The sequence below is a fragment of the Paracoccus amoyensis genome, assembly GCF_014490725.1.
In the GTDB taxonomy this organism is placed as follows: Bacteria; Pseudomonadota; Alphaproteobacteria; order Rhodobacterales; family Rhodobacteraceae; genus Paracoccus; species Paracoccus amoyensis.
This window is the reverse complement of sequence record NZ_JACOQL010000001.1, coordinates 225655-336470: the sequence shown is the minus strand read 5'-3', so window position 1 is coordinate 336470 and position 110816 is coordinate 225655. Positions and strand designations below refer to the sequence as shown.

At 59.5% G+C, this 110816-nt stretch carries 122 protein-coding genes, 2 tRNA genes, 3 pseudogenes and 1 riboswitch (2 of these 128 only partly in view); of the genes and pseudogenes, 45 read left to right on the top strand and 82 right to left on the bottom strand.

What is annotated here, in order from left to right:
* Both hemE and H4P12_RS01760 read left to right on the top strand, forming a co-directional pair.
* On the top strand, positions 1–930 hold the 3' portion of the coding sequence (gene hemE, locus H4P12_RS01765) for a uroporphyrinogen decarboxylase (RefSeq protein WP_223115664.1). The gene continues 99 nt to the left of window position 1, outside the view; only the last 930 of its 1029 coding nucleotides appear in the window; its start codon lies off the left edge, out of view; its stop codon occupies positions 928–930.
* Complete coding sequence (locus tag H4P12_RS01760) at positions 927–1808, top strand: DMT family transporter (RefSeq protein ID WP_187791863.1); 882 nt, start codon at positions 927–929, stop codon at positions 1806–1808. Before hemE ends, H4P12_RS01760 begins: the two co-directional genes overlap by 4 nt.
* Here H4P12_RS01760 and H4P12_RS01755 read toward each other — a convergent pair.
* Positions 1802–2389: a LysE family translocator gene (locus H4P12_RS01755; RefSeq protein ID WP_187791862.1), complete on the bottom strand. Its 588-nt coding sequence runs from the start codon at positions 2387–2389 to the stop codon at positions 1802–1804. The genes H4P12_RS01760 and H4P12_RS01755 overlap by 7 nt on opposite strands.
* 84 nt (positions 2390–2473) lie before the next feature.
* On the opposite strand from H4P12_RS01755, the gene H4P12_RS01750 reads away from it, so the two are divergent.
* On the top strand, positions 2474–2926 hold the full coding sequence (locus H4P12_RS01750) for an Lrp/AsnC family transcriptional regulator (protein ID WP_187791861.1): 453 nt from the start codon (positions 2474–2476) through the stop codon (positions 2924–2926).
* A gap of 21 nt (positions 2927–2947) precedes the next feature.
* Here the strand turns inward: H4P12_RS01750 and H4P12_RS01745 are convergent, their stop codons facing one another.
* Positions 2948–3097: a hypothetical protein gene (locus H4P12_RS01745; protein ID WP_187791860.1), complete on the bottom strand. Its 150-nt coding sequence runs from the start codon at positions 3095–3097 to the stop codon at positions 2948–2950.
* A 322-nt stretch (positions 3098–3419) separates the two neighbouring features.
* Positions 3420–4274, bottom strand: coding sequence for an oxygen-dependent coproporphyrinogen oxidase (gene hemF, locus H4P12_RS01740; RefSeq protein ID WP_223115663.1), 855 nt, complete (start codon positions 4272–4274; stop codon positions 3420–3422).
* Positions 4275–4350: 76 nt separating this feature from the next.
* On the opposite strand from hemF, the gene H4P12_RS01735 reads away from it, so the two are divergent.
* Positions 4351–4770 carry a hypothetical protein gene (locus H4P12_RS01735; RefSeq protein ID WP_187791859.1) on the top strand — a complete coding sequence of 140 codons (420 nt, stop codon included), beginning with the start codon at positions 4351–4353 and terminating at the stop codon, positions 4768–4770.
* A 3-nt stretch (positions 4771–4773) separates the two neighbouring features.
* On the opposite strand, the gene H4P12_RS01730 is transcribed toward H4P12_RS01735, so the two are convergent.
* From H4P12_RS01730 to clpS, 3 genes are read right to left on the bottom strand one after another with little or no spacing between them, the layout of a single operon-like run.
* Positions 4774–5580: an SDR family NAD(P)-dependent oxidoreductase gene (locus tag H4P12_RS01730; RefSeq protein ID WP_187791858.1), complete on the bottom strand. Its 807-nt coding sequence runs from the start codon at positions 5578–5580 to the stop codon at positions 4774–4776.
* Entirely contained in the window at positions 5577–6590 is a 1014-nt protein-coding gene (locus H4P12_RS01725; protein WP_187791857.1) for a class I SAM-dependent methyltransferase, read from the bottom strand. Before H4P12_RS01725 ends, H4P12_RS01730 begins: the two co-directional genes overlap by 4 nt.
* A 7-nt stretch (positions 6591–6597) precedes the next feature.
* Complete coding sequence (clpS, locus tag H4P12_RS01720; protein WP_246448785.1) at positions 6598–6915, bottom strand: ATP-dependent Clp protease adapter ClpS; 318 nt, start codon at positions 6913–6915, stop codon at positions 6598–6600.
* A gap of 372 nt (positions 6916–7287) precedes the next feature.
* On the opposite strand from clpS, the gene H4P12_RS01715 reads away from it, so the two are divergent.
* From H4P12_RS01715 to H4P12_RS01695, 5 genes are all read left to right on the top strand, one after another.
* Positions 7288–8988, top strand: a complete 1701-nt coding sequence (locus tag H4P12_RS01715) for a D-alanyl-D-alanine carboxypeptidase family protein (protein ID WP_246448895.1) — start codon at positions 7288–7290, stop codon at positions 8986–8988.
* 29 nt (positions 8989–9017) lie between these two features.
* Complete coding sequence (locus tag H4P12_RS01710; RefSeq protein WP_187791855.1) at positions 9018–9677, top strand: glutathione S-transferase family protein; 660 nt, start codon at positions 9018–9020, stop codon at positions 9675–9677.
* Between the two features lie 137 nt (positions 9678–9814).
* Positions 9815–11785 carry a DNA topoisomerase IV subunit B gene (gene parE / locus H4P12_RS01705; protein WP_187791854.1) on the top strand — a complete coding sequence of 657 codons (1971 nt, stop codon included), beginning with the start codon at positions 9815–9817 and terminating at the stop codon, positions 11783–11785.
* A gap of 81 nt (positions 11786–11866) precedes the next feature.
* A complete protein-coding gene (locus H4P12_RS01700) occupies positions 11867–13036 on the top strand; it encodes a hypothetical protein (protein WP_187791853.1) in 1170 nt (389 codons plus the stop codon).
* A gap of 18 nt (positions 13037–13054) precedes the next feature.
* Positions 13055–13372, top strand: a complete 318-nt coding sequence (locus H4P12_RS01695; protein ID WP_187791852.1) for a hypothetical protein — start codon at positions 13055–13057, stop codon at positions 13370–13372.
* Here H4P12_RS01695 and H4P12_RS01690 read toward each other — a convergent pair.
* From H4P12_RS01690 to H4P12_RS01660, 7 genes and pseudogenes are all read right to left on the bottom strand, one after another.
* A complete protein-coding gene (locus H4P12_RS01690) occupies positions 13369–13530 on the bottom strand; it encodes a phosphatase PAP2 family protein (RefSeq protein ID WP_246448783.1) in 162 nt (53 codons plus the stop codon). The genes H4P12_RS01695 and H4P12_RS01690 overlap by 4 nt on opposite strands.
* A gap of 80 nt (positions 13531–13610) precedes the next feature.
* Positions 13611–14027, bottom strand: coding sequence for a GFA family protein (locus H4P12_RS01685; protein ID WP_343069747.1), 417 nt, complete (start codon positions 14025–14027; stop codon positions 13611–13613).
* The gene (locus tag H4P12_RS01680) at positions 14017–14451 is read right to left on the bottom strand and encodes a methyltransferase domain-containing protein (protein ID WP_187791850.1); all 435 of its coding nucleotides are present in this window, start codon (positions 14449–14451) and stop codon (positions 14017–14019) included. Before H4P12_RS01680 ends, H4P12_RS01685 begins: the two co-directional genes overlap by 11 nt.
* 94 nt (positions 14452–14545) lie before the next feature.
* Positions 14546–14677 (bottom strand): annotated as a pseudogene (locus H4P12_RS01675) (transposase); the annotation flags it as partial.
* Between the two features lie 185 nt (positions 14678–14862).
* The gene (locus tag H4P12_RS01670) at positions 14863–15360 is read right to left on the bottom strand and encodes a phosphatase PAP2 family protein (RefSeq protein WP_187791849.1); all 498 of its coding nucleotides are present in this window, start codon (positions 15358–15360) and stop codon (positions 14863–14865) included.
* Positions 15360–16025: an ABC transporter ATP-binding protein gene (locus H4P12_RS01665; protein WP_187791848.1), complete on the bottom strand. Its 666-nt coding sequence runs from the start codon at positions 16023–16025 to the stop codon at positions 15360–15362. Before H4P12_RS01665 ends, H4P12_RS01670 begins: the two co-directional genes overlap by 1 nt.
* Positions 16018–17319, bottom strand: coding sequence for a lipoprotein-releasing ABC transporter permease subunit (locus H4P12_RS01660; RefSeq protein ID WP_187791847.1), 1302 nt, complete (start codon positions 17317–17319; stop codon positions 16018–16020). The genes H4P12_RS01665 and H4P12_RS01660 overlap by 8 nt, the downstream gene beginning before the upstream one ends.
* Positions 17320–17446: 127 nt before the next feature.
* Between H4P12_RS01660 and radA the strand changes: the two genes are divergently transcribed.
* The 3 genes from radA to purF all read left to right on the top strand — a co-directional run bounded on the left by radA (position 17447) and on the right by purF (position 21099).
* The gene (radA, locus tag H4P12_RS01655) at positions 17447–18811 is read left to right on the top strand and encodes a DNA repair protein RadA (protein ID WP_187791846.1); all 1365 of its coding nucleotides are present in this window, start codon (positions 17447–17449) and stop codon (positions 18809–18811) included.
* A 41-nt stretch (positions 18812–18852) separates the two neighbouring features.
* Positions 18853–19473, top strand: a complete 621-nt coding sequence (locus H4P12_RS01650) for a CvpA family protein (RefSeq protein WP_187791845.1) — start codon at positions 18853–18855, stop codon at positions 19471–19473.
* Between the two features lie 135 nt (positions 19474–19608).
* Positions 19609–21099: an amidophosphoribosyltransferase gene (purF, locus tag H4P12_RS01645; RefSeq protein ID WP_187791844.1), complete on the top strand. Its 1491-nt coding sequence runs from the start codon at positions 19609–19611 to the stop codon at positions 21097–21099.
* Positions 21100–21188: 89 nt separating this feature from the next.
* Here the strand turns inward: purF and cls are convergent, their stop codons facing one another.
* From cls to H4P12_RS01620, 5 genes are all read right to left on the bottom strand, one after another.
* Positions 21189–22604 (bottom strand): cardiolipin synthase, encoded by a 1416-nt coding sequence (cls, locus tag H4P12_RS01640; protein ID WP_187791843.1) that lies wholly within the window; start codon positions 22602–22604, stop codon positions 21189–21191.
* Positions 22605–22707: 103 nt separating this feature from the next.
* Entirely contained in the window at positions 22708–23154 is a 447-nt protein-coding gene (locus H4P12_RS01635; RefSeq protein WP_187791842.1) for an NUDIX domain-containing protein, read from the bottom strand.
* On the bottom strand, positions 23151–24188 hold the full coding sequence (locus H4P12_RS01630) for a 5-(carboxyamino)imidazole ribonucleotide synthase (RefSeq protein ID WP_187791841.1): 1038 nt from the start codon (positions 24186–24188) through the stop codon (positions 23151–23153). The genes H4P12_RS01635 and H4P12_RS01630 overlap by 4 nt, the downstream gene beginning before the upstream one ends.
* Positions 24181–24666, bottom strand: coding sequence for a 5-(carboxyamino)imidazole ribonucleotide mutase (gene purE, locus H4P12_RS01625; RefSeq protein WP_187791840.1), 486 nt, complete (start codon positions 24664–24666; stop codon positions 24181–24183). Before purE ends, H4P12_RS01630 begins: the two co-directional genes overlap by 8 nt.
* A gap of 59 nt (positions 24667–24725) precedes the next feature.
* On the bottom strand, positions 24726–24944 hold the full coding sequence (locus tag H4P12_RS01620; RefSeq protein WP_187791839.1) for a YdcH family protein: 219 nt from the start codon (positions 24942–24944) through the stop codon (positions 24726–24728).
* A 244-nt stretch (positions 24945–25188) separates the two neighbouring features.
* On the opposite strand from H4P12_RS01620, the gene H4P12_RS01615 reads away from it, so the two are divergent.
* Complete coding sequence (locus tag H4P12_RS01615; protein ID WP_187791838.1) at positions 25189–25599, top strand: Hsp20 family protein; 411 nt, start codon at positions 25189–25191, stop codon at positions 25597–25599.
* A 13-nt stretch (positions 25600–25612) separates the two neighbouring features.
* Positions 25613–25843 carry a DUF1150 family protein gene (locus H4P12_RS01610; RefSeq protein ID WP_187791837.1) on the top strand — a complete coding sequence of 77 codons (231 nt, stop codon included), beginning with the start codon at positions 25613–25615 and terminating at the stop codon, positions 25841–25843.
* A gap of 17 nt (positions 25844–25860) precedes the next feature.
* Here H4P12_RS01610 and H4P12_RS01605 read toward each other — a convergent pair whose 3' ends face one another.
* The 3 genes from H4P12_RS01605 to H4P12_RS01595 all read right to left on the bottom strand — a co-directional run bounded on the left by H4P12_RS01605 (position 25861) and on the right by H4P12_RS01595 (position 28265).
* Positions 25861–26085: a hypothetical protein gene (locus H4P12_RS01605; RefSeq protein ID WP_187791836.1), complete on the bottom strand. Its 225-nt coding sequence runs from the start codon at positions 26083–26085 to the stop codon at positions 25861–25863.
* A gap of 138 nt (positions 26086–26223) precedes the next feature.
* On the bottom strand, positions 26224–27933 hold the full coding sequence (locus H4P12_RS01600; protein ID WP_187792445.1) for a bifunctional sulfate adenylyltransferase/adenylylsulfate kinase: 1710 nt from the start codon (positions 27931–27933) through the stop codon (positions 26224–26226).
* A gap of 95 nt (positions 27934–28028) precedes the next feature.
* Positions 28029–28265, bottom strand: a complete 237-nt coding sequence (locus tag H4P12_RS01595; RefSeq protein ID WP_187791835.1) for a hypothetical protein — start codon at positions 28263–28265, stop codon at positions 28029–28031.
* Between the two features lie 70 nt (positions 28266–28335).
* Between H4P12_RS01595 and H4P12_RS01590 the strand changes: the two genes are divergently transcribed.
* Positions 28336–29220 (top strand): LysR substrate-binding domain-containing protein, encoded by an 885-nt coding sequence (locus H4P12_RS01590; RefSeq protein ID WP_187791834.1) that lies wholly within the window; start codon positions 28336–28338, stop codon positions 29218–29220.
* 3 nt (positions 29221–29223) lie between these two features.
* On the opposite strand, the gene H4P12_RS01585 is transcribed toward H4P12_RS01590, so the two are convergent.
* Together H4P12_RS01585 and trxB are read right to left on the bottom strand one after the other, a co-directional pair.
* Positions 29224–29697, bottom strand: a complete 474-nt coding sequence (locus H4P12_RS01585) for a hypothetical protein (RefSeq protein WP_187791833.1) — start codon at positions 29695–29697, stop codon at positions 29224–29226.
* A gap of 31 nt (positions 29698–29728) precedes the next feature.
* Positions 29729–30721 carry a thioredoxin-disulfide reductase gene (gene trxB / locus H4P12_RS01580; RefSeq protein ID WP_187791832.1) on the bottom strand — a complete coding sequence of 331 codons (993 nt, stop codon included), beginning with the start codon at positions 30719–30721 and terminating at the stop codon, positions 29729–29731.
* 145 nt (positions 30722–30866) lie between these two features.
* Here trxB and H4P12_RS01575 point away from each other — a divergent pair, with 145 nt between their 5' ends.
* Positions 30867–31367: an Lrp/AsnC family transcriptional regulator gene (locus H4P12_RS01575; protein ID WP_187791831.1), complete on the top strand. Its 501-nt coding sequence runs from the start codon at positions 30867–30869 to the stop codon at positions 31365–31367.
* A 54-nt stretch (positions 31368–31421) separates the two neighbouring features.
* Positions 31422–32504 carry an acyltransferase family protein gene (locus H4P12_RS01570; protein ID WP_281390354.1) on the top strand — a complete coding sequence of 361 codons (1083 nt, stop codon included), beginning with the start codon at positions 31422–31424 and terminating at the stop codon, positions 32502–32504.
* A gap of 53 nt (positions 32505–32557) precedes the next feature.
* Here H4P12_RS01570 and pgeF read toward each other — a convergent pair whose 3' ends face one another.
* The 3 genes from pgeF to lgt are packed head-to-tail and all read right to left on the bottom strand — an operon-like array spanning position 32558 to position 35254.
* Positions 32558–33322, bottom strand: a complete 765-nt coding sequence (gene pgeF / locus H4P12_RS01565; RefSeq protein WP_187791829.1) for a peptidoglycan editing factor PgeF — start codon at positions 33320–33322, stop codon at positions 32558–32560.
* Entirely contained in the window at positions 33306–34364 is a 1059-nt protein-coding gene (locus tag H4P12_RS01560) for a class I SAM-dependent methyltransferase (RefSeq protein WP_187791828.1), read from the bottom strand. The genes pgeF and H4P12_RS01560 overlap by 17 nt, the downstream gene beginning before the upstream one ends.
* Positions 34361–35254 (bottom strand): prolipoprotein diacylglyceryl transferase, encoded by an 894-nt coding sequence (gene lgt / locus H4P12_RS01555; RefSeq protein WP_187791827.1) that lies wholly within the window; start codon positions 35252–35254, stop codon positions 34361–34363. The genes H4P12_RS01560 and lgt overlap by 4 nt, the downstream gene beginning before the upstream one ends.
* Before the next feature lie 118 nt (positions 35255–35372).
* Here lgt and H4P12_RS01550 point away from each other — a divergent pair, with 118 nt between their 5' ends.
* Complete coding sequence (locus H4P12_RS01550; protein ID WP_187791826.1) at positions 35373–35621, top strand: accessory factor UbiK family protein; 249 nt, start codon at positions 35373–35375, stop codon at positions 35619–35621.
* Here H4P12_RS01550 and H4P12_RS01545 read toward each other — a convergent pair.
* Positions 35612–35917, bottom strand: a complete 306-nt coding sequence (locus H4P12_RS01545; protein ID WP_187791825.1) for a DUF6476 family protein — start codon at positions 35915–35917, stop codon at positions 35612–35614. The genes H4P12_RS01550 and H4P12_RS01545 overlap by 10 nt on opposite strands.
* Between H4P12_RS01545 and H4P12_RS01540 the strand changes: the two genes are divergently transcribed.
* The 4 genes from H4P12_RS01540 (at position 35916) to H4P12_RS01525 (ending at position 40620) form a co-directional block, all read left to right on the top strand.
* Positions 35916–36941, top strand: coding sequence for an RluA family pseudouridine synthase (locus H4P12_RS01540; protein ID WP_187791824.1), 1026 nt, complete (start codon positions 35916–35918; stop codon positions 36939–36941). The genes H4P12_RS01545 and H4P12_RS01540 overlap by 2 nt on opposite strands.
* A gap of 203 nt (positions 36942–37144) precedes the next feature.
* On the top strand, positions 37145–38050 hold the full coding sequence (gene rpoH, locus H4P12_RS01535) for an RNA polymerase sigma factor RpoH (RefSeq protein WP_187791823.1): 906 nt from the start codon (positions 37145–37147) through the stop codon (positions 38048–38050).
* A gap of 124 nt (positions 38051–38174) precedes the next feature.
* Complete coding sequence (locus H4P12_RS01530) at positions 38175–39197, top strand: hypothetical protein (RefSeq protein ID WP_187791822.1); 1023 nt, start codon at positions 38175–38177, stop codon at positions 39195–39197.
* 10 nt (positions 39198–39207) lie between these two features.
* Complete coding sequence (locus H4P12_RS01525) at positions 39208–40620, top strand: amidase (RefSeq protein ID WP_187791821.1); 1413 nt, start codon at positions 39208–39210, stop codon at positions 40618–40620.
* Here the strand turns inward: H4P12_RS01525 and trmB are convergent.
* The 27 genes and pseudogenes from trmB to H4P12_RS01390 all read right to left on the bottom strand — a co-directional run bounded on the left by trmB (position 40611) and on the right by H4P12_RS01390 (position 65245).
* Positions 40611–41327 (bottom strand): tRNA (guanine(46)-N(7))-methyltransferase TrmB, encoded by a 717-nt coding sequence (gene trmB, locus H4P12_RS01520; RefSeq protein ID WP_187791820.1) that lies wholly within the window; start codon positions 41325–41327, stop codon positions 40611–40613. The two genes, H4P12_RS01525 and trmB, sit on opposite strands and share 10 nt — an antisense overlap.
* 69 nt (positions 41328–41396) lie before the next feature.
* Positions 41397–43072 (bottom strand): annotated as a pseudogene (locus tag H4P12_RS01515) (ribonuclease J).
* Entirely contained in the window at positions 43065–43844 is a 780-nt protein-coding gene (locus H4P12_RS01510) for a type III pantothenate kinase (RefSeq protein ID WP_187791819.1), read from the bottom strand. The pseudogene H4P12_RS01515 and the gene H4P12_RS01510 overlap by 8 nt, the downstream one beginning before the upstream one ends.
* 4 nt (positions 43845–43848) lie before the next feature.
* On the bottom strand, positions 43849–44622 hold the full coding sequence (locus H4P12_RS01505; RefSeq protein WP_343069746.1) for a biotin--[acetyl-CoA-carboxylase] ligase: 774 nt from the start codon (positions 44620–44622) through the stop codon (positions 43849–43851).
* Entirely contained in the window at positions 44615–46132 is a 1518-nt protein-coding gene (gene nuoN, locus H4P12_RS01500) for an NADH-quinone oxidoreductase subunit NuoN (protein ID WP_187791817.1), read from the bottom strand. Before nuoN ends, H4P12_RS01505 begins: the two co-directional genes overlap by 8 nt.
* A 10-nt stretch (positions 46133–46142) precedes the next feature.
* Positions 46143–47711 (bottom strand): NADH-quinone oxidoreductase subunit M, encoded by a 1569-nt coding sequence (locus H4P12_RS01495; protein ID WP_187791816.1) that lies wholly within the window; start codon positions 47709–47711, stop codon positions 46143–46145.
* A 1-nt stretch (position 47712) separates the two neighbouring features.
* The gene (gene nuoL / locus H4P12_RS01490) at positions 47713–49899 is read right to left on the bottom strand and encodes an NADH-quinone oxidoreductase subunit L (protein ID WP_187791815.1); all 2187 of its coding nucleotides are present in this window, start codon (positions 49897–49899) and stop codon (positions 47713–47715) included.
* A 6-nt stretch (positions 49900–49905) separates the two neighbouring features.
* Positions 49906–50211, bottom strand: coding sequence for an NADH-quinone oxidoreductase subunit NuoK (gene nuoK / locus H4P12_RS01485; RefSeq protein WP_187791814.1), 306 nt, complete (start codon positions 50209–50211; stop codon positions 49906–49908).
* A gap of 75 nt (positions 50212–50286) precedes the next feature.
* Entirely contained in the window at positions 50287–50889 is a 603-nt protein-coding gene (locus H4P12_RS01480; RefSeq protein WP_187791813.1) for an NADH-quinone oxidoreductase subunit J, read from the bottom strand.
* Positions 50886–51305: a carboxymuconolactone decarboxylase family protein gene (locus tag H4P12_RS01475; protein ID WP_187791812.1), complete on the bottom strand. Its 420-nt coding sequence runs from the start codon at positions 51303–51305 to the stop codon at positions 50886–50888. The genes H4P12_RS01480 and H4P12_RS01475 overlap by 4 nt, the downstream gene beginning before the upstream one ends.
* A complete protein-coding gene (nuoI, locus tag H4P12_RS01470) occupies positions 51302–51793 on the bottom strand; it encodes an NADH-quinone oxidoreductase subunit NuoI (RefSeq protein ID WP_187791811.1) in 492 nt (163 codons plus the stop codon). Before nuoI ends, H4P12_RS01475 begins: the two co-directional genes overlap by 4 nt.
* Positions 51793–51978 (bottom strand): hypothetical protein, encoded by a 186-nt coding sequence (locus tag H4P12_RS01465; protein WP_187791810.1) that lies wholly within the window; start codon positions 51976–51978, stop codon positions 51793–51795. Before H4P12_RS01465 ends, nuoI begins: the two co-directional genes overlap by 1 nt.
* 3 nt (positions 51979–51981) lie before the next feature.
* Positions 51982–53013 carry an NADH-quinone oxidoreductase subunit NuoH gene (gene nuoH / locus H4P12_RS01460; RefSeq protein WP_187791809.1) on the bottom strand — a complete coding sequence of 344 codons (1032 nt, stop codon included), beginning with the start codon at positions 53011–53013 and terminating at the stop codon, positions 51982–51984.
* Between the two features lie 20 nt (positions 53014–53033).
* Positions 53034–53801, bottom strand: coding sequence for a hypothetical protein (locus tag H4P12_RS01455; protein WP_187791808.1), 768 nt, complete (start codon positions 53799–53801; stop codon positions 53034–53036).
* A gap of 4 nt (positions 53802–53805) precedes the next feature.
* Positions 53806–55827 carry an NADH-quinone oxidoreductase subunit NuoG gene (nuoG, locus tag H4P12_RS01450; RefSeq protein WP_187791807.1) on the bottom strand — a complete coding sequence of 674 codons (2022 nt, stop codon included), beginning with the start codon at positions 55825–55827 and terminating at the stop codon, positions 53806–53808.
* A 16-nt stretch (positions 55828–55843) separates the two neighbouring features.
* The gene (locus tag H4P12_RS01445; RefSeq protein ID WP_187791806.1) at positions 55844–56032 is read right to left on the bottom strand and encodes a hypothetical protein; all 189 of its coding nucleotides are present in this window, start codon (positions 56030–56032) and stop codon (positions 55844–55846) included.
* Complete coding sequence (locus tag H4P12_RS01440; RefSeq protein WP_187791805.1) at positions 56029–56439, bottom strand: DUF5333 domain-containing protein; 411 nt, start codon at positions 56437–56439, stop codon at positions 56029–56031. Before H4P12_RS01440 ends, H4P12_RS01445 begins: the two co-directional genes overlap by 4 nt.
* A gap of 88 nt (positions 56440–56527) precedes the next feature.
* Positions 56528–56851: a hypothetical protein gene (locus H4P12_RS01435; protein ID WP_187791804.1), complete on the bottom strand. Its 324-nt coding sequence runs from the start codon at positions 56849–56851 to the stop codon at positions 56528–56530.
* Positions 56852–56862: 11 nt separating this feature from the next.
* Positions 56863–58158, bottom strand: a complete 1296-nt coding sequence (gene nuoF / locus H4P12_RS01430; RefSeq protein WP_187791803.1) for an NADH-quinone oxidoreductase subunit NuoF — start codon at positions 58156–58158, stop codon at positions 56863–56865.
* Positions 58159–58185: 27 nt separating this feature from the next.
* A complete protein-coding gene (locus tag H4P12_RS01425) occupies positions 58186–58401 on the bottom strand; it encodes a DUF5337 domain-containing protein (RefSeq protein WP_187791802.1) in 216 nt (71 codons plus the stop codon).
* A complete protein-coding gene (locus tag H4P12_RS01420) occupies positions 58401–59003 on the bottom strand; it encodes a hypothetical protein (RefSeq protein WP_187791801.1) in 603 nt (200 codons plus the stop codon). The genes H4P12_RS01425 and H4P12_RS01420 overlap by 1 nt, the downstream gene beginning before the upstream one ends.
* A 25-nt stretch (positions 59004–59028) precedes the next feature.
* Positions 59029–60219, bottom strand: coding sequence for an NADH-quinone oxidoreductase subunit E (locus tag H4P12_RS01415; RefSeq protein ID WP_187791800.1), 1191 nt, complete (start codon positions 60217–60219; stop codon positions 59029–59031).
* Between the two features lie 101 nt (positions 60220–60320).
* Entirely contained in the window at positions 60321–61559 is a 1239-nt protein-coding gene (locus H4P12_RS01410) for an NADH-quinone oxidoreductase subunit D (RefSeq protein ID WP_187791799.1), read from the bottom strand.
* 4 nt (positions 61560–61563) lie between these two features.
* Positions 61564–62181 (bottom strand): NADH-quinone oxidoreductase subunit C, encoded by a 618-nt coding sequence (locus tag H4P12_RS01405; protein WP_187791798.1) that lies wholly within the window; start codon positions 62179–62181, stop codon positions 61564–61566.
* Positions 62182–62184: 3 nt separating this feature from the next.
* Complete coding sequence (locus H4P12_RS01400; RefSeq protein ID WP_187791797.1) at positions 62185–62742, bottom strand: NuoB/complex I 20 kDa subunit family protein; 558 nt, start codon at positions 62740–62742, stop codon at positions 62185–62187.
* Positions 62733–63098: an NADH-quinone oxidoreductase subunit A gene (locus H4P12_RS01395; RefSeq protein ID WP_187791796.1), complete on the bottom strand. Its 366-nt coding sequence runs from the start codon at positions 63096–63098 to the stop codon at positions 62733–62735. The genes H4P12_RS01400 and H4P12_RS01395 overlap by 10 nt, the downstream gene beginning before the upstream one ends.
* A 662-nt stretch (positions 63099–63760) precedes the next feature.
* Positions 63761–65245 (bottom strand): MATE family efflux transporter, encoded by a 1485-nt coding sequence (locus H4P12_RS01390; protein ID WP_187791795.1) that lies wholly within the window; start codon positions 65243–65245, stop codon positions 63761–63763.
* A 258-nt stretch (positions 65246–65503) separates the two neighbouring features.
* Between H4P12_RS01390 and H4P12_RS01385 the strand changes: the two genes are divergently transcribed.
* Positions 65504–66802 carry an MFS transporter gene (locus H4P12_RS01385; protein WP_187791794.1) on the top strand — a complete coding sequence of 433 codons (1299 nt, stop codon included), beginning with the start codon at positions 65504–65506 and terminating at the stop codon, positions 66800–66802.
* 112 nt (positions 66803–66914) lie between these two features.
* Here the strand turns inward: H4P12_RS01385 and H4P12_RS01380 are convergent.
* The 11 genes from H4P12_RS01380 to H4P12_RS01330 all read right to left on the bottom strand — a co-directional run bounded on the left by H4P12_RS01380 (position 66915) and on the right by H4P12_RS01330 (position 73371).
* Positions 66915–66990 (bottom strand) — tRNA-Phe (locus tag H4P12_RS01380).
* Positions 66991–67028: 38 nt separating this feature from the next.
* On the bottom strand, positions 67029–67235 hold the full coding sequence (locus H4P12_RS01375) for a DNA gyrase inhibitor YacG (protein WP_187791793.1): 207 nt from the start codon (positions 67233–67235) through the stop codon (positions 67029–67031).
* Positions 67235–68290, bottom strand: coding sequence for a ribonuclease E/G (locus tag H4P12_RS01370; protein ID WP_187791792.1), 1056 nt, complete (start codon positions 68288–68290; stop codon positions 67235–67237). The genes H4P12_RS01375 and H4P12_RS01370 overlap by 1 nt, the downstream gene beginning before the upstream one ends.
* Entirely contained in the window at positions 68287–68859 is a 573-nt protein-coding gene (locus tag H4P12_RS01365) for a Maf family protein (protein ID WP_223115695.1), read from the bottom strand. Before H4P12_RS01365 ends, H4P12_RS01370 begins: the two co-directional genes overlap by 4 nt.
* 52 nt (positions 68860–68911) lie before the next feature.
* A complete protein-coding gene (gene infA / locus H4P12_RS01360; protein WP_010397442.1) occupies positions 68912–69130 on the bottom strand; it encodes a translation initiation factor IF-1 in 219 nt (72 codons plus the stop codon).
* 88 nt (positions 69131–69218) lie between these two features.
* Positions 69219–70295 (bottom strand): FliM/FliN family flagellar motor switch protein, encoded by a 1077-nt coding sequence (locus H4P12_RS01355; RefSeq protein ID WP_187791791.1) that lies wholly within the window; start codon positions 70293–70295, stop codon positions 69219–69221.
* A gap of 110 nt (positions 70296–70405) precedes the next feature.
* A complete protein-coding gene (locus H4P12_RS01350) occupies positions 70406–70786 on the bottom strand; it encodes a response regulator (RefSeq protein WP_187791790.1) in 381 nt (126 codons plus the stop codon).
* A gap of 146 nt (positions 70787–70932) precedes the next feature.
* Complete coding sequence (locus H4P12_RS01345) at positions 70933–71790, bottom strand: ATP-binding protein (protein WP_246448780.1); 858 nt, start codon at positions 71788–71790, stop codon at positions 70933–70935.
* On the bottom strand, positions 71787–72650 hold the full coding sequence (tatC, locus tag H4P12_RS01340; RefSeq protein WP_246448778.1) for a twin-arginine translocase subunit TatC: 864 nt from the start codon (positions 72648–72650) through the stop codon (positions 71787–71789). The genes H4P12_RS01345 and tatC overlap by 4 nt, the downstream gene beginning before the upstream one ends.
* Position 72651: 1 nt before the next feature.
* Positions 72652–73116: a Sec-independent protein translocase protein TatB gene (gene tatB / locus H4P12_RS01335; RefSeq protein ID WP_187791789.1), complete on the bottom strand. Its 465-nt coding sequence runs from the start codon at positions 73114–73116 to the stop codon at positions 72652–72654.
* A gap of 9 nt (positions 73117–73125) precedes the next feature.
* Positions 73126–73371 (bottom strand): twin-arginine translocase TatA/TatE family subunit, encoded by a 246-nt coding sequence (locus H4P12_RS01330; protein ID WP_187791788.1) that lies wholly within the window; start codon positions 73369–73371, stop codon positions 73126–73128.
* A gap of 278 nt (positions 73372–73649) precedes the next feature.
* Here H4P12_RS01330 and H4P12_RS01325 point away from each other — a divergent pair, with 278 nt between their 5' ends.
* The 7 genes from H4P12_RS01325 to H4P12_RS01295 all read left to right on the top strand — a co-directional run bounded on the left by H4P12_RS01325 (position 73650) and on the right by H4P12_RS01295 (position 78689).
* Complete coding sequence (locus H4P12_RS01325; RefSeq protein ID WP_246448777.1) at positions 73650–74219, top strand: retropepsin-like aspartic protease family protein; 570 nt, start codon at positions 73650–73652, stop codon at positions 74217–74219.
* Positions 74220–74258: 39 nt separating this feature from the next.
* Positions 74259–74361, top strand: a riboswitch (TPP riboswitch).
* 54 nt (positions 74362–74415) lie between these two features.
* Positions 74416–75219, top strand: a complete 804-nt coding sequence (gene thiD, locus H4P12_RS01320) for a bifunctional hydroxymethylpyrimidine kinase/phosphomethylpyrimidine kinase (RefSeq protein WP_187791787.1) — start codon at positions 74416–74418, stop codon at positions 75217–75219.
* A complete protein-coding gene (locus H4P12_RS01315; RefSeq protein WP_187791786.1) occupies positions 75216–76199 on the top strand; it encodes an FAD-dependent oxidoreductase in 984 nt (327 codons plus the stop codon). The genes thiD and H4P12_RS01315 overlap by 4 nt, the downstream gene beginning before the upstream one ends.
* Positions 76177–76374 carry a sulfur carrier protein ThiS gene (thiS, locus tag H4P12_RS01310; RefSeq protein WP_187791785.1) on the top strand — a complete coding sequence of 66 codons (198 nt, stop codon included), beginning with the start codon at positions 76177–76179 and terminating at the stop codon, positions 76372–76374. Before H4P12_RS01315 ends, thiS begins: the two co-directional genes overlap by 23 nt.
* A gap of 1 nt (position 76375) precedes the next feature.
* Positions 76376–77146 (top strand): thiazole synthase, encoded by a 771-nt coding sequence (locus tag H4P12_RS01305; RefSeq protein WP_187791784.1) that lies wholly within the window; start codon positions 76376–76378, stop codon positions 77144–77146.
* Complete coding sequence (locus H4P12_RS01300) at positions 77143–77739, top strand: thiamine phosphate synthase (protein WP_187792440.1); 597 nt, start codon at positions 77143–77145, stop codon at positions 77737–77739. The genes H4P12_RS01305 and H4P12_RS01300 overlap by 4 nt, the downstream gene beginning before the upstream one ends.
* Positions 77736–78689 (top strand): HesA/MoeB/ThiF family protein, encoded by a 954-nt coding sequence (locus tag H4P12_RS01295; RefSeq protein ID WP_187791783.1) that lies wholly within the window; start codon positions 77736–77738, stop codon positions 78687–78689. Before H4P12_RS01300 ends, H4P12_RS01295 begins: the two co-directional genes overlap by 4 nt.
* Position 78690: 1 nt before the next feature.
* Here H4P12_RS01295 and H4P12_RS01290 read toward each other — a convergent pair whose 3' ends face one another.
* A complete protein-coding gene (locus tag H4P12_RS01290) occupies positions 78691–80127 on the bottom strand; it encodes an alkaline phosphatase D family protein (protein ID WP_187791782.1) in 1437 nt (478 codons plus the stop codon).
* Between the two features lie 144 nt (positions 80128–80271).
* Positions 80272–83706, bottom strand: a complete 3435-nt coding sequence (pyc, locus tag H4P12_RS01285) for a pyruvate carboxylase (RefSeq protein WP_187791781.1) — start codon at positions 83704–83706, stop codon at positions 80272–80274.
* Between the two features lie 306 nt (positions 83707–84012).
* Between pyc and uvrA the strand changes: the two genes are divergently transcribed.
* Both uvrA and H4P12_RS01275 read left to right on the top strand, forming a co-directional pair.
* The gene (gene uvrA, locus H4P12_RS01280; RefSeq protein WP_187791780.1) at positions 84013–86871 is read left to right on the top strand and encodes an excinuclease ABC subunit UvrA; all 2859 of its coding nucleotides are present in this window, start codon (positions 84013–84015) and stop codon (positions 86869–86871) included.
* Between the two features lie 23 nt (positions 86872–86894).
* Positions 86895–87260: a DUF4260 domain-containing protein gene (locus tag H4P12_RS01275; protein WP_187791779.1), complete on the top strand. Its 366-nt coding sequence runs from the start codon at positions 86895–86897 to the stop codon at positions 87258–87260.
* On the opposite strand, the gene H4P12_RS01270 is transcribed toward H4P12_RS01275, so the two are convergent.
* Together H4P12_RS01270 and H4P12_RS01265 are read right to left on the bottom strand one after the other, a co-directional pair.
* Positions 87257–87679 (bottom strand): hypothetical protein, encoded by a 423-nt coding sequence (locus tag H4P12_RS01270; protein WP_187791778.1) that lies wholly within the window; start codon positions 87677–87679, stop codon positions 87257–87259. The two genes, H4P12_RS01275 and H4P12_RS01270, sit on opposite strands and share 4 nt — an antisense overlap.
* Positions 87672–88208 carry a DUF5671 domain-containing protein gene (locus H4P12_RS01265; protein ID WP_246448775.1) on the bottom strand — a complete coding sequence of 179 codons (537 nt, stop codon included), beginning with the start codon at positions 88206–88208 and terminating at the stop codon, positions 87672–87674. Before H4P12_RS01265 ends, H4P12_RS01270 begins: the two co-directional genes overlap by 8 nt.
* 240 nt (positions 88209–88448) lie before the next feature.
* On the opposite strand from H4P12_RS01265, the gene H4P12_RS01260 reads away from it, so the two are divergent.
* Both H4P12_RS01260 and H4P12_RS01255 read left to right on the top strand, forming a co-directional pair.
* Positions 88449–88523: transfer RNA gene (locus tag H4P12_RS01260), tRNA-Gly, on the top strand.
* A 352-nt stretch (positions 88524–88875) separates the two neighbouring features.
* On the top strand, positions 88876–89460 hold the full coding sequence (locus H4P12_RS01255) for a TetR/AcrR family transcriptional regulator (protein WP_187791776.1): 585 nt from the start codon (positions 88876–88878) through the stop codon (positions 89458–89460).
* Positions 89461–89467: 7 nt separating this feature from the next.
* On the opposite strand, the gene H4P12_RS01250 is transcribed toward H4P12_RS01255, so the two are convergent.
* Complete coding sequence (locus tag H4P12_RS01250; RefSeq protein ID WP_187791775.1) at positions 89468–91969, bottom strand: GcvT family protein; 2502 nt, start codon at positions 91967–91969, stop codon at positions 89468–89470.
* A gap of 163 nt (positions 91970–92132) precedes the next feature.
* Here H4P12_RS01250 and panC point away from each other — a divergent pair, with 163 nt between their 5' ends.
* Entirely contained in the window at positions 92133–92990 is an 858-nt protein-coding gene (gene panC / locus H4P12_RS01245) for a pantoate--beta-alanine ligase (protein ID WP_187791774.1), read from the top strand.
* A 9-nt stretch (positions 92991–92999) separates the two neighbouring features.
* Entirely contained in the window at positions 93000–93809 is an 810-nt protein-coding gene (gene panB, locus H4P12_RS01240) for a 3-methyl-2-oxobutanoate hydroxymethyltransferase (protein ID WP_187791773.1), read from the top strand.
* Between the two features lie 6 nt (positions 93810–93815).
* Here the strand turns inward: panB and H4P12_RS01235 are convergent, their stop codons facing one another.
* On the bottom strand, positions 93816–94937 hold the full coding sequence (locus H4P12_RS01235; protein WP_187791772.1) for an MFS transporter: 1122 nt from the start codon (positions 94935–94937) through the stop codon (positions 93816–93818).
* Positions 94938–94967: 30 nt separating this feature from the next.
* Positions 94968–95969 (bottom strand): 2-hydroxyacid dehydrogenase, encoded by a 1002-nt coding sequence (locus H4P12_RS01230; RefSeq protein ID WP_187791771.1) that lies wholly within the window; start codon positions 95967–95969, stop codon positions 94968–94970.
* Between the two features lie 195 nt (positions 95970–96164).
* Here H4P12_RS01230 and H4P12_RS01225 point away from each other — a divergent pair, with 195 nt between their 5' ends.
* Positions 96165–96761, top strand: coding sequence for an SH3 domain-containing protein (locus H4P12_RS01225; protein WP_187791770.1), 597 nt, complete (start codon positions 96165–96167; stop codon positions 96759–96761).
* Between the two features lie 30 nt (positions 96762–96791).
* Here the strand turns inward: H4P12_RS01225 and H4P12_RS01220 are convergent, their stop codons facing one another.
* The 5 genes from H4P12_RS01220 to infC form a co-directional block, all read right to left on the bottom strand.
* Positions 96792–97169: a hypothetical protein gene (locus H4P12_RS01220; protein ID WP_187791769.1), complete on the bottom strand. Its 378-nt coding sequence runs from the start codon at positions 97167–97169 to the stop codon at positions 96792–96794.
* A 25-nt stretch (positions 97170–97194) separates the two neighbouring features.
* On the bottom strand, positions 97195–99219 hold the full coding sequence (locus tag H4P12_RS01215; RefSeq protein WP_187791768.1) for a M3 family metallopeptidase: 2025 nt from the start codon (positions 99217–99219) through the stop codon (positions 97195–97197).
* 27 nt (positions 99220–99246) lie between these two features.
* Positions 99247–100308 (bottom strand): HesA/MoeB/ThiF family protein, encoded by a 1062-nt coding sequence (locus H4P12_RS01210; protein ID WP_187791767.1) that lies wholly within the window; start codon positions 100306–100308, stop codon positions 99247–99249.
* Positions 100308–100778: a dUTP diphosphatase gene (gene dut, locus H4P12_RS01205; protein WP_187791766.1), complete on the bottom strand. Its 471-nt coding sequence runs from the start codon at positions 100776–100778 to the stop codon at positions 100308–100310. The genes H4P12_RS01210 and dut overlap by 1 nt, the downstream gene beginning before the upstream one ends.
* Positions 100779–100858: 80 nt before the next feature.
* Positions 100859–101398 carry a translation initiation factor IF-3 gene (infC, locus tag H4P12_RS01200; RefSeq protein WP_187792439.1) on the bottom strand — a complete coding sequence of 180 codons (540 nt, stop codon included), beginning with the start codon at positions 101396–101398 and terminating at the stop codon, positions 100859–100861.
* 206 nt (positions 101399–101604) lie between these two features.
* On the opposite strand from infC, the gene H4P12_RS01195 reads away from it, so the two are divergent.
* The 6 genes from H4P12_RS01195 to H4P12_RS01170 all read left to right on the top strand — a co-directional run bounded on the left by H4P12_RS01195 (position 101605) and on the right by H4P12_RS01170 (position 106754).
* Positions 101605–102279, top strand: coding sequence for a hypothetical protein (locus tag H4P12_RS01195; protein ID WP_187791765.1), 675 nt, complete (start codon positions 101605–101607; stop codon positions 102277–102279).
* Positions 102276–103145 (top strand): glycosyltransferase family 2 protein, encoded by an 870-nt coding sequence (locus tag H4P12_RS01190; protein WP_187791764.1) that lies wholly within the window; start codon positions 102276–102278, stop codon positions 103143–103145. The genes H4P12_RS01195 and H4P12_RS01190 overlap by 4 nt, the downstream gene beginning before the upstream one ends.
* Before the next feature lie 125 nt (positions 103146–103270).
* Entirely contained in the window at positions 103271–103780 is a 510-nt protein-coding gene (fabA, locus tag H4P12_RS01185) for a bifunctional 3-hydroxydecanoyl-ACP dehydratase/trans-2-decenoyl-ACP isomerase (protein WP_187791763.1), read from the top strand.
* 22 nt (positions 103781–103802) lie between these two features.
* Positions 103803–105032, top strand: coding sequence for a beta-ketoacyl-ACP synthase I (gene fabB, locus H4P12_RS01180; RefSeq protein WP_187791762.1), 1230 nt, complete (start codon positions 103803–103805; stop codon positions 105030–105032).
* A gap of 19 nt (positions 105033–105051) precedes the next feature.
* Positions 105052–105840: an enoyl-ACP reductase FabI gene (locus H4P12_RS01175; protein ID WP_187791761.1), complete on the top strand. Its 789-nt coding sequence runs from the start codon at positions 105052–105054 to the stop codon at positions 105838–105840.
* Positions 105841–105926: 86 nt separating this feature from the next.
* Positions 105927–106754: an alpha/beta fold hydrolase gene (locus H4P12_RS01170; RefSeq protein WP_187791760.1), complete on the top strand. Its 828-nt coding sequence runs from the start codon at positions 105927–105929 to the stop codon at positions 106752–106754.
* Here H4P12_RS01170 and H4P12_RS01165 read toward each other — a convergent pair.
* Together H4P12_RS01165 and H4P12_RS01160 are read right to left on the bottom strand one after the other, a co-directional pair.
* Positions 106751–107229: pseudogene (locus H4P12_RS01165) on the bottom strand (dihydrofolate reductase). The gene H4P12_RS01170 and the pseudogene H4P12_RS01165 overlap by 4 nt on opposite strands.
* A gap of 2 nt (positions 107230–107231) precedes the next feature.
* On the bottom strand, positions 107232–108050 hold the full coding sequence (locus H4P12_RS01160; RefSeq protein WP_187791759.1) for a thymidylate synthase: 819 nt from the start codon (positions 108048–108050) through the stop codon (positions 107232–107234).
* A gap of 195 nt (positions 108051–108245) precedes the next feature.
* Here H4P12_RS01160 and H4P12_RS01155 point away from each other — a divergent pair, with 195 nt between their 5' ends.
* Positions 108246–108674, top strand: a complete 429-nt coding sequence (locus H4P12_RS01155) for a VOC family protein (protein ID WP_187791758.1) — start codon at positions 108246–108248, stop codon at positions 108672–108674.
* 42 nt (positions 108675–108716) lie between these two features.
* Here the strand turns inward: H4P12_RS01155 and H4P12_RS01150 are convergent, their stop codons facing one another.
* The 3 genes from H4P12_RS01150 to H4P12_RS01140 all read right to left on the bottom strand — a co-directional run bounded on the left by H4P12_RS01150 (position 108717) and on the right by H4P12_RS01140 (position 110014).
* Positions 108717–109130 (bottom strand): MarR family winged helix-turn-helix transcriptional regulator, encoded by a 414-nt coding sequence (locus H4P12_RS01150; protein WP_246448886.1) that lies wholly within the window; start codon positions 109128–109130, stop codon positions 108717–108719.
* Positions 109131–109344: 214 nt separating this feature from the next.
* Entirely contained in the window at positions 109345–109644 is a 300-nt protein-coding gene (locus H4P12_RS01145) for a succinate dehydrogenase assembly factor 2 (protein WP_187791756.1), read from the bottom strand.
* A complete protein-coding gene (locus H4P12_RS01140) occupies positions 109637–110014 on the bottom strand; it encodes a helix-turn-helix domain-containing protein (protein WP_343069745.1) in 378 nt (125 codons plus the stop codon). The genes H4P12_RS01145 and H4P12_RS01140 overlap by 8 nt, the downstream gene beginning before the upstream one ends.
* 48 nt (positions 110015–110062) lie before the next feature.
* Between H4P12_RS01140 and H4P12_RS01135 the strand changes: the two genes are divergently transcribed.
* Positions 110063–110816, top strand: the 5' portion of a protein-coding gene (locus tag H4P12_RS01135; protein ID WP_187791755.1) for a pyridoxal phosphate-dependent aminotransferase. Its footprint extends 449 nt past the window's final position; only the first 754 of its 1203 coding nucleotides appear in the window; its start codon is at positions 110063–110065; the stop codon falls past the right edge of the window.

Sequence of the window (110816 nt, the reverse complement as noted above, 5' to 3'; positions counted from 1 at the left end):
GCAACCCGTGCGCAGGCGGGCGACTTTCTGTCGCTGTGCTACAACCCCGATCTTGCCGCCGAGGTGACGCTGCAGCCCATCCGCCGCTTTGGTTTTGACGCCGCGATCTTGTTTGCAGATATCCTGCTGATTCCGCAGGCTCTTGGTGCTGACCTGTGGTTTGTGACCGGCGAAGGGCCGCGGCTTTCGACCATCACCGATGCCCGGCAGCTGGGCGAATTGAAGCCCGCCGATGCGATCCATGACACATTGTCGCCAATCTATGAAACCATCCGCATCCTGTCGCGCGAATTGCCCCCCGAAACGGCGCTGATCGGCTTTGCGGGTGCGCCATGGACGGTCGCGACCTATATGATCGCGGGTCGGGGAACGCCCGATCAGGGACCGGCGCATGCGTTCAAAAACGCCGATCGCGTCGCGTTCAGCGCGTTGATCGACCGCATTACCGAGGCAACGATCCTGTATCTTTCCGCGCAGATCGACGCCGGGGCCGAGGTCGTCAAGATTTTCGACAGTTGGGCCGGCAGTTTGCAGGGGGCCGATTTCGACGACTTTGCCCTGACCCCCGCCCGCCGCATCATTCAGGCGCTGAAGCAGCGCCACCCAAATGTGCCGGTGATCGCTTTCCCTCGCGAGGCCGGTGACCGCTATATCGGCTTTGCGCGCGCGACCGGCGCCGATTGTGTTGCGCTGGATAATTCGGTCTCGGCAGAATGGGCTGCGGAAAAGGTGCAGGGCGATGGCTGTGTTCAGGGCAATCTGGCGCCGCATCACATGGTCACAGGCGGCGATGAACTGATTGCCGAGGCGCAGCGGATCACCCGTGCTTTTCGCGGTCGTCCGCATATCTTCAACCTTGGGCACGGCATTACACCCGACGCCAATCCTGAAAACGTCGCCGCAATGATCGAGGCCGTGCGCAGCGCATGATCTGGGTCGCGGCGACGCTGATTGCGGCGCTTGCCCAGACCGGGCGCAATGCCGCGCAGGCCGGACTGACGGCGCGAATCGGCACCATCGGCGCAACTGCGGTGCGGTTTGTCTTTGGCCTGCCCTTCGCTATTGTCGCGCTATCGCTGGCCGCGATCTGGCTGGACATTCCTGCGCCTGACGGCGCCGTCATCGGCTTCGCGGCCATGGGGGCAGCGGCACAGATTGCCGCGACCGCCTTCATGCTGCTGACCATGCGCGGGCAAAGTTTTGGTGTGGCGACCGCACTGATGAAAACCGAACCTGTCACGCTGGCGATCGTCGGAGCTGTGATCCTGGCAGAGCCGCTTGGCCCCGCGCGTATGGCCGCCATCGTCGTTGCGACATTGGGTGTGGTCCTTGCCTCGGGGGCGACATGGTCGCGGGCAGGACTGGTGCCGGTGATCAACGGCGTGGCGGCAGGTGCGCTGTTCGGCCTGTCTGCCATCGGCTTTCGCGGTGCCATTCTGGCCCTGCCATCGGGCGCATTTTTCATTCGCGCACTGACGGTATTGACGCTGACCCTGGCGATGCAGGCGACCGCCATGCTGATCTGGATGGTCTGGCGCGACCGGGCCGCGCTTCGCGGGATCGCGCAGGACTGGAGGGCCTCATTGGCGGCTGGCGCCCTTGGCGGCTTTGCCTCGTTGTTCTGGTTCATCGGATTTGCGCTGACCCCTGCCGCCAATGTTCGCACGCTGGCGCTGGTCGAGGTGGTCTTTGCGCAAATCCTGTCTGGGCGCGTTTTGCGCCAGCAGGTCAAACCGCTGCAACTGGCCGGGATGGTGCTGATCGTGATCGGGGTTGCAGGACTGCTGGCGATTGCCGGGCGTCAGTGAAACAGCACCGGCAGCATGGATACGATCAGCAAGATCGCCATCACCCCGTTGAACAGGCGCAAGCGGGCCGGGGTTGCCAGAAACCCGCGCAAAGCCTGCCCCGCGGCCGCCCAGATTGCGACCGTCGGCAGGTTCACCAGCGCGAAAACCACCGCCACGATCAGCGCCCCGCCGACACCCGCGGCATAGGCCGACAGCGCGCCAAGCGCCATCGCCCATGCTTTCGGATTGACCCATTGAAACGCCGCAGCTTGCAGGAAGGTCATCGGCCTTGCATCCGCCGCGACGCCTTCGGGTGCGGCTGAGGTCGCGATCTTCCACGCCAGCCACAGCATATAGGCCAGGCTGATCCATTTCAGCGCCTCGGCAAGGGCATGATTTTCATGGATGATCCGGTCAATCCCCAGACCCAGGATCGCCACCATCCCGCCAAAGCCCAGCGATACGCCCAACATATGCGGGACGGTCCGCCGCAACCCGAAATTCGCCCCTGACGCCATCAGCATCATATTATTCGGGCCGGGCGTCGCCGAGGTCACAAATGCGAACGCGACCAGTGCAAAAATCAATTCATGCATCATCAATCTCCATCTTGCACAATAATACACTATATTTGTCGCAATTTGATTGTGAAGGTGGCCCATTATCGAATATCCGAACAATCCATGAGCGTAGATGATAGAATTAACGATAACATATTGCGTGAACTTCGACGCGACGGTCGCCAACCAAATACCGAATTGGCTGCCCGAGTCGGGCTGTCGCCCTCGGCCTGCCTGCGGCGCGTGCAGGATTTAGAGCGGCGCGGCGTCATCAGCGGCTACCGCGCGGTCATCAACCCGTCCGCGCGCAATATCAATTTTGTTGCTTATGTCAGCATCGGCCTGTCGCGCCATTCAAACGAAGCACAGGTCGCGTTCGAGCGGGCCTGCCTTGCCGCCCCCGCCGTTCGGGAATGTCACAACATCACCGGCACGATAGAATATCTGCTGCGCGTCGAAGTGGCTGACTTGATGGCATATAAGCAATTCCACTCGGACGTGTTGGGTGCATTTCCGTGGATTGCGACGATCACCACGCATGTGGTCATGGACAGCCCAAAGGATGAACGGGCTTAGACAGCCCGTCCCAGATCACATTCAATCTTTTTGCTTGCGACGCAGGCCAAAAACGCCAAGCGCACCACGCAGCAACAGCCCGGTCGCAGGCAACGCGACAGCCGGAACCGTATCGGACGCCTCGATCAGGCCTGAAACGGTTTCGCCAGCATCGCCGGAAACTTCGCCCACAAACAGAAATAGCGACGACAGGACATCAATCTTTGGCGCAAAAATCGCGGCCAGGATTCCCCATCCCCCAAGGTCAGCGAACCCGCGCCGAACCAGACCGCATCAATATCGTTCAAGGTCGCCCAGCCACTGTCAATCGTCGTCGCAGATGAAGACCCGTTGCTGGGTCCACCGGACGGCGACGGCGGGACATAAGCACCTTCATCGCAATCTCCCATACATAATCGATAACCGCCCCACAAAAAGTAGACGGCTCTGTTCAGATCACCATGGGTTGCTGTCGAAAACTTTCGGATTCTGCGCGGTGTTTGCCCGTCCTGCCTCAGACCCACTTGGCCATTGGTGGCAGGCTCATCAGGACTGCGTCAGCATTATGCCCCGTTTCCAGGCCGAATTTGGTTCCCCGGTCGTAGACCAGATTATATTCGGCATAGAGCCCGCGATGGATCAGTTGCTGATCCTTGTCCTCATTGGTGAAAGGCTGCGCCATATGCGCATCAGCCAGCGGAAGGAAGGCGGGCAGGAAAGCTTCGCCCACGGATCTGGTAAAGGCAAAATCGGCGTCCCAGTCCTGGGTATTCAGATCATCGTAGAAGATACCGCCCACGCCACGGGCCCGGCCACGATGGGGAATAAAGAAATACTCGTCCGCCCATGTTTTGAAGCGGGGGTAATATTCAGGATCGAACGGATCGCAGGCCGCGCGCATGGTGGCATGGAAATGGGCCGTATCATCGGCATATTCGATGCACGGGTTCAGGTCCGCCCCGCCCCCGAACCACCATGCGCCGGGCGTCCAGAACATCCGGGTATTCATGTGGACGGCGGGGGCATGCGGGTTTTGCATATGGGCGACCAGACTGATGCCCGATGCCCAAAAGCGTGGATCATCCGCTATTCCCGGAACGCCCCGTGCAGCCATGGATTTCTGCGCAGCGGGCGACAGCGTGCCATGAACCTCGGACCAGTTGACGCCGACCTTCTCAAACACCCGACCGTCGCGCATGACGGACATCAGCCCGCCGCCGCCATCATTCGCCCGTTCGGTCGGGGTGACGACAAAGCGACCTTCGGGGGCATCACCCGGTCCACGATCCTCCAATGCTTCGAAAGCAAAGGTGATCCGGTCGCGCAATTCGCGGAACCAAGCTGCAGCCTGACGGCGCTGATTGTCCATGGGGCACCCTATTGTTGATTTGCCAAGCCGGATTCGGCGACGCTATCTTTGGACAAATGCTGTAAAGAGGCCTGTCATGACCCGCAACGTCACTATTGTCGCAGCGATGGCGCTGCCCTTGCTATTGTCCGCCTGTGGCACCCCGCAAGAACGGTGCATCAGCCGAAATACAGATGAATACCGCACGGTCAGCCGGTTGCTGGCACAGGTCGAAGGCAATCTGGCGCGCGGCTATGCCTGGGAAGAACGGCAAGTCGTTCGCGATCGCCTGACCCATTGCCGCAGTTACTCTCGAAATCGCAAGGGAGAGGTTTCGGTCTATTATGAACCGTGCTGGCGCGATTATGTGGATACAGAACGCTATCGCGTGCCGATTGACCCGGTGGTGGAACAACGCAAACGCGACAATCTGGCTGCCCGCAAATCCGCCCTGTCCAATCGCGCGGCGTCAGTTGTTCAGGCCTGTCGCCAGGCCTATCCCGAAACTCAGGGGTGATATTTACAGAAGCTGCGCCATAACCGGGTCAAGCAGACTGCGCCCGCCATCGACTGTTAGGATTTGCCCTGTGACAAAGCGGGCGCCATCGCTGCACAGATATTGAACCGCCTCGGCCAGTTCATCCGATGCCGCGATACGCCCCATCGGCGTGCCTTTCAGGATTTGATCGCGCAATTCCGGCTTTTCTTTCAGGCCGGTCTGCAATTCATGCGACATCACACTGCCAAAGCGCACACCGTTCACACGAATCTTGTGCGGCGCAAGAACCAGCGCCATGCCACGGGTCGCCTGTTCCAACGCCGCACTGGCAATCGAATAGCCCAGCAAGGTGGGCACCGGCCGGTCAGCCGCCATCGAGGATATGTTGACGATTGCGCCTGTCTGATGACTTTCGGGGGCGTTTTCGGCCTGTTTTATCATCCGCTTGGCAACGAATTGCGTCAGCCGCACCCCGGCAAGAAGATTTTGCCGCAGCATTTCTTCCAGCGTATCGACTTCGGTATCCAACGGTTCCGACGCTTTTACCAAGCGATGCGTGTTGACCAGAATATCGACGCGGTCAAAGGCGTCCAAAGTTGTGGACAGCAGGTTCGCGATCGACAGCCGCTCTGCCATATTGCCGGCAAACCGGCGGACATGCGGGTTATCGGCACCAAAATCCAGAACAGCCTGTTCCAACGAGGCCTCGTCGCCATCGGCAAAGACGACATTTGCGCCGCGTTCGACAAAATACTGAGCGATTGAGCGGCCAATGCCCCGCCCCGCCCCGGTCACGATGGCGGTCTTGCCGTGTATCGACAGGCTCATCTGCGACCCTTTCGCGTATCGGTGCTGCGCCCATCGCGACCAGCGCCGGTCGCCTCGATCACCTTGAAACGATTGTCACCGCCAAGTTCTTTGACCTGCGCAAAATGATTGGCCAGCACGGCCTCATAAGGCAGGTGGCGGTTTGCGACCATCCACAGCCGCCCCGCACCGGTCAGCAACCGCGCTGCAGCGGCGATAAACTCTCCGCCAATACGCGGATCTGCGGTGCGCCCGTCATGAAACGGCGGATTCATGATGATGCCGTTGACCGGTTCCGGCAGCGAAAAATTCCGCGCATCGGCCCAGTGGAACTGCGCGCGTTCATCCTTGACGTTGTCACGCGCCGATTCAAGGGCGTCGTAATTCGCCTCGACCAGATGAATTTGCCCGATCCCGGGATGTTGCAGGGCCTGCGCCGACAACCAGCCCCAGCCTGCACCCAGATCAACCATACGCGTCGGCAGGCGTTCGGGCAGATGCCGGGCCAGCATCGCCGAGGCAGGGTCCACCCCGTCCGCAGAAAAAACGCCGGGCCGGGTCACGAAACCGGGCGCGACCTCTTTCGGCGCTGCGGCCCAGTCGGCTGGCACCCAGTTTCCTTGGGGAACGGCAATGCGAAATATCTTGCCATGCGCCTTGCTGTGGACTTCATCCACAGGAACCATTGTGCGCATTTCTTTCAGAATGGCGTCAACGCCATCAGTCTTTTGCCCGTCGATCCACAAGCTTGCACCCGGCTGCAATCGCGTTGCCGCATCAAAAATCCGCGCCCGCGCCTGCGGTTTGGCGCGCGGCAGAAAGACGATTGCACCGTCAAACTGCCCCTCGACCTTTGGGGCAACATCGAAACCGCGTGATTTCAGGTTCTGATAATCGGGGAAGCTACCCTGCTGGATCTGGGTATGGGCAGGGTCCAACGCAGACAGATCATCGCCAGCACGTGCGCCGATAACAAAAATATCGCCTCCGGGATGACCATCCGGAAGGGCCAGAGAGATACGTGTTGCCATTGTGCGGCTACTCTTTTTCCATAGTGCATTGCAGCGGATGCTGCTGGCGATGCGCAAGTTCCATCACCTGAGCCACCTTTGTTTCCGCAACTTCATGCGAAAATACGCCCACGACCGCAATCCCTTTGCGGTGCACCGTCAACATGATCTCGATCGCCTGTGCATGCGTCATATTGAAAAGCCGTTCCAGCACATGCACCACGAATTCCATCGGGGTAAAATCGTCGTTCAGCATCAAGACTTTATACATCGGCGGTCGCTGCGATTTGGCACGCGGCTTTACCGCCAGGTCTGACTGATTGTCGGTTTTGTCGCTGTCACTCATCCAATGCGTCATTGTAATCCGGTTCACACGCTGACGCCTGTATTTTGCAGGCTAATGTTGCGTTTCCTGTCCGCCATGCGGCGCACCTGTGGCTGGTCAGCCGCAATATAGTGATTTTCGCGGTTGATAAAAGCCCCGCGCAACAGATTGCCCGAGTTTGGAAAATTAGTTGAATGCACGGTTTCCTGACGGAAATTTGCATGCTATTATCACTTTATCAACGACGGGTGTGCGACAAAAGACACACCCGCATGAGGCAGAGAGACCGCGACAGTGAACCAACTTTCCCAGACAGCCCGGCTGTGGGCTTTCATCGTGCTGGCAGCACTGCTGCCGGCCAGCGTGTCAGCTGCTCCTTTTGCGGCATACGTGATGGATGCGCGAACCGGCCAGCCAATCTACAAGCAAAATGCCGACACGCGGCTGCATCCCGCGTCACTGACCAAGATGATGACGCTTTACATGGCGTTCAACGCAATCGAACGCGGGCAAGTCCGGTTGGATTCGCAATTCCTTGTATCGTCAAATGCAGCTGCCGAGCCGCCATCGAAACTGGGCCTGCGCGCTGGCCAGCGAATCGAGCTGCGCTATCTGATCCGTGCGGCGGCCATTAAATCTGCCAATGACGCAGCGACCACGATCGGCGAAAACATTGCCGGCTCGGAAGAGGCATTTGCCCAGCAGATGACACAGATGGCGCGTGCCCTTGGCATGCGGAACACAAATTTCCGCAACGCTCATGGCCTGACCCAAGAGGGCCATTATTCCTCGGCCCATGACATGTCGATCCTTGGGCGGCACCTGTTTTATGACTTTCCCCAGTATTACAACCTGTTCTCGCGTCGTTCGGCCGATGCCGGCATTGCCCAGGTTTCATCGACCAATCGCCGTTTTCTCGACAGCTACCAGGGCGCAGACGGGATCAAGACCGGCTATACGCGGGCCGCAGGCTTTAACCTGACTGCCTCGGCCCAGCGGGGAAACAAGCGCCTGATCGCGACCGTATTCGGGGGCACGTCGACCGCGCAGCGGAATCAGACGATGGCGCAACTGCTGGACTCCAGCTTTGCCCGCGTGCCAAACCGCGTCCGCGAAACTCGTCCGCAGGCGCCACGCCTGTTGGTTCAACGCACCGTGCGCCGCGCTCAGGTTGAACCGACGCCGGCAGCAACCCAGGCCAGCCCACAGCGACTGGTTCTTGAAACCTCGCAAAAACCGGCGCGTGCCAACCGCGCGGCATCCGCATCGACGGCAGCCACCACCAATCAACCCGATGCCTTGGCCGCAGCGATCCGCCAGGCACAGACCGAAACCGTGAATGCACCCGCAGCAGCAACAGCGGGGTTGGCACTGGCGGCCAGCGCCCGCCCCCGCTTGCGTCCCGGCACAAATGCTGGTGCGGTTGACGACGCCGTTGCGACTGCGGTGGCCTCGGCCGATGCGCCGCAATCGGCCAGCCTTGCGGCACCGGTTCTGGCCGCGTCGCATCGTCCGGTCCCCGCTCCACGTTCGCGTGGCAATGGATCGCTGGTCGCCAGTGCATCCAGCAACTCGGGCACCAACCCGGACGATATCGCCCGCGCCGTCGCCGCAGCCATTCCCGAAAGCGGCACATCGCTGTCATTGATGGAATCATCGGCACCCAAGCCTCGCTCGGAAACCGTTATTCTGGCAGCAATGGGCGAAGGCGATCTGGCAGATCCTGAAGCGGTCGAGATCGTGTCTCGTCCCTCGAACAGCGGACGCAACTGGGGGGTGACGCTGGGCCTGCACCGTTCGCGTGCGGCGGCAGAAGAATTGCTGATGCAAAGCGCCCTTCGGGATGGCGTGACGCTGCAAGGTGCGCGTCGTCAGGTCGCCGATACCAACCGTGGATTTGTGCCCAGCTTTGTCAACCTATCCAAAGCTGACGCCCAACTGACTTGCGAGCGCTTCCAAGCACGCTCGTACGAATGTCGCGTCGTAGCCCCTAAGCCTGCTGCGACATCAACTTGCAAAGGCGGGCAGTGCCCGCCTTTTTTCATGTGCGCGACGGAAGTAATCCGGCTTTCCGTTCATTCCTTCAGCGCATAACCTGCCATCTGCTTGAATAGGAGACTTCCATGCTGGTGATCCATGGCGTTACTCGCTCGCGCGCTTCGCGTATTGTGTGGCTTTGTTATGAGTTGGGTCTGGAGTTTGAGCAGATCCCCGTGATCCAGGCCTATCGCCTGCCGAACGCGGACGCGCCCGATGCACCGCTGAACACACATTCACCCGCATTTCTGGCGCTTTCGCCAGCCGGCGCCGTGCCGGTGATGCAGGACGGCGATCTGCTGCTGAACGAGTCGCTGGCCTGCACCCTGTATCTGGCGCAGAAGGCAGGCGGACCGATTGGACCGACCGATGCCACCGAACAGGCGTTGATGATGCAGTGGAGCTTTTACGCCGTGGCCAGCATTGAACCGGATGCGTTGACGATCCTGTTCCTGCACAAGCCCGGACAGCAACAACCCGGTGAGGATGTCGCCATCGTCACCAATGCGGCAGAGCGTCTGATCCGGCCCTTGCGTGTTCTGGAAACGCATCTTTCGACGCATGCCTATCTGGTCGGCGACCGCTTCACCGTCGCCGACCTGAACATGGCCGAGATTTTGCGCTACGCTCAGGGACATCACGAATTGATGGACCAGTTTCCCGCGACCCGGGCCTGGCTGGATGGCTGTCAGGCCCGCCCCGCCTTTCGCGAAATGTGGGCGCGTCGCCTGGCAGAGCCGGAATAGACCCCCATCTGTCGTCACAAGGGACAATTTTCCCCCAAGGGATAGCGTATTCGTCAGGTGCCCCTACAACCCCTTGCCGCGCCCTGCCCCGGCATGAGATAACCAGCCAAACCCGAACAAGAATAAGAGCAGAGCCGATGGCAGACGATCTTCTTTCCGCCGCCGATGCGCAGGCCGACAGCTATTCCGCCTCTTCGATCGAAGTGCTGGAGGGGTTGGAGCCTGTTCGCAAACGTCCGGGCATGTATATCGGCGGCACGGATGAACGTGCGCTGCACCATCTTGTCGCTGAAATCCTTGACAACTCAATGGATGAAGCCGTCGCCGGCCATGCCAGCCGGATCGAGGTCGAGCTGCTGGCGGATTACAGTGTCACCATCCGCGATAACGGACGCGGCATTCCGATTGATCCGCACCCGAAATTTCCGGGGAAATCCGCGCTTGAGGTGATCCTGTGCACCCTGCACGCAGGGGGAAAGTTTTCGGGTGATGCCTATCAGACCTCGGGCGGTCTGCACGGGGTCGGCGCGTCGGTCGTCAACGCGCTGTCGGATCTGATGGTCGTTCAGGTCGCGCGAAACAAGGAACTGTTCGAACAGCGATTCTCTCGTGGTATTCCGCAGGGTCCGGTAGAAAAGATTGGCGCGGCGCCGAACCGGCGCGGCACGACCGTCACCTTCCATGCGGACGAAGAAATTTTTGGTCATCACCGCTTTAAACCTGCCCGGTTGCTGAAGATGGTGAAGTCCAAAGCCTATCTGTTTTCGGGCGTCGAAATCCGTTGGAAATCAGCCATCGAGGACGGAGAAACCCCGACCGAGGCGACCTTTCATTTTCCCGGCGGTCTGGCTGATTACCTGACCGAGACGCTGACGAGTGCCAGCACCTATGCCGATCGTCCGTTCGCAGGCAGTGTCGATTTCAAGGAACGCTTCAATGTGCCGGGCAAGGTCGATTGGGCGATCAACTGGACGCCCGCCCGCGACGGCTTCATCCAATCCTATTGTAACACTGTTCCTACCCCCGAAGGTGGTACGCATGAGGCCGGTTTCTGGGCCGCGATCCTGAAAGGCGTGCGCGCCTATGGCGAGCGGATCAGCAACAAGAAAGCCGCGCAGATCACCCGCGAAGATCTGGTGATCGGCGGCTGCGCGCTGGTCAGCTGCTTTATCCGAGAGCCGGAATTCGTGGGCCAGACCAAGGATCGGCTGGCCACGGTCGAAGCCCAGCGGCTGGTCGAAAACGCCGTGCGCGATCACTTCGACAACTGGCTGGCGGCGGATACGAAATCGGCGGGCGCAATTCTGGACTTCCTTGTCCTGCGGGCCGAAGAACGCCTGCGTCGCAGGCAGGAAAAGGAAACCGCCCGCAAGACCGCCACCAAAAAGCTGCGCCTGCCCGGCAAGCTGGTCGATTGCAGCGCGACGAATCGCGACGGGACCGAACTGTTCATCGTCGAAGGTGACAGCGCGGGCGGCAGCGCCAAGATGGCGCGTGACCGCACCAGTCAGGCGCTTCTGCCGCTGCGGGGCAAGATCCTGAACGTGCTGGGCGCGGCCAGTTCCAAGCTGGGTTCGAACCAGGAAATCAACGATCTGTGCCAGGCGCTTGGCGTCAATATGGGCACCAGATTCAATGTCGATGATCTGCGCTATGACAAGGTCATCATCATGACCGACGCGGATGTTGACGGCGCGCATATCGCGTCGCTTCTGATGACCTTTTTCTTCACCCAGATGCGCCCCATGATCGACAAGGGGCACCTGTATCTGGCCTGCCCGCCGCTGTATCGCCTGACCCAAGGGGCGCACCGCATCTATGTCGCCGACGACGCCGAGAAAGAGCGTATGTTGGCCAAAGGCTTGGGCGGAAAGGGTAAAATCGACGTGCAGCGGTTCAAGGGTCTGGGTGAAATGGACGCCAAAGACCTGAAAGACACCACGATGAACCCCAAGACCCGCAAACTGATCCGGGTCAATATTGACGACGAAGACGGCGGAGAAACCGGTGATCTGGTCGAGCGTCTGATGGGCAAGAAGCCCGAGCTACGGTTTGAATATATTCAGGAAAACGCGCGTTTCGCGGATGCGGAAGAACTGGATGTGTGATCTCCTACAATAAAAATTGTAGACTGATCTGTTCAAAAGAGCTATTATTATAATAGTGAATTTGAATGGCGGGAAGCGTTCATGCTCGGGCGTTTTTTAGTAGTCTTTTTTGTTATTGTTGCCCCTCTCAAGGCCCAACCGGAAGATCTGCGGCATTATGTTTTGACATTCGAAAACAGTCCTATTCTGCAAGCTGAACTTTCAGGTCAAAAATCAATTAGACTAGCTATACAATTTTCTTTGATTCCCTCAATGCCACCTTATGAGCTGATCGAAAAGGCAACTTTAACGGACGACACTTGGAAGGCTACGATAAGCTTAACTCATCAAGATAGTCCAGAAAGATGGGCTTCGATAAGAGAAATTTGCATCGATATAAGCAAGAACGAAATTCCGAATAGCGGGTTTTTATTTAATACTCGATGCAGACCCTTGTTCGAAATATCTGCTAATAATATTCAGCAACCAACCCTAATCGATCAACGAACGTTATTGAACACAGAACAATATTACGCCGAGCAGGAACAGTCTTTACTAGAGCTTATTGAAGCTTCATCGCCTCAACAATTCCGAGAAAAACAAATAGAAGAGAAAATTAGAAATTTCTTTGAGGGTATCCCAGAAAATTTGATAGGGGATGATCAAATAAAACTCTACGCCCGCATGATTAGGTTTGCAAACTCAAACCAGCTCCAGCTAAACTGGACCGACTACTATAGCTTGAGAGATGAAAACAACAACGGTCCGATTAAAAAAATTTCCAACGCAATTAGATCAAATCCGGATTTGGCCAGCCCTCTATTAGGAGAGTACTTATTGGTAGATTTCGACAAGCAGGCCACAATATCAAACGCATCATGGGCTCTGGATTTACTTGATTCCATATCCTACTTAACAATCCAATCCCTCCATGCAAAAAAGGCCAATGCAGAAGCAACAGATGCCTCAGATTTATTGGAACTCGCCGAGCATTGTGAGAATTATAGAATAAAAAGCACAACCATAGACCTTACGAAATTTAAGTATAGGTGCCTTACAAACATAAAAGAAGTTATTCAGACATTTTACAATAACGCAGATCAGGAAATTCCTGGACAAATGCTGGAAGATATTTCGAAATCATTAGAATCCGCTTTTAGACTGACGGATCAACAAAATACTACAGATGGCGAAACAAAAGCATGTGCATTAGTGAAAAAATGGCGCCTTAACAACAGGCAGCTTACTGAAATGTGCAATGAGCCACCCTGAATATGAAGGAAAACAAGAATGAACGCCGATAAATCGCGCAATATCGAAAATGCTATCGCAAGAATTTTGATATGGAATACCGCCATCGCTGGAATAATAGCCACCATAGTAATATGCAGCTTCACAGGATTCGCCATTGCAGGAATTTTGAAAGGCGATAGCGAGGCAGTTCAAAAAAATATCCCGACAGAATTGAGCAACTGGGGTGGTGTTATAATCGGTTTTTATTTTGGCTCCGCTTTGACACAGGCGGGCGCACTCATTTCGGCTATCAAAGGGAGTGGGAAAACAATCACCGATGAAGGTCAATCGAACTCCAATCCCCCTATTGCCTAAAACCGCATTCCGACTGAAAAGCTGACTTCCTCACTGCCGATCCCGAAGCTTGCCGCGCCGAAGCTGAAACCGATCAAAGCGCCGCTCATGACTTGCGGAACGGTATGTTCGCCTGCATGGACGCGGCTCCAATCGGTCAGGACTCGTTCTTGCATCATAGCCAGAACAGGACGGTTGCCGCGAGAGCAATGGCAGACAGGAAGACCTTGGGGCAGGTCAAGACAACTAGCTGGCGGCATCAACCCGGAGCATCACCGTCAAAAGCCTCCAAACCATCGGGGATGGTTTCCCAAGCTACCTTGCCCGCGACGTGAATTGAGAATGCAGGCTCGAAGCTATCGGGATCATCTAGCGAACCTGCATAGAAGATTCGGAAGTGCGGTGCCGAACCCGGTATTGAAAACAATCGCGTGCCGCATGTCGGACAGAAATACCGCTCAATGCCAGCACCTTCATCGCTAGAGTCGGTATAGTAGCGGATTTCACCGGATATGCTGATTCCTGCTGCATCAAATCCGATGAATGGGCTCCTTCCGGCGCCAGACATTCGCCGGCAATGTCCGCAGTAGCAGTAACCCGAAAATGCCGGCGATTCAGTCGCCGTCCACTTGACCTGCCCGCACAAACAGCGGCCCGTGTGAGCTTTACGTTTCACCTAGCGAAATCTCTCTCAATGGATTGCCACCGTCAACGAACAACCGACCTGCGGGTTTGAGTGCAGATTTGATGTTCTTGATCGCAAGCTTTCCCGCTTCCGGATGACGGCCATCCAAGGCCCCGACACGCATCGCGAATGCTACGTCAAAAAGTCCGTCGCCGCTTGTAAGTTGGAACTGTTCAATTGACGACTGCCTGAACTCCAGCCGGCCCGATTCAATCTCGTGCTGCGACGCAGCTCGCGCCAGGCGGATCGCCTTTTCAGACCGATCGATGGCAAGCACAAAGCCGTTCCCGATGCGTAGGCTGATCTCCCGTGCCGCAACGCCAGGACCGCACCCGATTTCGAGTACGCGAAGGCCCTCCCTCAATGGAAGGGTGCTCACGAAGTCTGCGATCCTCAGCGAAACACCAGCACGCATACGCGAATGTTATACCGAATATGCTTTGAATACTACCGGCAGGTTCCCGTCCTCTTGTGTCGCGTAACTCCTAGGGTCAGGCCTCGTTCTTGCATCATAGCCAGAACAGGACGGTTGCCGCGAGAGCAATGGCGGACAGGAAGACCTTGGGGCATCTATCGTATCGGGTCGCTACGCGCCGCTAATCCTTGAGCCTGCCGAACATGATCTCGATGCGATTGCGGCGATCATTATGAAAAACAGGATGGCGGTAGACACAATTCCAAAAGAGCTAAGCAATTGGGGAGGTGTGATAATAGGATTTTATTTTGGTTCTGTGCTGACACAAGCCGCAACGCTCATTTCCGCACTTAAAGGGAACGCGCCCAACGCGACGCCTGGGAATGGTTCTGGCTCGAATTCCTCTGCCCCCTAGAATCGCATCCCGACGCTGAAACTGACTTCCTCACTGCCAATCCCGAAACTTGCCGCGCCGAAGCTGAATCCGATCAGCGCGCCGCTCATGACTTGCGGAACGGTATGTTCGCCCGCATGGACGCGGCTCCAACCGGTCAGGCCGGCGGCACCATAGGCGGCGGCGCCGGCGGCGATATCATCCTTGAAGCATTTTCCGGCCAGATCGCTGGCTCCGAAAAAGGCCGCCGCGGTATGGCCCGACGGAAATCCCTTCCCTTCGCCAGATGGGCGGCGGGAAATGGGCTGGCCATCGAAATATTGCTTCATTCCCCAGACCATCGCCGCCTGCAAGATACCCCTGACCGCGAAGTCTTCCAGCCGGTCGTCGCGTTCGGCGCAGACGGCGGCAGCCAGCGGCAGGCCGTATTTCATCGCGGTGCCGAATTGCTCGAAAGGATCAGCGGCCACCGGGCTTGCGGTCAATGCGACGGACAGGGCCAGCGCCGCACGCATCAATCATTCCCCAGACGAATGATGCGGTCCATCCGCCCAGCGAGTTCAAGGTTATGTGTCGCGATCAGCGCGGACAGACCCGTTTCACGCACCAGTGTCATCAGCACATCGAACACCCGGTCCGAGGTCGCGGGATCAAGGTTCCCGGTCGGCTCATCCGCCAGAAGCAGGGCAGGTGCATTCGCCAAGGCGCGACAGAATGCCACCCGCTGTTGTTCGCCACCAGACAGCGCCGCGGGGCGGTGGTCGGCGCGATGTGACAGGCCGACACGGTCCAGCAGGTCAGCGGCGCGATCCGCCGCCGCCCGTTGACCGGAGCCGTTGGCCAGTTGTGGCAAGATGATGTTTTCCGCCGCGCTGAATTCCGGCAACAGATGGTGGAACTGATAGACAAAGCCAAGCTGGTTCCGGCGCGCCTCGGTCCGGGGTTTGTCGGGAAGGCCGGTCATGTCGCGGCCGCTCAGATAAACCTGTCCGCCATCCGGGGTGTCCAAAAGTCCCGCGATATGCAGCAGCGTCGATTTACCAGCACCCGAGGGGGCGACCAAAGCCACGACCTCGCCCCTGTCGACGGTCAGGTCGATGCCGCGCAGAACCGGGACCGGGCTTGGGCCGTCCTTGCCATAGGTCTTGGTGACGCCATCCAGGCGCAGAACCTCATTCATAACGCAAAGCCTCGACCGGGTTCATGCGCGCGGCGCGGCGCGCGGGAAAGATGGTGACGATGAAGGACAAAAGCAGCGACAGGCCGACGGCGCGGAAAATGTCCCAGGCCCGCAACTCGGCCGGCAGGCGATAGATGCCGCGCACTTCGGGCTGCCAGGCGCCGCCGCTGGTGATCGTGTTCAGCAGCGCCATGATGCTGTCCACATTCAGCGCCAGAAGCACCCCAAGAATGACACCGATGATCGTCCCAATGATGCCGGTAAATGCCCCGCACAGGAAAAACACGCGCATCACCGCGCCCTCGGTCAGCCCCATGGTTCGCAAGATGCCGATGTCGCGGCCCTTGTTCTTGACCAGCATGATCAACCCCGAGGTAATGTTCATCGAGGCGATCAGCACCAACACCGACAGGATGACGAACATCACGTCATCCTCCATATCCAGCGCCGACAGAAAGCTGCCCGATGCGTCCTGCCAGGTCCAGACCTGCGCACCCTGGCCTGCGGCCTCGATCAGCGGCAGCGTCCAGTCCGCGACCCGTTCCGGATCTTCCACGAAAACCTCGACCTCATCGGCGACGCCTTCGCGGTTGAAATAGCTTTGCGCTTCGGCGATCGGCATATAGACGCGCGTGCGATCGATGTCATAGCGTCCGGCGCTGAAGATATAGGTGACGGTATAGGCCTTGACCCGAGGCGAGGTGCCAAAGGCGGTCTTGGCCCCTTCAGGCGCGATCAGCCGCACCTTGTCGCCCAGGCCAACCGCCAGTTCGCGTGCGATGCCAGAGCCGATGGCGATGCCCTGATCGAACTGCGCCAGATCGCCGACCGAGGTTTCCGGGTCAACGATACGCGGCATCGCCTTCAGATCGTCGAGCGACACGCCAAAGACTTCGGCAACGTTGGAATTGTCATTGGCCGATGCCATGACCTGCCCGCGAATGATGGCCGCCGTGCGCGTGACACCCGGCACCAGCGCCAGCTTGTCGGCCATCGCATCGTAATCCTGAATCCGACCGGGGACGACGTAAACATCGGTCGTGTATTCGTTGCGGATTTCCTGCGGCGCCATGTAAACGGTCGAGTGGGCATTCGCCCCAAGGATCGTGTCCACGAATTCGGTGCGGAACCCGGCCCGCACGGCCAAAGTCGCGATCAGCGCCATGACGCCAAGCGCAATGCCGATGATGCTGATCCATGTCATCACGCTGACGCCACCCTCGGCGCGGCGGGCACGCAGGTATCGCCATGCGATCAGAAATTCGTAACGGGAAAAGGGCGCGGGGCTGGACATAAGTGAAGCCTTTGGATTTGCGCGCAGACCCTTACCGCCCAACCCGCAAAGATCAAGCCGACAATGCCGTGAATTCGACAAATACCGATATTGCGGCAGGCCCGCTCAGATGCCACAAGATGCGGCTATGGCAAAACCGGTCACGACATTCACCTGCACCGCCTGCGGCGCGTCCCACAAGAAATGGGCGGGGCGATGCGACGCATGCGGCGCATGGAACACGATCATCGAGGAAGCCCCCCTGTCCCAAGGGCCGGGGCGCGGGTTGGGCGCGGCCAAGGGTCGTGCGGTTCCGCTCAGCGGCCTGCAAACGGTCGAAGCGCCGCCGCCGCGCAAGAATTCAGGCATGGCAGAGCTGGACCGAGTCTTGGGCGGCGGGCTGGTGCCCGGTTCGGCCATTCTGGTCGGCGGTGATCCGGGCATCGGCAAATCAACGCTTTTGCTGCAAGGCGCGGCAGCCTTTGCCCGTGGCGGTCTGGATGCGGTCTATATCAGCGGCGAGGAAGCAAGCGCACAGGTGCGGATGCGCGCGCAGCGGCTTGGCCTTGCCGACGCGCCCGTCCGGCTGGGGTCGGAAACCAACCTGCGCGACATTCTGACAACGCTGGATATCGAACGCCCGGATCTGGCAATCATCGATTCCGTCCAGACGCTGTGGTCCGATCAGGTCGAGGCTGCGCCGGGCAGCGTGGCGCAGGTTCGCGCCGCGGCGCATGAATTGGTCACATTCGCCAAACGGCGCGGCGTGGCCATCATCCTTGTGGGCCACGTCACCAAGGAAGGACAGATTGCCGGCCCTCGCGTCGTTGAACACATGGTCGACACGGTCATCTATTTCGAAGGTGAACGCGGCCACCAGTTCCGCATCCTGCGCAGCGTGAAGAACCGCTTTGGCCCGGCGGACGAAATCGGCGTTTTTGAAATGACCGGGATGGGGCTTGCCGAAGTTGCCAACCCCTCGGCCCTGTTTCTGTCCGAACGCGGCCAGCCCATCGCCGGCAGCGCCGTTTTCGCCGGGATCGAGGGCACGCGCCCGGTCCTGACCGAAATTCAGGCACTGGTCGCGCCGTCCACCCTCGCCTCGCCCCGCCGCACGGTCGTGGGGCTGGACAGCGGGCGGGTCAGCACCATCCTTGCAGTGCTGGAGGCGCGTTGCGGCATCCCCTTTGCCGGTCTGGACGTGTTTCTGAACGTCGCAGGCGGCATGCGCGTCAATGAACCCGCCGCAGATCTGGCCATCGCAGGTGCCTTGCTATCCGCCCGAGAGGACATGGCACTGCCGCCAGAGGCTGTCCTTTTCGGCGAAATCAGCCTGTCTGGTGCCCTACGTCCCGTCGCACAGGCGGAAAATAGGTTGAAAGAAGCGCAGAAACTTGGTTTTTCACAGGCGATTTTGCCTGACGCCCAAAAGGTCGAGGGCGCAGGAGGCATGCAACTGCGACGCATTGCCGATCTGACTGGATTCGTGGGTGAGGTTTTCGGCGCCGGCTGAACCACCTGATATGAAAAGAAAACCGGCACAGGGGCAATGCTATGGACGGTTTCACGATAATCGATGCGGTGGTGGCTGCAGTCATCATCCTTTCCGCGATTCTGGCATGGTCGCGGGGATTCGTTCGCGAATCGCTGGCCATTCTGGGATGGATCGGCGCTGCTGTTCTGGCCTTTCTGTTCGCCGGACAGATGCGACCGCTGATTGCGCAGCTGCCCTATCTGGACAAGTTTCTGGGCGATAGCTGCGAATTGGCAACAATCGCCGGTTTCGCGGTGGTCTTTGCGCTGGCACTGGTGGTCTTTTCGATCCTGACCCCGCTGTTTTCGTCGGTCGTGCAACGGTCTGCGCTAGGCGGGATCGATCAGGGCGCGGGCTTTCTGTTCGGCGTGGCACGCGGTGTGCTGTTGGTTGCGATTGCGTTCATCGTCTATGACCGCGTGATGACCTCGCAACAGGTCACGATGGTCGAGAACTCGCGCTCGGCCCAGGTGTTCGAGCGGATGCGCGGCCAGATGGACGAACAACTTCCCAACGACGCCCCAAGCTGGATCGTCAGCCGCTACGAACAGATGGTTCAGGGTTGCACCGCCACCGAAGCCGTCTCACCGGATCAGGCACCAGCCACCATCCCCGAGGGTTCGGCACCCGCGACAAACTGATCATCCACGGCATATTTTCCCGTGCATGTCGCTTTCGTGACGAAAAAGCGCCCTCGCCCTGCTGCGGGGGCGTGACTTTTTGTAGAACCCACACTACATAGCGCATGACAGCCCAAAGCTATTCAGGATGCCGTGATGCAACCATTTCTGGCCCATCCGTTCGACTCGGACCGCCTGCATGAAGAATGCGGCATTTTCGGAGCGATCGGCGTGGTCGATGCCTCTAGTTTCGTCGCCCTTGGCCTGCACGCCTTGCAGCATCGCGGTCAGGAAGCGGGGGGCATCGTCGCCTTTGATCCCGATCAGGGCTTCAACAGTGCCCATCGCTTCGGTTACGTCCGCGACAACTTCACCAAGCCGGACGTCATGGATACGCTGCCCGGATCGCTGGCCATTGGCCATGTGCGCTATTCAACGGCCGGGTCCAAAGCTGCAACGGCGATCCGCGACGTGCAGCCCTTCTTTGGCGAATTTCACATGGGCGGCTGTGCCGTCGCCCATAACGGCAACATCACCAACGCCGCCGCATTGCGCCGCGAACTGATCGAACGCGGCAGCATCTTCCAGTCGTCTTCTGACAGCGAATGCATCATTCACCTGATGGCGCGGTCCATACAGCGCAACATTCCCGAGCGGATGAAGGACGCCCTGCGTCGGATCGAAGGCGCATTCAGCGTCATCGCCATGACCCGCACCAAGCTGATCGGCGTTCGCGATCCGCTGGGCGTGCGCCCGCTGGTTCTGGGCAAGGTTGGTGACGATGGCTTTGTGCTGGCCTCGGAAACCTGTGCGCTGGACATTATCGGCGCCGACTTCGTCCGAGAGATCGAGCCGGGGGAAATGGTTGTCATCTCGAAAGGTCAGGTCGAATCGTCGCGGCCCTTCGGCCCCTCGACCGGGCGTTTCTGCATCTTCGAACATGTTTATTTCAGCCGCCCCGATTCGATCATCGGCGGTCGTTCGGTTTATGAAACCCGCCGTCAGATCGGTGTGGAACTGGCCCGTGAAGCCCCGATCGAGGCTGATCTGGTCTGCCCCGTTCCCGACAGCGGCACCCCCGCGGCCATCGGTTTTGCGCAGGAATCGGGGATTCCCTATGGCATGGGGATCATCCGCAACCAGTATATGGGCCGCACATTTATCGAGCCGACCGAACAGATCCGCAACATGGGCGTGCGACTGAAGCTGAACGTGAACCGTTCGCTGATCGCGGGCAAACGGGTCGTGCTGGTCGATGACAGTGTCGTGCGCGGCACGACCAGCCGCAAGATCAAGGACATGATCCTTGATGCCGGCGCAGCCGAGGTGCATTTCCGCATCGCGTCCCCGCCAACCGCATGGCCCTGCTTCTATGGCGTGGATACCCCGGATCGCGACAAGCTGCTGGCGGCAAATATGACGCCCGAGGAAATGCGCGATTGGATTGGCGTGGATTCCCTGGCCTTCGTATCGCTGGACGGCCTTTATCGCGCCGTGGGCGAAGCCAAGGGCCGCAATAACAAATCTCCGCAATATTGCGACGCCTGTTTCTCGGGCGATTATCCGGTGGCCCCCTTCGATCAGCTTGAGCGGGGGTTCCGCATGAAACCGGGTTCTGAAACGGCGATGAACGAAGCCGCAGAATAAAAAGAACAAGCAATAGAAAGCCGGGCGAAATCAACGCCCGGTTTTTTTTGTCGGTCGTTTTTTGTCAGTCGGGACCGAAAACGGTTTCGCTAGATCAGCGGGCCGATGCTGGTGAACGCGTTATACCAGACACGCTTCCATGTCGGCCATGCCCTGACCTCGGCCGGGGAGACCGGCGTTGATGAGGCGATGTATTCTAATTGTCGGTCGCGCAAATCCTGCGTCAACTTGCGATCCTTTACCAAGACATCATTTTCAAAGTTCAGGTCAAAACTGCGAAAATCCAGATTGGTCGATCCAAAACAGACCATTTCACCGTCGATCGTCATGATTTTCGAATGCAACAGACCGCCGTTGAATTCGACGATCTTGACGCCTGCATCGATCAATTGCGGGTAATAGGCCCGGCTGGCCGGTCCGACAAAGCCGGAATCATTGCGGCGCGGCAAGGTCAGGGTGACATCCACCCCCGCCAAGGCAGCGCCCATGATGGCATCCACGACAACCTCACCGGGTGAGAAATAAGGCGTCGTCATGATGATTTCGCGCCGGCCTTCACTCAGCATACGGGCCAGAAACTGCGCCGACACGCCTTTGCTCAACGTTGGACCGGTGCCGATGGCCTGCACCGTGATCCCGTCACTGAACGACACAGGATCATAGCGCCACGGCCCAAGTTCGATCGGCCTGTCCTCGAACCAGGTCTGGGCGAAAAGCAGGTCCATCTGCCGCGCGATCGGACCTTCGAAACGCACCATGACGTCGATCCACGGCGCGTATTTTGGTTTGGGGGAAAACTCCGGATCGGCGCAATTCTGGCTGCCGCAATGCAGGATACGGCCATCAATGACCGTAATCTTGCGGTGATTGCGCAAATCCACGCGCCGCACACAGGCGGTCAGGAACGGATTACCGATGGGCAGCGCAACCTGCGTTTCGATCCCGGCGGCCTTCAGATCATTCCAGGTCTGCGACCGAATAAACGCATGAGATCCGATCTGATCCACGCCCGCGCGGACCGTGACACCGCGCTTTGCCGCCCGGATCAGCGCCTGTGCCACATTGCGGCCGGTATTGTCGTCCAGCCAGATATAATAAAAGACGTTGATGAATTGCGTGGCAGCATCGAAATCTTCGATCATGCGGGCGCGCTGCTCATCCGGGCTGGCCAAAAGCTTTGCACGGTTGCCGGTCGTCACGCCAAACCCATTGATCGCAGTTGCAAAACCACTGACGGGGCCATGCCTGACAATGTCAGCCGGCTCTCCACTGGCGACGACCATGTCATGCGTCGCCTTGATCGCGGCGCGGTGCCCTCTGCCCTCACGCCCGCCAAAGCGGATCGTGGCATAGAGGAAGTAGAAAATGACCCCCACAAATGGCAGCACCAAAAGGGCGAATATCCAGGAAATCCGCGTTGTCGAGCTTAGGTCAGGCCGCGACAATGCGTGCGTCATCAGGGTCAGAAAAATCGCCGTATGGGCCAGAGCAAAAACGGTCAACATTGTCAAACAACCTTATGTAAACACGGCGATGATAAACATGACCCGGCAGGCGACAAGTGGTCATGGGTTGCTGTCGGACCAGGCATCGCGGATGCCTGCCGCTTTATCGAACGATGGTTTCCATAGGGTCATACCATGCGGCATGCTGGCCCCAGACGGCTTGCGCCAACATATCGGGCTTGTGCCGCAATTTTCGCAGATCCTTCCGCGATGCCCAGCAAAAGCGGTTCACCACACCTTCGGGATCATTCAGCATGATCCGATTTTCGTCCCGCAACATCGCGCGAAAGATCAAATCGACCTGATGAAAGCCGGTGGCGGGGTCATGAAATTCGTTGATCAAGATCGGTGCGCCGACATTGATCTGCAGGCCTGTTTCCTCGGCCACTTCACGGATCAGGTTTTCGGGCAGCGACTGGCCACCCTCGACACCGCCGCCGGGAAGGGTCCACAGATCCGACATCTGGCCCGGATAGGCGTTCACCATCAGCAGGCGGTCGTCGCGCAGGATCGCCGCGCGCACCGCAAGACGTGGCCGGGCCGGTTTCATCCGCCGATCCGGTTGACATGCCCCATCTTGCGGCCCGGTCGCGGATCGCCCTTGCCATAAAGATGAACCTGCAGGTTCGACGTTTGCAGCAACTGGGGCACCCGTAACACATCGTCGCCGATCAGGTTTTCCATCACCACATCGGCGTAACGCCTGCCATCCCCCAAGGGCAGGCCTGCGACGGCACGGATATGCTGTTCAAACTGGTCCACCGCGCAGCCGGCCTGCGTCCAGTGGCCGGAATTGTGCACACGTGGCGCGATTTCGTTGACCACCAGACCCTTCGGGGTGACGAACAGCTCGACGCTCAGCACGCCAACATAATCCAGCGCATTGGCAATCTTCGCCGCGATCAGCACGGCATCCGTCGTGGTCCGCGCAGGCAGGCCACAGGGCACGGTCGTCATGTGCAGGATACCGTCGCGATGGACATTCAGACCGGGGTCGAAGGCTGCAACACGACCGTCTGCCCCACGGGCAATGATGACACTGATCTCGGCTGTGAATTCGACGAAACCTTCCAGAACCGACGGCGCACCCGTCCATTCCGGGTGTGCGGCATCGGTAATCCGCACCTGCCCCTTGCCGTCATAGCCCATGCGGCGCGTCTTCAGGATCGAGGGTGCCCCAATCTGCTGAATGGCGGCGGGCAAGGCGTCCTGATCCGGCACATCGGCGAAAGACGCTGTCGTCAGGCCAATATCATTCAGAAACGTCTTTTCCGTCAGCCGGTCCTGCGACACCGCCAAGGCACGGCGGTTCGGGCGAATGGGCCGGATCGATTCCAGCAAGTCCAGCGCCGAGGTCGGGACATTTTCAAACTCATAGGTGATGACATCCACCGATTCGGCGAAGGCACGTAACGCGCCTTCATCCTCATAGGGCGCATTCGTCACCTGATAGGCAACATCGGCTGCAGGGGTCGCCCCCGGCTCATAGATGTGGCAGCGAAGGCCAAGCCGGCTGGCGGCAACCGACAGCATTCGCCCCAACTGACCGCCGCCAAGAATGCCGATCGTGCGAATGTCACTCATCCACCGGCTCCTCGGGGATGGATGCTGACAGCGCATCGCGCCACGCATCCAGACGTTCCGCCAGATCAGGATCGCTGATGGCCAGGATGCCCGCAGCCATCAATCCCGCATTGGCGGCGCCCGCCGGCCCGATGGCCATTGTGGCAACCGGAAAGCCCTTGGGCATCTGCAGGATGGAATACAGCGAATCCACACCGGACAAAGCGCGGGTCTGCACCGGCACGCCAATCACCGGCACACGGGTTTTCGACGCCATCATCCCCGGCAGATGGGCCGCCCCCCCTGCCCCGGCGATAATGACCTTCAGTCCACGCGCCGCAGCAGTCTTGCCATAGTCCCACAAACGATCAGGGGTGCGATGGGCACTGACGATTTTGGTTTCATAACCGATTCCGAGCTCATCCAGAATGGCAGCCGCTTCGCGCATCGTCGGCCAGTCAGACTGGCTGCCCATGATGATTCCGACCGGTTTATCCATTCGCCGCCCTCTAAATAAATGCTGCGCAGGCATACCGCGCGGGGCCGCGCTTCGCAATCTTATGCGATGATATCGGGGGTCAGTTCATCTTCCAGACGGGCAATTTTGTCCTTCAATGACAATTTTTGCTTCTTCAGCCGTTGCAATGCGACCGATGAGGTCAATTGCTGGGCGGACAATGCTGCAATCGCCTCGTCCAGATCACGATGCTCGCAACGCAACGCCGTCAGTTTCGAACGGACGATTTCCTCGTGCGACATGGTGTTTTGCATATTCATCTGGCACGCTTTGCTGGACAGGTTGATGTTATTTGAACTGTTTATACCCAGTCTTGGACCCGCTGTTAACAGAATCGTGCGAACAAAGCGGTTTTCCTTGCCAACACATCCCGAATGATCGCCGATTGTGATCACGAAAACCTTATGGGCTTGTTTCCCGGGCCAGCGGCACACATATTCGATACAAGCGGGTCGCCAGATGGGGCCTGCGGACGACAGTCGCTTAGAAGACAAAGGGCTGAATATGAGCAAGATTTCGTTGGGGGCACATCCCTATCTGCTGGGTTTCGATCAGCTTGAACGGCTGGCCGAGCGTGCTGCCAAGGGCGCTGAGGGGTATCCCCCCTATAACATCGAGCATGTGGCACCGGATGGCTTCAGGATCACATTGGCCGTGGCCGGGTTTTCCGAAGATGATCTGACGGTCACGATCGAGGACCGGCAACTGGTGGTTCGTGGCCGCATCACTGAACCTGACGAAGAGCGTGTTTTTCTGCACCGTGGCATTGCGGGCCGCGCATTCCAGCGCAGCTTTGTTCTGGCAGACGGGGTCGAAGTGGTTTCGGCCAACATGGAAAACGGTCTGCTTCATATCGACCTGCGCCGAACCGCGCCCCAGCAAGTCGTTCAAACCATTCCGATCAGCCGTAAATAAAAAGGGGATCATCATGGATACCAAATTCGATTTCGGCGACACCGGTGCCGTGACAAACACCGTTTACATCCGCCCGGTCGCCACGAAGACCTTGCCACATGAAATCCGCGAACAAGTGCCCGGCATCGACACGCTTTATGCGATGTATGACGGTGATGGCGAACGTCTGGCCTTGGTTCGCGAACGTTCGCTGGCCTTCATGTTGGCCCGTCAGAATGAACTGACACCGGTCAGCGTTCACTGAACCCATCCCTTCGACCGTCAAAAAACCCCCGCCCGCAACCGCGTGGCGGGGGTTTTGCTTTGCGGATCAGACGGCGCGTGGTGGTTGCCGCTGCGGATCGCCGGAATCATGGCAATCGTCGCAACAATGCCCGGTGGATAGCGCAGCGCGAACTGCATCCCTGCGGGATGATCATCCAGCCCTTGCCGTCCATGATCAGGTTCATGAAATTGCCCCGCAGCAAAACCACCGCCGCCACCCAAGGGGTGAAACCTGTAGCGGGCTGAATTTTCGCCATCGAACGGCTTTCTGAATGCGTGGGCAGGTGTCGCGGCGACCCCATGAAAGCAAACAGCCCCGCCTTGTTACGGGCGGGGCTGTGCAATTCACCGGCTGGGCAATCAGCGCAGGCCGATCAGGCCCATGCTTTCCAGCGTCAACAGAACCTGATGCGCGGCGCTGTCAACGTCGATATCCTGGGTATCGACGCGCAGTTCGGGCTTTGCGGGTTCTTCATAGGGGTCGGAAATGCCCGTGAACTCTTTGATCTTGCCTTCGCGGGCCAGTTTATACAGCCCCTTGCGGTCGCGGCGCTCGCATTCTTCTAGGCTGGTCGAGACGTGGACTTCGACGAAGGCGCCGTATTGCTCGGCCATTTCGCGGACGGCGCGACGGGTCGCGGTATAGGGCGCGATGGGCGCACAGATCGCGATACCGCCGTTCTTGGTGATTTCCGACGCGACATAGCCGATGCGCTTGATGTTGATGTCTCGATGTTCCTTCGAAAAGCCCAGCTCGCTCGACAGATGCTTGCGGACAACGTCACCATCCAGCAGCGTCACGGGACGGCCGCCCATCTCCATCAGCTTGACCATCAATGCGTTGGCGACGGTCGATTTACCCGAGCCTGACAGCCCGGTGAAGAAGACCGTGAAGCCCTGCTGCGCACGCGGGGGCGAGTTGCGGCGCAATTCGCGCACCACCTCGGGGAAGCTGAACCATTCCGGAATTTCCAGACCTTCGCGCAGACGGCGACGCAATTCGGTGCCGCTGATGTTCAGGACGGTGACGCCCTCTTCGATCTCATCGGCGGGTTCGTATTGGGCGCGTTCCTGCACATAGACCATGTGTTTGAAGTCGACCATTTCGATGCCCATTTCGCCCTGATGCTTGCGGAACAGTTCCTGCGCATCATAGGGGCCATAGAAGTCGACGCCCTGACTGTTCTTGCCGGGGCCGGCGTGGTCACGACCAACGATGAAGTGGGTCGCGCCGTGGTTCTTGCGGATCAGGCCATGCCACACGGCTTCACGCGGGCCAGCCATGCGCATGGCAAGGTTCAACAGCGACAGCGTGGTGGTTGCCTGCGGATATTTGTCCAGAACGGCTTCATAGCAACGCACGCGGGTGAAATGGTCCACATCGCCCGGCTTGGTCATGCCGACAACCGGGTGGATCATCAGGTTGGCCTGTGCTTCTTTCGCAGCACGGAAGGTCAGTTCCTGATGCGCCCGGTGCAGCGGGTTGCGGGTCTGGAAGACCACGACGCGCTGCCAGTTCAGTTTCTTGAACATCGCGCGCAGTTCGTTCGGCGTGTTCCGGCGCGAACGGAAATCGTAATGCGTCGGTTCCTGCAGGCCCTTGACCGGGCCGCCCAGATAGACCGGACCAGCGACGTTGTGCAGATAATTCACGGCCGGATGGGCCAGATCATCGGCACCAAAGACCTTTTCAGCCTCCAGCGACTTGTTCGGCACCCATTTATCGGTGACCGACATGACGGCCAGAATGACGCCTTCCTGATCGCGCAGGGCGATATCGGTGCCCGGCTCCAGCCCTTCGGCGAATTTCTCGGACACGTCCAGCGTGATCGGCATTGGCCACAGCGAACCATCGCCCAGACGCATCTCGTTCACGACGCCGTTGTAGTCAGCTTCGGTCAGAAAGCCTTTCAGCGGCCTGAAACCGCCATTCATCAACAGCTCAAGGTCGCAGACCTGACGCGGGCTAAGATCCCAGCTTGGCATGTTGCCAGCTTCGTCTTTCAGCGCGGCGGCAGTTTCGGGCGATACGTAAAGTTCGGGGATAGGCGAGTGGTTCGGATTGGTCATCATGTGCTCGGTCAATTTCGGAAACGGTTATTGACGTCAACCGCTTGAGGTTCGACGTAACTTCGGCCCGCGAATAGACCTGTGCGCATTGACAATCAACCATGGGCTTCTGTTTTCCGCTGGAAACCGCCGCAATGCGGCAATTCCGTCAATGCATAGGAGATGGATGAACCGCCCGGGCAATCCACCGGAAACCGTGGCATCGGCAGATCGTCCAGTTGGTGCGGCGTCATATGTCGAATATCGGGATGGTCCAGCAGGTCGTGAACCGGCAAGGGCGGGGCCAGAAACCGCATGATGCGGTTTCCCAGATGGCTGATGATGCTTTTCATGATTTAAATATACCTGCCGATTTTCATATACAGGATTGAGAAAATCGGATTCACAGTTTAGATTTTCTAAATGCGTGACCTGAACCGCATATCGCTTGTCGGCCTGCGCGCGATTGAAGCCGTCGCCCGTCTGGGCGGCCTTGTGCCCGCCGCGGCAGAGCTTGGCGTCACCCCCGGTGCGCTAAGTCAACGCATCTCACGGACCGAGGCGCAGTTGGGTCTGCCGGTCTTTCACCGCACAGCTCAGGGATTGCGACCAACGGAAACCGGCGCCTTGATTGTTGCCAGATTGTCGCGCGGCATGGCCGAGCTGGCAGCCGCCATCGCCTTGGCCAGTCCAGCGCAGGACGATGTTCTGAATGTCTCAGCCGCACCTTTGTTCGCCAGCCGTTGGCTGATCTGGCGTCTGCCCCGCTTCACTGCGGCCCATCCCGATATCCGGGTGCGGATCGAGCCTGTCTCTCGCATGGTGACGCCGGGGCTGGACGGGATCGACATAGGTTTGCGCGTCGGCAAGGGCGACTGGTCCGGCGTCCGGGCGGAAAAACTGCTGGATCAACGGGTCATGCCGGTTTGTGCACCCGCTTTGGCAGCGCGGATCACAGTCCCATCCGACCTGCTGTCGCTGCCGATCATTCGCGAAAACGACCGGCTGCATGGATGGCGTGAATGGTTGGTGCCGCATGGCATTGACGTGGGCCAGCTTCCCGACGGTCCCGAATATGCCGATGGCGGGTTGTGCCTTGACGCGGCAACATCGGGACAAGGCGTCTTCATGGCGTGGGAAACGCTGGCCATCGACCGTCTGACCAAAGGCAGCCTTACCGCCCCATTGCCCGGACGGGCGCTGACGGGTGATGCCTATTGGTTCGTCACCGCATCCGAAGGACGCCGCAAACCCGCAGTCGCGCGTTTTCGCGATTGGCTGACCAAAGAGATGAAGCAAGCCGCCTAGGCGTCAAAGCCGCCTGCTGTCATAGGCCCAATGCAACAAGGCCTGACGCTGGCGCGGACGACAGAACAGATCACCCATGTCACACGCCCCGCGAAGCTGCCCCACATGGCGGCGCATCGCGCGCCAGCGACCGATCTGGCGGTCATCATCCGAATGCCTGCGGCCCATGTAATAGCGGCAATACCACTGAAACCAGCCGCGCGGATCATCCTGATGCAGCCACCCCTTGCGCCGCCATTCGGATAACGGCTGACTGGCATCAGTCCCGAAATAGTTCAGCTTTGGATTGCGTTTTCCGGGCGACAGCTTGGCGTCTCCGAACCAATCGGCGGGAAATTCAGCGCGGCAATCGGTCAGATAGCATCCCCCGAACACGCCAAGCGCCAACATCTGCCGCGGCGTCAGATCAGGCAAGAACCCCTCGGCGAAATCTTCGCCCATCGGCGCAGTCAGGGCATAGGAGTAGCCCTGCTGCATTTTATCGCCGACATGAACTGTCCGCGCCAACCTAGCCGTTGACCTCTTCGATCTGGGCGACATCGGGTTCAGGCGCGCCAGCCTCGTGATGTTCGGCCAGATACCGTTCGGCATCCAGTGCCGCCATGCAGCCCATACCCGCACTGGTCACGGCCTGACGGTAAACATGATCGGTCAGATCACCTGCCGCGAAAACACCGGGGATCGAGGTCTGGGTCGTGCCCGGCTGCACCTTTACATAGCCACCATTATGCAGTTCCAGCTGGTCTTTGACCAATGCGCTGGCGGGCGCATGACCGATTGCGACGAAAACGCCATCCGCCCGAACCTCCATCGTGCTGCCATCCTTGGTCGATTTCAGCACTGCGCCGGTGACGCCCAGCGGCGTATCGGCGCCGAACACCTCGGCCAGTTCGTGATCCCAGATCACCTCGACCTTGGGGTTCTTGAACAGACGCTGTTGCAGGATCTTTTCGGCACGCAGGCTGTCGCGGCGGTGAACCAGCGTCACCTTGGACGCGAATTTGGTCAGGAACAGCGCCTCTTCAACGGCCGTATTGCCGCCGCCGATCACCAGCACTTCGCGGTTGCGATAGAAAAAGCCGTCGCAGGTCGCACAGGCGCTGACGCCGAAACCCTTGAACTTTTCCTCGGACGGCAGGCCCAGCCAGCGTGCCTGCGCACCCGTCGCCAGAATCACCGCATCGGCGGTGACAACGCGCCCACTGTCGCAGGTTGCAACGAAAGGCCGCTGTTGCAGGTCCAGATTGGTCACCGTGTCAAAGACGATTTCCGCGCCCATCTCGCGGGCATGTTCTTCCATCTTGACCATCAGATCGGGGCCCTGAATTTCGGTGTCACCCGGCCAGTTTTCAACCTCGGTCGTGATGGTCAGTTGACCGCCGGGCTGCGTGCCCTGAATCAACATCGGCTCCAACATCGCGCGGGCGCCGTAAATGGCAGCGGTGTAGCCAGCCGGGCCAGAGCCCACGATCAGAAGTTTCACATGCGTGCGGTCAGTCATCTTGCGCCCCAATCTGTCTTTGTGCATTAGGTAGTGCCCTTGATCGGCAACTGCAACGTATCGTGCATTCAGAAAGAATGTTGCGCGCGGACGGCTTGCATTGTAGTTTCCGGCAACGAAAACTCCCGCAAGAAGAAAGAGCAGCATGGCCGGCGCGAAACTGGACGACATTGACCGTAAAATTCTGGCCGAACTTCAGGCCGACGGGCGGATGACCAATGTCGAGCTTGCCCGCCGCGTGGGCATTTCCGCCCCGCCCTGTCTGCGTCGCGTCCGCACGCTTGAGGAATTGGGCTTTATCCGTGGCTATCACGCCGATATCGACGCCCGCGAACTGGGCTTCGAGGTGCAGGTTTTCGCAATGGTCCGCCTTGCCTCGCAATCCGAACGCGACCTGTCCGCCTTCGAGGCCAAGGTGCAGGAATGGCCGCTGGTCCGCGAATGCCACATGCTGAACGGCGAAATCGACTTCATCCTGAAATGCGTCGCCCCGGATCTGTCCACATTCCAGCGCTTTCTGACCAACAATCTGACTGCGGCGCCCAATGTCGCCAGCGTCAAGACATCCCTGGTGATCCGCGCGGCCAAGGATGAACCGGCGGTGCCGTTCGAGATCGTGGAAGAACGGGTGCGCGAGGCGGGGTGAATATTTTTCTGATCGCTTCGACCCTGATGATTCCGAATTTTGTTAGTTTATTGCATGACCTCTACGAATAACCGAATAAATTATTTGGACAACCTGCGGGTGCTTTGCATGTTGTTTATCGTATTTTATCACGCATCCGGACTCGGCAATCCCGATATCCTGATGAAAACAGGGAAGTTCTTTCTGTATTTCTCTCTTGAGGTGTTTTTTCTCATTTCCGGCTATCTCGCAGCTTCGACATTGCGGAGTCGCGGAAGCAAAGACTATTTCAATATCAGAATACCGGCAGTTTTACTTCCTCTCATCACGATTTCCATTCTGGTGAACCCTTTCATACATTATTTTCGACATGGGTTTCGCGAGAATGTGAGATACGGCAGTTATACCTTTACAGAAGCCATCAGATCATCCATTTCCGGAAAATGGGATGGGTACGAATTACATCTGTGGTTCCTGGTTCTCTTGTTAATCTACATCATCCTGCTTCCGCTCCTGACGCCGGTGCTTACGCGAATGGCAAGTGTGATGGACAGAGTCAGGCCGTCAGCGATCATGTTCTGGCTTGCACTTCTTCTGGCCGTTTATATGGTCTGCGCATCGTTTGTGATCGACCACCTTCAGGCCCACCGTCTGGCGCAACCGTTCGCAAGATATATGCCATATTTTCTTATTGGCTCGCTTGCCTTCATGTCCCAAAATCTTAGGAATGCGCTGCACCGCATCGACGCGCCTCTTGTGTTGCTGATGCTTTTGGGTCTGGCTCTCGTATTTTTCTATGACGGACCCGGATGGGGACATGCGAAGAAATTTGGCCGCAGTCTCATTTCATTTTCTTTGGTCGTATTCATAATGCTGGCTGCCAGAAAATTCCTTAACGGTAGAAATTACGTCAGCGATATTTTTTCCCGCTCTATTTACACGACGTATCTTCTGCACACATTCTTTATTTTTCTGCTATTTTACCTGCTGGACATTCACACAGGTCAGGTTACACCATATCATGTTGTTTTCGCGACGATTTTGGCAGTAGCGATTTCCACAGCAATCCATCTGTTCCTGATCGAGAGATATGGATTTATGGCGTTTTTGTTCAATGGAAAAGCAAATCAGAAAGCCAAGCCGACAAATCAGCCGTGATCATCACGGAACTACTGATCGCCTTCTGAAGGCAATGCTTCAGGAGAACAGCACTATAGCGCAATCGCTGAAATCAGCCGTCCGTAATCCACCTGCCCCTCATGGGTTGACCGGCGATAACTGAAGAACCGCTCGGGGTCGGAATAGGTGCAGTGGCCTGACCATTGGGCATCCACGCCCGCATCCCGCAGGCGTGACAGGCCAAAGGATGGCAGGTCAAACATCGGGCGGCCATTAGGGCCACCGCTGAAAAACCGGGAATATTCGGGGTCTTCGGCGATGAAATCTTCCATGAAATCTTCGCCGACCTCGTAGGCGCGTTGGCTGATCGTCGGACCGATCACGGCCTTGATGTCTGTCGCGCCCTGGTCGCGCATGGCCTGCACCGTCGCTTCGATCACACCGCCGATCGCGCCGCGCCAGCCCGCGTGGCAGGCACCGATCACGCCTGCTGCCAGATCGGCAAACAGAACAGGCTGACAATCCGCCGTCAGCACTGCAATTGCCACATCCCTGCGTTTCGTCACCAGACCGTCGGCCGGAGTGTCGCGGACAACGGCGATGTCGTCATCGTCGTTCAACGTCACAACATCGGGCGAGTGCACCTGCTTGACGGTTGCAAGGTTATCGACAGGAACGCCCATTGCGCGTGCCACACGGGCGCGGTTGACCGCCACCATATCGCTTTGATCGGTGGAACGCCGCCCGCAATTCAGGCCCGAAAACAGCCCGGACGATGCCCCGCCCTTGCGCGTGAAAAAGCCGTGCTTCACGTCTGTCAGCAGGGGATGTGTCAGTATTTCAAGCGTCGTCTGCATGATGCCTCAGCGGATCGAAACCGGGCACGGACGGCGCCCCTTTGGGCCAGATGGCCATCGCTTTGAACAAGTGACCCATTTTCTCCGCATCGGTCAAGCGATGAAGTGCGGCCTGCGCGCCCTGATCGCCCGCATCGGTCAATCTGCGGGCACGCTGCGCCGCACCAAGCGACAGCAGCCATTCGCCCTGATGGCGTGGCCGTGAGGCAACCGCACCGGCACGGATCGCCGCGCCAGCCAAGGGCGCAAAATCGACATGTGCTGTCAGATCGGCCTGTCCCGGATTGGCCAAAGGGTGTTCCGGCCGATGGTGCCGCAGCGCCTGGAACGTGTCGCCATAGCCGTTCCAGCCACCGTAATCGACAAAGATCGCGGCACCGCCGTGCTGGGCGATACGTCCGGCAACGGCCGCGACAATCGCAGGCGCCAAGGGACATTCCTCGATCACATCCCCCGGCCTGCCATCGCGGGGCAGATCCATCGGCAGCCCAAGCCCGAATTGCAAACCATCAGGACCAAGGCCGACCAGGCGTTCCGCCCATCCGTTTTCGACCCGCTGATATTGTCGGATCGGCAGGGCGTCGAAAAATTCGTTCGCAATCAGAAACAGCGGCTGTTGCGGCAATAGGTCAGCGTGATCCAGATGCGTGACCTTGCCCAGCCTGTCGCACTGAACCTGTCGCAGATGCGGCGATGCCTCGATCAGGGTCACCTGCGCGGCATCGCGCATGCCGGGCATCTTCGCGATCACACGCAGGATGTCGGCCATAAGCGTGCCCCGGCCAGGCCCGATTTCAGCCAGCGTGAACGGCGCAGGCCTGCCCTGATCCTCCCAGGCCTGCGCCAGCGCAAGACCACAAATTTCCCCGAATATCTGCGAAATTTCCGGCGCGGTGGTGAAATCGCCCGTCCTGCCAAAGGGATCGCGCGTGCTGTAATAGCCGTATCGCGGATGCAGCAGGCAGATTTCCATATAATCAGCCAGCGAAATCGGACCCGTCGCCCGAATACGCCCGGCGATGATATCCGCAAGCGGCGTCATACGGGTGCAAGCGGTTGAACCACCGGGCGGCGCATGGCGCGGGCGATGAAGAACAATCCCAACAGCACCATCGGCAGCGACAAAAGCTGCCCCATCGTCAACCCGACGACCGGACCGCCAAGAACGTGGCCCAGCGGGTTGTCGGGGGTGATGAATTGCGCATCCGCCACGCGGAACAATTCAACGAACATCCGCGCCAGACCATAACCCGCAAGGAATATCCCGAATGCCAGTCCCGGACGACGCAGACCACCGGAACGCACGACCAGAAGCAGGATCAGCCCCAAGAGCAGCCCCTCCAGCCCTGCCTCGTAAAGCTGACTTGGGTGGCGGGCACAGGCGCCTTCGATCCCCGGACAGTTTTGCGCGGCTTCGCCCGGAAAAACCACGCCCCAAGGTGCATCGGTCGGGCGGCCCCACAATTCCGCATTGATGAAATTCGCGATGCGGCCAAAAAACAGACCGATGGGCGCGACGACGGCCATGGCATCGGCCAGCCGCAGCGGCGGAATGCCACGCGCACGGCAAAACAGCCATGTCGCGACGATTACGCCCGCGAAACCGCCGTGAAAGCTCATCCCGCCATTCCAGACCTTGATGATCTCGGCCGGGTTGGAAAGGTAGAAGGCGGGTTCATAGAAAAAGACAAAGCCCAGTCGCCCGCCAACGATCACCCCAAGGATCACCCAGGTGAGCAGGTCATCGACGCTTTCGGGCTTCATTGGTGCCCGATCCCCCCAGATCGAGGGCGCTTTCATCATGCGCACCAGAACCCGCCAGCCGATGATCAGCCCGGCCAGATAGGCCAGCGCATACCAGCGCAACGACAGGCTGAGACCGCCCAGTTCAAGGGTGAAGATCTCGGGGCTGATATTCGGAAAGGGGATCATGCGACCTCGGACAGCAACTCGCCGCGCACGCTAGTCACACAGAACGCGGTGTCAACATTGAACCCAACCCCGAACCGGCCCATATAGGGCGCGAAGCGAAGTGAGAGGGCCATGGCAGATGACCACGCAGAACAAATTCTTTGACGACATCTCGAAGATGATGACCAACGCCATGGGCGTCGCCCAAGGCGCCAAATCCGAGGCAGAGACCGCCGTGAATGGCTGGGTCGACCGCTGGCTGGCCGACCGCGATTTCGTCACCCGCGAAGAGTTCGAGGCCGTGCGCGAAATGGCGATCAAGGCCCGCACCGAAAACGCCGAGCTGAAGGCCCGTCTGGACGCGCTGGAAGCGGGTCGTCAGGGCTGAACGCGGTCGCGCAGCGCGCCTGCGTGATCGTAAAGCAGAACTTCGCCCGCGTCGGTCACCACGACGATCCAATCGCGGGCGAAGGTCACCGCGTCGGCCTGCGCGCCATCCGGCAGCGCGATATTGGATGGCAGTTCAGGCAGCACAGGCTGGCCCAGACGCAGCCACAACAGGCCGACGATGGCGATCATGCCCAGCCCCATGACCAAAGCCAGCCCGGTCACCAGCGTTTTCAGCAAACGCAGTTCGGGCACATCTTTCGCAACCCGTTTCCAGTCGCTATCATCCTGAGCCATGTCGAACCTTATTGTCACTATCCCGGCCAATCCGCCTGACCGGCTTGATAAGGCGCTTGCCCTTGCAGTGCCAGAGGAAGCGGCATTGTCGCGCTCTCGTCTGTCCAAGCTGATTGTCGAAGGCGCGATCACCGGTCCCGGCGGCGTTGTGCGCGATGGCAAGGCCAAGGTGGCCGAGGGGCAGGAATACCACATCGCCCTGTCCGCCCCCGAAGCGGTTGAGACCCGCCCCGAAGCGATTCCGCTGACCGTCGTTTACGAAGATGCTGACCTGATTGTGATCGACAAACCGGCAGGAATGGTCGTCCACCCCGCCCCCGGCAGTCCGAATGGCACGCTGGTCAATGCGCTGCTGGCGCATTGTGGCGACTCGCTTTCCGGCATTGGCGGCGAAAAACGCCCCGGCATCGTGCATCGCATCGACAAGGACACGTCCGGCCTGCTGGTCGTCGCGAAAACCGACCGCGCGCATCATGGCCTTGCCGCCCAGTTCGAGGCGCATACCGCCCAACGCCGTTATCTGGCGCTGGCCCATGGCGTGATCGACGCAGCCGATCCGCGCCTGCGCGGCACACCCGGCGTCAATTTCGAGGACGGCGGCGTTCTGAAGATCACATCGCGGCTGACCCGCCATGCGACGGATCGCCAGAAACAGGCCGTCTATTTCGACAAGGGCCGTCATGCCGTGACGCGGGCGCGCATGCTGGAAAGTTTTGGCACGCCCCCGTCGGCGATGCTGGTGGAATGTCGCCTTGAAACCGGCCGCACCCATCAGATCCGCGTTCACATGGCCCATGCCGGTCTGGGCCTGATCGGCGATCCGGTATATGGCGGTTCTCGCCGTGCATCCGCCAAGGCGCTTGGCCCGGCGGCCGAAGCCGCGATGGCATTTCCCCGTCAGGCGCTGCACGCCGCATATCTGGGGTTCCAGCACCCTGTCAGCGGGGACATGTTGACGTTTGAAAGCGTGTTGCCCCCGGACATGGAAGAATTGCTGACGGCGCTGCGGAATCGGCTGGCCTGATTTCGGCCGCCCATCCCCTGCCGAGATAGCGTATCCTGCCCTGACCTTGACAACATCGTGAACGATCCCCACCTTACCCTTCCCGAAATTCCCGACAAAATAGCTTAACGCTTTGCCGTCCCATTCTCGGGGAATGCTGCTGCGTCTCACGGAACCGCGAGCGCATTGCGGGCGTTTCCTGAACTCTGCGAAAGGCCGATATTATGGCAAATTATGGCAATCTTCCGGCTCCTAGTCCCGAACAGGGGATGAACCGCTATTTGCAGGAAATCCGTAAGTTCCCGCTGCTGCAGCCCGAAGAAGAATACATGCTGGCCAAAGCGTGGGTTGACCACGAAGACAGCGAGGCCGCCCATAAACTCGTGACCAGCCACCTGCGCCTGGCCGCCAAGATCGCCATGGGCTATCGCGGCTATGGCCTGCCGCAGGCCGAAGTGATTTCGGAAGCGAATGTTGGCCTGATGCAGGCCGTGAAACGCTTCGACCCGGAAAAAGGCTTCCGGCTGGCGACCTATGCGATGTGGTGGATCCGCGCCTCGATTCAGGAATATATCCTGCGGTCGTGGTCGCTGGTGAAAATGGGCACGACCAGCGCCCAGAAGAAGCTGTTCTTCAACCTGCGCAAAGCCAAGAATCGCATCGGCGCGTTGGAAGAAGGCGATCTTCGCCCCGAAAATGTCGCCCAGATTGCCAATGACCTGAACGTGACCGAACAGGAAGTGATCGACATGAACCGCCGCATGTCGGGCGGTGACGCGTCGCTGAACGCAACCGTTGGATCGGGTGATGGCGAATCGGCTGCGCAATGGCAGGACTGGCTGGAGGACGAAGACGCCAATCAGGCCGAGGCTTATGCCGAAACCGAAGAGTTGGACACACGCCGCCAAATGCTGTTGCAGGCCATGGACGTGCTGAATGACCGTGAAAAGGACATTCTGATGGAACGCCGCCTGCGCGACGATCCGATGACGCTTGAAGACCTGTCCGAGCGTTATGACGTCTCGCGTGAGCGGATTCGCCAGATCGAGGTTCGCGCCTTTGAAAAGCTGCAGGAACGGATGCGCTCGCTTGCCCGTGACAAGGGGATGCGGGTTCCCGAAACCGCCTGATTCTTCGCAATTAATCTTTGTCGCGCCCGTAATCTTTGTCGCGCCCGGTCAGATTTGATCGGGCGCGATTGACCTGTTGCCCCGTAACGCTATGGTCGTCTGAAAGGCAGGCAGACCAGACACCATGACCACCGCGCTGACGGAATTTCAAAGACTTGAAGCTCAGGGCTTGTGGCGCGCAACGCCCGACGCGCCGATGCGCGAGGTGATCATCTCGGTCGGCGATGCAACCTTGACACTGTCCGACCCGAAAACCGAACGCCCGATGTCGCATTGGTCGCTGCCTGCGGTAACGCGCCTGAACCCCGGCAAGCTGCCCGCAATCTATGCCCCTGCCGACGATGCCAGCGATGAAACGCTGGAAGTCGATGACCCGCTGATGATCAAAGCGATCGAGCGTGTGCACCACGCCATCGAAACGCGCCGCGCACATCCACGAGGCCTGCGCGGCGGGCTGACGGTCTTTGCCGTCCTTGCGGTGCTGGCCGTTCTGATCTTCTGGCTGCCGGACGCGATTGTCCGCCATGCCGCCCATATCGCACCGCCCGCGCAGGCCCGAATGGTTGGCAAGGATATTCTGGCCGATCTGGAGGGGACGACAGGCCGCATCTGCCAGCGCGAATCCGGCCAAGCGGTGCTGAACTGGCTTACGCCGCGCCTGATCGGTGCCGACGCCGAAATCCGCGTTGTTCCCGGCCCTATCAGCGGCGCACGACGCCTGCCCGGCGATCTTTATGTCATTGGGAACGATCTTTTGCTGACCGCAGCGGGGCCAGAGGCGGCGGCTGCGCATCTGGTTGCTGCCAAACTTGCCACCAATGACGATGATCTGCGGCTGGCTGCGTTGGAATATGCGGGTTTTTGGCCCGTCATGCGCCTGATGACCCTTGGCACGCTGCCCGATGGCGCCATGGTCGGCTATGGCAAACAGATGTTGCTGACCGCCCCGCCGCGCCCGGAAGATAGGCAGTTCCTGACCGTTCTGGGCGAGCTTGGCATCCCGTCCGAGCCTTATGCAAGATCGTTGGACCCGACCGGGAGGACCGTCATTCCCTTGGTCGAGGGCGACCCGTTCCCGAACGGGCCGACCAAACCCTTACTGACCAGCGACCAATGGCGGGCCCTGCAACAGATTTGTGCTGGATAAAGAGGGTGGAATGAATGGCGTGATCAATCAGGGCGCTGTTGCGTTGTCAGCGGCCATTGCTGAAAAAAGGATTACGGCAGAGCAGGTGATGACCGCTTTTCTGGATCGGATCGACGCGGTCAACCCGCAACTGAATGCGATCGTCAGCCTGCGCCCGCGTGATCAACTTCTGGCCGAAGCCCGCGCCGCCGACACCGCGCCACGCAAAGGCTGGCTTCATGGACTGCCGGTGGCGGTCAAGGATCTGGCGGCGGTCGCGGGTCTGCGCACGACATGGGGATCGCCCCTGTTCGCCGATCATGTCCCGGCCAAGGATGATATCGTCGTCGCGCGGATGCGGGATGCCGGGGCGATTTTCATTGGCAAGACGAATACGCCGGAATGGGGCTTGGGCTCGCACAGTTTCAACGAAGTCTTTGGGGCAACGCGAAACCCCTATGATCCCGACCGGACAGCCGGGGGGTCTTCGGGGGGTGCGGCCGCGGCGCTGGCGGCGCGGATGGTGCCGATTGCGGACGGCTCGGACATGATGGGCAGCCTGCGCAATCCGGCGGCGTTCTGCAATGTCTATGGCTACCGGCCCAGTTGGGGCCTGGTGCCCGGCGATCCAGTCGGCGACAATTTCATGGCCACGATGTCAACGCTTGGCCCGATGGGTCGCAGCCCGGAAGATATCGCATATCTGCTGGCCACCATGGCCGGCCCTGATCCGGCATTGCCCTTTGGACGCGAGGCGCAGGATTATCCCGCTGCCCTGACCGGCCCGGTCAAGGGAACCCGTATCGGCTGGCTGGCCGACTGGGATGGCGCCTATGCCTGCGAGGAAGGCATTCTGTCGATTTGCGAAGACGCCTTGCAGCAGTTCACAACGCTGGGCTGTGAAATCGTCCGCCTGCCCGCCCCCTTCCCGGCTGGAAAGCTGTGGCAGTCATGGATGACGTTGCGGGCATTTCTGAACGCAGGCAGCAAACGGGCGATCTATGGCGATCCGGCCAAACGCGCCAAGTTGAAGCCAGAAGCCGTGTGGGAGATCGAGCAGGGCCTGAACCTAAGCGCGGATCAGGTCTATCAGGCCAGCACGATCCGCAGCGACTGGTATCGTCGGCTGGCGAAACTGTTTCGGGATGTCGACGTGATCGCGCTGCCGACGGCGCAATTCTGGCCCTTCCCGGTCGAATGGCGCTGGCCCGACAAGGTGGGGGGCAAAGATGCCGACACCTATCACCGTTGGATGGAGATCGTGATTCCCGTCAGTCTGGCCGGTCTGCCCTGCCTGTCTGTTCCCGTCGGGTTTGGCGATCAGGGTTTGCCGATGGGGATGCAGCTTTCCGGACCGGTCGGCGCGGATAGGGCAATCCTGCGGCTGGGCCATGCGTGGCATCAGCTGACCGATTGGCCGAACCGCAGACCGCCTCAGCTTTGACGGCGAAAGGTGACGTAATGGGGCACACGCCCCTCACGCAGGGCCTTTTGTTCATAACGCGTGCTGATCCAGTCGTCCCATGCCTGATCTGTGTCCGCGATCATCTCGAACCCGGCCAGCGGGACTTCTTCGCGCGTTTGGCGGATATAATCAGGGATGTCGCTGGCCACGCGGAAAATTCCTCCCGGACGCATGACGCGGGCCAAGGGCAGAAGATGTTCGGGCGTCACAAAGCGGCGGCGGTGATGGCGGGCCTTGGACCAGGGGTCGGGATACATCAGAAAGGCGCGCTCGATGCTGGCATCGGGCAGCACGTCCATCAGATCGCGGGCATCGCCGGGATGAACGCTGACATTTTCCACAGCAGCGGCCCTGATCTTGCCCAACAGCATCGCCACGCCGTTGATGAACGGCTCGCAGCCGATGATGCCGATGTCAGGATAAGTGGCCGCCATATGGACCATGTGTTCCCCCCCGCCGAAACCGACTTCCAGCCAGATCGGGCGGTCATCGCCGAAGATCGCTGATGGGGCAATCGTCACCCGGTTCGGATTTTCGTCGATGGTGATATTGCGCGGACGCAAATCGCCCAGATCCTCGGACAGGTAGCCCTTTTGGCTTTGGCGCAGAGTCTTGCCATGACGACGGCCATAGAAATTCCGTCGGGACGGGTTCGGATCGAAGGGGGATTTGGATGTATCGCTCATGGCGGCGGGATTTGCACCGCATGCCCTGCGCGGTCAAGTGCAAAGGGGCGCATGGCGCGCCCCATCGTGTCAGTCTGCCATCAGGCGGCTGATGATGACCGAGACTTCGGGCTTCTTGCCGATCTCTTCCATCGTGACCTGACGGGTAATCTTGCGGATCGCCTCGTCCATCTTGGCGTCGTCCTGCACGATGCGATTTTCGGCACCGTCCAGAAACTCTGCCAATTCACCCTCGATATGGCGGGCCAGATCGTCACCACCGCGGGTGCGTTCTGACAGGCCCATCAATTCGACCCAGGCATCGGGCAGGACTTGTCATCTTCGTCCACGATCACGCTGACCATGGCGTGCCCGTTCAGCGCCATTCGGATGCGGTCGCGAACGATCCCGTCCATCGCACCGATCAGCACGCTTCCATCCAGATAGATGCGGCCGCTTTCGATCTGATCGACGATCTGAGGAGCATCGCCGGTCAGGTCCACCATCGTACCATCCGTGGCAATGATCGACGCGAAGCCTTTTTCCTGTGCCAGCAGCATCTGTTCGCGCAGATGCATATGTTCACCATGCATCGGAACAACCATGTCGGGTTGCAGCAATTCATGCATCGCCTGAATATCGGGACGGTTGGCATGGCCGGAAACGTGGAATGTGCCATCATCGGCGTCATAGACATTCACGCCCAACTCGCTGAGCGAATTCATGATGCGATTGACCGCGCGTTCGTTCCCCGGAATCGTCCGGGAGCTGAACAGAAAGCTGTCGCCTTCTTTCAGCGACAAGCCCAGATAGCGGCCACGCGACAGCTGCGCACTGGCGGCCCGACGTTCGCCCTGCGATCCGGTGACGATCAGCATGACCTTGTTGCGGGGCAATTCGGTTGCCTCATCCGGGCCGATGGTTTCCGGGAAATCAGTCAGGATTCCGGTTTCCAGCCCGACCGACACCATGCGCCGCATTGCGCGCCCCAGCAGGCAGACCTTGCGGCCCGAGGCTGTCGCGGCCTCGGCCAGCGTTTTCAGACGGGCGATGTTGCTGGCAAAGGTGGTCGCAACGACCATGTTCTTTTGGGCCATCACCCAATCGAGGATCGGGTTGGCCAAGGTCGCTTCTGACCGGCCAGGATGGGGAGAAAAGATATTCGTGGAATCACAGGTCAGCACCTTGATGCCACGGCCTTCATTCGCAATCTCGCGCCAGACGACCGGGTTGAAGGGGTCGCCGACAACCGGCGTGCCGTCCAGTTTGAAGTCTCCGGTGTGGACGATGCGCCCCGCAGGCGTGTCGATGATCAACGCAGCACTTTCCGGGATCGAATGGCTGATCGGCACGAATTGCACGTTGAACGGGCCAAGCTGCGTCACCTCGGGGCGTGGACCGACGATCATGACGGTTTCAGCGGGCAGGCCCTGATCTTCCATCTTCAACCGGCATAGCGTGCCGGTGAACAGGCGCGCATAGATCGGAACGTCAAGACGCGACCACAGGTGGCCAACCGCGCCAAGGTGATCTTCATGGCCGTGGGTGATGAAGATCCCTTCCAGCCTGTCACGGTTCTGTTCCAGCCAGGTCAGTTCCGGCATGATCAGGTCGATTCCCGGCGAGGTTTCCATATCCCCGAAAGTCACGCCCAGATCGACAAGGATCAGACGCTCCTTGCCCGGTGCCCCGTAGCCATAGACATAGGCGTTCATGCCGATTTCGCCCGCGCCGCCCAGCGGCAGATAGATCAAGCGATCAGCCATTGCCCATCTCCTTGTTGTAGTCATAAATCAATCGAAGGCCGTGCATTGTCAGATCTTCTTCGATCGAGTCGAACAGATCAAACCCCTGATCGAACAATGGGGCAAGTCCGCCTGTTGCGATTACCTTCATGGGGCGATCACGTTCAACACGAATTTTCTGAACAATCCCTTCGACAAGGCCGATATAGCCCCAGAAAATGCCCGATTGGATACAGGCAACGGTATTGGTTCCGATCACCTTCGCGGGCATGGTCACATCCACATGCGGCAGGCTGGCCGCCCCCATGTGCAATGCCTCCAGCGACAGGTTCACACCGGGCGAGATTACCCCCCCTATATAGGCGCCATCCGTATCGACCACATCAAATGTCGTGGCGGTGCCGAAATCGACCACAATCAGGTCCGGCCCGTGCCTGTCAAAGGCGGCAACGGTGTTCACCAGCCTGTCCGGCCCGACGGTCGCCCCCTGATCGACACGTGGGGCAACAGGCAACAGACATTCGGGCTTGCCAACGACCAGCGGCCGTGTATCGAAATAGCGGCTGCAGAGAACGCGAAGGTTGAACACGACACGCGGTGCGGTGGCGCTGATAATGCAGGCGTCGATGTCCAGATCGAATTTGCGAACCGCAATCAGCGTCGACAGCCAGACGAAATATTCATCCGCCGTGCGCCGGTGGTCGGTCGAAATGCGCCAATGGGCCAGAAATTTCTTACCGTCCCAGATCGAGAAGACCGTGTTGGTATTGCCCGTATCTATGCAAAGCAGCACGAGATTAACCTCCGCTGAAATAAATATCGGCAGCCGGGATCGCCTGTTTGCCACGCGGCGTCATCAGGATCAGCGCCCCGGTTTCGTCGATGCCTTCAAAAACGCCTGTGGTTTCAACTGTGCCGGTGCGTGCCGTGATGGTTTCACCCAGCTTCGCCGCACGCGCCAGCCATGCCTGCCGGATCGGCGCAAAACCATATGTGCGCATCTGGCGGTGCCAGTCGTCGAACGCAATTGCCAGCGCATCCAGAAACTCTTCCGGGGTAATGGTCAGGCCCGTTTCCCCTTTCAAGCTGACCGGGCGCGTCGCGCCCGCCTCGACCTGCCCGACATCGGGGGCCTGCGACAGATTGACGCCAATACCAATCACCAGCGTCGCGACCTGCCCACCTGCACCCGCACTTTCCAGCAGGATGCCCGACAACTTGCCGCCATTCAGAAGCACATCGTTGGGCCATTTCAGCGCGATATTCAGGTGCGGACCGCACAGGCGGATCAGCGCTTGGTGCAGCGCCAGCGCGGCAACAAAGGACAGCCGCGCCGCATCGCCCGCCCCACCTTCGGGACGCATGACCAGCGATGCTGCAAAATTACCGGGGGGATCGGTCCATGCCCGTCCACGCCTGCCCCGACCAGCCTCTTGACGATGCGCCAAGACCCATGCCGGACCCGACAGATGCGGGGCAAGGCGCATGGCCTCGGCATTGGTACTGTCAACGCGTTCGAGGATGTGGCGCGCCACACCCTCGGGCCAGCCGGTCGGACCGGTCTCACTCACTGGCTGGCATCTCGTCAGCAGGAAGCTCTCCGGGGACGACCATGCTTGCGTCCGCCGATGCGGCAACCTGTTCACCCACAAGCGTTTCTGCGGCAACCACTGCGGCATCATCCACACCGAACACGCTGATCGTGCCCAGCAGCAAAATGGCGGCGGTGCCGATCAGCGCGACGAACTGGACCATGCTCATCCGGCTTTCGACGCCTTCACCTTCGGCGCCGAAGAACATGTAGTAAACGATGCGCAGATAGTAGAAAGCACCGATGACCGAGGCGATGACGCCCAGCAGGGCAAGCCATGTCATCCCGGCTTCGACCGCAGCCGATAACACGCCCAGCTTGGCAAAGAAGCCCAGGAACGGCGGAACACCGGCCAGGCTGAACATCAGGAACAGCACGGCGAAGGCCCTCAGCGGCTCGGCGCTGGCAAAGCGGTTCAGGCTTTCCAGATCGGTCACCGGCTGGCCGTCACGTTCCAGCGACAGGATAAAGGCAAAGGTGCCGATCCCCATCACTGCATAGATCGCCATATACATCAGCATCGCCTGCACACCATCGGCATTGCCAGCGGCCAAACCAACCAGCGCAAAACCCATGTGAGAGATCGAGGAATAGGCCATCAGGCGTTTGACATTGCGCTGGCCGATACCGGCAATCGCGCCAAGGAACATCGACATCACGGCCAGCGCCGCGACGATCTGGCTCCAATCGCCCGGCACATTACCGAAGGCATCAAACAGCAGGCGCGCAAGCAGGCCCATGGCGGCAACCTTGGGCGCGGTCGCGAAGAAGGCGGTGACCGGCGTGGGCGCACCCTCGTAAACGTCTGGCGTCCACATGTGGAACGGAACGGCCGACACCTTGAAGGCCAGACCGACCATCAGGAAGACCAGACCGAACAGCAGACCAACGGACAGGTGGTCGGTCGTGACCGCCGCAGTGATCCCCGCAAAGCTGGTCGTGCCCGAAAAGCCATAGACCAGTGATGCGCCATACAGCAGCAGACCCGAACTGAGCGCGCCCAGAACAAAGTATTTCAGGCCAGCCTCGGACGATTTCACGCTGTCGCGGCGCATGGCGGCGACGACGTAAAGCGACAGCGATTGCAGCTCTAACCCCATATACAGCGACAGCAGATCACCGGCTGACACCATCACCATCATGCCGATAGATGCCAGCGCGATCAGGATCGGAAATTCGAACTGCAACAGCCGGTAGCGTTCCATGTAATCCGCGCTCATCGCCAGAACGGCGGCGGCCGACAGCAGGATCGTCACCTTGGCAAAGCGCGAGAACGCGTCGTCGATGAACATGCCGTAGAAGCCAACAGCCTCGACCCGGTCACCATAACCGATGTAGAAGGCTGCGATCAGCAGGGCGGCAACAGTTGCCCACAGAATGGGTTTTGCGATCTTGTTCTTGCCCAGATAGGCCCCGGCCATCAATGCAGCAAGCGCATAGATTGCCAGCAAGAGCTCGGGCAGGATTGTCGAGAAATCAAGCGCGGTCATCTTGCTTACCTCAGTGGCTGGCTTCTGTCGCGTCCGCGGTCGCGGCGACGGCCAGGCCATCGACGGGCGGATGCGGCAGGGCATCGTTGTAGTGGGTCACCAACGCCTCGACCGTGGGGCCGGTGATATCAAGCGCCAGACGCGGATATACGCCCAGCAGCAGGGTCATGGCGACCAGCGGGACGAAAATCCAGCGTTCGCGCGGTGTCATGTCGGTGATCGTCTTCAGGCTTTCCTTGATCAGCGCGCCCAGCGTCACCCGGCGATACAGCCAAAGGGCATAGGCCGCCGACAGGATCACACCGGTCGCGGCAATCGTGGCGACCCAGGTATTCACCTTGAATGTGCCCAGCAAGGTCAGGAATTCGCCGACAAAGCCCGACGTGCCCGGCAAGCCCACATTCGCCATGGTGAAGAACATGAAGACCAGCGCATAGACCGGCATCCGGTTCACCAGACCGCCATAGGCGTCGATCTCACGGGTGTGCATGCGGTCATAAATCACGCCGACGCACAGGAACAGCGCCCCCGAGATGAAGCCGTGCGACAGCATCTGGAAGATTGCGCCATCGACGCCCTGCTGGTTGGCGGCAAAGATGCCCATGGTCACATAGCCCATATGCGCAACCGATGAATAGGCGATCAGTTTTTTCATGTCGGTCTGCGCCAGCGCCACCAGCGACGTGTAGACGATGGCGATCGCCGACAGCCAGAAGACGAAGGGCTGGAAGATCTCGGAGGCGACCGGGAACATCGGCAGGCTGAAGCGCAGGAAGCCATAGCCGCCCATCTTCAGCAGCACGGCGGCCAGCACGACCGAACCGGCGGTCGGCGCCTGCACGTGCGCATCGGGCAGCCAGGTATGGACCGGCCACATCGGCATCTTCACCGCGAAGCTGGCGAAAAAGGCCAGGAACAGCAGCGTCTGCATGCCGCCGATCACGGTGATGCCAAGGACATGCATCGTGGTCGAGGGAAAGTCGAACTCCAGCAATTGCACGATGTCGGTGGTGCCTGCGGTGCGATACATCGCGACCATGGCAACCAGCATCAGCACCGATCCAAGGAAGGTGTAAAGGAAGAACTTGAACGCCGCATAGATGCGGTTGGCGCCCCCCCAGATGCCGATGATCAGGAACATCGGAATCAGACCGGCCTCGAAGAACAGATAGAACAGGATCAGATCCAGCGCGGTAAAGACGCCGATCATCAACCCTTCCAGCACCAGAAAGGCGATCATGTATTCCTTGACGCGGGTCGTCACTTCCCATGTGGACAGGATCACCAGCGGCATCAGGAAGGTGGTCAGCATCACGAACAGGACCGAAATCCCGTCCACCCCCATCTTGTAGCGCAGACCCATGATCCATTCCTTGTCTTCCACGAACTGGAAGCCGGTGTTGGACGGATCAAAGCCGATCAGGACAAAGATCGAAATCAGGAATGTCGCCGTCGTGGCGATCAGCGCCAGCCACTTGGCATTCCTTTGCGACGCTTCATCATCGCCCCGCAGAAACAGGGCAAGAATGGCCGCCGCGATAATTGGCAGGAAGGTGATGATCGAGAGTAGGTTCGTCATATCAGTGCGTTCCCCGCATCATCACCCAGATCAACAAGCCCACGACGCCCAGAACCATCCCAAAGGCATAATGGAACAGATAGCCTGACTGCACCCGCCCCGCGAAACGCGTCAGGCGCGGGATGATTCCCATGGCAACCCCGTTGATGGCGCCGTCGATAATCGCTCCGTCGCCGCCCGTCCACAGCTTACGGCCAAGCCAAAGCGTCGGGCGAACGATCAGGAAATTGTAGATTTCGTCGAAATACCACTTGTTCAGCAAGAAGCGGTACAGAACCGACTGTTGTGCTGCCAGTGTCGCAGGTGCAGTCGGATAGCGGATATACATCAGCCAAGCCAGCGCCAGACCACCCAGCATCGCAATGAAGGGCGAGATTTTCACCCAGACCGGGGCATGGTGGGCTTCGTCCATCACATGGTTATAGGGGGCCATGTAGATCGCCCCGCCAAGCGCCTCGGGCGTTTGCGACGGATCGACCACGACGACGCCATCAACGATGCCGGTTTCGCCTTCGGGTGCAGCGGGTTCACCCTCTGCCGTGTCCGCAGTGGCATGTTCGGGGGCAGGCGCCTGTGCGCCCTCGGCCTCGACCGGCTCAACTGCATGTTCGGTGCCCGGTGCGGCTTCGCCCTGGCCTTCCTCTGCCGAGGCATGGGCCTGGCCATGACCGATGGCAAAGAATTGCAGAACGCGATCATGACTGCCGAAGAAGGGCTGATACCAGATCATCCCGGCAAAGATTGCACCCAGGGCCAGCACGCCCAGCGGGATGGTCATTACCGGAGGCGATTCATGGGCATGGTCATGTGCATGATGATCACCGCGTGGCTTGCCCCAGAAGGTCAGGAACATCAGACGCCAGCTATAGAAACTGGTCATGGCGGCTGCGATCACCAACATCCAGAAGGCATAGGTATTTCCGGCCCATGCGCTTTCGATCACGGCATCCTTCGACAGGAAGCCCGCGAAACCGATATGGGTCAGCGGAATGCCGACACCGGTGATGGCCAGCGTGCCAATCAGCATCGCATAGAATGTCAGGGGGATTTTCTTACGCAACCCACCGTAATTCCGCATGTCCTGTTCATGGTGCATCGCATGGATCACCGAACCGGCGCCCAGGAACAGCATCGCTTTGAAGAAGGCATGCGTGAACAGGTGGAACATGGCGACCGAATAGACGCCCGTGCCTGCGGCCACGAACATATAGCCCAGCTGCGAACAGGTCGAATAGGCGATCACGCGCTTGATGTCGTTCTGAACCAGGCCAACGGTGGCGGCGAAGAAAGCCGTCGTCGCACCAATTATGGTGACGAACAGCTTGGCGTCGGGCGCGAATTCGAACAGCGGCGACATGCGGCAGACCAGAAAGACGCCTGCCGTCACCATGGTTGCGGCGTGGATCAGGGCCGAAACCGGGGTCGGACCTTCCATTGCGTCCGGCAACCATGTGTGCAGGAACAGTTGCGCCGATTTGCCCATGGCGCCCACGAACAGCAGGAAGGCCAGCAGGTTTGTCGCGCTCCAATCCGCCCACAGGAAATGCATCTTGGTCTGCGCCAATTCGGGAACAGCGGCAAAAACCTGATCGAACTGGATCGAGCCGGTCATCCAGAACAGCCCGAACATCCCCAGCAGGAAACCAAAGTCACCCACGCGGTTGACGATGAACGCCTTCATCGCGGCGGCATTCGCGCTTGGTTTGCGGTAATAGAAACCGATCAGCAGATAGGACGCGACGCCCACGCCTTCCCAGCCAAAGAACATCTGCAGCAGGTTGTCGGCCGTCACCAGCATCAGCATCGCAAAGGTGAAGAACGACAGATAGGCAAAGAACCGGGCTTTGTAATGCTCGCCATGTTCCCAGTTTTCGTCATGGGCCATATAGCCCAGCGAATACATGTGAACCAGCGCCGACACGGTCGTGACCACGATCAGCATGATCGCCGTCAGACGGTCCAGACGGATCGCCCATTGCGACACGAAATCGCCCGAGACGACCCAATCCAGCACCGGCAGATGCTGCGTCACGCCATCAAAGGTCAGGAAGATGATCCAGCTGAACAATGCGCAGACGAACAGGATGCCCGTGGTCAAAAGCTGCGCAGCCCTTTCCCCGATCACCCGCCAGCCGAAACCAGCGATCAACGCGCCCACAAGCGGGGCAAAGAGGATGAACTGAACCATTTTCGATTACCCCTTCATCACGTTGACATCTTCGACCGCGATCGTGCCACGGTTGCGGAAGAACACCACAAGGATCGCCAGACCAATCGCCGCTTCGGCAGCAGCGACGGTCAGGATGAACATGGTGAACACCTGCCCCGCCAGATCGCCCAGATGAGTCGAGAAGGCGACAAAGTTGATATTCACCGCCAGCAACATCAGTTCGATCGACATCAGGATGACGATGACGTTCTTTCGGTTCACGAAGATCCCGAAGACCCCGGCGACGAACAAAATCGCCCCCACGACCAAGTAATGTGTCAAACCTATCATCGTTCTCAGTCCCTCCGGGCTGTTTACCCGTTGAATATTCTTTCGATCCGTCGGCGCCGATGCGCCGGGCGGGTATTACAGCCCTTGCCCCGGCTTCACGTCGCGCAATTCCATCGCCTTGGCGGGATCGCGGTACATCTGTTCCAGCACGTCTTGACGCTTGATGTCGCGGCGGTGGCGCATGGTCAGGGTGATGGCGCCGATCATGGCCACCAGCAGGATCAGACCAGCCAGTTGGAACGGCAGCAGGTAGCGGTCATACAGGACCATCCCGATCATGTGGGTGTTCTGGATCTCGCCGGTGATGGGGGCGATACGCTGCGCCTCGGCCAGATCAGAGGTTTGCCACGCGCCAAAGGCGATCCCCAACTGGGCCAGCAAAACCACGGCGATCAAGACGCCCAGCGGCAGGTAGCGCGCAAATTCGCCTTTCAGTTCGGCGAAGTCCACGTCCAGCATCATCACCACGAACAGGAACAGCACCGCGACCGCACCCACATAGACGATGACCAGCAGCATCGCCACGAATTCCGCGCCTTGCAGCACGAACAACCCGGCGGACGCCAGAAATGCAAGGATCAGCCAAAGAACCGAGTGAACCGGGTTTTTGGCCAAAACCACCATGAAGCCCGCAACGCAGGCAGAGATGGCGAAAAGATAGAATGCAAAGGTAATCATTCCGACTGTTCCCCCTGTTCCTGTTCCTTGAAGATGCTTTGGGCGATTTCCAGCGCCTTTTGCATCGCCGGAATGCCACCGAACATCCCCATTTGATAGATCACCTCGGCCACTTCGCGCGGTGTGGCGCCTGCCTCGATCGCGTGGCGGATGGTCATGCGCAATTGCGGCTCGGCATGGGCGCCCTGAACGGTCATGGCCGCAATCGTCACCAGAAGCCGCGTCTTAGCGTCCAGACCGTCACGGTTGAAGGTGCGCCCGAACCACATTTCCAGCATGTCGGCCGGCATGGTCGGGAACATCTTTTCAAACGCCTTGGTGTCGACGCTTTCCAAGGCGGGGTTAAAGGCACGCGCCATTTCCTGCCCGGATTGCAGCATCTGCTGAAACAGCTTCTGGAACGGATCGCTACTCATCTGTAGGGCGCATCAATTGCAAGGTTGCGGGCGATTTCGGATTCCCAACGGGCGCCGTTATCCAGAAGCTTGGCCTTGTCATAGAACAGCTCTTCACGGGTTTCGGTGGCGAATTCGAAATTCGGGCCTTCGACGATGGCATCAACCGGGCACGCCTCTTGGCAGAAGCCGCAATAGATGCACTTGGTCATGTCGATGTCATAGCGCGTGGTTCGGCGGCTGCCGTCTTCGCGCGGTTCGGCATCAATGGTGATGGCTTGCGCGGGGCAGATCGCTTCGCACAGCTTGCAGGCGATGCAGCGTTCTTCGCCATTGGGATAGCGGCGCAACGCATGTTCGCCACGAAAGCGCGGCGACAGCGGGCCCTTTTCATGGGGATAGTTCACCGTGGCTTTCGGGCCGAAGAAATACCTGATCCCCAGACCAAAGCCTTTGATGAAATCCACCATCAGGAAATATTTGGTGGCACGGGCAAGATCGAAGGCCATCAGAAACGCTCTCCTCCGCGCGGGGCCGAGAAGCGGTCAAAGGCAGCGACGATCTGGCGCACGAAAGCGCTGTCCTTGGCATGTTCGCCATTGTCCAGATTGTTGGCCAGGAAATGAGCCAATTCAACCTTGTCCCCTTCCGAGGCGATTGCCAGCATTTCAGCGATCTTGTTGGAATAAGCCATCTATCAAACTCCTGCCCAGCGGGCCCAGAACGACCCGAATACTTCATATCTTGCCAAGAAGGCGACCAGCACGACCCAGGCCAGCGACAGCGGCAGGAACACCTTCCAGCCAATGCGCATCAGTTGGTCATAGCGGTAGCGCGGCACGATGGCCTTCACCATCGAGAACATCCAGAACCAGAAGACCATCTTCAGGAACATCCACATCGCCCCATCCGGAATGCCGGGAATGGGCGACAGCCAGCCGCCGAAGAACAGGACCGAGATCAGCGCACACATCAGCCACATGGCGATATATTCACCGGCCATGAACAGCAGGTAAGGCGTGGACGAATATTCGACCATGAAGCCTGCAACCAGTTCCGATTCAGCTTCGGCCAGATCGAAGGGCGGACGGTTCGTTTCGGCCAGTGCCGACACAAAGAACAGCACAACCATCGGCAGATGCGGTAACCAATACCAGCTTAGCAGCCCTGCCCCGCGCTGCGCCTCGACAATCGCGGACAGGTTCATCGAACCGGTCGAGATGATGACGCCGATGATGATCAGGCCAATGCTGACCTCGTAGGAAATCATCTGTGCCGCGGCCCGCAACGAGCTGAGAAACGGATATTTCGAGTTCGAGGCCCAGCCGCCCATGATGACGCCGTAAACTTCCAGCGACGACGCGGCAAAGATGAACAGGATGCCGACATTGATATCGGCCATAACCCAACCGGGCGCGAACGGAATCGCCACGAAGGCGAACAGCGCCAGCATCATCGACAGGAAAGGCGCAAGGAAGAAGACGAATTTATCGGAGCCGGCCGGAACGACAACTTCCTTGACGATATATTTCAGCGCGTCGGCAAAGGTTTGCAGCAAACCCCATGGGCCAACCACGTTCGGGCCGCGACGCATCTGCACCGCTGCCCAGATCTTGCGGTCACCATAGACCATGAAGATCAGCGACAGCATCACAAAGGCGATCAGCGCCAGCCCCTGCAGCAGCAGGAGGACCGCGATGCCCCAGGAGGATGCCCAAAATTCAGCCATGACGCCCGTCCCTCTTCGTTTTACGCTGCGGGAATGCCGCGCGCCCTGCACTCTTGCAGGGTCTCATTCGTTTCCATCACCCGCAGGCCCATCGGCTTGCTTTCGGACAGCGTAAACGCTGCGCCTATCTGCAATTCGCCGTCACGCGTGTCCTGAACAGTGCGGATATGACGGCCATATTTCCCGCCATTCTGCTTTGCCCAACCGGCCAACGCGCAGGTGGCATACGAGAACGCGATATCGGCGTCCACCCCTTCCCGCAGATTAGCGCGAACCTCGACCAGATCGGCGGTGCCCTTGGGGTTCAGCGAGACAACCTGTGTGCCCAGGAAATCTTCTTCCGATACCTTCGTCTCATCGTTCCAGGCGGGCAGTGCGGGCTGCGTCCGCTTGGCAAATTCTTCCAAGGCCCTTTCCTGATCGGTTTGACGAGGCGGCAGATTTGTCGCGATCACACCATCAAGATTCAGGTCAAGGTTTTCGTTCAGCGCCATCAGGTCGGCTTCACTGACCGCAAAGGCCTCCCGGCCCGCGGCGCTGTCCAGCTCCATCGTGCTGACGCTGCCATCCGGTTCCAGAATCAGAATTTCTCCCGACTTGGTCGAAATCCGGGCCAAGGTCAGGGGTGCCTTGTCCGCTGAACCGCCCGGCGTCGTGACGCGGGCTGTCAGCGTTTCGGGCTTGGCCGGTGGACGCCCCTCGCCAGCATCCTTGCCACAGCCAGCCAGCACCACCACCCCGGCAAGGGCGGTGATGATCAGGCGTGGCGGGCAAAATGCTGGCTGCATGAGTTTACTCCGCCGCCATCGCGGTCGCGTTACGCGCCGCGGCCATGCGGGACAATTCACCCATAAGGGGCGAACTGCGCGCAATCGGGTTGGTCAGATAGAAGTCCTTGACCGGATAGACAAAGCCGGCTTTGCCCAGATCGGCCATCGGCACCGGCTGCCATTCGTTTTCCGGCACCTGATCAATCGCCTTCAAATGCGGCACGGCCTCAATCAGTGCGCGGCGCAGACCGGCAAGGCTGTCCCACGGCAAGGTCTGCCCAAGTTCAGCCGACAAGGCGCGCAGGATTGCCCAGTTTTCCTTGGCCTCACCGGGCGCGAAATTGGCGCGCAGGGCCAGCTGCGGGCGGCCTTCGGTGTTCACGAACAAGCCGTTTTCTTCGGTATAACAAGCCGCTGGCAGAATGACATCGGCGCGATGCGCACCGCGATCACCATGGCTGCCCTGATAGATGACAAAAGCACCGTCCGCGATGTCCACCTCATCAGCCCCGAGATTATAGATCACCTCGGCGCCGTCGATGGCGGCAGGCAGGCCGCCTTCGGTCACCGCGCCCACATCCATTGCGCCAACGCGGCTGGCAGCGGTATGCAGGATCAGCAGCTTGGAATTGGTGTTTTCGGCCAGCTTCATGGCATGGGCCAGAACGGCTTCGCCATCAGCTTCGCGAATGGCACCCTGCCCAACGATGACCAGTGTCGGTTTATCCTTGGTTTCCTGCGAAATCTCACGCGAGGACAGGCTTTCCAGTGCCGCACGGTCATTGCCGACATGGGCGTAATCATAGGTCAGATCGACCGGCTCGCCGACCAGTCCGATCTGTGCGCCCTTGGCCCATGCCTTGCGGATACGGCTGTTCAGAACCGGCGCTTCTTCGCGCGGATTGGTGCCGATCAACTGGATCATCGCGGCATCGTCGATATCTTCGATCCGCGCCGTGCCGGCATAGCCACTGCGGTTGCCGGCAGGCAGACGAGCGCCATCGGTGCGGCATTCGACCTTGCCACCCAGACCCTCGATCAGTGACTTCAGGCTAAAGGCCGCCTCGACCGGGGCCAGATCGCCAACCAGACCCGCGACTTTCCCGCTCTTCATGGCGGTGGCTGCGGCGGCCAAAGCCTCGGCCCAGGTTGCGACGCGCAGCTTGCCGTTTTCGCGGATATAGGGCTTGTCCAGACGCTGACGACGCAGGCCGTCCCAGACAAAGCGGGATTTATCGTTGATCCATTCCTCATTCACGCCGTCATTGTTGCGCGGCATGATGCGCATGACTTCGCGGCCCTTGGTATCAATGCGGATATTGCTGCCAAGCGCGTCCATCACGTCGATGGATTCGGTCTTGCGCAATTCCCAGGGGCGGGCGGTAAAGGCATAGGGCTTGCTGACCAGCGCGCCAACCGGGCACAGGTCGATGATGTTACCCTGCATGTTCGAGGCCAGCGTTTCGTTCAGATAGCTGGTGATCTCGCTATCCTCGCCACGCCCGGTCTGCCCCATCTGGGTGATGCCCGCAACTTCCGTCGTAAAGCGCACGCAACGGGTGCAGGAGATGCAGCGCGTCATGTGGGTTTCGACCAGCGGGCCAAGGTTCAATTCCTCGGACGCGCGCTTTGGTTCACGGTAACGGCTGAAATCGACGCCATAGGCCATCGCCTGATCCTGCAGATCGCATTCGCCGCCCTGATCGCAGATCGGGCAATCAAGCGGGTGGTTGATCAGCAGAAATTCCATCACGCCTTCGCGGGCCTTCTTGACCATGGGCGAGTTGGTGCGAATCTCGGACGGGGCACCTTCCGGCCCCGGACGCAGGTCTTTGACCTGCATCGCGCAGGATGCGGCGGGCTTGGGCGGCCCCCCGACGACTTCAACCAGACACATCCGGCAGTTGCCTGCGATCGACAACCGCTCGTGATAGCAGAAGCGCGGAATTTCGACCCCGGCCTGTTCACACGCCTGAATCAGGGTCAAATTTGGATCGACCTCGATGATCTTGTCGTCGATCTTGATCTTGCGAAGTTCGCTCATCTGCCTGTCCTCTGCCTTAGCCCAACCGGGCGAAGGAATTGAAATCTTTATTCTGCGCAGTCACGTCGCGCTGCAAGGCCGAAATGGCCCGAGTGTCGGTCAGCGCGGGTTCTGCCGCGCCCGCCAGCATCAAATCCCCGGCGACCATGGCCACGACGGCCAGTGCCAGAAAAATTGCCGCGATGATCCGTGTCGCCCGTTTCATCGTGCCACCAGAAAGGTTGCGATATAGGAATTGCTGGCAAATTCCTGTCGTCCAACGGCGCAGAAGCTTTGGGCATCCCCCTCTTTCGCACCTTTCGAGGTCAGATACTGCTCGGCCACGGCATAGATGCGGCGACGGTCCTCGCGACTGTCAAGGAACGTGTCGATCTGTTCGTCGCTATAGCCCTTGTCCAGCGCATAGCGTTTCAGCGCCCGCGCCTGATTGTAGGCATAGACCATCCGCGCCCCATAGGCGGGGCATTCACGACGAATCCGATCCGCGATCCGCGCCGCGATCAGGCGGTCATTGACGTATTTTTCCTGGCTTAGCGGAACCTGTGCAAGGACGGGCAGTCCTGACGCGACAAGCGTTGCAGCGGTCAGAACTGTTGCAAGCAATTTTTTCATGGCTCTAGCCTCCATTTCTTCATAGAGGCACCCGTATCACGAACGGCCGCAAACAGCCCGACACGGAGGGGTGAGGAATGTGTGAACATCACCGGCGGCACCCCGCGTATTGCCACACACCAACGCTGCCCAGCATAGCATAAGTGCCAGCAGATCCGTTGCGGCCCTGCGTGCGGCAGTATTCGTGAAACGCCCGATCAGCCGAAAGCCCATCCGCCTGCGACAGCGACGCCCCCACCGGGCCGGTCACAAGGCCGCCGTTCCCGCCCGAAACGACATAGACACGGCCGTCAATATTGAACGGAACGCGGTCCGTCGGGGTGGTGCAGGCGGCAAGACCCAACAGACATAGCGCGGCAAGCGCCTTGGCGCCCCCCGTGGCTTTCAGCAGATTTGCAGTCTGTCGGATCATCGGCCTGCCTCCTACTCAGCGGCCATTGCGCCCATGCGACCGGTGCGCTTGGCCTTGATGCGGTCTTCGATTTCGTCGCGGAAGTTGCGGATCAGGCCCTGGATCGGCCATGCGGCGGCGTCGCCAAGAGCGCAGATCGTATGACCTTCGACCTGCTTGGTCACGTCCAGCAGCATGTCAATTTCCTCGACCTCTGCCTCGCCGCGCACCAGACGTTCCATCACCCGCATCATCCAGCCGGTGCCTTCACGGCAGGGCGTGCATTGGCCGCAGCTTTCATGCTTGAAGAACTTGGCCAGACGCCAGACGGCCTTGATGACATCGGTGTCCTTGTCCATGACGATCATGCAGGCCGTGCCAAAGCTGGAGCGCAGCTCGCGCATGCCGTCGTAATCCATGATGGCGTTTTCGCACTGCTCGGCCGTCAGGATCGGACAGGAGGCGCCGCCGGGGATGACCGCTTTCAGGTTTTTCCAGCCGCCACGAACACCACCACCATGCTTTTCGATCAGCTCTTTCATGCTGATCGACATGGCTTCTTCGACCACGCAAGGCGCGTTCAGATGGCCGGTCAGGCCAAACAGCTTGACACCCGCGTTGTTGGGGCGGCCAAAGCTTGCAAACCATTCCGGGCCGCGACGCAGGATCGTGGGCACAACGGCAATGGATTCCACGTTGTTCACCGTGGTCGGGCAGCCGTAAAGACCAGCACCTGCCGGGAACGGAGGCTTCATTCGGGGCATGCCCTTCTTGCCTTCCAGCGATTCCAGCAGCGCGGTTTCCTCGCCACAGATATAGGCGCCGGCGCCGTGATGCAGATACAGGTCGAAATCCCAACCCGAACCGGCGGCATTCGCGCCCAGCAGACCCGCATCATAGCATTCGTCGATGGCGGCCTGCAGCGCCTCGCGCTCGCGAATATATTCGCCGCGCAGGTAGATGTAGCAAGCATGCGCGCCCATGGCAAAGCTGGCGATCAGCGCGCCTTCGATCAGCGTATGCGGATCGTGGCGCATGATTTCGCGGTCCTTGCAGGTCGCAGGCTCGGATTCGTCGGCATTGATGACCAGATAGGACGGGCGGCCATCGCTTTCCTTGGGCATGAAGGACCATTTCAGTCCCGTCGGAAAGCCCGCGCCACCACGGCCACGCAGGCCGGATGCCTTGACCTCTTCCACGATCTTGTCGCGGCCACGGCCGATGATTTCGGCCGTGCCGTCCCAACAGCCGCGGCGCTTTGCACCAGCTAGACTGCGATCACCCATCCCGTAGAGGTTGGTGAAAATGCGATCCTGGTCTTTCAGCATCAGTTTTTTCTTCCTCTCATCCGGGCGTTACAGATTTCTGCGACGCCAGATACGCCAGGTCACGATCAGCGACCAGACAAAAGCCCCGATCGCGGCCAAATCAGCCAGAAAAGCCCATTTCGCCGCCCAATTATATTCGCTGCCCAGAAACTGGACCAGCAGCCAGATGACCATTGCCGCCGCAATCACCCCGCCGACAAGACGCATCTGCGCCGCGTCCGGATCATGTTGCGGCTTGGCCATCAATAAACGCCACCCTTCTCGACCCGAGCGGAAAATTCGGTTTCGCCGCCCTGGGCCAAAGTTCTGGCCTGCGCGACCCAATCATCACTGCGGATACGACCGCCCATTCGGCCTATCAGCTCTGCATAATGCTCGATCTGGGCATCGTCCCAAGCCGCAATCTGCGCAAAATGCGTCACACCATTTTCGTGCAGCAATTCCTCTAACTTCGGACCGATGCCTTTGATCTGCTTCAGGTCGTCGGGGTGCTGCGTCTTGCCCTTATCCGTTCCGGCCTTCGCCGGCTTCGGATCAGCCGCTTTATCAGCGGCAGGCCGAACGCCCGTCGTCGCTTGCGATTGTGGCTCAATAGCCGCCAGACTTTCCAAGCCGACCTGCCCCGGCTCTGACAGAACCTCTGGTTCCCATTCAGAGCCATCGGCACCGTCGCCCCCCAGAGAGAGCCAGATCAGAAACAGCGCCAGAACGACCGCAGAAACAAGCCCAAGGAACAGGCCCGCCAACACTGAAAAGTCGCCAATACCTGACAAGGAAAGCCAGACCAGTCCCCCAAGGATGGCACCGGAAATCCAAGCTTTTCTGGTAGCTTGCACAGTTGGCATCGTCACATCACTCCGTCGCTAAAGGCTAAACGTCTTGCTCCTTATCATAGCGGCCATCGTCTTCGGCGCGCTTGGAAAATTCAGTCTCGCCACCGGTCGCCAAAATCTTGGCCTGCGCGACCCAGTCATCGCGCGATGCACGGCCTTTGAAACCTTCCAGGTTTTGGTCGACCCAAGCCAATTCTTCCGGTCCCCAAGCCGCCACTTGATCGAAATGCCAGAAGCCAAGGCGGTTCAGCATTTCTTCCAGTTTCGGTCCGACACCATTGATCAGCTTCAGATCATCGGCACCACTGTCGCGGGCAGCGTCCAACCCTTCCGGGCGGCGGCCGGACGTGGCGGCGGCGTCAGCCGGTTCACGCTTGGCTGTTTCAGGCTTGGCTACGGATTCGACGGTGGCTTCCTGTTCGGTCACACCCGTTTCATCCACCGGCTTGCCTGCCGCAGGACGGGGTTCGTTTTCCGGGACACCATCCTGCCCTTGTTGTTGGTCTGCGGCTTGGGCCGGTTGTTGTGATTTCAGCCACTTTGTCAGGATCGGCACTTCCGTGCCATCAATGCGCTTGACGGTTTCGCCGATATCACGGGCCAATGTCGCGCTGGCATTCAGCTCGCTGCCTGAAACTTCGGTCAGGCTGGTCAGCCCCGAAACCGGCTCGGAGGCGAAGCGACCGTTTTGCGGGCCGGGCAGCGGCACTTTGCCATCCGACAGCGCGTCGATCAGCTGTTCCAATTTCTGCGGCGTCAGATCTTCGTAGTAATCCTTGCCGATCTGCGCCATCGGCGCGTTCGAGCACGCGCCCAGGCATTCGACCTCTTCCCAGCTGAACTTGCCGTCGGCCGAGACCGTATGCGGCGTCGCGGCGATCTTGCGCTTGCAAACCTCGATCAGCGCCTCGGCCCCGCAGATCATGCAGGTCGTCGTGCCGCAAATCTGGATATTGGCAACGCTTCCAACGGGTTGAAGCTGGAACATAAAGTAGAATGTCGCAACCTCAAGCGCGCGAATATACGCCATTCCCAGCAGGTTTGCGCAATATTCGATCGCCGGGCGGCTCAGCCACCCTTCCTGTTCCTGCGCGCGCCACAGAACCGGGATGATCGCCGATTGCTGGCGACCTTCGGGGAATTTGGTCATCTGCGCCCGCGCCCATTCCAGATTGGCGGGCGTGAATGCGAAGCTGTCCGGCTGAACGGGTGAAAGACGGCGAAGCATGGATCAGCCCCCTAGCGTAACGGCGATGCAGCAACCGGCGATCATGCCGGGCCGCAGAATTTCAGTGATTGTCCCAAGGGACGAGGTCGAGGCGGATTTCATCACCGGTCCACCTCACCAAACACAATGTCCTGTGTGGCGATCAAGGCCGGAACGTCGGCCAGCATATGCCCTTTGGCCATCCAGTCCATCGACTGCAAATGGGTAAAGCCCGGTGCGCGCAGCTTGGCGCGGTAGGGTTTATTGGTGCCATCGCTGACCAGATAAACGCCGAACTCGCCCTTGGGGGCTTCGACGGCGGCATAAACCTCGCCCGCGGGGACTTTGAAGCCTTCGGTGTAAAGCTTGAAGTGGTGGATCAGGCTTTCCATGTCCCGCTTCATGTCGTTGCGCTTGGGCGGTGCCAGTTTACCACGGGCCATGACGTCGCCCGCAGGTTCGGCCCGCAGTTTCTGGATCGCCTGACGCATGATGCTGACGGATTGACGCATCTCCTCCATCCGGCACAGGAAGCGGTCATAGCAATCGCCATTCTTGCCCACCGGAATCTGGAATTCAAATTCGTCATAGCATTCATAGGGTTGCGAACGGCGCAAATCCCACGCCAGACCCGAGCCACGCACCATGACGCCGGTATAGCCCCAATCCAAAGCGTCCTGTTCGGTCACGATGCCGATATTGACCAAGCGCTGCTTGAAGATACGGTTTTCGACCAGCAGGCCTGCCAGATCGTCCACGACCTTCAGAAAGGGATCGCACCATGCCTCGATATCGTCGATCAGATCAGGCGGCAGATCCTGATGAACGCCGCCGGGGCGGAAATAGGCCGCGTGCAGACGCGCACCGCAGGCCCGTTCATAGAAGATCATCAACTGTTCGCGCGGTTCGAACCCCCACAAGGGTGGCGTCAGTGCGCCGATATCCAGCGCACCAGTGGTCAAGCCCATCAGGTGGTTCAGAATGCGTCCGATTTCCGAGAACAGAACCCGGATCAGACTGGCGCGGCGCGGAATCGTGGTGCCGGTCAGGCGTTCGATTGCCAGACACCAGGCGTGTTCCTGGTTCATCGGCGCCACATAGTCCAGACGGTCGAAATAAGGCAGGTTTTGCAGGTAGGTTCTGCTTTCCATCAGCTTTTCGGTGCCACGGTGCAGCAGACCGATATGCGGGTCGGCGCGTTCGACAACCTCACCATCCAGCTCCAGCACCATACGAAGCACGCCGTGCGCGGCAGGGTGCTGCGGGCCGAAATTGATGTTGAAGTTACGGATGTTCTGTTCGCCCGACAAAATATCGTGGCTGCCATCGTCGTATTGGTTTTTGCGGATATCGCCGTCCATGGCCTTACCCCTTGCTCTTTTCGTCGCCGGGCAGCACGTATTTCGCGCCCTCCCACGGCGAAAGGAAATCGAACTGACGGTATTCCTGCGTCAGGTTCACCGGCTCATAAACGACGCGCTTTTCGGTGTCGCTATAGCGCACCTCGACATAGCCCGTGGTCGGGAAATCCTTGCGCAGCGGATAGCCGCTGAAACCGTAATCCGTCAGGATACGGCGCAAATCGGGATGTCCGCTGAACAGGATGCCGAACATGTCAAAGATTTCACGCTCATACCAGTTCGCATTCGGGAATATCCCGGTCAGCGAGGGCACGACCTCATCTTCGCGGATGGCGGCTTTCACGCGAACACGCTGGTTCTGATACATCGACAGAAAATGCCAGACGACATCGAAACGCTGCGGGCGTGCCGGGTGATCCACGGCGGTAATGTCGATCAGGGTCGAGAAACGACAGCTGGAATCAGAGCGCAGGAAATCGACCAGATCCAGAACGCCGCTGACGGTGCTGGTGATGGTCAGTTCGCCAAATTCGATGGCGGTATCCAGAACCTGATTGCTGCGGCGGAGCTGGATATGCTCGGCCAATTGGCTCAGGGCATCAATATCGGGATAAACAGCCATCTGTTACCTCACCAGCGTGCCAGTGCGCCGGATGCGGCGCTGAAGTTGCAGGATGCCATAAAGCAAGGCTTCGGCGGTCGGAGGGCAGCCCGGCACATAGATATCAACCGGGACGATCCGGTCACAGCCACGCACAACGGAATAGCTGTAGTGATAATAGCCGCCGCCATTCGCACAGCTTCCCATGGAAAGAACATAGCGCGGTTCGGGCATCTGGTCGTAAACCTTGCGCAGGGCCGGCGCCATCTTGTTGGTCAGCGTGCCAGCCACGATCATCAGGTCCGACTGACGCGGGGATGCGCGCGGCGCGGTGCCAAAGCGTTCCACGTCATAACGCGGCATCGAGACCTGCATCATCTCAACGGCGCAACAGGCCAGACCGAAGGTCATCCAGTGCAGCGAACCGTTGCGCGCCCAGTTGATGATGTCCGCGGTCGAGGTCAGCAGGAAACCTTTGTCCTGCAATTCACGGTTCAGCGCCGCGGTGGCCACTTCCTTATCGGCACCGGCGGTATTCAAACCCGTCTGGATGCCTTGCTTTTCCGGCAGGATCAGGCCCATTCCAGCGCACCCTTCTTCCATTCATAGGCAAAGCCAATTGTCAGAACGCCCAGAAAGACCATCATCGACCAGAAGGCGGCATCGGTCAGTCCGGCGAAATTGACGGCCCAGGGAAACAGGAACGCCACTTCAAGGTCGAAGATGATGAACAGGATCGACACCAGATAGAATCGGACGTCGAACTTCATCCGCGCATCGTCAAAGGCGTTAAAGCCGCATTCATAGGCACTGACCTTCTCGGGGTCGGGATTGCGGACTGCGATCAAGGCACCGGCAAGCATCAGGATAATGGCCAGTGCAGACGCCATCGCGCCGAATACGAGAATGGGCAGATATTCCTGCAGCAAATGTTCCACGAACAGTTCCCCTTGTCGGTCGCGGGGAAACTTGGCTGCCCGCGACGGGTTGGCTATGGTCGGTTTAGACCTGACAGCAGGCAGGGTCAATTGCCCCAAAGGGCGCGAAATGCGCCAGAATGCAGTGAATTGCACCAGATTCCATCACGTAACCGCTTGGGCGCTAACAGGAATGCCGCGAAAATGTGCCGGCCCGGCGGCCTGCCAGAATCGTCGACACGCACAAGACCGCAATCCGTGTCAAAACAAAACGCGGATCCCGTTGCCTGAGGATCCGCGCGACAGCACTAGCTACAGTGAGTGGTGACCTTTTGATTGCCCGATGCGGGTTTGGTGAATGGCTCACCGCTTCTTCCGATTTCCGCACAGCGACGGATCGTCGGACAGGTTTCATCCTGGGAAGAGATATTCGTGCCCTTGGCCATAACCCCTATCGAATGGTCATCAGCAGTCAGCCGGCTTTCATTTTTTTCACATTGCCAGCACTGATAACCAAGGCAAAATGAAGCAATTGGATCGATCGAAACCCGATATTTCCGACTGCTTCAAGCTGACAGTAGGAAGCTTTTCAGATTCGCGTCAATAGCGTTGACCAATGCCTTGTCGATTTGGACAGGTTTCAAAACAACCGTTCATTTCACAACCGAGCTATTGGTCTGAAATCAAACCTGATCGATTCTTTCACAGGCCTGCGCAGGCGGAATTTGCGGGTTGCGCGGGCTGATCGGTGATCCGGCTTCGGAGGAGATCGACATGGCGGGCGCGGCCTCGGCATCATCAAGGCGGGCCATGGCAGTGCTGCGCCGCCATCCCCCTTGCAGATACAGCCCGATCGCCATGATCATCGTCGCAACCATCGCCACCGGAAAGCTGACCCACAAGGCATCGACACCCAGCCATTCTCGCAATCCATAGGCGACGCCAAGCCGCACCGGATAAAGCGAAATGAACAGGATGACGACTGGCCAGACGACCTGCCCGTTCGCCCGGATCGTTCCGAACAGAACCATCGTCACACCAAAGGCGATAAAGCCCCAGGTTGCCACGCGCAGGATATGCTGACCAATCGCGATGGCCGGGCTGTCTGCGCCCAAAAAGAAGCCAAGGGCCAGATGATCGACAAAGAACAATGCCACCACCAATCCGCCGGTCAGCAGGATATTGAAGACAAGTCCCATGCGGGTGATCTGCGACACGCGGTCCCAGTTGCCTGCCCCGATATTCTGCGCAGCCATTGCACTGACCGCCGCGCCAAGCGCCATCGCAGGCATCTGGACATAGGTCCAAAGCTGCTGTGTGGCACCAAAGGCTGCGGTGGTATCAACGCCTTCGCTGTTGACCAGGGTCATCATGGTCAGCATCGCGCTGGACACGACGACCATCTGGATGCCGATTGGCAGCCCTTTGCCAACCATCAGGCGCAGGACGGACCGCGCCGGGCGCAGCAAATGCAGTTCATCCCGATGCAGACGAAGCGGATTTCGACTGGCATAGATATAGATCAGCATCGCGACCAGGCTGATATAGTTTGCAACCGCCATCGCGAATGCAGATCCGCCAATCCCCATTTCGGGCACCGGCCCCATGCCCAGAATGAACACCGGGTTCAGGACAACGTCCAGCACGACCGCCACGGCCATGAAGATCAAGGGCGTGATCGAATCCCCTGCCCCGCGCAGCGCCATCATGATCATCGTCTGCATCAGCATGGCGGGCATCGCAATGAAGGTCACTCGCAGGAAATCGCGGGCCAGCGGCGTGATCTCTGGCCCGGTTCCCAGCAAGGCCAGAACCTGTGGCGCAACCAACCAGCCAGCAACCGCGATGATCAAGGCAACCGGCGCGAAGGTGCCAATCGCCGTGCCGACGACCTCTTTCGCGCCGGTCATGTCCCTTCGCCCGATCGCCTGTCCGATCAGGATGGTCGCGGCCATTCCGAAACCAAAGACAAAAGCCGTCAGCATGAACATGATCAGGTTGCCATTGGTGGTCGCGGCCAGCGCGTTTTCCCCCAAAAGCCGCCCAACCCATACCGCGTCGATCGAGCCATTGGCGGATTGCAGGATCGACGACCCCAGGGTTGGCAGGGCAAACAGAAGCAAGGCCGAGGCGATTGATCCCGTGGTTAAATCCCGGCCTTGTGGCATTGCGATACCCTCGTTCTAAAAAGACGACTGCCAGATAACGAACCACGCGGTGGATCGGTTGCGTCCCTTCCTGTCTCGGAACACCCGGGCAATCAATCGGCCCGCACCATCGCGCAATCTAGTTGCCATGCACTGACTGCATAGCGCAATTTTCTTAGCTTTCGGCCATTTTCTTTTACCGCTTTTTGCGATAGCGCGGCCCGGCCATGCGTCTTCCGCGACGCCATGCCTCCTCCATAACCGATGCGGATCTTAGTAATGACCGAAACCAACCTTCATGCGCCCGACGTGGCGCAACGTCGAAAGCCGTTGAACTCTCCTGCTCAGGTTTTGCTGGCCAGCCTGATCGGCACAACCATCGAATTCTTTGACTTTTATGTCTATGCGACCGCGGCGGTGCTGATTTTCCCGACGCTGTTCTTTCCGGCCGAGGATGCGATGACGGCGTTGCTGGCCTCTTTCGCGACATTCTCGATTGCCTTCTTCGCCCGCCCCTTTGGCGCCGTCGTGTTCGGCCATTTTGGCGACCGGGTGGGGCGCAAAGTCACCCTGGTGGCGGCGCTCCTGACCATGGGCGTTTCCACCGTGATCATCGGGTTGCTGCCCACCTACGCCCAGATCGGCGTGGCCGCACCGGCGCTGCTGGCGCTATGCCGCTTTGGTCAGGGCTTCGGCCTTGGTGGTGAATGGGGCGGCGCGGTGCTGTTGGCCACCGAAAACGCGCCCGAAGGCAAACGCAGCTGGTATGGCATGTTCCCCCAGCTTGGTGCGCCGATCGGATTGTTCCTGTCTTCGGGATTCTTCTGGGTCATGCTGCATTTCATGAGCCAGGACGACCTGCTGACATGGGGCTGGCGCCTGCCATTCCTGGCCTCGATCCTTCTGGTCGCGTTGGGCCTTTGGGTTCGCCTGTCGATCACCGAAACCCCGGAATTTGCCGAAGCCGTCAAGCGGGACGAGCGCGTCTCGGTCCCCGTGGTCGAGCTGTTTCGCAATCACAAACGCAGCCTGTTCCTGGGCACCTTCGTGGCGCTGGTCACCTTTGTGCTGTTCTACATCTGCACGGCATGGCTGCTGTCCTACAACGTCAAGGTCCTGCAAATTCCGTTCCTTGATGCGCTGAAGCTGCAAATCTTCGGTGCGGTCGTCTTTGGCATTGCGATCCCGATTGCGGGCAAGATCGCCGACCGCGTCGGCCGCCGCCCGTTCCTGATCGTGATCACCGTGCTGATCGGCGCCTTCTCGTTCCTGCTTGGCCCATTGATGAGCGGCGGCGAAGACAAGCTGTATGTCTTCATCACCGTCGGCATGTTCCTGATGGGCCTGACCTATGGCGTGATCGGGGCCGCGCTGGCCGCGCCTTTCCCGACCAAGGTTCGCTATACCGGCGCGTCGATGACCTTCAACTTCGCAGGTATCTTCGGCGCCTCGCTGGCACCGTATGCGGCGACGTGGTTGCAGACGAATTTCGGCCTGCATTATGTCGGTTATTACATGCTGGCAGCGGCGGTCGTGACGCTGCTGTGCATTCTCGCTTCGGGGCGCGACGAAGTGTGACGCAGAAAGGCGGCCAACTGGCCGCCTTTTTCATGGGCGCTGGCGTCAGCATCCGGCGCCATCAAGCGGCGCGAACTGCGGTCCGATATTATATTCATATCAAGGATTTAAATGGTGCCCGGAGGCGGATTCGAACCACCGACACGCGGATTTTCAATCCGCTGCTCTACCAACTGAGCTATCCGGGCAATCTGGCAGCATCTCTGCCGCCGTGCGTGGAGGGTGTTTACGGTCGCTTGTCGCGACTGTCCAGCCCCAAATCGCTGTTTTTTGTTTCTCTCTCGCTCTCATCGGATGCGATGTCATCCAGGGGTGGTCCGGGGATGACATAATCGCCCCGCAGCCAGTGGCCAAGATCAACATCGGCACAGCGTTTTGAGCAGAATGGACGGTAATTGGGCGCACTATCCTTATTGCAGATCGGGCAGGCCATCAGCCTTTTCCTTCCTCGGCGAACAGGCGCTCAAGGGCGACCCGGTCGCGTTTTCGATTGATTTCATACAGGCCCATCGTGGTCCAGCCAACCAACGAGGTTTCTGCGCTTTCGCCCTTGAAGGCGGCTTTCAACACCTGATCCAACGTCGCCCGGTCGCGTTTGGGCATCGGGGCAAAGTCTACGACGATCTGGCCGCCCAGACCGCGCAAACGCAACTGCCGCGACAGATCACGCGCCAGTGCGATATTCGCCTTGAGCGATGCGGCGGGCGTTGCATCCGCACCCGTGTTCACATCAATCGCGGTCAGGGCGCGCGTCGTTTCAATATAGGCACTGGCACCGCCAGGCAAATCGACACGGGCCAGCAGAACCGCATCCAGCGCATCGGTGACGCCGCAGCGGTCAAAGCTGTCATCCCCCTCTTCGACGGCATCAGGGGCCGGCTCGGCCCAGTCCATCCAGGCCTGTTCCCACGCGTCAGGCGCATCCAGCAACAGCTCGGGCTGACCCGTGGATTCGGCTGTGACGCGATCGGCCAGGTCGACCAACTGTGCCAGTTCGTCCGCAATCTCGTCAGGGTCAGCAATCTCGGCGGCGCTTCGCATCACGATGCCGTGCGAACGCTCTCCCAAAACCTCTTGCCCGATCTGTTCAAGTTCCGTGCGCGTTTCCGTATCCCGAATACGCCGAGAGACATTCACACCGGGGGCACCGGGCGTAACCAGACTGTAGCGTCCGCGAAACGTCAGGCGCGGAGACAGCAGGATCGCTTTCCCCTCATCTGCGATCCCTGCAATCTGGACCAGCATCGGCTGTCCTTCGCGAACGCCGGACCGTTCGCGAAGATAACCACGCTCACCATCGGGCAGACGCACGAAAGCGCCGCCCTGGCCTTTCATCAACCGTTCCACCACACCGCGACAGATTGCGCCGGGCCGCAGGGGCGATAACGCACCGGGATCGGCGATCAAATCGACAAGCTGGCCGTCCACCATCAGTGCGGCGGCTTCGGCCCCGAACAAATGACCCAGAACAACTTGGCGTCCCTTCATGCCTCGACCTTCTTCCCATGAATCCCGGCCGAGGCCAGCATTGCCGCAGTTTCTGCCAACGGCAAGCCGACGACCGATGAAAATGAACCCTGAATCCACGGAATGAATGCGGCAGCGGCGCCCTGTATCGCATAAGCCCCGGCTTTGCCCTGCCAATCGCCGATATCAAGGTAGCGTTCAAGTTCCGGGGCAGAAATGGGGCGCATCCGAACCAGTGTTTCCACCAGACGTGTCCGAGATTTGCTGTTCTGGTGCAGGACAACGGCTGTCAAGACGCGATGCCTGCGCCCGGACATCAGACGCATGAAATCCGCAGCCTCATCCCGGCTTTCCGGCTTCCCCAGGATGCGCCGGCCGACGGCAACCGTGGTGTCCGCGCACAACAACACGTCGTCCCTCTCGGCGCCCAAAGCCGTGGCTTTGGCCAAGGCGATACGCAGCACGTAATCCCGTGGCGCTTCGGCTTTCAGGGGGCTTTCGTCGATATCAGCGCTGCGCAGGTCATCGGGCACAATGCCGATCTGCGCAAGCAACTGCAATCGCCGCGGACTTGCCGATCCAAGGATCAGTCGCGGCGTGTCAGTCCGTCGTGTCGATTTGTCGTCGGCGACAACGCCGACGTCACTTGAAGCGGTAATTGATCCGCCCCTTGGTCAGGTCATAGGTGTTCATTTCCACCTGAACCTTGTCACCGGCCAGAACACGGATGCGGTTCTTGCGCATCTTTCCTGCCATATGTGCGATGATTTCATGGCCGTTTTCAAGCTCGACCCGGAATGTCGCATTTGGCAGGAGTTCCTTAACGACGCCGGGAAATTCGAGCATTTCTTCCTTGGCCATGGTCGCTCCATTTTGATCATCCCGCAGGATTCGGGACGCCCGGTTAAATGCGATCAAGTCTGGGAGAATTCAAGTGCAAAGCGTGTTTTCAGCCAATTGATGCGCCGTTTCCCCCGGTTTGTGGGACAAGTTTGTCGGTTTCTGTCCCTTTCAGGTGGGCTGCACGGAACTCATCAGGTCCGAACAGGTCCAGTGGCAAAGCCTCTGCGATCAAAGGAGCAGCCATTGCCCGGGCGGGTTCGGCATCACCCGCCTCACCGGAATGCAGCCGGATGGCGTGGCAGCCATCTGCTTCGCCAAACTTCCCCACAGCCAGCACCTGACCATCGATTGTTTCGATTTGGGCGGCGGACAGATTTACGCGTGGCAGCGGCAGCATCTGTCCGGGTACCAAATTGCGAAGCTCTTTCAGCGTGATCTGACGGCGGCACAGAACACCGATCACCTCTATCGGGGCATCCTGAACGCTGGTCGCCACAAAGCCAGCGCGATGATCGCTTGATTGCGGCGGAACGGCAGGGGCCTGCTTCGCGGGCTGCTGTTCGGGGCGTGCCACCTCTCGTCTGTCACCTTCCCCGCCGACATGTGGTAACGCCAGAAAGATGCGCGCGTCGCGTGTCTCTGTCGCACCAAGCCGCAGTCGAAATTCAAGGCTGCGGTAGGGTTTATCTTCCAACATCAATGCCAGCGGACGGGGATCATCCAGATAGGTCGCATAGCGATAGCCCGAAAAGCCATCGAACCCTTCGACGCCGGCCATTTCCGTCGCCAGTTCGGCCATCAGCGCATTCACGAATTCCACACACAGCATCGCATCACTACGCGTCAGCTTGCGACGTTCAACGGGCCGTTTCGTGATGCGGCCAAGCGCCTGCATTTCGATCAGCGCCGTCACGGCTTCTGGACACAGCGCCACCACACCAACCGCATCCGCAACGCCCTGAACAATTGTCAGCAATGAGGGTTCTGGCAGAACTTCGGTCATCTCGGCCAGGGTCAATGCGCCGATGTCAATTCCAACCGGCTGCACACCCAGCCGATACAGGCGTTCTGCCGCACGCCCAATCGCGGTCGCCGCAGCGCGGGCCGGAGTTTGCGGGACCGGAAGCGGCAATTGCGGCGGGCGGTCACGACTGGACGCCGCCTGATCACGCGCCTGCAGCATGCGGCGCAGAACGCCAGGATTTTCAGATCGCTCTGTCACCGCCATTATCAAGCCAAATCCGAATCAATAACCTTGACCCTCAATCTGGCAGGTCTGGCTTTACGAAAGGTTTACGCGTGATGGCTGCTGATCCCGCTGGGCAACATGCGGCTGACCAGGGCGCAAAGATCGCGCCCCACAAACGGTCTGGGCAAGATCGCGTCGGCCTGCGCCGCATTATCCGCATCATCCTGATTGCCGGTCAGCATGACCACTGGCGTCAGCGCAAGACTTAGGTCGCCGTCCTTGCGCAATTCCGACAGAATTTCAGCACCGGAGCGGCTTGGCGTATTCAGATCAAGAATGATCATTCGCGGCCGAACTTCGCGGATGACATCCATGCCGCGCTGATCCTCTTGATGAAACGCCACCTTCCAGCCATGGCGCGTCAGGACGACCTTGGCCATTTTCGCCACGTTCCGCTTATTCTCGATGACAAGAATATCCAGCATCGGCGCGTCGCAAGCCTCCCCCAAGCCCTACTCGCAGTGGAGACAAATTTTGCCTCAACTTGTCGTTTTCACATAGGGAAAACACATAGAGACGTCACGGTTTCGGCGCGATTTCGCCTATAAGGCGAGTCGGCTGGATCATGGGCTCAAACAGCAATCCCATGACGACCAGCAAGGTCGGTGAAAAACTGCCACGCCACGCGGCCTGAACGACCGCCGCGTGTCGCCTGCCATTCAATGGCCTCTGCACGCAGATTTTCGGCGCCGATATCAATGCCATAGGCATCGCAATAGCCAGACACCATCGCCAAATATTCGTCCTGCGAACAACTGTGAAAGCCCAGCCACAGACCAAAGCGATCCGACAGCGACACTTTTTCCTCGACCGCCTCTCCGGGGTGGATCGCTGACGACCGCTCATTGTCGATCATGTCACGTGGCATCAAATGGCGACGATTCGAGGTCGCATAGAGAATCACGTTCGAGGGGCGGCCGCTAAGCCCGCCATCCAGAACCGCCTTGAGCGATTTGTATTGGGTATCGTCGTGGCTGAAGGACAGGTCATCCGAAAACAGCAGGAAACGCCGGTTTGTCGCCCGACCCAGAATGGTTAACAGACGTCCGACGCTGTCCAGATCTTCGCGCGCAATCTCGACCAGGACCAGCGGCAAACCCTGGGCTATCGCCTCGGCATGAACGGCCTTGACCAGCGATGATTTTCCCATACCACGCGCGCCCCAAAGAAGCGCATTATTCGCGCCAAATCCGCGTGCGAATTGCAGCGTATTGGCAAGAAGCGTGTCCTTGGCCCTGTCGATGCCGATCAATTGCACCAGATCGACACGCGACACGGTATCGACCGGCTCAAGATGATCGGGGTTGGGATGCCAGATATAGGCCGACGCCTCGCTAAAACTGGGCACAGGTGCGGGCGCAGGCGCCAGACGTTCCAGCGCCGCTGCGATCCGCTGCAACGGGTCGGTCAGATCATCTCGGCCATTCATGCCTGTTCTTCTTCCTCATCCTCGACCCAAGTGCCGTTGGCACGCATTTCAGCCTCGCGCCGCTTTTCGATGCGGCGGATCAGCTGAATCGACACTTCGTAAAGGGCATAGATCACCGAGAACAACACCACCTGAGAGATCACATCCGGCGGGGTCGCCACGGCGGCAAGGACAAGGATGCCGACAATCGCATAACGCCGAGCGGCGCCCAGACCGCTGGACGAAACCAGCCCCGCCTTGCCCATCAGCGTCAGCAGAACCGGCAACTGAAAGCTAAGACCGAACGCCAGAATGAACTTGATCGTCAGGCTCAGGTATTCCTGCATCGAGCCTTGGAACGCGATCCCGGCAACGCTGTCTGTCGTCGTCACCTCCTTTGTCGTGGCGACAACCGGGGCCTGCTGAAAGCTGAGAAAGAAGTCATAAGCCATTGGCAGGATGACATAATATGCGAATGTCGCGCCAATCGCGAACATGATCGGCGAGGCCAGCAGAAACGGGAGGAATGCGGCCTTTTCAGACCGATAAAGGCCCGGCGCGACGAAGCGCCACAGCTGAAAGGCGATGATCGGGAAGGACAGCGCGAAGCCCCCGAAGAACGAGATATTGATGGCCGTGAAAAAGCCCTCTTGCAGTTTGATGATCTGCAACTGGCAACTTTGTCCACGCGCTTCCAGCGCCGCGCAGATCGGCTGTGTCAGGATGTTGTAGATGGGCTGCCAGACCGTGTAGCAAAGGATCATGGCGGCGATAAAAGCCGCCATTGACCACATGATACGGGTCCGCAACTCGGCCAGATGCTCGATCAGCGGGGCCGAGCTGTCTTCAAGCTCGTCTTCCTTCAGGGGCTTGGTCGCCAATTCAGTCGTCTTTCCTGTCACTGCGCCGCACGGCATGTAATCTGCGCGTTCCGGGCTGCGGCGCGGCATCGGCGGGCGAGGTCGCGGCTACCTGCGGCTGAGCCGGGGGCGGCGGCGCGTCGGCGGGCCGGGCGGGTGCGTTTGGATCGACAGGCGCATTGGTTCGTGCTTTGGGAATTTTGGGATCCCACTTCTCGAACCTGTCGGCGGCGCGATCCAGAGCATCCAGACCAAGCGATTTTTTCGAGGTCAGCGACTGAACATCCCGCAGCGACTTCGTGGCTTCGTCCAGACCGGCATTTTTCGCCGCATCGTCCATGGCCGACGTGAATTCCCGCGCCATGCTGCGTGCCTTGGCCGTGAACCGGCCAAGAGAATGGAACAAATGCGGCAGATCCTTTGGACCGACAACGATCAGCGCAACCACGCCGATCAGCAAAAGTTCGGTCCAGCCGATGTCGAACATGATATCGCCTTAGCTGCGGTCAGGGGTCTGATCGGTCGTGTGCGGCGTCACGTCACGGGCCTTTTCGCCAGGCACTTCACGCGTGGTATCCGCAGCTTTTTCGATTTCGTTGTTGCCGTCATTCACGCCTTTTTTGAAGGCGGTGATGCCCTTGCCGACTTCGCCCATCAGCGACGAGACCTTGCCCCGACCAAACAGGACAAGCACGACGACCGCGATCAGAAGAAGGCCAGGAAGGCCAATGTTGTTGAACATAGTAAGCTCCCTCTCCGGGCGGTTCCAGCCGCCCGCGTTGCAGGTTTATGCGCACAGCGGGGTGATTGCAAAGCTCTATTCCGTGATCATGCCCCATCAGCAACGAATGGATCAGGTGATGGTCCGTATCACGATTCGGGCGCGGCTTCCGCAAATGCGCATATGACTGCCAGCATGATTATAACGCGTATTCCGCGCCCAGTCATTGCCAAGCACGGCTCAACACACCATTTTCAGAAAGATTGCCCAACCCTTGGGATCGTTTCAGGAAACATTTGATGACCAATACCGACACGATGCAGCTTGCTTACTATGTCGTGCTGCTGATCGTGATCGGCGGAGCTTTGATATTCGAGCTGTCAGGCCGGGGTGGCAAGGCATTGCGTCAACTGGTTCTGTGGATCGTCATTTTTGCCGGTGTCGCGCTGGCCGCTGAATGGTGGGACAATGGCGGCATGTCGCAACAACAGGTGTTGCAGGGGGGGCGAATCGAAATCCCGGTCGGTCGCGATGGGCATTTCCACCTTGATGCCCAGGTGAATGGCCAGACCGTCCGGTTCATGGTTGATACCGGCGCATCGACGATCGCGCTTGGCCGTGAGGATGCCCGAAAGGCGGGGATCGACCCCGACGATCTGGCCTATATCGGCACGGCCATGACCGCCAATGGTCGCGTCCAGACAGCACCGATCACGCTGGACGAAATGGCAATTGGCGAAATTACCGACCACAATGTCAGGGCATGGGTGATTGGCGGCGATATGGATGGCTCGCTTCTGGGCATGTCCTATCTGCGGACCTTTGCCCGCGTCAGTTTCGAAGGCGATCTTTTGGTTCTGGAACGCTAAGTTCGCCTTGCAACCCGCACCGCACCTGATTAACGTCACATCATTCCGTTGGGGTGCCCCGTTCCGGGGCTGAGAGGCCATGCGCTAACCCATCGAACCTGATCCGGGCAATGCCGGCGTAGGGAACGGAGAGTGTATGTGCCCTTACGGCGCATTTCCCCCCTCCCCTATGTCCAGGTGCCCAAGCGGAGGATGTATGAACGGGGCGGCGAAGCTTCTGATTATCGCAGGGTCCGACAGCGGTGGCGGCGCGGGCATTCAGGCGGACGTGAAATCGGCATCTGCGCGCGGTGTTTACACCACCACGGCAATCACAGCGATCACGGCACAGAACACATTGGCGGTGCAGGCCGTGCAGTTGATGCCTGCCGATCTGGTGCAGGCGCAGATGGTTTCAGTGCTGCAAGATATCGGTGCGGATGCGATAAAGATCGGGATGCTCGGCTCGGCAACCATCGCCCGGACTGTCGCAGATACGCTTGCCGGATATCCTGGGCCGGTGGTGGTGGACCCGGTGATGATTGCAAAATCGGGCGATCCGCTGGTGGATGAAGACGCCATCGCCACGCTGCGCGATCGCCTGCTAAGCCGTGCGTTTCTGCTGACGCCTAACCTGCCCGAGGCCGCGCGTCTATTGGACACGCGCATGGCCGTCACACCGCAGCAGATCGCAGAACAGGGCCGTGCGCTTATCGATCTGGGCGCAAAAGCCGTCTTGATGAAAGGCGGCCATGCTGCCGGCGATACCTGCACCGACTGGCTGATCATGTCGGATTTTTCAACCCCGTTTACCGCACCACGCATCGACACCCGCAATACGCACGGAACCGGCTGTTCGCTGTCCTCGGCCATTGCCGCCGAATTGGCCAAAGGGGCGGACCTGATCAATGCCGTTCGGATCGCACATATCTGGCTGCAAGGGGCGATCAAGGCAGCCGATCACCTGCATATTGGATCGGGGCACGGTCCCATCCACCATTTTCACGAGACATGGGCATGAGCGACGTCATCTCTGTCCTGGGGGCTGGTGTCGCCGGGCTGACCATCGCAACGGAACTGGTCCGGCGTGGGGCCAAGGTGCAGTTGATTGATCCGAATGGCGGGCCGGGTGCACATAATTGTTCATGGTGGGCAGGCGGCATGCTTGCCCCCTTCTGCGAGGGGGAAACGGCCGAGGAACCCGTGGTCCGCCTGGGCCAAAAAGCGGTGACCTGGTGGGAAAAGGCAGGGGCCGATGTCACGCGGCGCGGCTCTCTGGTTGTCGCCCTTGGGCGCGACCGAGGCGAACTAGACCGCTTTGCGCGTCGCACCACGGGCTATCAGCGGCTGAGCCGCGATTGGCTGACCCAGATCGAGCCGTCTTTGGCCGACCGCCATGACCACGCCCTTTTCTTTGATACCGAGGCGCATATCGCCCCTCGCCAAGCCCTGAGCGTGCTGGAAAATTCCCTGTCGCAGGCCGGGGTTACAATCGAGAAATCAGCGCCAAGGGGCCGCATCATAGATTGTCGCGGTCTGTCTGCCCGCGATCAATTGCCCGATTTACGCGGGGTGCGGGGTGAAATGGCGTTGCTGCATGCCCCCGATGTCCAGATCAGCCGCCCCGTGCGGCTGCTGCATCCACGTCACCCCATCTATATCGTGCCGCGTGGCGACGGCATTTACATGCTGGGGGCTACGCAAATCGAAAGCCATGATCGCGGCCCTGCGCGACTACGCTCGGTCGTTGAACTGCTGAACGCGGTCTATGCGCTGGACCCGGCATTCGCCGAAGCACGGGTCCTGGAAATCGGTGCGGATGCCCGCCCGGCTTTTCCCGACAATCTGCCACGCATCCGCAAACGCGATGGAAGAATATTCATCAACGGACTGTTTCGACATGGATTTCTTCTGGCACCCGCATTGGCGCAGATGGCCGCTGATCTGGCGCTAGACAACAAAAAACCGGAGGTGATGGATGAAGATCACGGTGAATGGTGAGCTGAAACATATCAGCGCCACAACGCTGCAAACCGCGTTGGTGGAACTGGGTTATGCCGATGCCCGCGTCGCGACGGCAGTGAATGAAACCTTCGTGCCGTCATCCGCGCGTGCTGGACAGGCGCTGGCAGAGGGTGATCGCCTTGAAATTCTTGCGCCGATGCAGGGGGGATGAAATGCCGGTTTTCTACGATATCGACATCCCGTCACGGTTGATGCTGGGCACGGCGCAATATCCCTCGCCGCGAATCCTGACAGATGCCTTTCGTCAATCGGGCGCTGGCATCGCCACGGTTTCCCTGCGGCGCGAGGGTGGCGATGGTGCGGGCGCAAGCTTTTGGCAAATGATCCGTGATCTGGGCGTCGCGATTCTGCCGAATACCGCCGGTTGCCACAGCGTCCGCGAAGCCGTCACAACCGCCCATATGGCGCAAGAGGTGTTTCAGACCGACTGGATCAAACTGGAGGTGATCGGCCACCCGGACACATTGCAGCCAGACCCCTTCGGATTGGTCGAAGCGGCGCGCATTCTGACCGAAGATGGCTTCAAGGTATTTCCCTACATGACCGAGGATGGCATCCTTGCCGGCCGTCTGCTGGACGTGGGGTGCAGGGTGCTGATGCCCTGGGGTGCGCCTATCGGGACAGGGCTGGGCCTGAACAATCCCTATGGCCTGCGCAGCCTGCGGGCGCAGTTCCCCGATGTGCCAATGGTGATCGATGCAGGGCTTGGCCTGCCAAGCCATGCGGCGGCGGCAATGGAAATGGGCTTCGACGCCGTGCTGCTGAACACGGCAGTCGCCAAGGCAGGCGATCCCGTTGCAATGGCAACGGCCTTTGCCCATGCGCTGCAGGCCGGCGCATTGGCCCGACGGGCCGATCCCATGCCGCCGCGCGACATGGCCGCACCGTCGACACCCGTTATCGGCATGGCAAGGCTGGTCTGATGCTGGATCGCTTTTACCCGATTTTCGATCACCCCGACTGGCTGCGACGCGCCCTGCCCCTTGGGGTGACGCTGGTGCAAATGCGGATCAAAGACCGGTCGCCGGCTGATCTGCGTGATCTGCTGAAGCTTAGCCAGCAGCTTTGCACGGCGGCGGGGGCAACGATGGTTGTCAACGATCACTGGCAGCTTGCGATTGATCTTGGCAGCACCTGGGTCCATCTGGGGCAAGAGGATCTGGACCACGCCGATATCCCCGCCATTCGCCGTGCCGGTGTGCGCATTGGCATTTCGACGCACGATCATGACGAATTGGATCGCGCGCTGCGCCTGAGGCCAGACTATGTGGCCCTTGGCCCGGTCTGGCCGACCATTCTTAAAAAGATGAAGTGGCATGAACAGGGTCTGGATCGAGTGACGGAATGGCGCAACCTGGTCGGGTCTGTCCCTTTGGTCGCGATTGGCGGATTGTCGGTCGATCGTGCGTTGCCCGCATTCAACGCAGGCGCAGATATCGTTTCAGTCGTGACCGATATTACGTTGAATCCCAATCCCGAAGACCGGATTCGTGAATGGATGAAGGTGACGAGATGAATCGATACGCCCGCCAACTGGCCGTCGACGGCATGAATATGGCGGCACAGGCCCGCCTGCTGAAAAGCAGGCTTCTGGTCGTTGGGGCCGGTGGCCTGTCGGCATCGCTGCTGCCCTATCTGGTGGGCGCTGGCGTGGGCCATATCCGCCTGATCGACCCGGATATCGTCGAGGAAAGCAACCTGCACCGTCAGACCCTGTTCCGTATATCCGATCTGGGCCTGCCCAAAGCATTGGCGGCGGCCAATGCGCTGAAAGGGCTGAACGCCGACTGCCGGATCGAGCCGATCACGACACGCCTTGATCCATCGAATACTGATGATCTGTCAGATGGTTGCGATCTTGTCCTGGATTGCGCTGACAGCTTTGCGGCAAGCTATATCCTGTCAGATCATGCCTGGCAGGCGGGGCTGCCGCTGATCTCTGCTTCGGCACTTGGACGCAGTGGATATGCCGGGGCGTTTTGCGGCGGGGCTCCGTCATTGCGGGCCGTTTTTCCGGATTTGCCGCAACGGGCCGGAAACTGCGCACAGAACGGTGTGATCGGCCCCGTCGTCGGCATGATCGGCTGCATTCAGGCCCAGATGGCACTTACCCTGCTGACGGGCATGTCGCCGTCGCCCTTGGGCCGGATCGTCACCTATGACGCCGCCAGCCACCGCTTTGGCGGGTTCAGCTTTCGGGAGGCATCCGAACCGGACCACCGGCATGTTTTCATCAGCGAACACGCGTTGCGCCTCTCCGATCTGCTGATCGACCTGCGCGCACCCGAAGAAGGGCCGCCGTTGCGCGACGACTTTCTGCGGCTGACCGTGGATCAGGTCGGACCAGAGTTACGGCCCAATGCCAGAGTGGTGATGTGCTGCCGCTCGGGTCTGCGGGCATGGAACGCCGCCGAACGGCTGGCACAGCATTGGAACGGCCCTATCGCACTGATCTCAACGGGTTAATTCAAACGCGTTCATCATCCAAGGCCAGGGCGGGGGTGACGCCGCTTTCCTCAAGATGCCATTTGGCGGTCCAGTGCCCTTTCCGGCGCTGCATCGTCAGGTAGTTTCGCTGCGCCACATAACGATGCTTCTGACCCGGCAACTGCTTGATCCGAATGGGATGTCCTAGCAATGGCGCCTCGCCCAGACCTGCGAACAGCCCCAGACAAAGGGCATATGAGCTGGGCGGTGCGCGGTGCGAAATGCCCGATGCAACTAGTTGATTTATAACCGTATTTTGCGGTCCCATGACAGCCCGTGTGGCCAGATGGATTTCCCCGGACACCACCGTCACCGGACCGCTTTCGCGCAGCCGCAAAACCTGCTTCAGCATCCGCCGCCATTCGTCGCGATGCGAATGGCTTTGCCACTGATCACGCAGGTCGTCTTCGTAATGCTGCATCCGCGGGATCGCCAGCATTACCGTTTCCAGCAGCGAAAGCCGCGGTCCCAACAGCGGCACGCTGGACACCATGATCGTATGCGCACCTTTGGGCTGCAACGCATCCATTGCCCGCCAGCCGGCCGGTCCCATGATGTCGTCGCGGTCACGCTCGGACCGCAGGTCGGGTGCAAAAATCGTCACGCCGGGAAAGTCGCGCTGCCACCCCAGATTGCGGCCGGTCGGATCCCAGAACAGCGCCGGAATATCGGCATCCGTCGCCCCTTGCTGAAACAGCAGATACATCTGACGGGCAACCGAAAACACCGCTTGCCCCACCTCCGACTTGATCAGATGTTCTGGCAGCGACCCCCAACCATCGCAAATATCGTGGTCGTCCCAGATGGACAGCGACGGAATCGTCGCAAAGATGCCCGCACATACATGCGCCGACAAGATCTGCATATACCGGTCGGCAAAGCGTTCCTGCAAATGTCGGGTCAAACTGGCCAAAGCCTGTGGGTCAGGGTTTTCCGGTGCGAATTCGGGCCAATCCTCGCTCAGCGGATGATCCTTTGTCGCCTCATCCGCGTAAATCTGATCGCCGCCCTGCAGCAGCAATGCAAATGGCGACACCGAATGTTCATCTGCCAGACGCGCCCACATGATATTCCGCTCGGCCGAATCGCGGTTCAGATCGCCGTTCTCTTCGCCATTGCAGGACACGAACGCGATCCGCATATCGCCGGTCAGGTCAGTGACAACGGGATACCAGGCTTCGCCAAGGCGATAGCCCCCCTCATCCGCCGCCATCGTGAAATCGTGACGCCAGAAGTTCAAGCCCGCGACCGTCGCGATCAACAGCGGCGCGATTTGGCCGGAACGCACCGTTATATTTGCAGGCGGCGGCGCCGTTTCTGGCGAGACGATCATTGCAGCCACGCGGATCTTGCTTTCGTCACCACCACGAAAATGAAGGATCGGCCCCAGTCGGTCGATCTTTTGCTGACTGCTCATTCTGCCTCGGCTTGTTATCTGCATGGGTGAAATAGTCAGGATTTCCCGCATTACCAGCACGTCAGCGGGAATCTTCCTAACCATTCGAATGAAAAAAGCGGCCCGAATGCCGGACCGCCCCAATTTTCATCGCGTCAGAGACGCCTATTCAATTTCGATCAGCAGATCCTTGGCGTCGATCTGCGCCCCGGGGATGACATGAACAGCCTTGATCGTCCCGTCACGGTCGGCATGCAGGCCGGTTTCCATCTTCATTGCTTCGATGGTCAGGATCAGGTCACCTTGTTTCACCGCCTGCCCTGCCGCCACCGCGACCGAGGCGACGACACCCGGCATCGGCGCACCAATATGACCGGCATTTGCAAGGTCAGCCTTGGGACGCGCGGCTACGGCGCCTGTTGCCTTGCGGTTGGGCACACGGACGCTGCGCGGCTGCCCGTTCAGTTCAAAAAACACCTTGATATCACCCTGATCGTCGGTCTCGCCCAAGGTTTGCAGACGAATTTCCAGCGTCTTGCCCGGATCGATCTCGACCGAGATTTCCTGCCCCGGCTCCATCCCATAGAAGAAATTGCGCGTCGGCAGGGTGCGAACCGGACCATAGATTTCGTGCCGCGACATGTAGTCGGTAAAGACCTTGGGATACATCAGGTAGCCGTTCAGGTCTTCATTATCGATCGCCTTGCCGCCCAATTCTTCTGACAGGCGGGCACGTGCTGCCTCTAGATCGACGGGTTCCAGATGGGCGCCGGGCCGATCGGTCAGGGGCGTTTCGCCCTTCAGGATCTTCTTTTGCAGAGCTTCGGGCCAACCACCCGGCGGCTGGCCCAGATTGCCGCGCATCATATCGACCACCGAGTCGGGAAAGCTGACATCAACCGCAGGATCGGTCACCTGTGCAGGTGTCAGGTTCTGCGCCACCATCATCAGCGCCATATCCCCCACAACCTTGGATGACGGCGTCACCTTGACGATATCGCCAAACATCCGGTTCACATCGGCATAGGCCTGCGCGACTTCGTGCCAGCGATCTTCCAGACCCATGGAACGCGCCTGCGCCTTGAGGTTGGTGAACTGACCGCCCGGCATTTCGTGCAGATAAACCTCGGACGCGGGGGCCTGCAGGCCGGATTCGAAGGCCGCATAGTTTTCGCGCACCCGTTCCCAATAGTTCGAGATCTGGCGGATTGCCCCGATATCCAACCCTGTATCGCGGTCGGTTCCGGTCAGGGCTTCGACAATGCTGCCCATCGTGGGCTGGCTGGTATTGCCCGACAGCGCGTCCATCGCACAATCGACAACATCGACGCCGGCCGCAGACGCGGCAAGGATCGTGGCCCCGCCCATGCCGCTGGTGTCATGGGTGTGGAAATGGACGGGCAAGCCAACCTCTTCCTTCAACGCCCGGATCAACTGGCTGGCGGCACCGGGTTTCAGCAGGCCCGCCATATCCTTCAGGCCCAGAATATGCGCCCCGGCATCGCGCAATTCCTTGGCCATGCCGACGTAATATTTCAGGTCATATTTCGATCGGTCAGGGTCCAGCATGTCGCCGGTATAGCAAACGGTGCCTTCGCAAATCTTGCCGGTATCAATCACTGCATCCATGGCGACGCGCATGTTTTCGACCCAGTTCAGGCTGTCGAACACGCGGAACACATCGACGCCCGTTTCGGCCGCCTGTTTGACGAAGGACTCCACCACGTTATCGGGATAATTGGTGTAGCCCACGCCGTTCGAGGCCCGCAGCAGCATCTGCGTCATCAGGTTCGGCATATGGCTGCGAATATCGCGCAAACGCTGCCACGGACATTCCTGAAGGAAGCGATAGGCCACGTCGAACGTCGCCCCGCCCCAACATTCCACGCTGAACAGTTGTGGCAAATTCGCGGCATAGCTGGGTGCGACCCGGATCATGTCGATACTGCGCATCCGCGTCGCCAACAGCGACTGATGCCCGTCGCGCATTGTGGTATCGGTAATCAACAGCTGCGACTGCCCGGCCAGCCAATCGGCCACCGCCTGCGCGCCCTTTTCATCCAGCAATTGCCGGGTGCCGGGCGCAGGATCGGCCAAGGGTGCTGGCGGCACGGGCAGTCGCGCCTGTGCGGGCGGCAGAACGCGGCCAGCCGTTTCTGGATGGCCGTTCACGCTGATATCCGCCAGATAGGTCAGGATCTTGGTCGCGCGGTCCTGACGCTTCTTGAAGCTGAACAGATCCGGCGTCGTGTCGATGAACTTGGTGGTATAGGTGTCATCAAGGAAGGTCGGATGTTTCAGCAGATTGATGACGAAATCGATATTCGTGGAAACCCCACGCACCCGGAATTCCCGCAAGGCGCGATCCATCCGCTTGATCGCCTGTTCCGGCGTCTGCGCCCAAGCCGTCACCTTGACCAGCAGGGAATCATAGTAGCGAGTGATGACGCCGCCGGAATAGGCGGTGCCGCCGTCCAGACGAATCCCCATGCCGGTGGCGCTGCGATAGGCCGTGATCCGGCCATAGTCGGGGATGAAATTGTTCTGCGGATCTTCCGTCGTCACCCGACACTGAACGGCGTGACCGGACAAGGTGATATCGGCCTGCGATGCAGTGCCCGTTGCTTCGGCCAAGGTCGCGCCTTCGGCGATCTTGATCTGCGCCTGCACGATATCGATGCCGGTGACTTCCTCGGTCACGGTATGTTCCACCTGCACACGGGGGTTCACCTCGATGAAGTAGAATTCCTGGCTGTCCATATCCATCAGGAATTCGACCGTGCCGGCATTCTGATAGCCGACGGCCTGCCCGATCTTCAGCGCCAGTCCGCAAACTTCGGCCCGTTGCGCATCGGTCAGATAGGGTGCGGGCGCGCGTTCGACGACCTTCTGGTTGCGGCGCTGCACCGTGCAATCGCGTTCATAAAGATGATACAGACCGCCATGCGTATCGCCCAGCAACTGCACCTCGACATGGCGGGCGCGCAGGATCATCTTTTCCAGATAGCCTTCGCCATTGCCAAAGGCGGCTTCGGCTTCACGCCGGCCCTCGCGGACCTTTTCGACCAGCTCCTCGGGGCCATTGATCGGGCGCATGCCGCGACCGCCGCCGCCCCATGAGGCCTTGAGCATCAGCGGATAGCCGATTTCGGCGGCCTCGGCCTTGATGGCGTCGAAATCATCGCCCAAAACTTCGGTCGCGGGGATCACCGGGACACCCGCCGCAATCGCCACCTTACGCGCGCTGGCCTTGTCGCCAAGGGCGCGCATCGTGTCGGCCTTGGGACCGATGAAGGTGATCCCGGCTTTGGCACAGGCATCCACGAAATCGGGGTTTTCCGACAGCAGGCCATAGCCGGGGTGGATCGCGTCCGCGTTGCTTTCCTTGGCGACACGGATAATTTCCGGGATCGACAGATAGGCCGCGACCGGCCCAAGCCCCTCACCAATCCGATATGCCTCGTCAGCCTTGAAACGGTGCAGGCCAAGCTTGTCTTCCTCGGCATAGACAGCGACCGTCCGCTTCCCAAGCTCGTTCGCAGCACGCATGATGCGGATGGCGATTTCACCCCGGTTGGCAATCAGGATTTTCTGAAACATGGCTGTCTCCCTCGATTTCGAGGGCATGTTAGCGATGCTGCACCGCAGCGCAAGCATAACGATTTACCGGAATGTCATAAATTGACCCAAGGTCAGAGAGCTGGCCGACATCCAGACAATGTGCATTTCTTGCTGACGGCATTTGCGGTGCAGGACCATCCAGTCATATTGAAACCTGCGCGAGGATTGGTCAGTGGCCGCTTCCAATCTGTCACTTGAACTATTGTTCGCTTTATGTTCCCATCCGACGGTTGCTTTTTCAGCTTCTCTTATTATGTGATGCGCTTGGTCGGTAAAGGCACGCCTATGGAACAGAAGTTCATCGAAGTGCGCGGTGCGCGCGAGCATAATCTCAAAGGCGTGGATATGGACATTCCGCGCGATCGGTTCGTGGTCATCACGGGACTATCGGGCAGCGGCAAATCCAGCATGGCCTTTGACACGATCTATGCCGAAGGGCAGCGACGTTATGTCGAAAGCCTGTCGGCCTATGCGCGGCAATTCCTTGATATGATGGGAAAGCCAGACGTCGACCATATCAGCGGCCTGTCCCCGGCGATCAGTATCGAACAAAAGACCACGTCAAAAAACCCGCGCTCGACCGTGGGCACCGTGACCGAGATTTACGACTATCTGCGCCTGATCTTTGCCCGCGCAGGCACGCCCTACAGCCCCGCCACCGGCCTGCCGATCGAGGCGCAGCAGGTTCAGGACATGGTCGACCGGATCATGGCGATGGAAGAAGGCATGCGGGCCTATCTTCTGGCGCCCATCGTGCGCGACCGGAAGGGCGAATATAAGAAGGAATTTCTTGAGCTTAGGAAGCAAGGCTTCCAGCGCGTCAAGGTTGATGGCGAATTTTATGAACTGGACGAACCGCCCACGTTGGACAAGAAATTCCGCCACGATATCGACGTGGTCGTTGACCGGATTGTCGTGCGTGAAGGCCTGGAAACCCGTCTGGCGGATTCGCTGCGCACGGCGCTGGATCTGGCCGATGGCATCGCCATCCTGGAAACGGCCCCGGCCGAGGGGGATGCCGAACGCATCACCTTCAGCGAAAATTTTGCCTGCCCGGTCAGTGGCTTCACCATCCCCGACATCGAACCGCGCCTGTTTTCCTTCAACGCGCCTTTGGGTGCCTGCCCGGTCTGCGATGGCCTTGGGGCAGAGCTGTTCTTTGACGAACGCCTGATCGTGCCGGATTCAGCGCTGTCCATTGACAAGGGCGCGATTGCGCCATGGGCCAAATCGAAATCCGCCTATCTGACGCAAACGATCAATGCATTGGCCAAGCATTACGGGTTCGACAAGAAAACCCCGTGGAAAGACCTTCCGGAAAAGATCAAACAGCTTTTCCTTTATGGTTCGGGTGAAGAACAGATCAAGTTCCGCTTTGATGACGCCGGGCGTGTCTATGAAGTCAGCCGCGTCTTTGAGGGCGTGATCCCGAATATGGAACGCCGCCTGCGCGAAAGCGATTCAGCCTGGGTCCGCGAAGAGTTCGAGAAATATCAGAACAACCGCCCCTGCGGCGCCTGCCACGGCTATCGCCTGCGCCCCGAGGCGCTGGCCGTCAAGATTGCCAACAATCACATCGGTCAGGTGACAGAACTGTCCATCCGCGATGCGCTGGACTGGATCAATGACGCGCCCAACCACCTGTCCAAGCAAAAGAACGAAATCGCCGTTGCGATTGTCAAGGAAATCCGCGAACGCCTTGGTTTTCTTGTGAATGTCGGCCTGGACTATCTGACGCTGTCACGCGCGGCGGGCACCCTGTCTGGCGGTGAAAGCCAGCGGATCAGGCTGGCCAGTCAGATCGGCAGCGGTTTGACGGGCGTTCTGTATGTTCTGGACGAACCCAGCATCGGCCTGCATCAGCGCGACAATGACCGCCTGCTGACCACGCTGAAGGGCTTACGCGATCAGGGTAATTCGGTCATCGTGGTCGAACATGACGAAGACGCGATCCGTCATGCCGATTATGTCTTTGACATGGGGCCGGGCGCGGGCGTGCATGGCGGCACCATCGTGGCCAAGGGCACCCCCGAGGAAATCGCCGCCGATCCCGCCAGTCTGACCGGACAATATCTGGCCGGAACGCGCGAAATCGCTGTCCCTGCCGAACGTCGCAAAGGCAACGGCAAGAAGGTCGTGGTCGTCGGTGCGACCGGCAACAACCTGAAGAACGTCACGGCGGAATATCCGCTGGGCGAATTCGTTTGCGTCAGCGGCGTGTCCGGTGGCGGAAAATCCACGTTGACTATCGAAACATTGTTCAAAACCGCCAGCATGCGTCTGAACGGTGCACGCCAGACCCCTGCCCCATGCGAGACGATCAAGGGGCTGGAACATCTGGACAAGGTGATCGACATCGACCAGCGTCCGATTGGCCGCACGCCACGGTCAAATCCGGCGACTTATACCGGCGCCTTCACCCCGATCCGGGAATGGTTCGCCGGACTGCCAGAGGCGAAGGCACGCGGCTATAAACCCGGGCGATTCAGTTTCAACGTCAAGGGCGGGCGCTGCGAGGCCTGTCAGGGTGACGGCGTCATCAAGATCGAGATGCACTTCCTGCCCGACGTTTATGTCGAATGCGAAACCTGTAAGGGCAAACGCTACAACCGCGAAACGCTGGAGGTTCAGTTCAAGGGCAAAAGCATTGCCGACGTGCTGGACATGACGGTCGAGGATGCGCAGCAATTTTTTACCGCCGTCCCTTCCATCCGCGAAAAGATGGACGCGCTGATGGAGGTCGGCCTTGGTTACATCAAGGTCGGTCAACAGGCCACGACGCTGTCGGGTGGTGAGGCGCAGCGGGTCAAGCTGGCCAAGGAACTGTCGCGACGCTCGACCGGGCGGACGCTGTATATCCTGGACGAACCGACAACCGGCCTGCATTTCGAAGACGTCCGCAAGCTGCTGGAAGTGCTGCATTCCTTGGTCGATCAGGGCAATACCGTCGTGGTCATCGAACATAACCTTGATGTCATCAAAACCGCCGACTGGATCATCGACATCGGCCCCGAAGGTGGTGACGGCGGTGGTCGCATCGTCGCAACAGGAACGCCTGAAGATGTGGCCAAGGTAAAAGAAAGCCATACAGGCCATTACCTGAAACCGATGCTGACGCCGACACGCTTGCGAAAGGCGAGTTAGGGCACATCTCCAGGGGGCAGAGCATGACAACCATCCAGTGGCAGCGCCTTGAAGGTCTGTTGATTTTCTTCGCGGCAGTGCTGCTGGCTGGCGTCACGCAGATCGGCTGGCCCGTTTGGATTTGGCCTGTGGCGTTGTTGGCACCTGACATTGCGATGTTGGGTTATCTGGCCGGATCACGCGCGGGCGCCTTTGTCTATAACCTGTTCCATCTTTACAGTTTCGGAATCATCCTGGCGGTGGTCGGCCTTCTTGGCGGGATGACCAATCTGATTCCGATTGGCATGGTGTGGGTCGCGCATGTCGGGATGGATCGCGCCCTTGGCTATGGGCTGAAGCGACCCACCGGTTTTCGCGATACGCATCTGGGACGGATCGGGCGCGACTAACGCGGTTCCGCCACGGCGTTTTCATCCAATTCCACCACGACGCAATCGCCCTGCCATTGCTGATTGTATTGCCGCACCCACGGGGCTTCATCCTCGGTCAGCTCGAACGATGCGCATAGGCGCAAATGCTGCGGAGCCACTGCCGTGATCTGATACGGCTGATGCGTGTAGGGGTCCGCGGCTCGGACATCGTCAGGACAGGCGTCGACTGGGCCAAGCCCTGTTCCCCGCAACTGGTCCGCGTCATGCAAACAACGTGCCTGTTGGGCCAGACGCATCAGGTCCTCATACCGAACGGCGTCGCGACGTTCCTTGCGGCCTTGCAACGGGCCGCCGGTGATTGTCAGACCAAGACCGATGGCCAGCAACGCCAAGCCTGCGATGCCCCAAACGGCGAGGGACTGTTTGCCATCAGACATTCATGTCACCCCGATAATAGATCATCACCAACGCTCCAACGCCGGCGACCAGAAACGCCTTGGCGGCAAAGCGGATGGTCAGGTCGCCGGTCAGTAGCGCATAGACCGACGCGACCAGATCGCCGATCAGAACCAGCGATGCCACAAGCAAACTGACCGAGGCGAACCACCGCCGCTCCGGCAAGGCACGCCGGACGTGTTCCTTGCCCAAATGCACGTCACGTCGCCGGTCAAGCAGCAGAAACAGCGGCACGAACACGATCAGCATCGCAATCGACCACCGCATCGCATGCGGCGTGGCGCCAAAATCGGACAGATCGGGAATAATGGCTTCGATGATGCCAAAACCAAGCCAGACGATATGCCAGGCCACCATCGCCAGTGAGATGAACAAAAGCCCGTAAGAAACCACCGAGCGGGCCCGGATAACGCTTCCTGGCCTTGGGACCGGCGGCATGCCATTGCCAGCATCTGCCCAGCCATCCAGCGCGGCTGCAACCTCTTTGGCAGACCATCCGGCTTGCAGCATAGCGCCTGAGATAGCCTGCCGGTCGTGCCCGGCATTCAGAGATTTGCAAACGAACGCTGTCAATTGATCGGCTGGCCGCATGATCTGTCCCTATGATGGCCTTTGACAGTCAGTAAATACGGGCCTGTCGTCAATGCCATGAAAAAAATCTGCCGGAATGCGCATTTTTCCCCTTGCACCCCCCGACGCGGTCCCATAAATCACCGCTCACCGAAGGCGGAAACGTCGAAGGTAACGGATGCGGGCGTAGCTCAGGGGTAGAGCATAACCTTGCCAAGGTTAGGGTCGTGAGTTCGAATCTCATCGCCCGCTCCAATACAAAAAGGCCGGACCCTCGGGTCCGGCCTTTTGTTTTAGTTGAATTTCCTTGGTAACGTGACTGAAACGTCAACTTTTACCGCAGTTCAATTCGGTTTAAAATTCGAGACATCGAACAGAAGACTCAGCGGGATTCAACTCTCAGCGGAATGTTGGGGGCTCTGGCCTGAAAAACAAAAACAAATAAATGACTAAAATCCAGACCAGAGCCTTCAACGGGCCGCCCAGATTTTTACACTGCCAAAACAAGCACGCCTTGGAAACACGAACGTGCATAACTCTACCTCTGGGCTCGAAGAACATCCCCGCTGCGCTTGACATTGTCAAGGTAAGGGACACCTGAACTAAAATGATCAGAAATAAAAATGAGGGTCGCGGTTGTGTCCGTGAAAAGCTGATACAAGCAGGAATAGAACTGCTTGCCGAGGATGAATGTGAAAGCCTTTCACTTCGACGAATCGCCGCACTTGCAGGGGTCTCTCATGCCGCACCGGCGCATTACTTCGACGGTCTGTCAGGCCTGCGCGCAGCCATAGGCGAGCGTGGGTTCGAAATGTTTGCACAGACGATGTCAGAGGCGCACAGACAGTCAGCCGACGGCGACGATTTCGAAAAACTGGAAGCCGTTTCAGTCAGTTATATCAAATTCGCAGAAACCCATACCGGGTTGTTTCGCCTGATGTTCGACGAACTTCTGGCGCCGACGCCAGAGCTGAGCAAGCAGGCCACCAAAAGTTACGCCATCCTGCAACAAGCATGCTCCCCGTTCAAATCGTCCGACAACGGGGATCGTCTTGAAATCATGACATGGTCGATGGTTCACGGCTATTCATCCCTGCACATGAGCAAGCCGCGCGCGCCAAGCGCGCCGTTCACCCCGCCCAGTTTCTCCAGCATCCTGAAGCTTCTGGTCAAGGTGAACACAGTTGCTTGAGGCGTAATCAGCCGTCCTGACGGATACGCTGGTTTTGCGGATCATAGGGGCTGTCTTCGGTCACTTCCGCATCCCAAAGATCGCCGAACATGCGAACCTGCAACCTGGTTCCCGGCTCGGCCAGATCGGGGCGGACATAGCCCATTCCGATTTGCTTGCCAAAGGCCGCCGAATAGCCGCCCGAGGTCAGGCGCCCGACCCGCTGGCCATCCTGGAACAGGCCCTCGCGCCCCCACGGATCGGCATCCGCCGGACCGTCGATCAGCACCGTGACGCATTTGGAACGGATGCCCTTGGCCTCCATCGCGGCTTTGCCCTTGAAATCCTTGGACAGATCGACAAAGCGATCCAGCCCGGCTTCCAGCGGCGTCGCATCGCGGCCCAATTCGGTCCCGAACGCGCGATAGGATTTTTCCTGGCGCAGCCAGTTCTGCGCCCGTGCGCCGACCAGCTTCAGGCCGAGCGGTTCTCCGGCTTCCATCAGTCGGTCGAACAGGTGGTTCTGCATTTCGATCGGGTGATGCAATTCCCATCCCAATTCGCCGGTATAGGCGACGCGGATGGCGTTGACCGGCACCATGCCCAATTCGATCCGTTTGGCCGAAAGCCATGGAAAACGCTTGTTCGACAGGGCAGTTTCAGGCTCTGCGTCCCGGATCAGCTTTTTCAGAATGTCCCGCGATGCGGGGCCTGCGATGGCAAAGACGCCCCATTGGGTCGTCACATCCTGAATGCTGACATACTCACCGCCAGCAGCCATGAAATCCTCGGCTGATTTGATGAGGTTGTCGGCGTCGTAATCCGTCCATGCCCCGGCCGAGACAAGGTAATATTCATTCTCGGCCAGACGAACGATGGTGTATTCCGTCCGCGTCGTGCCTGCATCGGTCAGCGCATAGGTCAGGTTGATACGGCCGACCTTGGGCAGCTTGTTGGTCGTCAGCCAATCAAGGAACGCCGTCGCACCCGGCCCTTTGACCATGTGTTTGGCAAATGCGGTGGCATCGATCAGGCCTGCGGCATTGCGGATCGCGTCGGCCTCGGCCCTGGCATATTGCCACCAACCACCACGACGGAAACTGCGGGCGTTGTGATCGAAGTCGGCGGGTGCATCCAGCGGGCCGTAATAGTTCGGGCGGTCCCAGCCGTTCACGCTGCCGAACTGGGCACCGCGTGCCTTCTGGCGGTCATAGGCCGGCGAGGTGCGCAGCGGACGGCATGCCTCACGTTCTTCATCCGGGTGGTGCAGGATAAAGACATGCTCATAGCATTCCTCGTTCTTCTTGGCCGCGTATTCGGTGGTCATCCAGTTGCCATAGCGGCGGGGATCAAGGCTGGCCATGTCGATCTCGGCCTCGCCCTCGACCATCATCTGGGTCAGGTAATGGCCCACGCCACCCGCGGCCGTGATGCCAAAGCTGAAACCTTCGGCCAGCCACATATTGCGCAGACCCGGTGCCGGGCCAACCAGCGGGTTACCATCCGGCGTATAGCAGATCGGGCCGTTGAAATCGTCCTTCAACCCTACCTCTTCCGAGGTCGGCAGACGGTGGATCATCGACATGTATTCCTCTTCGATCCGTTCCAGATCCAGCGGGAACAGGTCGGCGCGGAAGGATTCGGGGACATCATACAGGAACCGGGCGGGCGCGTTGCGTTCATAGGGGCCAAGGATCCAGCCGCCCCGTTCTTCCCGGACATACCATTTTGCATCGGCATCACGCAGAACCGGGTGTTCCGGGTTGCCTGCCGCACGCCATGCGACCAACGCCGGATCGGGTTCGGTCACGATATACTGGTGTTCAACCGGGATCGCCGGAATACGGATACCCAGCAGTCGCGCCGTGCGCTGTGCGTGGTTGCCGGTGGCGGTCACGACATGTTCGGCATGAATCTCGAACTCTTCGCCCGAGGGGATAAGATTACCGCCCTTTTCCACCATGCGTTCGCAGGTGACGATCCATTCCGACCCGGTCCAGCGATAGGCGTTGACCTGAATCCGGCGCTCGATCGTGGCACCGGCCATCCGCGCGCCTTTGGCCATGGCCTGCGTCACGTCCGCAGGGTTGATATAGCCGTCGGTCGGATGGAACAGCGCACCTTTCAGATCATCGGTCCGCAGCAGCGGCCAGCGGTCCTTCATTTGGGCGGGGGTCAGGAATTCGTGTTCCACCCCCACGGTTTCGGCGGTTGCCGAATACAGCATGTATTCGTCCATCCGCGCATCCGTCTGCGCCATGCGCAGGTTGCCGCAGCGGGTGAAACCGGCGTTCAGCCCCGTCTCGGCCTCTAACGCGGCATAAAGCTTGACCGAATAGTCGTGGATATGGCTGGTTGCATACCCCATGTTGAACAAGGGGAGCAGACCCGCCGCATGCCAGGTTGAACCTGCCGTCAGCTCATCCCGTTCGACCAGCATCGTATCCCAGCCGGCCTTCGCCAGATGATAGGCAATACCGCAACCGACAGCCCCACCGCCAACCACCAGAACCTTCACATGCGACTTCATTCCCGTCTCCTTGGGTGTTTGGTTGTTTGTGCCAGAGGCAGTTACATTGCGTCCTACAGGGCCGACCATTGGCAGCGAAAAACGACATGCTGCAACGCAGCACTTGCTCCATAATCGGCAAGGTCTTAGCTTGGCCCAACCTGACAGGGCCTTGGGAGGAATAATGCAGATCAGCCGCGACAAGCAGTCGATGCGCGAATGCGCGGCCGAATGGCGCGCGAATGGTCAGCGGATCGCGCTGGTGCCAACCATGGGCGCGCTGCATGAGGGACATCTCACATTGGTGCGCTGCGCACGCGATTGGCTGGATGCCCGCGGCGGTGGCCGGATCGTGACCTCGATCTTCGTGAATCCCACGCAATTCGATCAGAAAACCGATCTGGCGCTATACCCACGCGACGAAGAGGGCGACCTGCGCCTGCTGCGCGAGGCTGGTTGCGATGGCGCCTTCCTTCCTGATGTCACCGAGATCTATCGCGCTGGTGCGCAGACTGTCGTCGATGTGACCAGCCTGTCGCGAATGCTGATGGGGCGCATGCGTCCCGGCCATTTCCGGGGCATGACGACCATCGTCACCAAGCTGTTCAATATCGTCGGCCCGGATGTCGCGACCTTTGGCGAAAAGGATTACCAGCAACTGACCATTGTTCGCCAAATGGTCGCCGATCTGGACATGCCGGTCGAAATCCTTCCCGTGCCGACGGTGCGCGAAGCCGATGGTCTGGCCATGTCATCGCGCAATCGCCGCCTGACGCCCGAGGATCGGGCCGTGGCGCCGATCCTGAATGCCGCTTTGGACCACGCGCAATCGATGATCGCCGATGGCGCATCCTTGCCTGTCCTGCGCAAGGAAATCCGCGCGATCCTGAAATCCGAACCACGCGCCGATATCCGGTCCATCGACATTCGCGATGCCGCCCATCTGTCGCGGGTTCAGACGATCCGGCAACCCGTCGTGATTTTGCTGGCCGTTCGTTTCGGTGATGTCCTGCTGATCGACCAACGCGTCGCCCATCCGTAAGGAGGTTTCATGTCCGCCCATGCCCCGATCCGTCGCTTTACCGTCCCGCAGATCGCCGCGCGCAAGGGTGACACGCCCATTGTCGCGTTGACCGCCTATACCGCACCAATGGCCGCGATGGTCGATCAGCACGCCGAGGTGATCCTGGTCGGTGACAGTGTGGGCATGGTGATCCATGGCCTGCCCTCGACCATTGGGGTCACATTGGACATGATGATCCTGCATGGGCAGGCGGTCATGCGCGGCAGCGAACGGGCCATTGTCGTGGTCGACATGCCCTTTGGAAGCTATGAAGAAAGCCCCCAGCAAGCGTTTCGTAATGCCGGCCGCATCATGGCGGAAACCGGCTGCGGTGCCGTAAAGCTGGAAGGCGGCCTGCGCATGGCCGACACGATCCGATTCCTGACCGAACGTGGAATTCCCGTCATGGGCCATATCGGCCTGACCCCGCAGGCCACGAACACCATGGGCGGGTTCAAGACGCAGGGACGCGATCAGGCCACATGGCCCGCACATATCGCCGATGCCCGCGCCGTCGAACAGGCCGGTGCATTCAGTCTGGTCGTGGAAGGCGTGATCGAGGGGTTGGCCGATCAGATCACCCAGTCCGTCGCGATCCCCACCATCGGCATCGGGGCCTCGAACCGTTGTGATGGTCAAATTCTGGTGCTGGACGACATGCTGGGCCTGTCGGGTCGCGTGCCGCGCTTCGTGCGCAAGTTTGGCGATCTGGGCACGCAGGCATCCGACGCCATCGCGGAATACGCCGCCGCCGTCCGTGACCGCAGCTTTCCGTCCGAGGCGCAGGTTTACCGCTAGGACAACCTAACCGAAATCCGCTGTTTTCATCAATCGCGACATCGCCAACGGGAACAGAAGCAGCAAAGCCAGCCCGAAATAGATGGTCGAAAAGCTGGTATATTCAGCCAGAAAACCGATGCTTCCGGGCGCCAGAAGAATGCCGGAATAACCCATGGTCGTGACCACGGACAGGCCGACGCCGTTGGCCATCCCCGGCAGATTTCCCGCCGCTGAAAACGCGATAGGCACCATATTGGCCAGGCCGAAACCGGCCACTGCAAACCCCGCGATCGCGGCAACAGGTGAAGATGACAGGCCCGCAATCGCCAAACCGATAATGGCGATCACGGCGCTGATCCGCAAAGTTGTGACCGCGCCCAGCCATTGCCGGATCACATCGCCCAAAAACCGCATCACGGCCATTGTGCCCGCGCAGGCGGCAAAGCCCCAACCGGCCAACGCCAGCGAAGCGCCCAATTCGCGCTGAAGGTAGACAGCGGCCCAGTCCAGAATCGCCCCCTCGGGGATCATGCAGCACAGCGCGACCAGACCGATGACATAGGGCAGCAATGTATTGGGCAGGCGCAGCGGCGTGCTGGCGCGGTCAGCATGGCTGGGCACATCCTGCAACAGGCGCGGAAAGACCAGTGCAAGGCCCGCGGCCAGAACGACCGTCAGGACGACGGCATGCCCGACCTCACCCAGATAGGTGATGGCGATGCCGCCCAGACCGGCCCCTGCAACGCCGCCAAGGCTCCAGAATCCATGGCAGGATGACATGATCGCCCGTCGGCGGGCACGTTCGACCGCGACGGCATTGGCGTTCATCGCCACATCCATGCCGCCAATAGTCGCGCCAAACATCAGCACCGTGATCACCACCGTCCACAGGTTGGGCGCCAGCGACATCAACAGCAGGACCGGCGTTGCCAGAATCGCCGCCAGACGCACCGAATAGGTCGACCCCCGACGCGCCGTCAGTGCGCCAAAGACCGGCATCATCGTGACCGAGCCGATCCCCATGCACAGAACGATCAGGCCCATCGTGGCCTCGCTGATGCCAAGACGCTCCATCAGGACGGGGATTTTGGGTGCCCAACTGCCAACCATCAGCCCGTTCAGAAAGAACAGGCCAGAGACAGCCATTCTGGCATGTGAAGCAATGTTCATGTTGTCTTACAGCATTGATGGCACGACCAGGTCCGGTGGGCGGTGTCCGTCGGCAAAGGTCTTGATATTGATAATGACTTTTTCGCCCATCTCGGCGCGGCCTTCGACCGTGGCCGAACCCATATGCGGCAGCAAGACGACATTCGACAATTCGCGCAGGCGGGGGTTGATCTCGTGCCCGTGTTCAAACACGTCCAGACCCGCCCCGGCAATTTCACCGGAACGCAGCATCCGGGTCAGGGCGTTTTCATCAATCACTTCGCCGCGCGAGGTATTCACGATCACGGCTGTCGGCTTCATCAGCTTCAGTCGGCGTGCGTTCAGCAAATGGAATGTCGATGGCGTATGCGGGGCGTTGACGCTGATGATGTCCATTCGCGCCAGCATCTGATCCAGGCTTTCCCAATAGGTCGCCTGCAATTCTTCCTCGATCTCGGGGCGCAGGCGTTTACGGTTGTGGTAATGGACCTGCATCCCAAAGACGTTCGCGCGGCGCGCCACGGCCTGACCAATGCGGCCCATGCCCAGAATGCCCAGACGACGCCCACCGACGCGCCCCCCCAAATGCGCGGTCGGCGCCCAACCCTGCCAGCGACCGGCCTGCATTTCGGCCAGACCTTCGGGAATGCGGCGCGTCACGGCAAGGATCAGGGCCATGGTCATGTCTGCGGTGTCTTCGGTCACGACGCCCGGCGTGTTGGATACCAGAATGCCGCGCTGACGGGCCGAATGGACATCGATATGATCCACCCCGGCCCCGAAATTCGCGATCAGCTTCAGCCGCTCACCAGCCTGCGCCAGCATATTGGCATCAATCTGATCCGTCACCGTGGGCACCAGCACATCACAGCCGCGCATCATCAGCACGATGTCGTCCCGGCTTAGCTTGCTGTCTTCGTCCCGTAACACGACATCGAAAAGCTCTTTCATCCGGGTTTCAACGGCTTCCGGCAGACGGCGAGTCACCGCAACGCGCAGTTTCTGACGTGGTGGTTGTGGGGTGGGCATAATAACCTCACTTTCTCGAACTCGTGTCGGTGCCAGACTTCCAAAGCCCTTCTGCTTTTGGCAAACTGCCCGTGATGAGGGGCGGGCACAAGTCCCCAAGCTGACAATCGTCAGATCGGCCGCACAACCTTGGTGCGATGCGGCAAATAATGAAACGGGACGGCCAGAACGGTCGACGAGGCAGGACGGACGAAGATGAAAACAAAAGGGTCTATCAGGCTCGGCTCGGCGGTTCTTGTCGCGATGGCAGGGGTGGTTTGCGGTATGGCACAGGTCATGGCCGATACCCCACGGATCGAAATGCAACTGGCGCAATCTGCGGATGCTAAGATTGCCCGGCCACAAGGGGATGTGGCCCAAGGGACGCGCGGGCCGGTCACCAACCTTCCGGTTCCCCGCTATGTCAGCCTGAAAGGCAGCGAGGGCAACGCGCGCCGTGGTCCCAGCCTGTCACACCGGATCGATTGGGTCTTTCGCCATGCCGGCATGCCGCTGCGTGTCACGGCAGAGTTCGGCCATTGGCGGCGGGTCGAAGACAAAGACGGCGCGGGTGGCTGGATTCACTATGCGCTGTTATCTGGTGTCAGAACGGCGCTGGTGACCCAGGACATGCTGGAACTGCGCAGTCGCCCCGATCCGGACTCAAACGTCGTCGCGCGTGCGGAATCAGGGGCGATTGTACGTTTGGGCGAATGTGACCCCGGCTGGTGCCGCATTTCCGGCGGCGGGCAGCGTGGCTGGGTCCCGAAATCGGCGATCTGGGGCGTCGATCCCGACGAAGTCCGCGAATAAGCCGCCGCATGTCGCGACGGCTTCAATGCGTCAATTCGGGCAGCGGGTGTAATTCAGCGCGGTATCGTTTTCCACGATCTGAAGTCCATCGGCATCGGCGTTCAACGTGATGTCGCGATTGAATCTTTGCCCTTCGCCCATGCAGATCAGGGTGCCCTCGGACGCGCTGGCCTGCCCACCCTTGCGACCGAAGGTGCATTGCGATTCGTAAAACTGGAATGTGCCGCCATTGATGGTCAGCCGGGTTTCCGAATTTACATTGCTGCATTGATCGCGACGCTGATCATAGGTTCCGTCGATAACGGCCACCGGCGCGCCTGTCTCGACCCCGTTTTCGGCTTCGGCGTCCGGCACACATGCGCCAAGGACGAACGTCCCCAAAAGCAATGCACTGCTTAGCTTTTTCATCAATCACTCCTTGCTGCAGCGCCGCCTAGATCAACCCGCGCCCTTTCAACAACGCATCAACCCCCGGCATGCGTTCCCTGAACGCGATCCAAAGTTCGTCGGCAGGCAAAGAACCGCCCTTGGACAAAATGGTGTCTTCCAGCCGCCGCGCGGTTTCAGGGTCGAAGATATTGCCGGTTTCTTCGAACGCGGCAAAGGCATCGGCGTCCATCACCTCGGACCACATATAGCTGTAATACCCGCTGGCATAGCTGTCGCCGCTGAACACATGGGCGAAATGCGGCGTTGCGTGGCGCATCGGGATGGCACTGGGCGCACCCAGATCGGCCAACACCCGCGCTTGTTGCGCCATGCCATCCTTGGCGGGCGTGCCACGATGAAAGGCCAGATCGACCAGCGCACTTTCCAGATATTCCGTGGTGCCAAAACCCGCACCCGCCTTGCCCGCCGCCAGCAGACGATCGCGCAATTCGGCTGGCAGGGGCTGACCGGTTTCGAAATGCCGCGCATGGGCATCCAGCACGACGGGCTGTTCCAGCCAATGTTCGTAAAGCTGGCTGGGCAATTCGACGAAATCCTGCGCGACCGAAGTGCCCGAGATCGACGGCCAGGTCACATCGGACAGGATGTGATGGGTCGCATGGCCGAATTCATGGAACAAGGTATGCGCATCATCCCATGACAGAAAGGCAGGTGCATCCGGGCTGTCAGGCGGGGTAAAGTTGCAGACATTGACGACGATAGGCCGCTGCCCGTCCCCGATCTTGTGCTGAACCTGCAAGGATGAACACCACGCGCCAGAGCGTTTGCTGGGCCGTGCATAGAAATCGCCAAGGAAAATCGCCATCAGCTGACCATCACGCGTCACCCGCCATGCACGCACATCAGGCGACCACAGCGGTGCGGTGAAGGGCTGAAATTCCAGCCGATACAGCTTGTTCGCGACATCGAACACCGCGCCAAGCATTGCATCCAGCGTCAGATAAGGCGTCACCTGCGCCGCATCGAAATCATGTTCCCGCTGGCGCAGGCGTTCAGCGTAAAGACGCCAATCCCACGCCTCAAGCGGGCCATTGACGCCATCGTCGCGCAGCAGGGCGGTCAGCTTGGCTTCGTCCTCTTTTGCGCGGTTCAGGGCCGGACCCCAGACCTGCATCAGCAGATTTTCCACCGCCTTGGCATTGCCGGCCATTTCCGGCTCCAGCTTATAAGATGCAAAATCGTCATAACCCAAAAGCTGCGCGCGTTCGTGGCGCAGCGCCAGAATAGCAGCGACCAACGGCAGGTTGTTGGTTTCCGCACCACCCGCGCCCTGCCCCGAGCCACGCGCGGCCCACGCCTTGAACGCCACCTCGCGCAGGGCGCGATCCGCAGAATATTCAAGGAAAGGTACGATCAGCGACCGGTTCAGCGTCACGATCTGGCCGGTCAACCCGCGCTCTTTTGCCGCCGCCCGCATCGAGCGAAGCAGCCAATCCGGCAGTCCGCCCAGACGATCATCGGGCACCGGCAAGACATAATCGCGTTCGTCCGTCAGAACATTTTGCGCAAATTCCGTGGTCAGCGTCGCCATCCGGGCGCTGATACCCGCCATGCGGACGCGATCAGCCTCGGACAGTCCGGCACCGGCGCGGGTCAGATTGCGCAGCGCAAGTTCGGTAATCCGACGATCCTGCGGTGCCAGTCTATCGGCAGTTTCTGCCACCGCTTTGACGCGTGCGTAAAGGCGCGGGTCCATATTGATCCTGCTGCCGTAATCAGCCAGCCGAGGGGCAAACTCACGCTGTAATTCCTGCCGCTTGGGGTTCGAATCGACGCCCGCAAGATTGTAGAAAACCGACAGGACGCGGTTCAGCCCCTCTTCGGCGAGTTCCATCGCGGCGATCGTGTTTTCGAATGTCGCCGGTTCGGGATTGGCGGCAATCGCCTCCATCGCGGCTTCTGCGGCGGCAAGCTCGCGATCAAATGCAGGGCTGAAATCGGCGTCGGCAATCAGATCGAAACGGGGCAGACCCTGAGGGCCGGTCCAATGCGTCAATTCAGTGTTCATCGGGGCTTCCTTTCGGTTGCCCTGAACCTATGAAGCTTTCGGACCGGCTTCCAGTGGCGATCCGCAAACCGGGCAATCGCCGCGCTTTTCAATGCCGATCATCCGGGTTTCGCCGTAAAGCCCATCATAAACCAGTAGCCGCCCCCGCAGGCCCAGCCCCGCGCCGGTCAGATGCTTGATGGCCTCTAAGGCCATCTGACTGCCGATCACACCGGGCAAGGCACCCACGACGCCCGCTTCCGCACAGGCGGGCGCAAGGCCGCGCGCGGGCGGTTCGGGAAACAGGCAGGACAGGCAAGGACCACCGTGGGCAGGGTCATAAAGTGTTACCTGCCCCTCCCATTGCGCAATGGCACCGGCCAGCAGCGGCACCTTTGCCCTGACGCACAGGCGGTTGACCAGGCTGCGCGTTTCGAAATCATCGGTGCCATCCAGAACCAGATCATGCGCGGCGATCAGCGAACCATCGTCTTCGGTCAACGCTCTGGCAACAGGCTCAACCGCGATATGCGGGTTCAGGGCAGCCATATTGGCCGCCGCCGCCGCCGCTTTCATTTGCCCCTGTTGATCGCTGCGGAAAATTACCTGACGCTGAAGGTTCGACAGGCTGACCGTATCGCCGTCGATGACGGTGATATGGCCAATGCCCGCAGCAGCCAGATAAAGGCAGATCGGCGCCCCAAGCCCACCTGCCCCGACCACCAGCACCCGCGCATCACGCAGACGCATCTGACCGGGGCCACCGATTTCGCGAAGAACAAGATGGCGGGCATAGCGGTCGATCTCGGGGTCGGACAGTCCGGGTGGGATGGCCTGCGCCTCTGCTGTTGTCTCACCTGTCTCAGGTTCTATGGGCCCGACATGACCGCGTATCCACCTGAGGCCGGATTGATACAGAAACACCGCCAGCCCCAGAAAGCCCAACACCATCCAGCCCTGTAGGGAATCGCCGCCAAGCCGACCCAGCTGTCCAGAAATCGGGATGAAGGCCAGCCAAACCACGCCAAGCACAAGCCATGTCATCAGACGAGACAGCCCGAATACCCAGGAGGTCAAGGCAGCCCCGATCAAGAACAGAAGGCCCAGCATCACCCGCGCCCGGTGGATCCGAAGCCGCCCACGCCGCGACCGGTTTCGCTGACATCTGCGACTTCCTCGAAAATGGCTTGCGGCGCGGGTGCGACAACCATCTGCGCAATGCGTTCGCCATGCGCGATCCGATGCGGCTGATCGCCCAGATTAATCAGGATAACACCCAACGGGCCACGATAATCGCAGTCAATGGTGCCGGGACTGTTGGGCAGCGAGATGCCGTGCTTCAGCGCCAAACCCGAGCGTGGGCGTATCTGAACCTCCCACCCTTCGGGGATCTCCAGAACCAGTCCTGTCGGGATCAGACTGCGTTGGCCGGGGGCCAGTTCGATTCCCGCGTCGCGCAGCGCCGTCGGGAAATTCGCCCGCAGATCGGCACCGGCGGCGCCCGCGGTCGCATAAGACGGCAATTCCATCGCCTGATCCGCATCGGGCAGGCGCATGATTCTGATCCGAGGTGTCTGCATTCAGGCATCCTTTCCAAAGCAAAGGCCGCGCGGCATATCGCCAGCGCGGCCCGTTCGTTCATCAAATCGCGGCTGATCCCTTAGCGAGGCGCGATCATCATCACCATCTGGCGGCCTTCCAGCTTGGGCATGGATTCAACCTTGCCCGCTTCGCCCACTTCATCCCTGACGCGGTTCAGAAGTTCCAGACCCAGATCCTGGTGAGCCATTTCCCGGCCACGGAAACGCAGGGTAACCTTTACCTTGTCGCCGCCTTCCAGGAATTTCATCACGCTGCGCATCTTGACGTCGTAATCATGGCTGTCGGTTCCCGGACGGAACTTGATTTCCTTGATCTCGATGACCTTCTGCTTTTTCCGCGCTTCGGCTTCACGCTTTTGCTGTTCATACTTGAATTTGCCGAGGTCCATGACCTTGCAGACCGGCGGGACCGCGTTCGGCGAAATTTCGACCAGATCCAGCCCGGCTTCCTGAGCCATTTCCAACCCGACCGAGGGCGGCACAACACCGACGTTCTCTCCGTCGGGGCCGATCAGGCGGATTTCGGACACACGAATGCGTTCATTGACGCGGGGACCGGTGTCACGGGTGGGCGGTGCGTTGTGCGGTCGACGAGCTATGGCGATACTCCTTTAATAGCCATTACGAATGAAAATGAAATAAGCCTCCCTGCCCGGTGATTCAACCGGATTTGATCGGTTTTGAACGGCAAATGGCGGCTTTTGGGTCACATTGCCGCTTTCCCGCAATCACACCGGATGTCTTTCAAGGCGTGGCGCCCTATGCGATAGACAATCAAAACGGGTTTGAGGGAGCTTTCGAACCGATGCGTAACGTGATTCCTTTGATCGTGGTTCTTGCCCTTGGTGTGGGTGGCTGGCTGTGGTGGCAGAACAAACAGGACGCTGAACCGGCGGATGAGCCCGTCGCAGAGGTCCCGGCAACACCCCAGGCCGATGCCCCCCAGCAACCAGCCGAGGCCACCGAAGCAGCAGCAGATACCGCAGGCGCGACCGAGGCTGCTGATGCCGCAGCCGACGCCGCCGCCGACGCTGCTGCAATTGCCGCAGATGCCGCAGCAGAAGCCGTCGCCGCCTCTGACGAAAGCGGCGTGCCGGCCGCGAATGAGGCAGCAACCGAAGCCGAGGTTGCTGCCGAACAAGCCATCGACGCCGCCAATCGCGCCGCCGAAGCAGCCGTAAATGCGAACGCCGAAAGCGATGAGGTTCCCGCAACCGAAGCCGCCGCCAATGCAGAACAGGCGGCCGATGATGCAGCACAGGCGACCGAACAGGCCACGGACGCCGCCGCCACCGCAGCACAGATCGAAGCCTTGCTGACCCCCGAAGGTTTCGACGCAGGCCGCGCAAAAGAGCTGATCAGTCAGTCGTCGATTTCAGCCGATCAAAAGGCCACCCTGACCCGCCTGATCGAAACCGCGGGTTCCAACCCCGAACTGCTGCGGGCTGCGCTGGATCAGGTAAAGGCCGTCATGCGGTGACACCCGTCCCGACACTTGACGAATTCCTGCGCGGCAAGCCCAAAACGCTGCTGCGCGGGCCTTTGGCGATTATCCTGATCGAAGATCAGGCGGCAGTTCATGAAACGCTGCGACACCATGTCGATGCCGGATTTCGTCACGTTTTCGCGCTGTCGCCCGAAGCGACAGACATGGCGCCCGATCTGACCGAGACCGTGACCAATCTGATCTGGAATACCCGCCAGCCCGATGCGCATGTCGCCGCAGTCAATGCCTTCATTCGCGCCGTTCCCGAAGGCACATGGCTTTATTACGGCTTCAACGCTGAATTTCTGTTCTTTCCTTTTTCGGAATCGCGCAGCGTGGGCGAGTTACTGGCCTTTCACACCGAAGAGCGACGCAGCGCGATGCTAAGCTATGTCATCGACCTGTATGCCCCTGACCTGTCCATATTTCCGAATGCGGTCAGTATCGATTCGGCCATGTTTGACAGCACAGGCTATTTCGCGCTTGGCCGCGTTGGCGCGGATGGCCGCCCAATGGATCGGCAGTTGGACTTTCACGGCGGCCTGCGCTGGCGATATGAAGAACATCTGCCCCAAGGCCGCCGCCGGATCGACAGGATTTCGCTGTTCCGCAGTGCGCCCGATTTGCACCTGCTGGCAGATCACCGCTTTAATATCGATGAATACAACACATATTCCTGTCCGTGGCATCACAACCTGACCGCAGCGGTTGCGTCCTTTCGGGTTGCCAAGGCGCTGGTCTCGAATCCGGGATCGCGCGATTCCATCGGCGGTTTTGTCTGGCGGAATTCGCGCGTTTTCGAGTGGCGGGCCCAGCAATTGATGGATCTTGGCCTGATGGAACCGGGCCAATGGTTCTAGCCTGGCAGCACTATCGGCTAGACTTGCGTGCGCATTGCCACGAATGATAGACGAAACGTCAACTTGAACACGACGTTACGAAAACCCTACCCGGCCAAAGCGCCGAGACGAAAGGCAAGACCCGCATGGCGATGACGCAAACCAGCTTTGACCGCGACGACCTTCTGGCCTGCGCGCGCGGAGAGCTGTTCGGCCCCGGCAACGCACAATTGCCCGAACCGCCCATGCTGATGATGGACCGGATCACCGACATCTCGGAAGATGGCGGCGAACATGGCAAAGGTCACGTCGTAGCTGAATTCGACATCAACCCCGACTTGTGGTTTTTCCCCTGCCACTTCCCCGGAAACCCGATCATGCCGGGCTGTCTGGGCCTTGATGGCCTGTGGCAGTTGACCGGCTTCAATCTGGGCTGGCGTGGCTGGCAAGGACGTGGTTATGCGCTTGGCGTTGGCGAGGTCAAATTGACCGGAATGGTTCGTCCTGATCGCAAAATGCTGCGCTATCACGTTGATTTCACAAAAGCCGTGCAGACACGTCGCCTGACGATGGGCGTGGCCGATGGTCGCGTCGAAGCGGATGGCGAAGTCATCTATCTCGTCAAGGACATGAAGGTCGCATTGTCGGCCAGCTAACTGAAATTTAGAGGAGGCGCCCATGCGACGCGTCGTCATTACCGGGCTTGGTATTGTTTCACCCATCGGCAACAATGCCGAGGAAGTCACTGAAAGCCTGAAGATGGGCCGTTCCGGCATCGTTTTCGCGCCTGAATATGCTGAACACGGCTTCCGCAGCCAAGTCCACGGCATGCCCCAGATCGTGCTGGAGGACCATATCGACAAGCGCAACCTGCGCTTCATGGGTCCGGGCGCGGCCTATAACTTCATCGCCATGGAACAGGCGATCAAGGATTCCGGGCTGGAGGAGAGCGACGTTTCCAACCCGCGCACCGGGTTGGTGATGGGGTCTGGCGGGCCGTCGACCAGCAACTTCTTCGAAGCCCATCAGATCGTGATCGAAAAGGGTGCGCCCAAGCGGATGGGCCCGTTCATGGTGACGCGCTGCATGTCGTCCACGAACTCGGCCTGCCTGGCGACGCCGTTCAAGATCAAGGGCGTGAACTATTCGATCACCTCGGCCTGTTCGACCAGCGCACATTGCATTGGCAACGGGGTCGAGCAGATCCAGATGGGCAAGCAGGACATCGTCTTTGCCGGCGGCGGCGAGGAACTGGACTGGACCCTGTCCTGCCTGTTCGACGCCATGGGCGCGATGTCGTCGAAATATAATGACACCCCGCAGACTGCGTCCCGCCCCTATGACGCAACACGCGATGGTTTCGTCATTGCCGGCGGTGGCGGCGTTGTCGTCCTGGAGGAGCTGGAACACGCGCTGGCACGCGGTGCCAAGATTTACGCCGAAGTGACGGGCTACGGCGCAACCAGCGACGGTTACGACATGGTTGCCCCGTCGGGCGAAGGTGGCGAACGCTCGATGCGTCTGGCGCTGGACACCCTGCCCGAAGGCCGCAAGGTCAGCTATGTCAATGCGCATGGCACCTCGACCCCCGTCGGCGATATCGGCGAGGTCGAGGCACTGCGCCGCGTCTTTGGCGATGGCAGCACCCCGCCCGTCAGTTCAACCAAGTCGCTGACCGGGCACAGCCTTGGCGCGACCGGCGTGCATGAAGCGATCTACTGCCTGCTGATGTTGCAAAATGACTTCATCGCTGCTTCTGCAAATGTGCAGGAACTGGACCCCAGACTGAAACCGTCCGAGATTGTCACCAGCCGCATCGACAATGCCGGGCTCGACTCGGTCCTGTCCAACAGCTTTGGCTTTGGCGGCACCAATGCGACACTTCTGATGTCGAAATACAAAGACTAACCAAGGCTGGAGAGCAGACATGGGCGATCTTCTGAAAGGCAAACGTGGCCTTGTGATGGGGGTCGCCAATGATCGTTCCATCGCGTGGGGTATTGCGAAGGCCGCCGCTGCCCAGGGTGCGGAGCTTGCCTTTTCGTATCAGGGCGATGCCTTTGGCAAAAGGGTCGAGCCACTGGCAGCGTCGCTTGGGTCGGACTTCCTGTTGGATGTCGATGTCACTGATGACGAATCGCTGGATCGTGCATTTGGTGAGATTGGAAGCCGTTGGCGCAAGCTGGACTTTGTCATCCATGCGATTGCCTTTTCCAACAAGGATGAATTGACCGGCCGATTCGTGGATACCAGCCGTGCAAACTTCAAGCACAGCCTTGAAATTTCGTGCTATTCCTTGATCGAGGTCGCGCGTCGGGCGCATCCCCTGATGGCGGATGGCGGGTCGCTGATCACCCTGACCTATGGCGGATCGAACCGGGTGACGCCGTTCTATAACGTCATGGGCGTGGCCAAAGCCGCACTGGAATCAGCGGTGCGTTATCTGGCAAATGATCTTGGCCCGGAGGGTATTCGCGTCAACGCGATCAGCCCCGGCCCCATGAAAACCCTGGCAGGGGCCGCGATTGGCGGAGCACGAAAGACTTTCCGCCATACCGAGGCCAATTCTCCGCTACGCGCCAACGCCACGCTGGACGCCATTGGCGGCACGGCTGTCTATCTGCTGTCTGATTGGGGCGCGTGCACGACCGGCGAGATTATCCTGGTCGATGGCGGCTATCACGTGTTGGGCATGCCACAAAGCGAGAACCTGTAAGGCGAAAGCTGGGGACTGCACAAACCTGGGGACTGCGCGTCCCCAGACCCCTGCGGGATATTTGATCACAGAAGATGGTGGGCGAGATGAGCTTCTTTACGGCACGTGACGGGGCAAAGATCGCCTATCGCGACGAAGGTCAGGGTGTGCCGGTTCTGTGTCTGGCCGGGCTGACGCGCAATATGGCCGATTTCGATTATGTTGCGCCGCATCTGGCGGATGTCCGGATGATACGGATGGATTACCGCGGTCGGGGGCAGTCGGATTACACCGGTGCGGCGACCTATACCGTTCCGCAAGAGGGTAAGGATGCTTTGGACCTGCTGGACCATCTGGGGATTGAGAAAGCGGCGATCCTGGGGACGTCGCGCGGTGGTTTGATCGGATTGCTGATTGCGGCTGTGGCGCATGATCGTTTGCTGGGCCTTTGCCTGAACGATGTGGGTCCGGTGATTGAGCGTTCGGGGTTGGAGCGAATTTTCGACTATGTCGGACGCAACCCTGCGGCCCGCACCTATGATGCACTGGCCGCGCGGCTGCCCGCTGCCAATCCGGGTTTCGCCAATGTGCCGAATGGTCGATGGTTGGCGGACGCGCAGAAGCATTATGAAGAGACGGCGGATGGTTTGCAAATCCGCTATGACCCCACCCTGCGGGATGCCTTTCTGGCTGCGTTCGAGGGTGAAACGCCGGATCTGTGGCCGCTTTGGGCCGCAACATCAGGGCTTCCGGTCGCCGTCATTCGCGGGGCCAATTCCGACCTGTTGTCACGCGCGATGTTTGAAGAAATGCGGCAGCGGCGGCCGGACGGAGTATATGCAGAGGTGCCGGATCGGGCGCATGTGCCGTGGCTGGACGAAACGAAGGCCGTTGAAGCCATTCGGAACTGGCTGGATAAAGTCAAAGCCGCTTAGCGGCGGCGGATCAGTTCACGCAAGATGCTGGCTGGCTGGGCCTCCGGGATGGCGTGCCGGGCTATCTCCAGCCATTCGGTTTCGTCGAAGGCTGGAAAGAAGGCATCGGCGCCAGCGATTTCGATGTCCACTTCGGTCACCATCAAGCGGTCCGAGTTCGGCAGCAGGTCTTGATAAACCGCCTGTCCACCGATGCCATAGATGCGGTTATAGCCTTGGCTTTGGCAAAAGCTGATCGCCTGACCCGTGTTGCAGAAAACGTGGTCCGTCAGCCCTTCCTGACGTGACAGAACACAATTCAGTCGGTTTTTCAGCGGCTTGACGGGCAGGCTTTCCCAGGTCCTGCGGCCCATGATCAATGCGCCACCGGTTGTTTCACGTTGAAACATCTTCAGATCGGCCGAATGTGCCACGGTATCTGGTTATCCTTCCCGATGGCGTTATTCCGTGCGCGGGCGACGATCAGGGTCAGCATGGTCAGACGGCCACGGGTGCTTTGATGGCGGGGGCGGGATCGTAATCCACGAACCGAAAATCATCGAACTTGAAATCGAAGATCGAATCGACCTTGCGGGTCAGTTCCAGTTTCGGCAGGGGGCGCGGGTCGCGTTGCAGCTGCGTCTGCACCTGGTCCATATGATTCAGGTATATATGCGCATCGCCCATGGTGTGAATGAAATCGCCCGGCTCATAGCCGGTGACATGGGCCAGCATGACCTGCAACAGCGCGTAAGACGCGATATTGAACGGCACGCCAAGGAACATATCCGCCGAGCGTTGGTAAAGCTGCAAATGCAGTTTACGGCCCGCGATCCGCACCTGCCACAGCGTATGGCAGGGCGGCAGCGCCATACGGTCGATATCGCCGGGGTTCCAGGCCGTAACGATCAGCCGGCGGCTGTCGGGTGTCTGACGGATCGCCTGAATCAAGGCTTCGATCTGGTCAATCTCACCGATGTGGGGGGATTCGTCCTGCACCCGCTGAATTGTCGGAAAATGACGCCACTGATGGCCATAAACGGGGCCCAGATCTCCGTTTTCATCTGCCCATTCATCCCAGATCGAGACACCGTTATCCTTGAGATAGCGGATATTCGTGTCGCCGGACAGAAACCACAGAAGTTCATGGATGATCGAGCGTAGATGAAGCTTTTTCGTCGTCACCAATGGGAAGCCATCGGCGAGCGAATAGCGGGACTGCATTCCGAAATAGGACAATGTGCCCGTCCCGGTGCGATCGGTCGATTCCACGCCATGGTCCAGCACCATGCGCAACGCGTCCAGATATTGCTTCATGAGGGATTCCCGCTGTTCGACCGACATCCATGACATATCGCCATGAATGTGGGAAGGAAACCATAACCCATAAGATATCCCCATGAATGCGGGATGGAAACCAAAGTTCAGCGGGTGTGTTTGAATGTCGATGCCCGCCATGCCAAACTGCGGCTCGACAATGATGCGATATCATCCTGACATAAGGGAAATTCGATGAAAATCCGCTATTTACATACGATGGTCCGAGTCGAGGATCTTGACAAGACGATGGCCTTCTTTCGCCTGCTGGGACTGGAAGAAACGCGGCGGATCGACAATGACAAGGGCCGATTTACATTGGTTTTCATGGCCCCGCCCGGTCAACATGAATGCCCGGTCGAACTGACCTATAACTGGGATGGCGATGACGGTCTTCCGTCGGACAGCCGTCATTTCGGCCACCTGGCCTACCGTGTCGAGAATATCTACCAGATGTGCCAGAAGCTGATGGATGCGGGCGTCACAATCAATCGTCCGCCGCGCGATGGCCATATGGCGTTTGTGCGTAGCCCGGACAATGTCTCGATCGAGTTGCTGCAAGAGGGCGAACACCTTCCGCCGCAGGAACCTTGGGCCAGTATGGAAAATACCGGTCACTGGTAAGGGCCGGCCGCACGGAAATGTGTCTCCGTGCGGCGCTTCGATCTAATAGATGTAGCGGATCTGTTCGCCCCAGAACCGTTCGATCCGGCGGGTCTGCATATTGACCAGTTCCAGCGGCGGGTCTTCCAGCACGCCCGACATCGCCAGCCCTTTAGCGTGACGCAGAAACAGATTGTGGACGATTTGACGAACCTCGATCCCCTGATCTGACAGGCGCACCCGCACAGAGCGGCGGTCCAGATCGCTGCGTTCATGATGGACATACCCCATCGTGACCAGCTTTTTCAGATTATAGCTGACATTCGATCCCTGATACATGCCGCGTGACCTCAGTTCACCTGCGGATACCTCTGCTTCACCCAGATTATACAGGATCATGGCCTGCACGGGTGTCAGGTCATTGCGGTTCAGACGTTCGAATTCATCCTTCAGCAGATCCAGCATCAGCCGATACATCCGTTCCAGTAACTGAAGGGCTTCCAGATAGGCTTCGGTCGTCTCTGACAGATCGGGGATCAGAGAGAGTGTGTTTGTAGAGCGCGTCTCGCGCGGCGCAGGTGAAAGCATGGCGTCTGCGATCCTGTCCTTTGTGTTACTTGGACAGGTTTGACGGAAAGAAGCGAATCTTCAGTTAATTCGACCGAAATTTCTGGACTGGATAGGAAAAATTTTATCCAGCCGAGCGGAGGCGTTTACCAGCATAACTTGCGACGATGTCCAGAATAGGGGCAATCGCCTCTGGTCCCCTGTTCGGACCGCCATTCACCCGTGCCGTGACCCACAGATACAGATCCTGATCGTTCTCATTCATCATCGCTTCGTATTCGTCCAATTGCGACGATGACAGGTCCGTTAAAGGACCATCGGCGAAATGCCCCAGGATCAGGTCCATTTCTTTCATGCCACGCCGCCAACTGCGAAGCTTCAGGCGGCGGATGCGGGTATCATGGGTTTCGGTCACGTTATCCATCGCTTAGCGTTCCTTCCAACCGGGCAAGGCGCTGCAAGGCATCTTGCAGGATGCGGCGCAGTTCCTGAATTTCGGCGGCAGCTGTGCTTGCGTCGGCACCAGAGGTCAAGCCCGCGCCTTCGCCATCCAGCAGCCAACCGGCGGAAACATCCAGCAATCTGGCAATGCGCCCAAGCCCATCGTCCGAGGGCGCGGATTGGTCAGCTTCCCATTCCTCAACGGTGACGCTGCTCAGTTCCAGCCGTTCGGCCAATTGTTCAAGGCTGAAACCTGCGGCCTCTCGTGCTGCCATCAGGCGATCGCCCAGTGTCGCCTCTGTCGGACCGTAACCGAAATCGGTCATCATCGCCTCGCTTGTGGGTTCTTTCACGCAAGCGTAAGCCATAGCGGTCCACAGTTCAAACTGACGAGGCCGATCATGGCGTTTCTGTCTGACCGCTTGGCGCGAATCAAGCCGTCGCCAACCATTGCAATGACCACTCGCGCCGCCGAACTGCGCGCCGAGGGCCGCGACATCATCGGCCTTTCAGCCGGTGAGCCGGATTTTGATACGCCCGAGAATATCCGCCAAGCCGCGAAAGCCGCAATCGATGCGGGACAGACGCGCTACACGGCGGTGGACGGCACGCCGTCGTTGAAAAAAGCGATCTGTGGCAAGTTCAAACGCGAAAACGCGCTGGATTATGAACCCTCGCAGATTACGGTTGGCACAGGGGGCAAGCAAATCCTGTTCAACGCGCTGATGGCCACGTTAAACGATGGGGATGAGGTGATCGTCCCTGCCCCTTACTGGGTCAGCTATCCTGATATGGTTCTGCTGGCGGGTGGCACGCCGGTATTCGTGGAATGCACGCTGGAACAGGGTTTCCGCCTGACCGCTGAGGCGTTGGAAGCCGCCATCACGCCGCGCACGAAATGGCTGATTCTCAATTCGCCGTCGAACCCCTCGGGCGCGGCCTATGACCACGATCAGATGAAAGCGCTGACGGATGTGCTGTTGCGGCATCCCAATGTCTGGGTCCTGACCGATGATATCTATGAGCATCTGGTCTTTGACGGCTTCCAGTTCGTCACCCCGGCCCAGGTTGAACCAAAGCTGAAGGACCGCGTGTTGACAATGAACGGGGTCAGCAAAGCCTATGCCATGACCGGGTGGCGCATCGGATATGGGG

Excerpts from the sequence above, each read along its gene's own strand:
- purF (WP_187791844.1), top strand. The coding sequence starts at position 19,609 with ATGCAACCATTTCTGGCCCATCCGTTCGACTCGGACCGCCTGCATGAA.
- nuoL (WP_187791815.1), bottom strand. The coding sequence starts at position 49,899 with ATGGTTCAGTTCATCCTCTTTGCCCCGCTTGTGGGCGCGTTGATCGCT.
- thiD (WP_187791787.1), top strand. The coding sequence starts at position 74,416 with ATGAACGGGGCGGCGAAGCTTCTGATTATCGCAGGGTCCGACAGCGGT.
- H4P12_RS01255 (WP_187791776.1), top strand. The coding sequence starts at position 88,876 with ATGATCAGAAATAAAAATGAGGGTCGCGGTTGTGTCCGTGAAAAGCTG.
- purE (WP_187791840.1), bottom strand. The coding sequence starts at position 24,666 with ATGGATAAACCGGTCGGAATCATCATGGGCAGCCAGTCTGACTGGCCG.
- H4P12_RS01475 (WP_187791812.1), bottom strand. The coding sequence starts at position 51,305 with ATGAGTAGCGATCCGTTCCAGAAGCTGTTTCAGCAGATGCTGCAATCC.
- thiS (WP_187791785.1), top strand. The coding sequence starts at position 76,177 with ATGAAGATCACGGTGAATGGTGAGCTGAAACATATCAGCGCCACAACG.
- nuoF (WP_187791803.1), bottom strand. The coding sequence starts at position 58,158 with ATGCTGAAAGACCAGGATCGCATTTTCACCAACCTCTACGGGATGGGT.
- H4P12_RS01345 (WP_246448780.1), bottom strand. The coding sequence starts at position 71,790 with ATGAATGGCCGAGATGATCTGACCGACCCGTTGCAGCGGATCGCAGCG.
- trmB (WP_187791820.1), bottom strand. The coding sequence starts at position 41,327 with ATGAGCGATACATCCAAATCCCCCTTCGATCCGAACCCGTCCCGACGG.
- H4P12_RS01220 (WP_187791769.1), bottom strand. The coding sequence starts at position 97,169 with ATGAAAAAGCTAAGCAGTGCATTGCTTTTGGGGACGTTCGTCCTTGGC.
- infA (WP_010397442.1), bottom strand. The coding sequence starts at position 69,130 with ATGGCCAAGGAAGAAATGCTCGAATTTCCCGGCGTCGTTAAGGAACTC.
- H4P12_RS01145 (WP_187791756.1), bottom strand. The coding sequence starts at position 109,644 with ATGGATAACGTGACCGAAACCCATGATACCCGCATCCGCCGCCTGAAG.
- H4P12_RS01195 (WP_187791765.1), top strand. The coding sequence starts at position 101,605 with ATGCGTAACGTGATTCCTTTGATCGTGGTTCTTGCCCTTGGTGTGGGT.
- H4P12_RS01175 (WP_187791761.1), top strand. The coding sequence starts at position 105,052 with ATGGGCGATCTTCTGAAAGGCAAACGTGGCCTTGTGATGGGGGTCGCC.
- H4P12_RS01355 (WP_187791791.1), bottom strand. The coding sequence starts at position 70,295 with ATGCTGCAGGCGCGTGATCAGGCGGCGTCCAGTCGTGACCGCCCGCCG.
- H4P12_RS01585 (WP_187791833.1), bottom strand. The coding sequence starts at position 29,697 with ATGCAGCAGGGCTACTCCTATGCCCTGACTGCGCCGATGGGCGAAGAT.
- H4P12_RS01755 (WP_187791862.1), bottom strand. The coding sequence starts at position 2,389 with ATGATGCATGAATTGATTTTTGCACTGGTCGCGTTCGCATTTGTGACC.
- H4P12_RS01390 (WP_187791795.1), bottom strand. The coding sequence starts at position 65,245 with ATGCCACAAGGCCGGGATTTAACCACGGGATCAATCGCCTCGGCCTTG.
- H4P12_RS01570 (WP_281390354.1), top strand. The coding sequence starts at position 31,422 with ATGACCTCTACGAATAACCGAATAAATTATTTGGACAACCTGCGGGTG.
- radA (WP_187791846.1), top strand. The coding sequence starts at position 17,447 with ATGGCAAAACCGGTCACGACATTCACCTGCACCGCCTGCGGCGCGTCC.
- H4P12_RS01290 (WP_187791782.1), bottom strand. The coding sequence starts at position 80,127 with ATGAGCAGTCAGCAAAAGATCGACCGACTGGGGCCGATCCTTCATTTT.
- H4P12_RS01305 (WP_187791784.1), top strand. The coding sequence starts at position 76,376 with ATGCCGGTTTTCTACGATATCGACATCCCGTCACGGTTGATGCTGGGC.
- H4P12_RS01350 (WP_187791790.1), bottom strand. The coding sequence starts at position 70,786 with ATGCTGGATATTCTTGTCATCGAGAATAAGCGGAACGTGGCGAAAATG.
- panC (WP_187791774.1), top strand. The coding sequence starts at position 92,133 with ATGCAGATCAGCCGCGACAAGCAGTCGATGCGCGAATGCGCGGCCGAA.
- H4P12_RS01270 (WP_187791778.1), bottom strand. The coding sequence starts at position 87,679 with ATGTCTGATGGCAAACAGTCCCTCGCCGTTTGGGGCATCGCAGGCTTG.
- pyc (WP_187791781.1), bottom strand. The coding sequence starts at position 83,706 with ATGTTTCAGAAAATCCTGATTGCCAACCGGGGTGAAATCGCCATCCGC.
- H4P12_RS01620 (WP_187791839.1), bottom strand. The coding sequence starts at position 24,944 with ATGAATATGCAAAACACCATGTCGCACGAGGAAATCGTCCGTTCGAAA.
- H4P12_RS01425 (WP_187791802.1), bottom strand. The coding sequence starts at position 58,401 with ATGGCCAAGCCGCAACATGATCCGGACGCGGCGCAGATGCGTCTTGTC.
- H4P12_RS01230 (WP_187791771.1), bottom strand. The coding sequence starts at position 95,969 with ATGCCCACCCCACAACCACCACGTCAGAAACTGCGCGTTGCGGTGACT.
- H4P12_RS01400 (WP_187791797.1), bottom strand. The coding sequence starts at position 62,742 with ATGGGCCTGATCCTGCCGGAAAAGCAAGGCATCCAGACGGGTTTGAAT.
- H4P12_RS01435 (WP_187791804.1), bottom strand. The coding sequence starts at position 56,851 with ATGATCCGACAGACTGCAAATCTGCTGAAAGCCACGGGGGGCGCCAAG.
- H4P12_RS01405 (WP_187791798.1), bottom strand. The coding sequence starts at position 62,181 with ATGGCTGTTTATCCCGATATTGATGCCCTGAGCCAATTGGCCGAGCAT.
- H4P12_RS01680 (WP_187791850.1), bottom strand. The coding sequence starts at position 14,451 with ATGCGTGCTGGTGTTTCGCTGAGGATCGCAGACTTCGTGAGCACCCTT.
- H4P12_RS01330 (WP_187791788.1), bottom strand. The coding sequence starts at position 73,371 with ATGTTCAACAACATTGGCCTTCCTGGCCTTCTTCTGATCGCGGTCGTC.
- H4P12_RS01370 (WP_187791792.1), bottom strand. The coding sequence starts at position 68,290 with ATGAAGGGACGCCAAGTTGTTCTGGGTCATTTGTTCGGGGCCGAAGCC.
- H4P12_RS01545 (WP_187791825.1), bottom strand. The coding sequence starts at position 35,917 with ATGGCTCAGGATGATAGCGACTGGAAACGGGTTGCGAAAGATGTGCCC.
- H4P12_RS01295 (WP_187791783.1), top strand. The coding sequence starts at position 77,736 with ATGAATCGATACGCCCGCCAACTGGCCGTCGACGGCATGAATATGGCG.
- cls (WP_187791843.1), bottom strand. The coding sequence starts at position 22,604 with ATGTTGACCGTTTTTGCTCTGGCCCATACGGCGATTTTTCTGACCCTG.
- H4P12_RS01225 (WP_187791770.1), top strand. The coding sequence starts at position 96,165 with ATGAAAACAAAAGGGTCTATCAGGCTCGGCTCGGCGGTTCTTGTCGCG.
- H4P12_RS01530 (WP_187791822.1), top strand. The coding sequence starts at position 38,175 with ATGACCACCGCGCTGACGGAATTTCAAAGACTTGAAGCTCAGGGCTTG.
- lgt (WP_187791827.1), bottom strand. The coding sequence starts at position 35,254 with ATGATCCCCTTTCCGAATATCAGCCCCGAGATCTTCACCCTTGAACTG.
- rpoH (WP_187791823.1), top strand. The coding sequence starts at position 37,145 with ATGGCAAATTATGGCAATCTTCCGGCTCCTAGTCCCGAACAGGGGATG.
- uvrA (WP_187791780.1), top strand. The coding sequence starts at position 84,013 with ATGGAACAGAAGTTCATCGAAGTGCGCGGTGCGCGCGAGCATAATCTC.
- H4P12_RS01730 (WP_187791858.1), bottom strand. The coding sequence starts at position 5,580 with ATGAGCCTGTCGATACACGGCAAGACCGCCATCGTGACCGGGGCGGGG.
- H4P12_RS01525 (WP_187791821.1), top strand. The coding sequence starts at position 39,208 with ATGAATGGCGTGATCAATCAGGGCGCTGTTGCGTTGTCAGCGGCCATT.
- H4P12_RS01700 (WP_187791853.1), top strand. The coding sequence starts at position 11,867 with ATGCTCGGGCGTTTTTTAGTAGTCTTTTTTGTTATTGTTGCCCCTCTC.
- H4P12_RS01665 (WP_187791848.1), bottom strand. The coding sequence starts at position 16,025 with ATGAATGAGGTTCTGCGCCTGGATGGCGTCACCAAGACCTATGGCAAG.
- H4P12_RS01150 (WP_246448886.1), bottom strand. The coding sequence starts at position 109,130 with ATGTATCGGCTGATGCTGGATCTGCTGAAGGATGAATTCGAACGTCTG.
- H4P12_RS01440 (WP_187791805.1), bottom strand. The coding sequence starts at position 56,439 with ATGAAAAAATTGCTTGCAACAGTTCTGACCGCTGCAACGCTTGTCGCG.
- H4P12_RS01610 (WP_187791837.1), top strand. The coding sequence starts at position 25,613 with ATGGATACCAAATTCGATTTCGGCGACACCGGTGCCGTGACAAACACC.
- H4P12_RS01160 (WP_187791759.1), bottom strand. The coding sequence starts at position 108,050 with ATGAAGCAATATCTGGACGCGTTGCGCATGGTGCTGGACCATGGCGTG.
- fabA (WP_187791763.1), top strand. The coding sequence starts at position 103,271 with ATGGCGATGACGCAAACCAGCTTTGACCGCGACGACCTTCTGGCCTGC.
- nuoG (WP_187791807.1), bottom strand. The coding sequence starts at position 55,827 with ATGAGCGAACTTCGCAAGATCAAGATCGACGACAAGATCATCGAGGTC.
- H4P12_RS01495 (WP_187791816.1), bottom strand. The coding sequence starts at position 47,711 with ATGACGAACCTACTCTCGATCATCACCTTCCTGCCAATTATCGCGGCG.
- H4P12_RS01595 (WP_187791835.1), bottom strand. The coding sequence starts at position 28,265 with ATGAAAAGCATCATCAGCCATCTGGGAAACCGCATCATGCGGTTTCTG.
- H4P12_RS01170 (WP_187791760.1), top strand. The coding sequence starts at position 105,927 with ATGAGCTTCTTTACGGCACGTGACGGGGCAAAGATCGCCTATCGCGAC.
- H4P12_RS01445 (WP_187791806.1), bottom strand. The coding sequence starts at position 56,032 with ATGAAACGGGCGACACGGATCATCGCGGCAATTTTTCTGGCACTGGCC.
- H4P12_RS01750 (WP_187791861.1), top strand. The coding sequence starts at position 2,474 with ATGAGCGTAGATGATAGAATTAACGATAACATATTGCGTGAACTTCGA.
- H4P12_RS01315 (WP_187791786.1), top strand. The coding sequence starts at position 75,216 with ATGAGCGACGTCATCTCTGTCCTGGGGGCTGGTGTCGCCGGGCTGACC.
- H4P12_RS01590 (WP_187791834.1), top strand. The coding sequence starts at position 28,336 with ATGCGTGACCTGAACCGCATATCGCTTGTCGGCCTGCGCGCGATTGAA.
- tatB (WP_187791789.1), bottom strand. The coding sequence starts at position 73,116 with ATGTTCGACATCGGCTGGACCGAACTTTTGCTGATCGGCGTGGTTGCG.
- dut (WP_187791766.1), bottom strand. The coding sequence starts at position 100,778 with ATGCAGACACCTCGGATCAGAATCATGCGCCTGCCCGATGCGGATCAG.
- H4P12_RS01660 (WP_187791847.1), bottom strand. The coding sequence starts at position 17,319 with ATGTCCAGCCCCGCGCCCTTTTCCCGTTACGAATTTCTGATCGCATGG.
- H4P12_RS01715 (WP_246448895.1), top strand. The coding sequence starts at position 7,288 with ATGGATGCGCGAACCGGCCAGCCAATCTACAAGCAAAATGCCGACACG.
- H4P12_RS01560 (WP_187791828.1), bottom strand. The coding sequence starts at position 34,364 with ATGACGCCGCTTGCGGATATCATCGCCGGGCGTATTCGGGCGACGGGT.
- H4P12_RS01235 (WP_187791772.1), bottom strand. The coding sequence starts at position 94,937 with ATGGCTGTCTCTGGCCTGTTCTTTCTGAACGGGCTGATGGTTGGCAGT.
- H4P12_RS01410 (WP_187791799.1), bottom strand. The coding sequence starts at position 61,559 with ATGGACGGCGATATCCGCAAAAACCAATACGACGATGGCAGCCACGAT.
- pgeF (WP_187791829.1), bottom strand. The coding sequence starts at position 33,322 with ATGCAGACGACGCTTGAAATACTGACACATCCCCTGCTGACAGACGTG.
- H4P12_RS01415 (WP_187791800.1), bottom strand. The coding sequence starts at position 60,219 with ATGCTTCGCCGTCTTTCACCCGTTCAGCCGGACAGCTTCGCATTCACG.
- H4P12_RS01600 (WP_187792445.1), bottom strand. The coding sequence starts at position 27,933 with ATGACCAATCCGAACCACTCGCCTATCCCCGAACTTTACGTATCGCCC.
- H4P12_RS01385 (WP_187791794.1), top strand. The coding sequence starts at position 65,504 with ATGACCGAAACCAACCTTCATGCGCCCGACGTGGCGCAACGTCGAAAG.
- nuoN (WP_187791817.1), bottom strand. The coding sequence starts at position 46,132 with ATGACCGCGCTTGATTTCTCGACAATCCTGCCCGAGCTCTTGCTGGCA.
- H4P12_RS01710 (WP_187791855.1), top strand. The coding sequence starts at position 9,018 with ATGCTGGTGATCCATGGCGTTACTCGCTCGCGCGCTTCGCGTATTGTG.
- trxB (WP_187791832.1), bottom strand. The coding sequence starts at position 30,721 with ATGACTGACCGCACGCATGTGAAACTTCTGATCGTGGGCTCTGGCCCG.
- H4P12_RS01265 (WP_246448775.1), bottom strand. The coding sequence starts at position 88,208 with ATGCTGCAAGCCGGATGGTCTGCCAAAGAGGTTGCAGCCGCGCTGGAT.
- H4P12_RS01210 (WP_187791767.1), bottom strand. The coding sequence starts at position 100,308 with ATGCTGGGCCTTCTGTTCTTGATCGGGGCTGCCTTGACCTCCTGGGTA.
- H4P12_RS01760 (WP_187791863.1), top strand. The coding sequence starts at position 927 with ATGATCTGGGTCGCGGCGACGCTGATTGCGGCGCTTGCCCAGACCGGG.
- H4P12_RS01540 (WP_187791824.1), top strand. The coding sequence starts at position 35,916 with ATGTCGAACCTTATTGTCACTATCCCGGCCAATCCGCCTGACCGGCTT.
- H4P12_RS01630 (WP_187791841.1), bottom strand. The coding sequence starts at position 24,188 with ATGAGTGACATTCGCACGATCGGCATTCTTGGCGGCGGTCAGTTGGGG.
- H4P12_RS01725 (WP_187791857.1), bottom strand. The coding sequence starts at position 6,590 with ATGGCAACACGTATCTCTCTGGCCCTTCCGGATGGTCATCCCGGAGGC.
- nuoK (WP_187791814.1), bottom strand. The coding sequence starts at position 50,211 with ATGATAGGTTTGACACATTACTTGGTCGTGGGGGCGATTTTGTTCGTC.
- H4P12_RS01635 (WP_187791842.1), bottom strand. The coding sequence starts at position 23,154 with ATGAAACCGGCCCGGCCACGTCTTGCGGTGCGCGCGGCGATCCTGCGC.
- H4P12_RS01215 (WP_187791768.1), bottom strand. The coding sequence starts at position 99,219 with ATGAACACTGAATTGACGCATTGGACCGGCCCTCAGGGTCTGCCCCGT.
- fabB (WP_187791762.1), top strand. The coding sequence starts at position 103,803 with ATGCGACGCGTCGTCATTACCGGGCTTGGTATTGTTTCACCCATCGGC.
- nuoI (WP_187791811.1), bottom strand. The coding sequence starts at position 51,793 with ATGGCCTTCGATCTTGCCCGTGCCACCAAATATTTCCTGATGGTGGAT.
- H4P12_RS01575 (WP_187791831.1), top strand. The coding sequence starts at position 30,867 with ATGGCCGGCGCGAAACTGGACGACATTGACCGTAAAATTCTGGCCGAA.
- H4P12_RS01670 (WP_187791849.1), bottom strand. The coding sequence starts at position 15,360 with ATGCGTGCGGCGCTGGCCCTGTCCGTCGCATTGACCGCAAGCCCGGTG.
- H4P12_RS01690 (WP_246448783.1), bottom strand. The coding sequence starts at position 13,530 with ATGATGCAAGAACGAGTCCTGACCGATTGGAGCCGCGTCCATGCAGGC.
- H4P12_RS01735 (WP_187791859.1), top strand. The coding sequence starts at position 4,351 with ATGACCCGCAACGTCACTATTGTCGCAGCGATGGCGCTGCCCTTGCTA.
- H4P12_RS01465 (WP_187791810.1), bottom strand. The coding sequence starts at position 51,978 with ATGGCTTATTCCAACAAGATCGCTGAAATGCTGGCAATCGCCTCGGAA.
- H4P12_RS01650 (WP_187791845.1), top strand. The coding sequence starts at position 18,853 with ATGGACGGTTTCACGATAATCGATGCGGTGGTGGCTGCAGTCATCATC.
- H4P12_RS01480 (WP_187791813.1), bottom strand. The coding sequence starts at position 50,889 with ATGATTACCTTTGCATTCTATCTTTTCGCCATCTCTGCCTGCGTTGCG.
- H4P12_RS01375 (WP_187791793.1), bottom strand. The coding sequence starts at position 67,235 with ATGGCCTGCCCGATCTGCAATAAGGATAGTGCGCCCAATTACCGTCCA.
- H4P12_RS01250 (WP_187791775.1), bottom strand. The coding sequence starts at position 91,969 with ATGAAGTCGCATGTGAAGGTTCTGGTGGTTGGCGGTGGGGCTGTCGGT.
- H4P12_RS01155 (WP_187791758.1), top strand. The coding sequence starts at position 108,246 with ATGAAAATCCGCTATTTACATACGATGGTCCGAGTCGAGGATCTTGAC.
- H4P12_RS01550 (WP_187791826.1), top strand. The coding sequence starts at position 35,373 with ATGACCACGCAGAACAAATTCTTTGACGACATCTCGAAGATGATGACC.
- nuoH (WP_187791809.1), bottom strand. The coding sequence starts at position 53,013 with ATGGCTGAATTTTGGGCATCCTCCTGGGGCATCGCGGTCCTCCTGCTG.
- H4P12_RS01275 (WP_187791779.1), top strand. The coding sequence starts at position 86,895 with ATGACAACCATCCAGTGGCAGCGCCTTGAAGGTCTGTTGATTTTCTTC.
- H4P12_RS01615 (WP_187791838.1), top strand. The coding sequence starts at position 25,189 with ATGAGCAAGATTTCGTTGGGGGCACATCCCTATCTGCTGGGTTTCGAT.
- H4P12_RS01325 (WP_246448777.1), top strand. The coding sequence starts at position 73,650 with ATGACCAATACCGACACGATGCAGCTTGCTTACTATGTCGTGCTGCTG.
- H4P12_RS01455 (WP_187791808.1), bottom strand. The coding sequence starts at position 53,801 with ATGCAGCCAGCATTTTGCCCGCCACGCCTGATCATCACCGCCCTTGCC.
- H4P12_RS01420 (WP_187791801.1), bottom strand. The coding sequence starts at position 59,003 with ATGCCAACTGTGCAAGCTACCAGAAAAGCTTGGATTTCCGGTGCCATC.
- H4P12_RS01695 (WP_187791852.1), top strand. The coding sequence starts at position 13,055 with ATGAACGCCGATAAATCGCGCAATATCGAAAATGCTATCGCAAGAATT.
- panB (WP_187791773.1), top strand. The coding sequence starts at position 93,000 with ATGTCCGCCCATGCCCCGATCCGTCGCTTTACCGTCCCGCAGATCGCC.
- clpS (WP_246448785.1), bottom strand. The coding sequence starts at position 6,915 with ATGAGTGACAGCGACAAAACCGACAATCAGTCAGACCTGGCGGTAAAG.
- parE (WP_187791854.1), top strand. The coding sequence starts at position 9,815 with ATGGCAGACGATCTTCTTTCCGCCGCCGATGCGCAGGCCGACAGCTAT.
- hemF (WP_223115663.1), bottom strand. The coding sequence starts at position 4,274 with ATGGACAATCAGCGCCGTCAGGCTGCAGCTTGGTTCCGCGAATTGCGC.